The sequence below is a fragment of the Persicobacter psychrovividus genome, from assembly GCF_036492425.1.
GTDB classification, from domain to species: domain Bacteria; phylum Bacteroidota; class Bacteroidia; order Cytophagales; family Cyclobacteriaceae; genus Persicobacter; species Persicobacter psychrovividus.
Genome location: NZ_AP025293.1, coordinates 519,043 through 634,385, shown reverse-complemented (window position 1 = coordinate 634,385; position 115,343 = coordinate 519,043). Strand labels below are relative to the sequence as shown.

Here is a 115,343-nt window from a genome sequence, read left to right as displayed (position 1 = left end):
AAGGGTAGTGTTTGGCTGTTGTGACCTTGGGGAAGCTATTGCGCTTCAAGTAGATTTTATTGGCGAGTGCACATAAGCGGGAGAAATCGCAGGTCGATTCACCACATTGGTCATGTATGATGCCCAATGATATCCTGTTTTTGTTTTGTTAAAGTTTTGTACATTTGGAACCATGAGCCCCCGCACTGGCATACCGTTGGCGTGTGGGCAAAGGCTAAATAGGAAGACGATGAAAAAAGTTCAGGGCAATAAATTTTATGTAGATCAAGAGCAGGCGTGGGAAGATTTGGGAGAAGGCATTTCTCGTAAAATAATGGGCTATGACAACGCCGTAATGGCCGTGAAAATGCGATACGAAGAAAACAGTATGGCCATTCCTCACCTTCATAAACATTCACAGATTTCGCATGTTTCGGCAGGCAAGTTTGAGGTAACCATAGGCGAAGAGGTGAAAACCCTTAGCGCAGGAGATTCCTTCTATGTACCTTCCAATATGCTTCATGCTGTGGTGTGTATTGAGCAGGGAGAACTGATTGACACTTTCTCCCCATACCGTGCGGAATTCTTAGCTGAACAATAACAGCATAAATAATTAAAAAAGGAGCTGTCGCATGACCATGAAAGTGGGCCACGAAAATTATTGATCAATAATTCATGCCCTATTGTGCAGCAGCTCCTGCTTATCAAAAGTGGTTTTTCTTTCGGGGAAGCACAGCTGTCGCTTGCTCAGGAGAAGCCTGAAAATAGTCATGACGGAAATCCTACGGGATAATGTGCATTATTTTATGAAGCAATTGGTCAGTGCGGTACACTTCAAACCAAACAGGAGGAAGTCAGTGAAAGGCGGCATCTGCGGATAAAATATCAGGTGACCGTTAAGGACTTTGGTCGTGCGCCCCGTAAATACCACTTGATTTTTTACGTTCAGTATTTAAAAGCTACAGCATGGGCTCGCCCCTTAGGTCAGCTCGTCGTCTGCTGCTTCCCAAGCCTGTATTTTTTTTCCTTGCGTAAGCAAAAACAGGCAATCATCCACGGATTCTATAGAATGCATTTCTGCCGTGGGAATGGCAAAATCCTCGTATTGCTGGAGCAGGGTGGAGGAATGCCCATTATTATAATAAAGACTGCCTTCGAGCACCGTCAGCGTAGTGGAAACATTCGTTTTGTGATCATGCATGCTCATGCCTTTATACATGCCCACCACCAAAACCTTAAAACCTTTGCCTTTGTGAAGACACCGCGCAACTGGGCGATTTGAGTGCTTCAAATCTGCCTTTACCGTCTTTATTACATCACTCATTATTTTTAAAAAATTAGTGTTCCCTAATTTAAGGATAATTATGGAATGTTCTGATAAATATATACTTAGAATTGTTATAAAGTCAATCTATTCCCCTCAGATTTCCCCCCCAAACAATCACCAGCGAAAATATTGGCATACTTCGGCTTTTTCAATTTGTTGAACATAAGAGTAGTGAAATTCACAATCATTTTGCATATATTCTGAACTATTCGCCTGTTTTTTAGACTTTCTTGGAGAGGTTTTTGGATTTATCTTCTTGAATATGAGCTTAAACTTTTTTTGGGCGATTTTCCTACTACCATAAAAATATTACAGATGAAAAAAACCTACTTCATAATCCTGTTGGGGGTCATGTTTCTGGCGCAAGCTTGCCAATCTAATGAGAACAGTCCTTGGTCTGTTTTATTGCACCTGCCCAAGCTTCCCGTGAAGCAGGCTTACTTGTTCAAAATGGACATTAACCGTCATCAGAGTTTGATCGATTCCGCACAAATTACCGATGGCTCCGTATCTTTCGAAAATACGAATGCTTCACCGCGGTTATCTTCCTATTTTGTGGGCTTCGACCGCCAATCCAAAGGTGGGGTACCCTTTATGATCCGTAATGGTAATGAGATGGTCATCAGGGTGAAAGGTCAATTCAAAAATGAATATTCTGGCACCTCTTTCAGTAATGAATACAACCATTATATGGCGACCAAGCAGCAGGAGGTTGATGCCATGCTTGGTGTAATGGACCTGATGAACGACACCACACTGACGCAACCAGAAAAGGATGCTGGCCTCAAAAAAATACAGGAGGAGAGCAAACACCGCGAAGGTCAAAAGGTAGAGGTCATTGGGAAAATATCGGATGCTGAACTCAGTGCGGCACTGGCCTTGGAAGAAGTGCTGACCGCAAGTGTCCTCGATCGTGGAAACTTCGAAAATTATGCCGCAGTATTGTCAGATCAGGCGATGGCTACCGATTACGGGCATCGGCTGAAAGAAATTATAGATTTTTTCCCCGCATATGAGCTGAACTATAATGCAGGCGAAGAAGGCTTCGCAGCCATAGAAAAGGGGTATCAACAACTCGATGAGCAGAACAAGCAGTCGGAATTTGGCAAGGCCTTAGCCCTTAAACTGAAAAAATTGCAGGCATTGAAGATCGGAAATGTACCACCAGCCTTGAATGCAAAAACCGTTGACGGGAAGGCGTTTAATTTGAAGCAGGTCAAAGGGAAATTGATTTTACTTGACTTCTGGGCTTCCTGGTGTGGCCCCTGCCGTTTGGCCAATCCACTGTACCGAAAACTGTATCAGCAGTACCATGCGAAAGGGTTTGAGATCGTCAGTTATTCTTTGGATACCGACCGCGGGAAATGGGAAAAAGCCATTCAAAAAGATCAGCTGAACTGGACGAACGTTTCTAACCTGAAAAAGCAGGCTGAAGATGTTAATCTGAGTAACTATCAGGTTTCGGCAATCCCTGCCAACTTACTGATTCAGGACGGGAAAATTGTCGGCAGAAATTTGTATGAAGCTGAGCTTTCTCAGTTTGTTCAAGAACACATGAAACACTAAAAATATTACACGATAAACCACTACCATTTTTTACTCCCTCTTCATTGTGGGGAGCTTGGTATAAAGCTCAGTGAGGAAGCAATTTCCGCTGGGCTTTTTTAATGCATAAAAATCTATATTTTTTACAGGCGTAAGCACCGGTGTAGATTGTGCCGCCCTGTTATTGGGGTGTTTGGGCGGTTGGTGAGTCTATGCAGAAATGTGTGGCTAATTCTTCTTTCACTCAAGTTTTCTCATCAATCTGTAATTTTTACTCATTTTATTTTAATGGTCGTCATGTTTGATGTTAAACCAAGCCCAAAATGGTCAAATTGGGCAGTATGTGGTGGTAAATAATTGATTAGTAGCAGATGTTTAATGGGTTAAATTGCTGGGGTGCTGAATAAGGGAGATTGAATAATGTTGCAATTTGACGTAACGCTTTTGTTTTTGTTTAAATGGAAGTATTTTTATGAAATAAATGTAATAAAAATCCATCTTTTTGACCCTTTTGGGGGTATAATAGATAAAATTAGACATTAATTCGGTCGACTATAATTAACATCAATCTAAATGAAAACCTACATTACCAAAATTAAACCAGCCCTCTGGCTTAGTTTTTTTGTGCTTGCGAGTTTTTGCTTTTGGAGCTGCGAGGAGCAAAAAGCTGCTGAGCGTCCTGCCCAAAAAGTAGAGACCGTTCAACTCAAGAAAATCGCCGTTCCTTTGATCAAAGAACACGTTGGACAACTCTTCGGCGTTCGTGATATTCCAATCCGTGCCCGGGTAGATGGCTACCTCGAAGGCCTGCATTTTCAGGAAGGTAACCTTGTCAAAAAGGGACAGTTATTATACTCTATCGATCCTCAGCCTTTCAAAGCCTCTGAGGCCGCCAAAAACTCTCAGCTTTCAGAAGCCAAGATTCGTGCTGCCCGTGCGAAAAAGGACCTTGACCGTATTGAGCCTTTGGTGAAAATTAAAGCCATTTCTCAGTCCGATTACGATGCTGCCAAAGCAGAATATGATGCCGCTATGGCGAGTGTTTCTGCTGCCCGCGCCAACCTGAAGATCTCTCAGCTCGATGTCGGTTATGCAGAAATTCATTCCCCGATCAGCGGAATTATTGGCCGTACAGAAGCCAAAGTGGGCGAGTACGTTGGGCGCGAACCCAACCCGGTGATTTTGAACAGTGTTTCACGCACCGATACCATTCTTGTGCAGTTCTTCCTGAATGAAAAGGAATACCTGTCTGTGTTCCGCCAGTTGCATCAAATGGATGCCGATACGGCGATTCATTCCGAGGACATTGGTCGTAAGACGGAATTTGAACTGATTCTTGCAGATGGCAGTGTTTTCAGCCATAAGGGAAAATTTGACTTTCTTGACCGTCAGGTGAATGCTGCCACAGGCTCCATGCTCGTGCAGGCGTCTTTCCCTAACCCCACCTTATTCCTTCGCCCGGGGCAGTTTGCCCGTGTTCGCACTACCGTTACCAGTAATAAAACCGCCCTGGTAATTCCTCAGCGTGCAGTAACGGATTTTCAGGGGCAGAAGGTCGTGTACACCGTTACGAAGGACAACAAAATTGTTCAGAAAAATATCCACACAGGGTTTAGTTACAAAGACTATTATACCGTGGAGGATGGCCTTAAAGAAGGCGAACAGGTCGTGTTTGAAGGGATTCAGAAAGTGCGTGAAGGCATGACCGTCAATCCGACATTAATCGAGTTTAAATCTCAAGTAAAATAAGGCCTCTATGAATTTGAAGGAACAGCATTTCTTCGTAAAGCGACCGGTAATGGCGATGGTGATCGCCATCATCATTGTCGTGGTTGGCCTTGTTTCTATGCAAGGGCTGCCCGTTGAGCAGTACCCCAACCTGACCCCTCCGATTGTGCAGGTACGAGCAACTTACACTGGTGCCAATGCGCTGAGTGTGGAGAACTCGGTGGCTGCACCACTGGAGCAGCAGATCAATGGGGTAGATAATATGATCTACATGAAATCGACCAACTCCAATGATGGAACCATGTCGATTGACGTCTCTTTTGATGTCGGTACAGATCCCGACCTGAACACCGTATTTACCCAAAACCGTGTTTCCGCAGCCACCGCAAAATTGCCCGAGGATGTGAAGCGTTACGGGGTAACCACTGAAAAATCTTTGCCGAATATTCTGATGTTGATCACCCTGCATTCAGACGGTGACCGTTATGATCAGCAATTTTTGGGTAACTATGCCCTGATCAATATTAAAGATGAGCTGGCCCGAATTAAAGGGATTGGCCGTGTGAACATTCTTGGTGCCTCGGATTACTCGATGAGAATCTGGGTAAAGCCTGATTTGCTGGCCAAAATGGGGATCAGTATTCCTGAGCTTACCAACGCCATCCGCTCGCAGAACATCATTGTGCCCGGTGGTAAATTTGGTGCCGAGCCTGCTCCTGCAGGTACGGAATTCACCTATACTGTCCGCCTGCCAGACCGTCTGCAAACCGAAGAAGAGTTTGGTGATATTGTAGTGCGGACCAACCCAGATGGCAGTGAAGTACGCATTAAGGATGTGGCAAGAGTGGAACTCGGCGTAGAAACCTACTCCTCTTTCACCCGACTTAATGGATCGCCTGCCGGAATTATCGCCCTTTATCAGGCGCCGGGCTCCAATGCCGTAACTTTGGCTGAACAGGTAAATGCTACTATGGACAAGCTCTCTGAGCGCTATCCAACGGGCATGAAACACACCGTTTCACTGGATACCACCAAGCCAATTACAGCAGGTATTGATGAGATTATCGAAACCCTGATTATCGCCTTGCTATTGGTGGTATTGGTGGTGTATATCTTTATTCAGGACTGGCGTGCTACCCTGATCCCGACCATTGCCATTCCGGTATCGTTGGTAGGGGCATTTATTCTTTTCCCAATGTTGGGCTTCACGATCAACGTATTGTCGTTGCTCGGACTGGTGCTTGCCATTGGTATTGTGGTGGATGATGCCATTGTGGTGGTCGAGACCGTGCAGGTAAACATGGAAAATGGTATGGATGCCAAAACAGCCACCAGCCAGGCCATGAAAGAAGTAACCGCTCCTGTGATTGCCACCACCCTCGTGTTGGTTGCCGTATTTATTCCCGTAGCGGGCATGGCAGGTATTACCGGCCGACTGTACCAGCAGTTTGCCATTACCGTAGCCGTTTCGGTATTGTTTTCTTCTGTAAACGCCCTGACCCTCAGCCCCGCTTTGTGTTCAGTATTATTGAAGAAGCCAGAAAAAGTCAAGGGACCTCTCGGGAAATTTTTCGATAAATTCAATGTCGCATTTGATAAATCTACCGAAGGGTATACCTCTTTTACAAGAATCATCGGCCGCAAAATCAAGCGTGGGGTGGTCTTTATTGGCATCAGTGTGATTGCAGCAGGAATTTTCGGCAAGATGGTACCCGGCGGATTTATCCCTGAAGAAGATATGGGCTATTTCTTCGTCAATATGCAGCTGCCCAATGCCGCCTCCTTGCAGCGTTCAGATGTTGTCGCCAAAAAAGTGGAACAAATTGTGGCGCAAGTGCCGGAAGTAGAAATGGTGACCACCGCCACGGGATTCTCCCTGCTGTCGGGCTCCATGTCTTCCAATGCCGGTTTCATGTTCGTTACCCTCAAAGACTGGGATCAGCGTGAGCGCACAGCGGCAGAGGTTGTCCGCCATGTTAATGGTTTGCTGATGTCACAGATTATCGAGGGGCAGGTCTTTGCCTTCGGTCCGCCGGCCATTCCTGGTCTGGGTAACGGTTCCGGTTTCTCGGTGATGTTGCAGGACCGTATGGGGAATACGCCCGAATTCCTGGCCGCACAGTCCATGAAGTTCATTCAGGCACTGAATGCCCGTCCGGAAATTGCTTCGGCCTTTACCACTTATCAGGCGGCCGTTCCTCAGAAATATGTCGATATTGATACCGATAAAATCCTGAAAACAGGGGTAGCCCTTGAGGATGTCTACAGTACCTTCGGGGCCTTTCTCGGTGGTGCTTATGTGAATGACTTCAACCGTTTCGGGCGACTCTATAAAGCTTATATTCAGGCCGAGCCCGAGTATAGGAATAATCAGGAAGGGCTGGAGATGTTTTATGTCAAAAATAAGCATGGCGATCAGGTGCCACTTTCAACCCTCGTGACTGTCAAGGAGATCACAGGGCCAGAGTTTACCTATCGATTCAACCTTTACCGATCAGTAGAAATTACCGGTTCTCCGGCACCTGGCTTTACTTCTTCGGAAGCTTTGGCAGTGGTGGAGGAAGTGGCAAAAGAAGTGCTTTCTGATGATATGCAGCTGGCATGGAACGGGATGTCGTATCAGGAAAAACAGGCTTCAGGGTCGCTGATGGGCGTATTCGCCTTTTCATTGCTCTTTGTATTCCTGATTCTGGCGGCACAGTATGAAAGCTGGACCCTGCCGATGAGTATTTTGCTCGGAACGCCATTTGCCGTATTTGGCGCCCTGTTCTTGCTGTGGTTTGCCCGACTATTTTCTGGCTCCTACGAGAACAACGTCTTTGCGCAGATTTCCCTGGTGATGCTGATTGCCATGGCCGCAAAAAATGCCATTCTGATCGTCGAGTTTGCCAAGCTGAAGTTTGACGAAGGGCTCAGCCTTTACGATGCCGCAATGGAATCGGCAAGGTTGCGTTTCCGTCCAATCCTGATGACTGCCTTCTCGTTTATCCTCGGTATTTTGCCATTGATATTGGCATCCGGGGCAGGGGCAGAATCCCGGAAAGTAATGGGCATGACCCTGCTCGGCGGAATGACCTTCGCTACGGTGCTTGGGGTATTTTTCTACCCGATGCTCTTTATCCTTATTGGCCGACTCGGGAAATATGAGGAAAAGCGCGATGCGAAAAACAATAAACTTTCAGCCCCTGAATCTTAATAAATATGAAAGCGATAAAACCTCTAATTTTATTTCTTCTGGTGATGATGGTGGCTTATGGATGTAAGCTGCGGAAACCTTTTGAAGGAACGGAGATGCCGATGCCTTCGGCTTTCCGTTTCGATGCACAGCAACAGCCTCAGGATTCGGTGGTTAATATCGGCTGGTGGGAGCTCTTCGATGACCCTCAGCTCGATACCCTCATTGCTACCGGACTGGGCAACAGTTACGATGTGCGCATTGCCGTAAAACGACTGGAGCAGGCGCAGAAAACCGTCAAAATTCAGAATGCGGAATTTCTGCCTAAATTCAGCGCCAATGGTACTGCTACCCGCGGAAACAGCGTGAGCGGGCTGCGTTTTGACCAGCTCGGTTTGGGCTCGGTAAACAATAATTTCAGCATTACCGGCAACGCAAGCTGGGAGCTGGATTTCTGGGGGAAATACCAGAGCCTTTCTGAAGCCGCCAAGGCACAGTACCTGGCTTCGGAATATACCCTGAGAAATATTCAGTTGCAGCTGGTTTCCAATATTGCACAGAACTACTTCCTGCTGTTGCAGGAAAAAGCTCGCCTGGAGATTGCAACGGCCACCCTGAACTCCAGGGACAGCAGCCTGAACATCCTCCGTCAGCGTTTCGATCGTGGGCTAATCCCTGAGATTGATGTCAATCAGGCGGAAATTCAGCGGGCAATTGCAGCCACTTCGGTGCCCGTCTTCAAAAGAAGTGTGGCGCGCCAGGAAAACCTGTTGAGTGTCTTACTCGGACAGGCACCGGGCGAAATTCAGGTTGGGAAACTGCTGGCGGATCAAAAAGCCCAAATGGAAATCCCTACAGGATTGCCAAGCGACTTGCTTCAGCGACGCCCAGACATCCTGGCTACGGAGCAGCAGGTGATTGCGCAACATGCCCTGGTGGGGGCAGCCAATGCCAACCGACTGCCAAGCATCAGCCTTACAGGACTGATCGGCGGGGCAAGCAATGAACTGACTTCCCTGACTGCCGGAGGGCCGTTGTGGAGTGTTGGTGGTGGATTTACCGCGCCTTTATTCCAATGGGGGCAGCTGAAAAATCAGGCGGATATTGAAAGATTGAAGCGTGATGAATCTGTGCTGAACTACGAGGCGACAGTATTGGGAGCCTTCCGTGAAGTGGAGGATGCCCTGATCACGATCTCGACGCTGAAAGAAGAAATTCAGGCACGTCAGGACAATGTCGTGGCTGCGGCCAATGCGGAATACCTTTCGCGGGAGCGTTACGACAAAGGAATGACTTCCTATCTGGAGTATCTGGAGCAACAGCGACAGTATTTTAATGCCCGCCTTGAATACGCACAAACGGCACAGCAACTGCTTTCGAGCTATGTTGAGCTGTACAAAGTTTTGGGTGGAGGCTGGATGAGTCAGGAAGAGCAGCAAGCAGCAGAGCAGGCCGCTCAACAAGAGAACTAATCAATCAACTATACCAAACCGTAACACTACATTTGAGCCACGAGCATATTTCACTCGTGGCTTTTTTTTGCCCAGAATTTCCGCCATGCGGCAACCCGTCAATAGCGCAACCTTGGATACACACAAGCGCGTCATCCCGTAGAGACGTTATTTTTAACGTCTACCAACCCACTGATGACATTCAGAAGGTGGGCACGAGCGAGACGCTCGCGCCAGTTAAATATAAATTTACATATAAACAAAATCCGTGGAAATCTGTGTCATCTGTGGACAATACAAAACCGCGCAATAATTAAGGTTTGCAGTACAATCCGTAAATACCACACAAGCATAGCGCACCACCCCGTAGAGACGTTATTTTTAACGTCTACCAACCCACTGATGATATTCAGAACGTGGTCACGAGCGGGACGCTCGCGCCGGTTAAATATAAATTTCTACATAAACAAAGAATTGCACCCTTTCAGGGTGAAAGGGTTTTGGGGGGATAATCCGAGGGGTTTTACCCCTCGCTATGATAGGTAATCCCTTCGGGGTATTAAAATAGATCGTTTGAGCTCACGCCTATTTTTACCATGGAATGAATTCCATGGTTATTCCAAAAAGTCCCTTCAGGACTGATGTGCCGAAGGTACATTTTGTAACAGCTTCGGGTTTTAACCCGAAGTACATAAACGGGAAAACAATCCACAAAATACAGACCTCTGAAAAGGGCGCAATATAAATATTCATCTAAACAAAATCCGTGGAAATCTGTGTCATCTGTGGACAATACAAAACCGCGCAATAATTAAGGTTTGCAGTACAATCCGTAAATACCACACAAGCATAGCGCACCACCCCGTAGAGACGTTATTTTTAACGTCTACCAACCCACTGATGATTTTCAGAACGTGGTCACGAGCGGGACGCTCGCGCCAGTTAAATATAAATTTCTATATAAACAAAGAATTGCACCCTTTCAGGGTGATAGGGTTTTGCGGGGATAATTCGAGGGGTTTTACCCCTCGTTATGATAGGTAATCCCTTCGGGATATAATAATAGATTGATTGAGCTCTCGCCTATTTTTTCCATGGAATGAATTCCATGGCTATTACAAAAAGTCCTTTCAGGACTGATGTGCCGAAGGTACATTTTCATTAGCCTCGGGTGAAAACCCGTGGAGAATAATCCACAAAATACAGACCTCCGAAAAGGGCATAATATAAATATCCATACAAACAAAATCTGTGGAAATCTGTGTCATCTGTGGACAATAAATAAAACATCAACCCACTGATGATTTTCAAAACGTGGTCACGAGCGGGACGCGCGCGCCAGTTAAATATAAATATCCATATAAACAAAATCCGTGGAAATCTGTGGACAATACAAAACCGCGCAATAATTAGGGATTGCAGTACAACCCGACAATAACCCACCCAATTTTTGAAAGCCCTTTTCATCAAAAAGAATATTCAACCCTCCTCAAGCATCAGCAGGGGCGATCTGTAAAATAGATGGAATTTTACCGCGATAAACTTCTTTATTTATATTTATCCTCACTATCTTTATGCAGAATACAATTTATATCATATTGAAAAGCATGATAATAGTGTCGGGGAAAGGTGGTTTGATTTGATATGTGATGTAAGTATGACTATTAAAACTTAAACTTTTATTGATGAAAATCATCTCAATCAACCGACTATTTGCCTTCCTCATGGCATCACTTTTTATGGTGGCCTGCTCAAGCGAAACCACTGAGCCAGATCCTATTCCAGAGCCACCAATTGAAGAGCCCGTAGAAAAAATCACCCCAAGCCTGCACTTGGAACTGGTCGAAGATTACGTCCGTTCTACCTATCCTGCTGATAATGAGCAAGCCGATTTGTTCACCGAAAGCGATGTGGTACAATTCGAATTGCACTTCGAGGTGGAAGAGGGCAAAGAATATGCAGAAATGGACGATCCTCAATTGTTTGTGACCATGGGCGAGGAAGAAAAAGAAATTGCCCTGACCAAGGAGGGCGACCACTATATTTCTGCGGAGATCACCGACTTGTTCAAAGACCAAATGTTGGAAGTATTTGCCTTGCGTGCCGTAGCGGAAAGCACCGATGCCAACGCCACCGAGCAGGAAACCACCACCGATGCCCAAATCGAGATTGGAAAATTCGGCTCCATGACCCTCGATACCTTCGGGGAATATACCGATAACCACATCTACAAAACCGTGAAAATCGGTGAGCAAATCTGGATGGCGGAGAATTTGAAGATGGAGACGGAAACGCATGATGGAATAGTATATGAAGACGGAGACAATGGTTTTGCTGAAATAGTCAATTATGCCGAGGCATATGGACATGCTTATCATTATGACAATGACGTTGTGCCTCTGATGACGGCACTTAAAGGAACTAATTGGCAAGTACCAACTGCTGATCAAGCACGAAAAATGTTTGAAGCATTAGGCGGAATAGCAGAAGAGCCTGGTTATTGGGCAAGCAATTATCCAAATATAGCCAATGATGTATTGATTGATGATGAAAAGTATTGGGCTTTTGAAAGCCCTTTTGAAGGTAATAATTCTTCTGGTCTTGGCTTAAAAGGCAATGGAAGATCGGGTATAGGACACATTCCAAACCGTATTCAAATATATTCGCTTTATCAGCGTTTAACCATTCATTTACAACAAGTTAATTCAGAGCCTCGATCTATACGTGCAGAAGAAAATACAATTAGGGTATTAGGAAATGCTTCAAATAATGGTGGGATCAGGTTAATAAAAGAATAAGATTATGAAGCGTATAATATTCTTTCACTTCAGCTGAAAATCAACAGGGGGCTCAGGCAATATGCCAAGCCCCCTATTGTTTTGATATTTGATCTACAAAAAATTATAGCATCAAGTGCAGTGCATCATCCCGTAGAGACGTTATTTTTAACGTCTAACAACCCGCTGATGATATTCAGAAGGTGGTCACGAGCGGGACGCTCGCGCCAGTTAAATATAAATTTCCATATAAGCAAAATCTGTGGGAATCTGTGTCATCTGTGGACAATAAATAAAACACCAACCCACTGTTGATATTCAGAAGGTGGTCACGAGCGGGACGCTCGCGCCGGTTAAATATGAATTTCTATATAAATAACGAGTCGCACCCTTTCAGGGTGATAGGGTTTTTGGGGGATAATCCGAGGGGTTTTACCCCTCGCTATGATAGGTAATCCCTTCGGGATATAATAATAGATTGATTGAGCTCTCGCCTATTTTTTCCATGGAATGAATTCCATGGCTATTACAAAAAGTCCTTTCAGGACTGTTGTGCCGAAGGTACATTTTCATTAGCCTCGGGTGAAAACCCGTGGAGAATAATCCACAAAATACAGCCCTCCGAAAAGGGCATAATATAAATATCCATACAAACAAAATCTGTGGGAATCTGTGTCATCTGTGGACAATAAAAGATCACGCAATAATTAGGGATTGTGGTACAATCCGTAAATACCACACAAGCATAGCGCACCACCCCGTAGAGACGTTATTTTTAACGTCTACCAACCCACTGATGATATTCAGAAGGTGGTCACGAGCGAGACGCTCGCGCCGGTTAAATATTAATTTCTATATAAACAAAGAATTGCACCCTTTCAGGGTGATAGGGTTTTGGGGGGATAATTCGAGGGGTTTTACCCCTCGTTATGATAGGTAATCCCTTCGGGATATAATAATAGATTGATTGAGCTCTCGCCTATTTTTTCCATGGAATGAATTCCATGTCTATTACAAAAAGTCCTTTCAGGACTGTTGTGCCGAAGGTACATTTTGTAACAGCTTCGGGTTTTAACCCGAAGTACATAAACGGGAATATAATCCACAAAATACAGCCCTCCGAAAAGGGCATAATATAAATATCCATACAAACAAAATCTGTGGGAATCTGTGTCATCTGTGGACAATAAACAAAACACCAACCCACTGATGATATTCAGAACATGGTCACGAGCGAGACGCTCGCGCCAGTTAAATATAAATTTCTATATAAACAAAATCCGTGGAAATCTGTGGCATCTGTGGACAATACAAAACCGCGCAATAATTAGGGTTTGCAGTACAATCCGACAATAACCCACCCTATTTTTGGAAGCCCTGTTCATCAAAAAGAATATTCAACCCTCCTCAAGCATCAGCAGGGGCGATCTGTAAAATAGATGGAATTTTACCGCGATAAACTTCTTTATTTATATTTATCCTCACTATCTTCATGCAGAATACAATTTATATCATATTGAAAAGCATGATAATAGTGTCGGGGAAAGGTGGTTTGATTTGATATGTGATGTAAGTATGACTATTAAAACTTAAACTTTTATTGATGAAAATCATCTCAATCAACCGACTATTTGCCTTCCTCATGGCATCACTTTTAATGGTGGCCTGCTCCAGCGAAACCACCGAGCCAGATCCTATTCCAGAGCCACCAATTGAAGAGCCCGTAGAAAAAATCACCCCAAGCCTGCACTTGGAAGTGACCGAAGATTACGTCCGTTCTACTTATCCTGCTGATAATGAGCAAGCCGATTTGTTCACCGAAAGCGATGTGGTACAATTCGAATTGCACTTCGAGATGGAAGAGGGCAAAGAATATGCAGAGATGGACGATCCTCAATTATTCGTGACCATCGGCGAAGAAGAAAAAGAAATTGCCTTGACCAAGGAAGGCGACCACTATATTTCTGCGGAAATCACCGACTTGTTCAAAGACCAAATGTTGGAAGTATTTGCCTTGCGTGCCGTAGCGGAAAGCACCGATGCCAACGCTACCGAGCAGGAAAGCACCACCGATGCCCAAATCGAGATTGGAAAATTTGGCACCATGACCCTCGGTACCTTTGGGGAATATACCGATGACCATATCTACAAAACCGTGAAAATCGGTGAGCAAATCTGGATGGCGGAGAATTTGAAGATGGAGACGGCGACCAATAGCGGGAAGGTGTATAAGGATGAAAACAATCTTTCTGAAATAGACAATTATGTAGAAGAATATGGGCATGCTTATCATTATGACAATGACGTTGTGCCAATGATGGTAGCGCTTGAGGGAACTGATTGGCAAATACCAACTGCTGATCAAGCACGAGAAATGTTGGTAGCTTTAGGTGGGGTAGCAGAAGAAGATGGTTATTGGGCAAGTAATTATCCGAATATAGCCAATGATGTGTTAACTGATGATGAGCAATATTGGTCATTTGAAGGTGTTTTTGAAGGAAATAACACTTCCGGTCTTGGGTTAAAAGGTTCGGGAAGAACAAGTTCCGATCTTTATGTTTCTTCATTTAAAGAAATGTCTATTATTCAGCTTCAAAAAGTTGATTCAGAAATAAGAGCTTTGCGAGCTCAGGAAAATACTATTAGGGTTTTGGGTAATGCACTTTCCATTGGTGGGATAAGATTAATTAAAGAATAAGACAATGAAGCGTATAATATTCTTTCACTTCAGCTGAAAATCAACAGGGGGCTCAGGCAAAACGCCAAGCCCCCTATTGTTTTGATATTTGATCTACAAAAAACTATAGTATCAAGCGCAGCGCATCACCCTGTAGAGACGTTATTTTTAACGTCTAACAACCCACTGATGATATTCAGAAGGTGGTCACGAGCGAGACGCTCGCGCCAGTTAAATATAAATTTCCATCTAAAAAAATCTGTGGAAATCTGTGTCATCTGTGGACAATAAACAAAACACCAACCCACTGATGATTTGCAGATAGTGGTCACGAGCGGGACGCTCGCGCCGGTTAAATATGAATTTCTATATAAATAACGAGTCGCACCCTTTCAGGGTGATAGGGTTTTTGGGGGATAATCCGAGGGGTTTTACCCCTCGCTATGATAGGTAATCCCTTCGGGATATAATAATAGATCGTTTGAGCTCTCGCCTATTTTTACCATAGAATGAATTCCATGTCTATTACAAAAAGTCCCTTCAGGACTGGTGTGCCGAAGGTACATTTTGTAACAGCTTCGGGTTTTAACCCGAAGTACATAAACGGGAAAATAATCCACAAAATACAGCCCTCAGAAAGGGTTAAATATAAATTTCCATATAAACAAAATCTGTGGCATCTGTGGACAATAAACAAAACACCAACCCACTGATGATATTCAGACCATGGTCACGAGCGGGACGCTCGCGCCGGTTAAATATAAATTTCCACATAAACAAAATCTGTGGAAATCTGTGTCATCTGTGGACAATAAATAAAACACCAACCCACTGTTGATATTCAGAAGGTGGTCACGAGCGGGACGCTCGCGCCGGTTAAATATAAATTTCCATTTAAATAAAATCTGTGGAAATCTGTGTCATCTGTGCACAACCAAACCGCGCAATAATTAGGGGTTGCGTCAAAAGTACTGACCATTCATGGGTGTTTTATTAACACAACTGCAACACCTCTTTCAGAAACTGCTCCATTTCAAGCTGTGGCGTTGAGCAGTTTAATTGCTGATAAGGGATTTTATTAAGGATTGCTGCCCGTTCAGAAAAATCCCATGCACTGAAGCGTGGCTGCCCAGTTTTCCACTCCTGCAGGATACCCAATAAGTAATTCTGAGTGCCAATCACCTTGCGGTCATTATCCGTGCGGAAAAATTTCACGGAGGACAGCCCCTCCAACAGGCGGTCTTTTTTAAGGTCAGTGCCTGTATGTTGAAGTTGTGCCGCAAAAGCCTCCAGCACCAAATCGGTCAGGCGCAATGCATCTTTGGTTTTATACTCGGGAACAAGCACGGAATATCGTGTTGGCAGGTGTGTTACCAGCAGGCACTTCTTCCGATCCAGGTTAAAAAGCGTCGCCATCCATTTCCCCTCGGGTGGCATTTCATGGGGTAGCCGAATTGCAAAAAGGTGCGGAGGAATGATTTTCTCAAGTTTTTTGGAAAAGTGTAGCTGCATGTCTTTAAAAATAGATCTATCATTTGAAAGATAAGAAATTTTTCAATTTTAAAAATAGCAGCACTCAATTCCTTGTTTGCTGAAATGCGTTACTGGCCAGAACAGCATAGGGTTCAATTAAGGATGTTCCCTTACGCCCTCAAGGATATTTTCCCCCAGGCTGCAGTCGTCGTCATCGCCTACATGAAGCACTGAAATGTCTCCCGTGGACTCCAGAACAACCGCCAGAACCTGATCAAAATGAATCACATTTGCCTCCCGCAGTTTGGCAATCAACTGACTCCGCTCCACCCGTGCATGTGCCAGGTTTTTGTCCAAAATTTCAGGCCCTTTCATCAGCAGTAGCGGCTTGTTGGAAATCAGTTGGTTGACCCACTGGAAGCGCCGCTGTAAGGACGAAAAAACGAAGGTCAGCAACAGCAACGTTACAATAGCCACAGAACCATGCACCACCGTCGTGCTGGAAGTCAGGATCGACGAAATAATGCTGCCAACAGCAATCGTGAAAGCAAAATCATAAGCCGTAAATTTGGCAAAAGACCGCAAACCCACGATCCGCGTTAGTATCACCACCACTAAAAAAATCAAAACACTCCCCGCCACAGTAGGCCACAACGGGTCATTCGCCTGATAAATCCACTCCATAATTTGAAATTTAAGAATGAGTAATGAACCATAGATGCGGGTAACCCAAACTTTCAATAAGTTGGCAAACGCCTTCATCGGCACTTCTCCCACAACACTGAAAGAAGGAGAGTGTTTAAGCGAAAAGAAAGATATTTGCGGCCATACTTTTGCTGCAACGCTTAAATACAGAATGATAAAAAATGAGGTGGATTTACGGGGAATGCCATTAAATCCTGCCCCCCTCAACCCCCATTGTTCTGAATATATTCAGTGGGCGTGAGTCCGGTTTGTTTTTTAAAGATTCTGTTGAAAGTGGTTTTGGAGTTGAAGCCGGCCATTTCGGCGAGGTGGGGCAGGGTGTACTGTCGGTGGAAATCCTGGGAAATAAGGCTCAGTGCTTCCTGCAGGCGCAGCTGATTGATGATCTCATGAAAAGATTGCTGTTTGTAGCCATTAAAAGCCTCCGATATTCTTTTGTAACTCAGGCCACTTTCTGCGCAAAGGTCCTGCATTTTGAGGTCTGTTTTCAGGTAGAGTTTTTGTTCGGTCAGGATTTTATGGAGCATTTCATAGTGTGCTTTCTGCGGGTTTTGTGCAGGCTCAGCAAGGGAATCATGCTCATGGTTTTTTATGGAAGCTGCGGCAGATTTTTGCTGAAGGATGCTGGGGTTGAAAATTTTCGGCTTGGTAATGGCAAAGATGCTCAGGCCCAGGGCGGAGATGGTGAGTCCGCTGTAAAAGAGCTGAAACATATTGATCACGGCAGAAATCTTGATCAGTTCAAGCACTGCCCCCGAGGTGCCGATGATCCACAGCAGGATATTGACAGCCAGAAAACCGCTGAGCCACTTGTAAGTAAAGGAGCGTTGCGGAGCGTGCTCGGTTTGCCCAAGGGATTGCAGGCGGTTGAGCGACAGGATGGCGTAGAGCATCCACTGAAAAATGATGAACAGGTTGAAGAAGTTTGACCACCAAAGGTACCATTCCGGGAAGCCTTCAAGGAGCCAGGAGGTTTTTTCGGCGGGATCGATAAAAAACATCGGGCTGATCACCAAAAGGTAGGAAAGTGCCGGCACAAAATGCCCCAGTTCCCTTTTGTGCATGCGCGGATTGCCCTTAATGTAGTATTTAACATAAAGGAACATCAGTGGGCTGCAACAAAGCACCAGGAAGTCGGCGGTACCATAAAGTTTCGGGTACTGCAGAAAGAAGGCCGTATCTTTAAAGTTAAACATCAGCACGGTGAGTGCCCATGCGAAAACGAGCCCCCCGAGGAGTTTATTGGGAAGAAACCGGGCAGGGTAGAGCAATAAATATAGCGCCAAAAATAAAGCAAGAATTCCTCCTGAAATGAGTGTCAGGCTCCAGTAATTATCCATAGGGTTGATCTTAACTTAACAAGTGAAAACAAAAAAGGAGGTCTTGTTTAATTAAAATTAAGCATCTTTTCTGATTTATTCAATCCCTCAAACAGTTTAATGTCCACCACTTTGCGCTACTGCCGCCCTTCCTTTGGGATAGATTAGAAGGTGTTTTCGGTTTTTGACCTTTTTTCAAGTATTCACTAATCCATTTTTAGCAGAAACCCCCAGCGGCTCTTCATTGCCGAAAAAATGCCGCCCATTACTGCGGATTATATCCTGTGGCGTTGCAGGAGGCTGAAAATCAGCTTTATAATCAAAATGTAACCCACTGTGCCATTGCGTGCTTTGCGCCAAATCATGCATTGGCACAATGATTTTTCCAATGAAACAGCCTGTAATCTTCTGCCCATTAGCTTTGCATTAAACTATGATTCAAGGAAGAACCCTCCTTTAACCTAATGTATTACTATGAAAAAAAAGGTCTTAATTCTCGGACTTGTGGCGTCGGTATTAGCAACGCCAGGTTGTGTAAACGATAAAATCGATGGACTGCAGCAGCAGATCGACGATCTGAATTCCAAAGTGGGTGAGCTGGAAAAAAGTCAGCAGGAAGCCTTACTTAATGCCATGGCTGCCATGGAAGTGAAAATGGCGGCATTGTCTTCTGAACGCGATGCGGATTACGAGCAGATCATGGAGCAAATGCGCCTGATGCAGGAAGAGGTTGCCAACAATTCTGATGCGATCTATTACGGTAACCTATTGACCGATGCCGATTATGAGGCCTTTGCAACGCAGGGCGCAACGATCCTTACGGGTAAGGCGGTTTTGAAATCGGCGGATCAGTATCAAAAAATTGCGGCAGCCAAACTGGTTGGCGGCGATTTGTTGATCTCTGGCCTTGCGGAAGTTGATTTTGAGATGTTGCAAACCGTTGGCGGACACCTTTCTGTATCTGCTTTTCAGGATGGTGGAAAGGTTACTTTCAGCAAGCTGACTTCCGTAGGTGGCGACATGGTGATTGCTGAAGGCGCAGGCTTGACGGCAGTAGATGCCCCTGAATTGGTGTTGATTAACGGAGGACTGACTTCGGAAATGAATGACGCCCTAACTTCCCTGACCCTTCCTTCCCTGGATCAGGTATCGGATGTTTTGGTGGATGGTTACCTCGAGGATGACCCGACCTACCTTCACCTTGGGGTATTGTCGGCGCTTGATCTTGGCGGTGCCCATGTTACCGACAATGTAGCAGTAAGTTATGTATCGGGCGGTGAATTGGTGCTTGGTACGGTAGGTGGCAGTTTTGAGTGTGTGATGACCGGGCTGACGACCATCAGTTCAGCCACAACGATGCTTGAAGGCGGGTTGGTGCTTGATCGGAATTTTGCCGTAGAAACTGTGGACTTTGAATCGCTTGAAAAATTGTATGGCGAGCTGAATATCAGCAGTAATGACAACAGCTACGACTGGGAGGCGACCGAATCTACGGGACTTTCTGAATTGCCGGCCTTCAGTGCCCTGACGGAAATCCACGGTAGTGTGATTATCAACAACAACGGCAATATGACAGAAGCCATCGGCTTAAATGCAGTAACCACTTTTGTTGGTGAAAAAATTTCTATCAGTACGTCGGGTCCCAAAACGCTGGATGTGATTTCAGTTTTTAATGAACTGACAGAAGTTAAAGCAAGTACTTATGGTTTTGCTGATGTGGAGGTTTTTGCTTACGCCAGCTGGTTCAAGAGTTTCTCCAAGCTTGAAAGAACGAACGACCTTCGCCTGGCACTTAAAGCTGTTCAGTTGGGTGGTGGCATCAGCAGTGTGCAAAATACCGCCAATGTTCGCCTGGATGGTTTCGAGGCCCTGAATACAGTAAGATACCTGAACCTTGATGCGGGAGATGTTACCGAATTCAATGCCCTTGGTTCACTCGACAGATTCCTTTCTTATGGCGATTACCTGTACCTGACCATGCCAAAAGATGAAAACGTAGGGCTTTGCTCGATGGAACCTATTTTTAATAAGATAAACAATGGTGATTTTGAGGGTGGAAACAAAAAGGCCACCTTCTCTTTCAACTGGGCGAATATGGAAACTCAAGAGGCCATCACACAGTTGTTGACACCTTGTAACGATTAATTTTAGTCGATTACGCTGAGGGGGAGGCTGACTCCCTTCCCCCTAATGTTGAGCATAGGGCTGGGGAATACCTAATGCTAATTTTTTCAACTCTTCCCCACTAAACATATAAGAATAAGGCAAGGAACAGCCTGTGGCGACCGTTTCTGAGCGTGCAGCAGGCCTCCCCGTTTTATTCTGCAGTGTTCCTAATTTCAGTTTACCTAAAAAAAAGATATTGATGAGAAGTTTATTGATGCTGGTAGCCTTGTGCTTACTGAGCAGTATAAGTTACGCCCAGTCCTTTACGGTCAAAGGGGTGGTTACCGATGAGGTAGGTGACCCGATCCCCGGAGTTAATGTGTTGGATATTGCCAATAACAACGGAACCATTACCGATGTTAATGGCCAATACCTGCTTCAGCTACCTTCCAATAGCATGGAGTTGCAGTTTTCCTTCGTAGGGATGGCGCCGCAGACCGTAGCCGTTGGCGGGCGGTCAGAAATTCATGTTCAGTTACAAAGTGCCATCACCGAGCTCGATAATGTGCTGGTGGTGGCCTATGGTACTTCCACCAAAGAGGCCTTTACAGGGGCCGCCGCTGTTGTGGATGAAAAAGTACTTGAAAACCGGCCAGTAACTTCTTTTGAAAAAGCCCTGCAGGGGACCACCCCCGGCCTGATGGTCAGCAGTTCTTCAGGGCAGCCTGGGGCAAGTGCTACCGTCCGTATTCGTGGAATTGGTTCACTCAGCGCAAGCAGTAGCCCGCTTTATGTGCTTGATGGCGTGCCGATGAGTGGCAGCCTGTCAGATTTGAACCCCAACGATATTGAAACAGTAACGGTCCTTAAAGATGCCTCCGCCTCTTCGCTATATGGTTCAAGAGCCGCCAATGGGGTCATCATGATTACCTCAAAGCGAGGGAAAAAGGGAAAAACCAACATCTCCTTCAACAGTCAGGTGGGGGTAAATCAGCGAATTTCCAACGGTTATGGCCTGATGAACTCCACGGATATTTATGAGCACAGCTGGCGCGGACTTTACAACCGTTCGTTGCTCGATGGCAACAGTGTGGATGCCGCACGGGCGCATGCACATGGGGCTGTTCAGGAAACCGTAGGCTTTAACCCTTTTGGTGTAGACCAACCGTTAGACAACAACGGAAAACTGATTCCCGGAACACAGGTACTTACCGATACCGACTGGCGCGACCAGGTGTATAAAAATGGCATCACCCAAAATCATAACCTGACCATCTCTGGCGGAAACGACCAAACACAACTTTACTTTTCTCTTGGTTATTTTGCCGACGATGGTACCGTGATCTCTTCCAACTTCAACAGGATCACCTCCAAAATCAATATCAACCACCGCATTAACGATGTCTTTACCTCGGGCATCAGAACGCAATTATCCTATTCCAAAGCGGCCCAGCCTCCCGGAGGTACTGGGGGCGCAAATCCTGTGCGATCAGCAGAGATCATCAACGCCGCCTCGCCCGTTTATAATCCCGACGGCAGCTACAACTGGGACAATAAAGCCATTTTCGATTTTAACCCTTTGGGGCTTGCCGAACTCGATCAGTATGGCTACACCTCAAAGGCCGTGATGGCCAACATGTTTATTCAGGCGGATTTCCTCGAACATTTCAATTTCAGATCAACGCTTGGGATTGACCAAACGGTGGAAAACGGACTGAGTTATTACAATCCATTCCATGGTAACGGGCGAGGTGTTGATGGTCGTTCGAGCAAAAGCAATTATGACCTCTTCACCTGGAACCTTTCCAATATCCTGACCTACCGACAGGAGTGGCAGGATCATCACCTCGAGGTGCTTGCCGGACAGGAGGCCATCGCCAGTCAAAGTCAGTTCCTGAGTGCCGAGGTAACCGGATTCGGGATTCCCAACCAGCCAGAACTCGGCTGGGGAGCGACGCCTCAGCAAGCCTACAGCTCCACCACCAGCTGGGCGATGGTGTCTTATTTGTCGCAAGCGAAATATGATTTTGCCGACCGCTACTTTCTGAGCGCAAGTGTACGTGCCGACGGCAGTTCCCGATTTGGAAGAAACCACCAGTTTGGGGTGTTTTATGCCCTCGGTGGTGCCTGGCGACTTATTGAAGAGGAATGGATGAAAGATATTTCCTGGATCAGCAATATGAAACTGCGAAGCAGCTACGGAACTTCAGGAAACAACAGCATTGGTAATTTCGCCTCTTATGGCCTCTATGGCAGTGGTGCCAATTACAACGGCATTTCGGGCATCAGCCCAATACAGTTGCCAAATCCCGACATTCAGTGGGAGAAAATTTCTGCTTTCAACATCGGGCTTGAAACCGCCTTTTTCAATAAACTGACTTTGGATCTTGAATATTACCATCGTCGTTCCGACGGGCTGCTGTTCAACAAACCCCTGTCAGCAGGAACCGGTTTCCGTTCCATCCTGACCAACCTCGGGGCAATGAACAACAGCGGTATTGAGGCGAGCTTGCAGTACACCATCGTCGATAAAAAAGACTGGTACAGCAATGTGGGTTTCAACATCTCGACCAACAACAATAAAATCCTCAATATTGAAACCGATCAGCTCGTTTCCGGCACCAAATTACTGGAAGCCGGCGGAAGCATTTATCAGTTTTATATGCGGGAGTGGGCAGGGGTGAACCCAGACAATGGCAAGCCGATGTGGTATGTAAATGCCCAGAGCGACGATAAAAAAGAAAACAGCAACCCTGCTTCGGCCTTCCGCGATCCTCATGGTTCTGGCCGTGAGGTTACCAGTGACTACCAGGACGCCGAGCGTGTTCGCCTTGGTACGGCACTGCCACAGTTTTATGGAGGATTGAACTACAGCCTGACCTACAAAAATTTCGACGTTTCCTGCTACTTCTATTACAGCCTTGGCGGGCAGATCTACAATAACGACCTGGCCACCAACATGCACGACGGTACCCAGCCGGGCTATAACCTGGCCAAAGAGGCCCTGAACGCCTGGACTCCTGAAAACAGGGATACCGATGTGCCCCGCTACGTGATCAACAACGAAGACGGCGGTGCACTGATGTCGAGCAGATTCCTTGAAGATGCTTCTTTTCTGCGCCTGAAGAACGTAGCGGTAAGCTACAATGTTCCTCAGCGATTGATTAACCCTTTTCACCTACAAAACCTGAAAATTTTCCTTTCGGGTGAAAACCTGTGGACGCTGACCAACTACAAGGGATTTGATCCCGAAGGTGCCATCAACGGAACCACCAACAATGTCATTCCCGGCGTGAAATCCATCACCATGGGCATTAAAGTAAGCTTATAAATGAGAATCTGATATGAGAACAAATATATTCTGGGTGCTTATCCTGAGCACTTTTTTCAGCGCATGTAGTCAGGATTTCCTGATGAGAGAACCCACCGAATCTATCAATGATGGGGATACTTTTGAACGCTATTACAGTGCCAAAGCAGCCCTGATCGGCGTCTATGATTTACTCAGTGCCCCCACTTTTGATGGCCTGTATTTGCCGATCACCAACGATATTATCGGTGAGGACGTTATGGTCAACACCGTCAATAACTGGAACTGGTTTGTACCCATTTATCAGTTAAACACATTACCGAACCACACTTACGTAGATTACCCCTGGCATCAGGGTTACCGCGTGATTCATGCCGCCAATATGGTGATTACCAATGTGGGCAATATCCCTGATGCTACCAATGACCAAAAAGCGCAAATGGAAGCAGAAGCCCGACTGTTGCGGGCCTATGCCCATTTACAACTGGTACAGCTTTTTGCCCCTGCCTACCATGTGGATCCGCAGGCGGAAAGTATCATGCTCCTGGATCGCGTATTGCAATGGAGCGAGGAGCCTATGCCTCGGGCAAGCCTATCGGATGTTTATGAATTTTTACTTCAGGACATTCAGGTGGCGATCGATCTTTTTGACCGCGTGGAGCAGGAAGACCAGTTGCAGGACCCTGCCTACATGAGTCAGCGTGCAGGATATGCACTCCTGGCGCGGGTAAATCTGAACATGCACCGCTGGGAAGAGGCCTTCGATGCCGCCAATATGGCGGTGGAAGATATGGAGCTCACCGATGGCATTGACCTGCTCAGGGGCTTCAACTTTCGCAATGCGGAAAGTATTTTTACCATCGCCTACACGCCACAGGACAACAATGTGTACATGACCATCCCTTCGTTTTACTATCCGGTATATGGCTACAGCTCTATGCGTGCCAATGAGGATTTCGTGAATATGTTCGCCAGTTCCGATCTGCGTGCCAATCAGTTTTATATGGAGGAGGAAATTGATCCTGACCGCCACCTGATCATGAAATTTCACCATAATGCCGTGGTGGGAAATGCCGAGCGTATTCCCATGCGTGCTTCGGAAATGGTATTGATTCAGGCGGAAGCTGCCGCAGAAATGGGCAACGACCGCAAAGCGCAGGATGCGCTTTTCCGTATTCAGCAACGTGCCGATCCTTCGGCTTTTCCGCCAACCGCAACAGGGCAGGAGTTGATCGACTTGATCTTGATAGAGCGACGCAAAGAACTGTTCGGTGAGGGCTTCCGCATGAGCGATATCAAGCGCCGTTCGGCCCCCTTTGTACGTGGAGGCAACCACTGGGTGAAGTTTGATTTCAGCCAGCAGGATGACGATTATTACAGAATGACCTTGCCTATTCCGCAGTCAGAAATTGACGCCAATAGCAATATCAGCGAATCGAACCAAAACCAGGGATACTGATGGGCAAACGGACAACATATATCAGACAGTGTGCCGCCTTGTTGTTGATACTGGGCGCGCTGATGGGCTGCCAGAAGCATGAAGACCCCATCAAGCTACAGCCCAATGCCGGGCCGAGCTTCGAGAATGTCGAAAGTGAACAATACCATGTGCAGCTGAATGCCGTGCCACTGCCTGCGGGTGTGGAGGGCACGTGGCAGTTGTTCATGGGGGAAAATGGCCATTTTGAGGACATCCACGACCCGAAGAGCAAATTTTTCGGCGAGCCAGGTGAGCAATATGTCATCGGCTGGCAGGCCGGGCATGGGGAAGCCTATCGGGTAGATGAAATCTCGGTCTCTTTCAAAAGCATGAACCCTCAGATGCTGCACCCGCAACCCGACAGCCTGAGTGGTAATATCTCGGTTTACCTCCATGCTGCTGAAGTGCGCTTTGGGGCGACAGGCCAATGGGAAGTTACCGAAGGGGCAGGCGGCCGAATTTTGCAGGCCGATTCGCACCGTGCCGAATTTATCGGGCGGCCACAAACCGCCTATACCGTAACATGGACAACCACCTATGGTTCCAAATCGGCAACTGTCAGCTGGCAGTTTGTAACCGATGAACTCAAGGCGGATGCCGGGGCAGACCAGCTCGATATCAAGGCCGGTACCGGTGAGGAGAAATATGTAACCCTTGAGGCTTTTCAGCCAGCAGGTAGTGCCGTTGAGTGGGCACTGGTGGGCGGCGAAGGCGGAAAGCTGATCAATAGCAATATCCCTTCCGCCTTGTTCAGTGGTAAGGCCGATGAACGCTACGAGCTTCAGTACACTGTTACTTTGGACGATCAGGTGTCGGTGGATACCGTCCAAATTCGCTTCCGTGGCAAATGGGGCATGTGGAAAGATGAACGTGACGGGCAAAGCTACCGCTTTATTGAGCACGATGGCATGGAATGGATGGCCGACAATTACAATTATGCCGCCTACCCGGGCGAAGGCTCCTGGGTTTATGGCTTTGGTTACCGTGCGGTGGTGGTCGATGGGCATGCCCTGGAAACCGAAGAAGATCGCAAAAAATATGGCCGGCTTTATCACTATCTCGCGGCGGTAGAATCTGCCCCGGAAGGCTGGCGAATACCGACGGTGGAGGAATACGAAAAGCTGATCAGTGATTTTGGCGGAGGCATTGCCGGAAAGGTTAACCTCGAAATAGGAGGGGCCTCAGGCATGGAGCTGCCTTTTGGTGGCGATTTTGAAATTAACAGTGGCACCGACCCTGCAAACCGGAATGTTTTTTCCGGTCAGGAAATCAGGGGGCACTTCTGGACGTCCAATTACGCGGAGAACTATAATTCCAACTACATCTTCATTGTCCCTCAGGGGCTAAATGAAGCTGGCATGGCGGTTTATCCGGTCGATTATTATATGTCCTCAGTGCGCTATGTGCGCGATGTTCAGTAAGGCTGGGCAGTTCAGTTTACTAAAAAAAAGGAAGATCAATGAAAAATATTAAATATATCGGAAGCCTTTGTCTGTTGGTATTGCTGTTCAGCAATGCTTTCGGGCAGGCGGCGCTTAGTCAGGAGGTGATCCCCGGCCGGATACGGATCAAGTTTAAGCCTGAAGCTATGGCCGAGCAGCCCAATTTGCGGATGAAGGCCAATTTTGACAAGCCATTACTCGGCATTGCCGCGGTGGATCAACAATCCCAGCAACAAAAAATTCACCAGCTCAGAAGGGTATTCCCCTATTCGCCAAAGCATGAAGCCAAGCACCAAAAGCATGGTTTGCACCTGTGGTATGAGCTGGAGTTTGATACAGAAACATCCCCGGAAACAGTCGTGAATGCTTATGCTTCACTGGCCGAAATCGACATCGCTAAACCCGTCTATCAAAAGGTGAACCTGGGTGAGCAAGCGGCTGTTCAGCGGGTTTTTTCTGCACAGGCCACTGACTCCCTGATGTTCAACGACCCCATGATATCACAACAGTGGGGTTATGAAAACGATGGGACCGTTGGGCTTGAAGGTTATGACATCGACCTGGCCAAAGCGTGGGCGAAGGTGTCGGGCAGCGCAGATATTATCGTGGCGATTGTCGATCAGGGAATTGATGTGCACCACGAAGACCTGAAGCAGAATATCTGGGTTAATGAGGTCGAGCTGTATGGCGAGGAGGGTGTTGATGATGATGGCAACGGATATATTGACGATATTTACGGGGTGAATTTTGCCTTCGGCGGACCGGTAACTGCCGGCGACCACGGTACGCATGTTGCCGGAGTGGTTGGGGCAATGTCCAACAACGGCCTCGGGGTTGCAGGTGTGGCCGGAGGAAACGGCGAACAGTCGGGCGTAAAGATGATCTCGAGTCAGGTTTTTGATAGCCGTGTGAATGGCGGGCGGAACTTTGCGGAAGCCATCGTTTATGGGGCAGATCAGGGTGCTATTATTTCTCAGAACTCCTGGGGCTATAATGTGCCGAACTATTTTGAGCCCGAAGTACTCGAGGCGATTAACTATTTTATCGAGGAGGCCGGTCAGTACGAGGGCAGCCCGATGAAAGGCGGGATTGTGATTTTTGCGGCAGGAAACAACGCCTCTGAAGCGGTGCGTTATCCGGGGGCTTTCGATCAGGTATTGGCGGTGGGGGCACTTGGGCCCGACGGACTGCCGGCACCATATACCAACTACGGAGACTGGGTGGACCTTTCTGCGCCAGGTGGAAACATGAGCCAGTATGGCAATGAGGGCGGGATTCTTTCGACCCTCGCAAGAAATAAATATGGGATGATGGAAGGAACGTCGATGGCTTGTCCGCAGGTTTCGGGCGTGGCAGCATTGGTGGTGGAGGCTTTCGGTGGAGAGGATTTTACCGCTGACCAGTTGCGCAGAATCCTTGAAGGATCGGTGAAGCGATTTGACTTTGACCATCAGGATAAATTTGGCAAGGGGGCATTGAATGCCGAAAGGGCTTTGCTGGACGATAACCGCGAACCTCCGTCAAGAATTACCGACCTGGGGGCAAAGGATATTTTCCATAATGAAGCAACCCTGACCTGGACGGTCCCAACGGATGAAGACCAGGTGGCGCCGGCGAACTTTTATCTCGCCATGTCCGACAAAGCATTTTCAGCGGCTGAATTTGATCAGCAGGTGGTTTACCTGATTGCCAACAATATTGATGGCGGGGAGACTTTTGAGCTGCAAATTACAGGCATGCTCAAAGAATCCCCTTACTGGTTTGCGGTGATGTCCGAAGACCGCTTTGAAAATCGCTCGGAGGTTTCCAACGTGTTCACCTTCACGACTTCCAAGCGCCCGAACTTCATGACCAACAAAACTCAGCTGAAGTTTGAAATTGATGTCACTGAGGAGGCCATCAAGCAGGAAACCATTACCTTTTCCAATACCGGCGACGGAATTATTTACTGGAATGCATCGGTAACAAACGAAACCGTTAATGCGATTACAGCGCAGGAGCAGCTGAGTCCGAAGGACTCAACAGCTTCAACAGCATCAAAGGCCTCCGTGGTATGGGTGCCGAAGGAGCAACCACAGGCCGCTTCAGCAGCAGTGACCAACGCAGGTATGCCTGCCACCCGTGAACTTGCGGCTGGCGAGGCGCCGATTCCCACCGACCACTGGAAAGGGGACGTAACGGAATTTGTGGCAGGGGTTTCCTTGCAAAACAATACCTATCCTACTTATATGGCAGGTACAGGAGATTTGAGTGCGGGGCTGATTTTCGCTACCCGATTTGATATTCCCTGGGATTATACCTTCAACCTGACACACGTCGAGGGCTTGTTCTTTTTGGACGAATGTCCGGAGCCTATTGTCATAGAAATTAAAAAAGGCGGAAGAAACGATTTTCTGTCGGCAGAAACAGTTCGCCTGCAGGAATACTATCCGGATACCTTCGACACCTTCCAGTTTTACCGCATGCCATTGTATGAACCATTGCGCATCGATGAAAATGAATCTTTCTGGGTGGTGTTGCATTTCCCTTCTGCCATGCGCTATCCGTTGGCCATGCAGACCGACCCTTATCCGTATCTCGACGAAATCCGCTATTCAGATAATAACGGGCGCTCCTATAAGGTCATTACGCAGCTGAGAACTCGCCCATCGGTACCGGTAATCTCTGCGCTCAGCACCGGCGATTATGGCGCCTTTGTGTTCCTTGATCCAACGCAGGGCGCAATCCGAAACGATCAGGAGCAACAGGTAACGGCAACGATTGACGCCCACCAATTGCCCAACGGTCCGCATATTGCCTCCATGGGAATTTTCACGAACGACATCCACAAACCGATACAGAACATTGAAGTATTGCTTGAAATCAGTGGGCAACAGGCCGCCATTGATCCGGCCTTCCGTTTTGAGGAAACCGTGTTTGCGCATCAGGAAAACCTGGTGGAAATTGAGGTGGAAAATACCGGACTCGACAAACTCACCATTACCGGCCTGACGGACCGAGAAGGCAATTCGCTCGCCATCGTGAAGGAGCCTTACGACCCAGAGTATATTGCGCCAAAAAGTAAAGGCTTGCTCCGCTTTCAGTATACCGCTCCTGATAAGGGATTGTACAGTGAGCAGTTGCAAATTCAGGCACTGGAAGGGGAATTTAATATCAATGGGCAATTTATGGTCATCGATAACCCCACTGCTGACATCCGATTTGAAGTCCCTCAGCTTACCCTGAATGGTGGGGAATCCGGGCAGCTTGAATTGCAGATTGAGAATACCTCAACGGCTGATTTTAAGTATGATTTTTCTGTTTATGACGATCATCAGCTCAGAATGGGCGTTATGCCCCGTGCCCTGACTTACACCATGACCGTGGAGGAAGATACAGCAAGTATTGACCACTGGAAAGCATGGAAAAACTATGCAACACACTATACCCCTGACAGCGTGGCCTTTGATTTCGAAATCGGGATTGATTTTCCTTTTTACGATCAGGTCATCAGGGGAGTGGACATCAATCAGCAAGGGAAACTGGTGGCCTTTACCAATGTGGAAATCAAAGGGCTGGACTTGGATGGTTCCTGGATTATCATCACTGATGTGTACCATGAAGCCCTCGGTATGGAAAGCAGATTCCTGATTGAAGGGGAGATTTATGATGGGCTTGAGAATGGTATCAGGGTGGTCGGTCATGTGGCATTTCAGGTTTCGCTGTTCGCAGATGGCACCATTAAGTACCACTACGTGGACATTGAAGATATGCAGGCGGTTGACGGTATCGGTTACAGCTTTGGTATCCGAAGCCTTGCCTGGGAGAAATTCATGAATTATACCCACGAGGAATACCCACTCAGGAATGGGAGTGTGGTTACTTTTACACCCAATGAAAAAGTATCGGTTATTCGTCAGTTAAGCGCGAAAAATGGGGTCGTGGCACCCGGCGATGTGGCTTCGCTTTCGGTACTCGTGGACCCCGGAAGGGTGAATGTGTGGCAGGGAGACTATACGGATACCTTGCTGGTGGCGACCAATGGCATTCCTGATTTGCAAAAAGTACCCTTTCAGGTAAAAGTGAACGGGCAGGCGGATTTAAAACTGCCTTCTACCATTATTGTCGAGGAGGTGACCACGCAGGTACCGGCCCTTGATTTTATTGAAATTGAAAATAACGGATCGTCGGCTTTATGGCTGACAGCAGTAGCGTCCACAAACGAGGAGGTCGCGGCGCTGGTCAGTGAGCAGGCACTCGAAGATCATATTGAAATTTTGCCACACAGCAAATGGGTATTGCCCGTGGAGGTCGATGCCCTTGAAGTGGGGGATTTCTCTGCCCAAATCGATTTGTCGTTTTTGGTGAACGGCCAACAGCAAACCCACACCGTTACCGTGGGAGGAACCGCCAAGCCAGACCTCACCTACACCTGGGCATTTGGCGAAGCGAATGAACTGGAACTTGAGGGCGATGGCGATTTCTCGATTCCTTTTCAGCTGACCAACCATAGCGCCACCGACAGCCTGCGCTTTACCATCAGTGGAGCACTGTTTGGCGTGGTGGAGCCCGAAGCAAGCTCGGCAGACAGCAGCCATTTTGAACTGAAAGCCGATGGTTACCGATGGTTTAACAGCCAAGAGGGCAATGCTTTTCACCGTTGGGTGGACATTTCCCTGACGGGAGAAAAATTGGATTTTGAGCCTGGGGAAAGTTATGAAATTGACCTGCCTTTCAGTGGGAAATTTTTCAATCAGGAATACCAAAAACTGTGGGTGAGCCATACGGGTTTTGCCAGCTTTATTGAACCTGATTTTGCAAATGAACGATTTGGTTTTGAGACGGGCGACGATCTGCGTGCCATGATGGCGCCTTTCTGGAGTCAGATTATTCCGCATGAATCGGAAGGTGGTTTGTTTTTGCTTCAGCAAGAAGACCGATTGATTTTGCAATGGCATAATTATGTGGCCGACCCGATGGCCTACGGTGCGGAAGGGGTAGCGACATTCCAGCTCGAAATCCTTGCCTCAGGACAAATATTCTTCCATTATCTTGATATTGAGGAGTGGAAAGGCCTGATCTGTATTGGTCTTGAAAGCCCTGACGAGCAATTTGTTCTTGCTGATGAGAAAGCCATCATTGTCCAGTATTCCGAGGCGAAAAACAACACTTCCTTCGCCATCAGCCCAGCATATCATGGGGAATTACCTGCCGGGCAGACCGCCGATTTTACCCTTGCAGGGCAAGGAAACAGGGTATTTGAGTCTGGCCATGCGCAGGATAGCCTGTGGATGATGACCAACAGCATCCGTTTAAAGGAAGCCCACCTCGGCTATGGCTTTAACTATACCGGCGGGCCGATCTTGAACACACTTCAGGAGATTGAGCTCGGAGAAATATTCTATTATGACCCGGCGAAAAAACGTCAGCAGGTGGTCTTCAACAATACCGGACACGAGGAATTGCGCATTACACACCTTGTGATGGAAGGACCGGACGCCTCGAAATTCTATGATGAAGAAGGGCAGCCGATGGTCATATTTCAGGGGGAACTGGTGAAATCCATTGCCGTAGCTCCTGGGGCGAGCACCACGATTGAAGTGGAAATGGAGCAACGTACCACGGGGATGCTGAACGCCAAACTGCAGGTGCGAGGAAACGTGGAGGCGCAGGAAATTCTGATGAACGGAGAGGTGAAGATGCCTCCTGTGATGAATTGGACCGCCACGCCACAGGTTTTTGAGGTGAACAGTACGGAATCGGAAACCTATGATTTTTCCATCAGTAATGAGGGAGAAGGCCAGCTCGATTATCAGTTGAAAGTGCTGAAACTTCCTGAACAACCCGAGGAAAGCATGCCCAATGTGGTGGAAGAGATTGGGCAGATTGCATTGGAAAGTCCCGTCGCGATATACTCGCAGTCGTATGACCATAAAAGCTTTGCTGATGGCTATTTCAGACAGCTTACCGAGGCTACGCCGCAGATTTTCGCTCAGCAGAATTTTGCCCCAGAAGGGGGACTTACCATCACGCATATTGCTTCGCAAAACACTTTTGTGGCCGTGAATGAATACGTGCAAATTCAGATTTATTTCGACGGCGATACGCCCGATGAAGGCACACTGATGTATCAACAGGATTATGTTATTGATCAGGTGATTGATGAACAGTGGGTGTATTTTGCATTGGAGTCTCCATTGCTTGTGCCGGAAGGTCAGTCTTACTACATCATCATCAGACAGCCGAGAGGCGAGGAGCGTGGTTATCCAAAATATATCGGTTATGATTTCGCTCCGGATTACGATTTGCTCGACCATAGCTTTTTTGGGATCAATACTGGAAATGGAGAGGTCGTATGGAACCGACATTCGGATTTTGAGCCTTATAATAATTATAAATATTACTATAAGTTGCGGGCTTTGTCGGCAGGGGAACCTGGTCATTGGCTCAGTCCTGATCCGGCCGTAGGGCAGATTGAGGGTGGAAGCCAACAGCAAATTTCCGCCACCATTAAGGGCAACAAAGGGGTGAGTGGCCGCAATTCGGCGGTACTCTGGATCTCTACCAACGACGATCATCGTGCTTCTGAATTTATGGCGATGGAAATGCGTCTAAATGCCGCACCGGTCATTGAATATCGCCCAAATCAATATGAAGATACCTTGCGCATGGTGGAAACAGAGCGAAAAGTCTTCAGCTACCACTGGAAAGACCTTGAAGGCGACCCCGTAACGGCGCAGGTGCTGCCTGAGTCTATTCCTGAATCTGTGGAAGCGATTTTTGAAGTAACAGGGAAAAATACGGCACAGCTTGAGGTGCTCACCGAATATGAAAGCGAAGGGCTGTACAAGTTTGTCACGGAGTTTCTTGACGACAAGGGCAACAGGACGGTGGATACCCTCTTGCTGCAAGTGGAGCACAAAAACCGTCCGCCAGTTATTAACCCCGATTATAAATATATTACCATGAACCTTGCCGGCAATTCAGCGCTGTCGTTAAAGGTGTCCGATTTGTTTGAAGACCCGGACGGCGACCCTATTCAGGTGTTCAGTGGCAACTATCATCCAGATATTGTGGAGATGAGTTACGGCACGGAAATTATCGGTTTGCATGCCCTGAAAGAAGGGACAGCGGTGCTCGTGTTTGCCGCCGATGACATGAAAGAGGATGGGATCGTCTTTGAATTTGTTTATGTGGAGGTGATCAACGACCCCAATGCGGGCAATGGAGAGCTCGACGGTTTTGAACGTCAGCGCGAGGAACTGGAGCAGTCGGGGCAGGAAACGCTCATGTTCCCTAATCCGGCGCGCGATCAGAAAGTCAACCTGTTGCTTAAGCTCGATACCGCAGGGGAGGTTACCGTACAATTTTACGATGCCGCAGGGCGCATGATGTTGCGCAGACAAAAGCATTTTGCCAAAGGCGGTGTGCAGTCAATGCAAATGGACATTTATGGTTTACAGACAGGCCTCTATCGGGTGCGCGTGGTGCACCATGGCAAGCTGCTGAAATCATCCGCACTGTTAGTGCAATAAGATCCTTTTTTTTTAGTAAACTATGGTTGACGAGGCTGAGCATTTGTACGCTCAGCCTCTTTTTTTGTGCGCCGTGCATGGCGATTAACTAATCGGTGCAAGTCCGTAAATAACGTACACTTTCCCTATAGACACTTTCATCAAAAAGAAGCGTAAAGGGGCTTTGAATTTGCGATATCCGATCTTAGAAATAAAAGAATCTTTGGACAATACTTAAATCGTGTAATAATCAGGGATTGCCCCACTGGAATTATGGCTGAAAGTTGACTTTTTTCCGGATGGTTTTCATCACGCGGCAGGGAAGTTCAAGGGTAAAATGTGCACCTCCTTCAGGGTGCCGCTGAACAGCGATCGATCCGCCATGTAAGGCTGCATATTTTTTAACAAAGTGGAGACCCATTCCTGTTCCTTTGGTGTTTTCTGCATTTTTTGCCCGGTAAAAAGGCTGAAATAAATGCTGCATCGCTTCTTCTGAAATGCCGATACCATAATCCCGGACTCCCAGCTGAACCTTCGACGCATGGTATTCAAGGTGCAGATCAATGGCTTCTTCGGAATATTTCAGGGCATTGTTAAGCAAATTGACAATGATATGCTCCATCAGGTAAGCATCAAATTCAATGGTTTGTGCAGTGCCCACCACCTTGAAACGGATGCGAGCGCAGTCTTCTGCGGCATAGCGGCGCTTGAGAAGATCCTCAATAAAAGCCGGGAAATCCTGCTGTTGCAGGTACAGGTTGATTTCTTCTGTTTCCATCTGCCCGTAATCAAGTAAGCGTTCAAGCATGCCTTTCAGTGAACCGACAGCCTCAAACACCTGATTGAAACGCGGCTGATAAATGGGGGCGTCTTCAGGCGTTTTTTCTGTTATCTGATATTGAATGAGCTGATTGGCAGAATGGATGGTCGTTAGGGGTGTTCTGAACTGATGAGATACCATAGTAATGAAATCAGACTTCATTTTGTTGAGTTCATATTCTTTATTCAGGGCGAGAATCAGTTGTTTTTCATATTTCTTTTGATCTGAAATATCCTGAATAATGAGCTGAAGGTAGGGTTGCTGTTGGGCATCAAAATATTGCTTTTGATTGATCCGTACGCAATGTGCAGACCCGTTGATGTATAGTTTTCGCTCGGAAATAACCTCCGCTTGCTGCTGATTCACCAAAGAGTACAGCAACTGATGCGCCTCTCCTTCGGGCAAGTTACGGAGAATGGTTTTGGAGGCATCACTAACGTAACTGAGTTTTCCCAAAGCATCTACCTGCATAATGATGAAATCATTCTCCACCGAATGTAGCAGCTGTTGCAGGTGTTTGTTAATGGCTTTTAGCGCATTGCTTTTTTTATAATCCTGCTTTTTAAATAGCCATAAAGCCACCGAGGACATCAGGTTAAGGTGGATAATTTGCAGCGCCCGAGCATTAAGTGGGGCGAGGTTTTCAGGAGAGATATCCGTATGGTAAATGTTAAAAGCACAGGCCAGGGCAACAAAAATATTACAGAAAATCAGGTAAAAGAGGTGGTGCCCTTTTTCCAACAGGTTAAAATTGACAATATGGAAGAAAATAATCAGGATAGGCCCAGGCCCATTGACACCACCGACATGGAAAAAGTCAGTATAGAAAATCACCAGTTCCGCCGAGATGAACAAAATCAGGGCCATAGTGTATTTTCTCCGGAAACGGTTTAAATAATAGGCGATCATCACCGTTGGGGCGATGTAAGAAAAAGTAAGAAAGTATATTTTTGGAAGCTCCAATTGTTGGTATAAACTTAAATCCACCACGGCAACAATGACGGCCAGAACAGACATGGCATTCAGTGTGCGTTGCCCAAGGGTGAATGTTGAGGCAGGTCCCAGTATTTGCGTGATGTATTTATTGAAAGTGGTAGTCATGAGAAGGTAGAAAGTCAAAAAAGGTTGTGGTAGTTAAAATATTGAATATCAGTCATTCAATCGTTCAGTTAATTAATAAAAATATTTTTAATCCCCCTGCTGAAGTAGAAAAATTAATTTCATATCAAATAATTTGTGCGTAATAAAATAAGATAGAAAAGGCGTAGTTACGCCAATAAAAAGCATGATTTCTACCAAAAAATCGACAGCCTACTGTACATGTACCTTCAGCATATTAGCCTCAATGGCGCTTTTTCATTCGCCTCGGGTGAAAACCCGTGGTAAAATTAGGAATGACTAAATATTATTTGGCAATCAAAATTGACATTGGGTTGTGGGAAAGCTCAAAATCAACACCTCACAATAGGGGCGAGTTTCTGCTGAGGGGAGTAGTGTTGCCGGTTATTTTTTGTTGGGCATGCGACCCGAATTTGGCGGTTTATACGAGCGGCCTCTTCTTGAAATATGGTCATGGGCAATCCTTTTTTCAGCGGAAACCGAATGCAGGAACAGCAGCATGTAGCGGTCAAGCTTTCATGCCCGATCGCGTAATAATTAAATATTATTTTTGTAAGAAGTTAATCTTTTTGTCGTTCGCCATGCACTTTTTTAAGGGTTATTTTTCTGAAATATTATATTTTAATGATTGTTAAATCTGAAATGTTGTATCTTTTTAATGGGTGCTTTTGCGTGGCGTCACCTGATCGGTGGCGCTAATCAATATGAAATAAAAATTTTATTTTTTATTTACTTTATTTATCAAATGATTATTTGTTCTCTGTTAATCAAATGATTTGTAAAAATATGGTGATTCAAATAGTCGGTAAGCGAAGTTCTTTGTTCTTTATCTTCTAACTTATTGTACTATTTGAGTATATATCTTTGTTTGAGGTGATACATAGTGATTTAAATATTATAATATGGAGTCTTTGATGTATATTTTTCGATATGAATTTCCATGTATATTCATTAATTTTATGTATCAAACGATGTGGTTTTTAGGTTTTGCGTTTTGGTAAACGGTTGATGTTAAGCGTTTTCATGTAGCCTGTTTTATGCGCTATTGATCACATTGTAATCTCAAACTAAACTTAAATGTAAGGATGAAGAAACTTATTACCGTCTTTTTTATCATGCTTTACGTATCCCTTTCAGCCTATGCACAACGACAGGTTACGGGGGCCGTTTCAGCCAGTGATACCGGAGAGCCGATACCGGGTGTTAATGTGCTGATCAAGGGCAGTGGTACAGGAACAATTACCGATTTTGATGGGAAATATACCCTTTCAGTTTCCGATGATCAGACCCTGCAGTTCTCTTTCATCGGTATGCAAAGCAAGGAAATATTGGTGGGCAATCAGTCGACGATCAATGTGCAACTCGATGCCGACGTTACCGAGCTCGATGAGGTGATGGTCGTGGCCTATGGTGTGGCCAAGAAAAGCGCCTTTACCGGTTCGGCTTCTTTTGTGGATGAAGAGCGTATCCAGACCGCACAGGTGACCAACGTATCGAATGCCCTGCAGGGAACCAGTTCTGGGGTGCAGGTAATTTCGGCTTCCGGTCAGCCGGGGGAGTCGGCGAGCGTGCGTATCCGTGGGGTGGGTTCGATCAACTCGGGCAGTGATCCTTTATATGTAGTCGATGGGGTTCCTTTTGACGGCGACCTTTCTTCGATCAACCCAACGGACATCAAGTCGATGACGGTAATGAAAGATGCGGCTTCGGCGGCGATCTACGGTTCACGTGCAGCCAATGGTCTGATCATGATCACCACCAAGTCCGGCCTTTCGGGTACGGAGCCAAAGATCAATATTCGTTCTACCATGGGGGTATCAAGCCGTGCGGTCAAGCCTATCGAGCGCCTGGGTACCAATGATTATATGGAATTGAAATGGGAAGCGATGCGCAACGGTTTCATGGACAATGGACAGGATGCCGCAACAGCAGCACAAAATGCATCTAATGGTTTGATCGGAACGATTGGCATCAACCCTTACGGTACGGCAAACCCTCAGCCCGTTGGTGTGGATGGTCGCCTGAAGGATGGTTTGAACCCGCTATGGGATGACAACTGGGACGAGGCCGTGATCGGTTCGGGCAAGCGTTATGAAACCAACCTGAGCATTAACGGTGGATCAAAGCGTACGCAGTATTTCCTTTCGGGAAGTTATTTGAATGAAAGCGGTATGATGCTTGGTTCAGGCTTCGAGCGTTTCACCACCCGTCTGAAATTGACCAACAAAACCACCAACTGGCTGACGACTTCCTTGAACCTAAACTACGCTCGTTCGCAGCAGCTGTTCAATGACAGTCAGGACAGTAACGTCGGCAACGGAGCAACTTATGGCTTGAACATGGCGAGCTTCTACCCAATTTACCAGCGCAACCCGCAGGACGGTAGCTTTATCACGGATCGTAACGGCAATAAAAAGCTTGACTTTGGTACTTACCGAACAAGTTCTTACGCCCGTACCAACCTGATGGGCTCGATCCCAATGTCGGTTAATGAGCGTAACCGCGATTTGATCTCGGTGCGTGGTAGTGCGGATTTCGATATCGCTGAGATGTCTGATAAGTTATCATTCCTGAAAGGTCTGAAATTCAAAACAAGCTACAATACGGACATCAGTTTCAGAAATAACCACACTTATACACCTGCCTTTCTTGATGACCCATACAGTGACCTTGACGTCATTCAAAACCTGCAAAGCACCTCTGCTTCGCGCTCAAATCAGCTGACCCAAAGTTATACTTTCAACAATGTACTTTCTTATCAGCTGGACAAAGGCCAGCACAGTATTTCGGCAATTGCAGGGCAGGAAATCTATGCTTATAAATACACTTACAATTATGGTTCGCGGAGTAACTTCCCCGTAGCCGGTGTGCAGGAGCCTTCTTTTGGTTCGCAAATTGGCGACTATACCGCTTACACTGACTATTATTCCCTGGCCTCTTTCTTTGGGCGTGTGGAGTACAGCCTGAGTGAAAAATACAACCTGTCGGTTTCTTACCGTGCCGATGGTTCTTCCCGTTTTCATAAAGACAACCGATGGGGTAACTTCTGGTCTGTGGGTGGTGCATGGAACATTTCCAAAGAGGATTTCATGGATCAGTTTACTTTCCTCGACAACCTGAAGCTGAAAGCCAGTTATGGAGCACAGGGTAATCAGGATATCCGTACCGAGAGTGGCTCATCCATCTATTACGCCTATCAAAACCTTTACGCCGCCGAGCGTATCGGAAGCTCTTCGGCGGTAACAATTTCCCGTTTGGCCAACGACAACGTTACCTGGGAAACCAACCTGAATGCCAATATCGGAATGGACTTCGGCATGTTCGAGAACCGCTTGCGTGGTAACCTGGAATGGTTCCAGCGCAAATCAAAGGACTTGATTTATGAAATGCCATTGGCACCATCGACCGGTTTTACGGGCATTATTTCCAATGTAGGGGAAATGCGTAACCGTGGGGTAGAGTTGGAATTGAATGGGACTTTGATCGATAAGAAAGACTTCAGCTGGAACCTTGGCTTCAATGTTACCCATTATAAAAATGTCATTACTGACTTCCCAATTGAGGAAGGGGTGATTTCAGGTACTAAGCGTCTGATGACTGGCGATGATCGTTATGCTTTCTACCTGCGTGAATTTGCAGGTAACTCCCAAATTGGAGAGCAGCTGTATGATCGCAATAACGATGGTGACATTGTGGAGGCCTCTACGCCTAACCCTGGAGGTTTGCCGACTTGGTACCTGATCGATGAACAGACTGGCGAGCGATATAAATCCACCAATTACAATGAAGCCGACCGTGTGAACGCTGGCAGTGCCTTGCCTGATTTCTTTGGTGGGGTGAACACCAGCCTGCGTTACAAAAACTTCACCGTAACGGCCTTATTGTCTTATTCGGTAGGCGGGAAAATCTATACCGGAGGCGAGTACACCACTTTCTACGGAACAGGAAGTGTCAATGCCAGACCATGGGCAGTGGATATGCTGAACCGATGGACACCAGACAATCAGGATTCCGATTTGCCTCGTCTGACTACCAGTGCACCAGCCAATGGCTTTACCGCACAATCAACCCGCCACCTGTACGATGCTTCTTATGTACGTCTGAAAAACCTGAACATCACTTACGCTTTGCCGGAGTCGCTGATCAACAGACTGAGCATGTCCGCATGTAGTGTCTTTGTTCAGGGAGAAAACCTGTTCACTATTTTTGGTGTGGACGGCATTGATCCTGAAACTGGTGGGCTTGAAGGTGTTACGGGCTACCGTTACCCAGCAGCCAAAGTGATCTCGGGTGGTATCAACCTTTCATTCTAATCTGTAATCAATCATGAAAAAAATATTTCTAATGTTAGGCATGGCCGTCCTTTTTTCGGCCTGCGACAATTTTCTGAGCGTTACCCCACCACGTTACATTACCGATGATAATATGGCAGGTGAGGGTGGTGAACTTACCCCTTCTTACTACTTAGGCGCCTATTATTCTCTGACGGATTGGTTTATCTCCTATGCTTACCCAGGCTACAAGTCCATCCAATTGGCTTCTGATGCCCTGGGGCAGGATGTGGTGGGCTCTGATGGTATTTATGGTGGCGTTACCAGAGAGTACAAATACTTATCGACCGACAATTTCACGAGTTCGGTACCACGCCGATTCTGGCAGTATTACTTTAAATCCATTGCCACCTGTAACAACGGGATTCAGCAATTCGAAACGGCGGCCTATGAGTCGCACAGGGAGGAATCCAAGATCACTTATGCGCAGCTGTTAGCTTTGCGTTCTTTCGCCTATCTCGATGTCGTTCGTTTTTGGCAGGCAAGCTATGAGCAGGCGGCAGACCTCGATGTTGCGCCGATTTACGAACAAATCGTGGATGCTGAAACGGGGCGTGAAGGCATGCCTCTTTCTACCGTAGCGGAGGTTTATGATTTTCTGATTGATGGTTTGGAACGTTCGGTAAACATCTTTGAAGAGGTGGACTATAACCGATCGTCCAAGGCGATGATCAACAAAAATGTGGCGGCAGGAATCCTGGCACGTGCTTATCTGACCCGCGGGACAAAAGCGGACGGATCAGGGGTAAAAGCCGATATGGACAAAGCGGCAAAGTATGCGCGCATGGCGCAGGAAGGCATGTCTTTGATGAAACCTGAAGAATTTTTGGCGGGCTTTAATGAAGACTCCAATCCAGAGTGGATGCTTGATTTACCACAGTCTGCAGACAACAGCGACATGAGTTATATCTTCCATTATATGGATACCCGCAGTAATGATGGGCGGGCGTATTACAAGTCGGCTTTACCTGATCCATACTTCAGGAATCTGTTTGATTATGGCAATGGATTTGATACTTCAGATGTGCGTTTCCAACTTTTTGAAGTGCCAGATTCTACGGGTGCTCCTCGTGTGCAGAATGCTTTGAAATATACCAAGTTTAAGTTCCGTGATTCTGAGCCAACGGGCGACATCGTTTATATGCGCGTGGCGGAGATGTTTTTGATCGAGGCCGAAGCTGTTTTGCGTGGAGGACAAGCTGAGCGTCCGGCATTGGAGATCATCAATGAATTGCGTGCAGCCCGAGATGCCTCACAGGTAAGTACTGTTGATGTTGATTTTGTGCTGAAGGAGCGCCGCAGAGAGCTGTGGGGTGAAGGCGAAGCCGGTATCTTTGATATTAACCGTACGCAGGCAACCGTTCACCGAAAAGTGATCGATCAAAAGGATTTCGAAGATTATCTCGGAATGGTAAAAGACAGTGTATTGACAAGGGGGCACCACATCCTGTCTTACCCTGATCGTTCGCCAGTCGGCAAAAGCAGTCATTATCACTTCTTCCAGATTCCTGAGCAGGAAGTGTTGAACAATCCAATGGTGGAAGGGCAGTTGCCAAGACTATAAGCCATTAATCAGTAAAGAATCTAAAAATCCCCTCATGAATGGATCGTGAGGGGATTTTTTGTATCCTAAAATCCGTAAGTCATGGAAATTTCGGGAGTGGATTGATGAGGTTGATCCTGTCTATTATTTGGGGACTATGCTCCAGTCGTTCCAAGCGGGATGCCTGAAAACAAAGAAAAGTCCTGAAGGTATCAAGCCCGTAAAAGTGCGCGCTTAATTTTTGATCTGCATGCCGATATCAATGGTAACATAGGCTATTTTATTATTTCTCTGCAGTGTAACTTCAATTTGCCCATACCACCATACATACGCTTCACTGCCATCATTGGGCAACTCCACAGAATCGTTGTTTACAATCAGAAGGTCCATAGCTTCCTGTTCATTACTGGCAGGGTGTGCGGTATAAACGGCCTTTTTTTCGATATTTACAACATCGTATTTTTCCTGTTTCAGTTTTTTGAGCAGCTGTGGATTGCTGCCGTCATTCTCAAGGCTTTCAATGATGATGGCATTAATTTCGCCATCTTCTAAAATATTGCTGCCGTCGCTGATCTGTGCGGCATCAGGAATACAGTAATCCCCTCCGATTGCCCAGTCAAATTTTTCAGCATTTCTATTGTTGGTTTTATCGGCACATTCAATTGTGGCATAATCGATCTCAAACTCCTGATCAATCGGATTTTCGGCATTATTGGAACAGCCCAGGCATGCCATGACAGCAAAGGCTGAAATAAGTGATTTATAAGTCAATGTCTGAATGGTTTAGGTTGATGGTTGATTTATGTGTTGTAAAGTTATTTATTTCCATGAAAAAATGATGACTGAAAACGATATATATCATCGCCCTTTTACCGGATCAGTCGGCCGAAAATATCACTCAAAGGGGAGGAGAAAGCCTTTGTGAACCGTGAAATTCATTTGGATTGGGCAATAGCAAGAGAATTATACTTAAAAAAAGTGCTCCTTGAGCCAAAGGGTGCTAAATTGAATTTATTTTTTAACCACAGAACTATACATTCCATGAGATGGTCGTTTTTAATTTATATTGCCATAATTGTGGCCTCAGGCTGTAAGCCTGCAGAGAAAAGCCAGGCAACAACCTCCACAATCTCCACAAAAGCACGGTCGGGCAATCCCATTTTCGAGGGTTGGTATGCTGATCCGGAAGTGGCGATGTTGGATGGGAAGGCATGGATTTTCCCTACCACTTCCACCAAATACAAGCAGCAGGTTTATTTCGATGCTTTTTCATCCTCGGATTTGGTGAACTGGACCAAGCACGAGCGGGTTTTGGATACCACCAAAATTACGTGGGCAAAACAAGCCATGTGGGCGCCTTCCATCATTGAAAATCAAGGGAAGTATTTTCTGTTTTTCTCAGCCAATGATATTCAGAAGCCGGGTAACTTTTTGTACAAGGAAGACGATCCGATCAATCATTTTGGTGGCATAGGCATTGCTGTGGCCGACCAACCTGAAGGCCCTTACAAGGATTACCTCGGCAAGCCACTGATCTCCGATTTCCACCATGGCGCACAACCGATTGATCAGTTTGTTTTCAGGGATGATGATGGTCAGCACTATCTCTTTTATGGCGGATGGAAGCACTGTAACCTCGGTAAGCTCAGCTCCGATTTCAAGACCGTTACTCCCTGGGAAGATGGGCAGCTGTTCCATGAAATTACCCCTGAAAATTATGTCGAAGGGCCGTTTATGTTCAAGCGTAAAGGAAAATACTATTTGATGTGGTCCGAGGGCGGATGGGGCAACGGCACCTACCAGGTGGCTTATGCGATTGCCGACCACCCGACGGGTCCTTTCAAACGGGAGGCTACGATTCTTTCTTCTGATGAAAACATGGCAACAGGAGCAGGGCACAACTCCGCCTTTTGCGCACCGAATACCGATGACTGGTATATGGTTTATCACCGTCGTCCGATCCCGAACGAAGACCGTGATCACCGCGTAACCTGCATCGACCGCATGTATTTTAATGAAGACGGAACGATCAAGCCGATGGTCATGACCCGGGAAGGGGTGGAGGCCATCAAGCTCATTACTGCTGCCGTTTCCCAATAGGGACTGAAAAGTTGATCACTCAAAGGAATCAATAGCCAAAAGCAGGAAGAAATCACTCTTCTGAAAGATAAAATACCATTTATAAATCGAGATAAAAGCCCTGAAATAGCCCTGTTTCGGGGCTTTTTTTGTGGTTTAAAGGATTGATTGTTAGTCTTTAGTTGTCTTGTTTATAAATCAAAAGACTTTAAAAAATTCGAGAAGTGAATTTCGTTGCGCATGATGCATATTTGTGAAGACAACAAGGCGCATTTTTTTATGAAAAACTTACTACGAATATTATTTTTGACATGTCTCGGACTGTTCGGTGCTCAGCGGCTGAGTGCTCAGGTGGAGGTCCTTGGGCTGGGGTTTGGTGGTTCATTGATGGACTACAAAATTGATCAGACCGGTAGAACATGGGTGGGCGTCGATGTGTCGGGCCTTTATTATAGCGACGACCGAGGGAAGCAGTGGCACCTGGCCAACAACCAGCCGGTGAATGAACATATTTCCGAAATTTTTGTGCACCCCGAAGATCCCAACCTGGTGATCCTTGGTGTGCGTGGTGGGATTCTTCGTTCAGAGGACCGGGGACAAAGCTGGGAGGATGTCCGACAAGGGTTGCCAGATCATGTTCTGACGGGCAAAATGTCGATCGCCATTGTATCGATTTGTACAGACCCTTTTAATACTGATATTTTATATGCTGCCATGGGTGACCGCCGCGAGGCTTCAAAGGTCGGGATGGATTCCGGAGAAGAGAAATACGGACGAGGGCTGATTTTCAAGTCTGAAGACCGGGGTAAAAGCTGGATCAACCTTCGGGAAGAGTACAGTACCAACATTCCGGAAATGGCCAATATTTTTGCGATAACGGCCTCCAATCAGTTTGAAGGAACATTGTTTGCTGCCAGTAGCCGAGGACTTTACCGTTCGCAGGATGCTGGATTGTCATGGCGACGAATGAGCCGCCTGCCGCACCAAAAGGTGCTCAATGTGGTGCTTGACCCACGGGACAACAACCGTGTTTTTGTGACCATCGACAGTGAAGCGAATGGCTACGGGGTATATTTTTCGGATGATTTGGGCAACACCTGGGAGGCACGGAATAATGGCTTGCCCGAACGACACAATGGTCAGCCCATTCAGCCATACCATTTACTGATGAATCCCAAAGATCCAGCAACCATGTATGTGGGAGGCACGGAAAATGGTGCCATCTGGAAAACGACCAACGGGGGTGAAAAATGGAGTAACGTTTATACTGGAAGAGTCCGGGATCAGGGGTGGTTCTCCTATGGAACAGGCTATTTGAAAGCCTACGGTTTCGACATTTCGCCTACGGATCCTGAGTATTTGATCGCAGGGGAGCACTGGTCGCACAAAACAGAGAATGGCGGCGGCGACTGGTATAATGTCTATTCCAGTAATTCTTCGCCTTACACTAACAATGGGATTGACTTTACGGTTTCCGATGTGGTGGAAGCTTCCCCTTATGTGGACGGCCTGGTTTTAATGGGGCAGTATGATAACGGGCTGTATCTTTCCCGTGATGGCGGAAAAACCTGGGAAAACAAGCACCATGAAATGCGTAAGGATGGCACCAGCAGTTGGCTTGTTTCTGTCACGGACATTGCTTTTGCCAATAACGGCGATATTTATGTGGCCATTGAGCTTTCATTTTATAATCCTAACGGCGGTTTTCAGATTAAGAAATCGACCGACAACGGTAAGTCATGGCAAATTGTGATGGACGCCAAGCAGGGCTCTGAATTCCATAGCTGGGGCATGTACCGTGGGCTGGAAATTGACCCCAACGATCCACAAACCCTATACGTAACGGCCATGGCACCCAACGATCACGCCACCATCGTAACGCATGACGGCGGGGAAAGCTGGGAGAAAATAGGGGAGAAATTTGACAACAACCTCATCCGTGAGTTGCACCTCGATCAGTCGGACCCCAATATCCTTTATGCCGTGGCGGCCACGCACAACGGTAAAATCGGGCGATTGTATAAATCCACGGACAAAGGTGCCAACTGGGTAACCATCAATGAAGATCCTCTTTATGATGCCCGAGATATGGCCATTGATCCTAATGATAATAACACACTTTATATGGCCGTGAGTACAGCTGCTGAAGGGCAACGCGGAGGCGTTTATAAAAGTACCGACGGCGGTGTTCACTGGACGGGTATTGCCACCAAGGAAAGCAATACGCTCTCTGATGAATTCACCGATAAAATTGCCGTTAATGGGGGATTTTTCGGGGCAAGTACAGTTACCTGCCACCCGACCAACTCCAACATCATTTATGCGACTTTTGGCGCTGCAACAGGGCAAACCATTGGTGATTTCCGTCCTGCTTACGGGCTGGGGGTAACTTACGACGGCGGCGCAAGCTGGTCGTTGGTGGGTACTGAAAGCATCCGCTATGGGCGACTGTTCAATGTGGCTTTTGATCCCCGCGATGAGAATATCATCTATTCGGGATCCGGTGGCGCAGGAGGTTTTAAAATAAATCTTCAGGATTTGAAAGCGGCAGACCAGCAGTTTGAGGTGTTCAAGGCACTGGTGATCAACAGCCCTGAGTCGGTAACGGTTCAGGACTTTGAAACCCTGGGCATTCAGGGCGTGGTGGCCGACAGCCTGACGGCCTATGTTGCTGCGCTTGAGGATCAGATTGCAGCCTTTACCATGATTGGGCAGGTGCAGTTGGTGGTCGATCAGGTCAATACCCCAAGCCTGCAAAACCTGGAGAAAATCTTGGCCTACATCAATGAGGGACAGCCCCACAGAATTACCAATAACATGATGGAAGCCGAGGATTTTGATGATTATCAGGCACAATACCTGAGCTTGTATCAGCAGGAATTTGCGACCATGAGCAACGTTACTGAGCGGGCAGAAATTCAGGCTGTGATAGAAAAGATTAACCCTGAAGGGCACCTGGCGATGATGAATGCTTATAGTGCGCAGAATGATAAGGAACAGATGGCCGACTATTTCAGCCTGCTCGAATTTGAGAACAGGATGGAGGAATATGAGCAATTATATATCGATGAGATTTATAAACTTAACACGCCTTTCAGTATGGAGGACATACAAGCTACCATTGATTTGGTGAATGAGGCGCAGCAACCCGACAAACCATTGAGTGCAGGTGAAGAAGCACTGCTGACTGTGTACCCGCAGCCAGCCAATGAGGTGTTGAAAATTGCCATAGGTCAGCAGATCGAAGAGGTGAGGTTGTTTAGTGTGCTGGGAAATGAATATGCGATCCGTGTTGATCAGGGGCAGATTAATCAGGTTGACGTGCGCCATATTCCTGAAGGAATTTATATTCTTCAGGTAGCAACTGCTCAGCGTATTTATGGTAAAAAAGTGATCATCAGACATGAATAATCAGAGGATAGATTTAACCTGAAAATAGATCAATATTTCCCGAAGATACAGGGGAATGTTTACCTATTTTGTTAAGTCGTTTTGAGCCTGGCCATTGGTGGTCAGGCTTTTTTCGGCACAATAAAAAGGTCGAAGACATAGGCTTCGACCTGCGAGAAGAACGGATTAAATTTTACCGATGAGCGCCACAATGGTGCAGTATCCTGTTGAACACAGGCCATCACCCCAATCAAAAACATGATTTCTACCACCGTAGGGGCGTCGCACAACTCAGATTTTTCAAATTAACGCAGAAGATCATTTTATTGACGGTATGGATGTACCCATTGTCATTAAGTTAAGAAACAGCCGATCATTTATTCGAAATTATGACTTTAAAGCAGGTTAAACCAAAGGGAATTCGGAGAGGTATGAGTTGAAAGGTCATTTAATGTGTTTTTAAGATTTCTGTTTTTATATCCCGAAGGGATTACATAACATAGCGAGGGGTGAAACCCCTCGAAATATCCCTCCCCTAAAACCTATAACCCTGAAAGGGTGCAACGTTTTATTTGTATAGAAATTTATATTACGCCCTTTCAGGGCTCAGCATTTTGCCGGTTATTATCCCGGGGTTTCACCCCGGGCTATGATATTACATCCCTTCGGGATTCTCCTTTCATTATTCAAAGAATTACTCAAATCAACACATACCTTCAAGCAATATACTCTTCATTTAATGACATTGGGTCAGCCCGCAATGTCATTAAGTGAAGGATTTTGAGGGACACAGGTCTAAATTTAAAATGCTCGTAGAGGCGTTATTCTTAACGACTCATGCTACAATTTGAATAAATCAAAGAGGAAACCTATAAAATTACCATTGAATTAGACGTTAAAAATAACGTCTCTACAGGATAACGCTCTTCATTTAATGCCATTGGGTCAGCCCGTACAGTGAGTCCCGTACCGATAGGTGCAAAAATATTCAACAGCCCTAATGGTGAAGTATCCCTTCATTATCGCCTTATATTTTTCCCCACAGGTTGCAACTTGTATTTCTGTGCCTTTTTGGTTGCCAGGTGTTTCGTCGATCGTTCAGTATTTAAAGGTAGAACGATGGTACTCATGGGCAATTTTTCAGCCGCCTGTCAGCAGGAGGAAGGGATCAGTCGCCAACAGCAATCAGGCCTTTTTTTGCTGACTTGGCCTCGATCAGGATGGTAAGGAGTTTCTCCACACAGGGGTCATCGTTGTCGGCACCTGAAATCTTGCGGAATACCTGCGCAATAGTATCTGTTGACCAGCGGAAATCACTGTAATAATTGAATCGGCTGTCGATAATGCCGAGCTGCATTAAATGGAAGAACGTTTTATCGTCAATTTCTCCGACATGGGGCATATCGTGAAGCTGGGCAGGGGTTGGCTTGGCATCTTCATCCGCAATTACAAAAAAGTTTAACATAGGGAGGTCGGTTTGGTGTTCTTTCTTATACGTATTTTACAGAAAAAAAAGCACCCAAAATCATTTTTTATCCAATGATTTGGGTGCTAAATTTTAGCTGTAGTATGCCCTATTTGGGCTATCTTACTTGTCTTCAGTAGCTTTAGCCTTTTTAGGTTTCGCTACTACGGGCGTTGTTTCTTCCGTCACTGCTATGCGAGCGGCATCTTCTTTTTCACCTGCTGCGAGGTATTTTGGTAATTCCAGCCCTGCCATGTTGAATAATTCATTCAATGGAGGAACGGATTTCATCATTCCCGAAACAAAATTTGCCGTTGATGAACTCTCGCCACCGTTGGCACCAGAATCCCATACGGTGACCTTGTCGATCTTGATGTTCTTCACCGCATCGACCTGAGTTTTTACCAATTCTGGCAATTTCTCAAGCAACAACAACTGGAATGCACTGTTGGAGTCGCCTCCTGCAGCGTCCACCACCTGCTTGTAACCTTCCGCCTGCTTGGTCAGGATCTCATAAAGTCCTTTTGCTTCCGCTTCCATTTTGGCATAAATCGCGTCGGCTTCCCCTTTGGCGTTCTCACGGATACGTTCGGCTTCGGCCTGCGCATCAATAATCGCACGTTGTTTGGCAATCTCTGCAGGCACCACAATGTTGGCAATCTGCGTAGAACGCTCGCGCTCAGAACGGGCAAGTTCGGCTTTTTGCTCCGCAAGGTATGAGGATTCCAAGGCTTTGGCCTGTTGTACCTTCTCAGCAGAAATCGCTACACGCAACGATTCCGCCTCTTTTTCACGACGTAGTGCCTCCGAATTGGCAATGGCAATTTTCGCTTCGTTTTCCCCCTGAATGGCTTGCGCATTGGCTTCAGAAGTCTTAATTCTGGTCAGCGATTCCGCTTCCGCTTTACCAATGGCCTCCTCTTTGGTGGCGCTGGCAATACTCACTTCTTTGTCTTTGCGGGTATTGGCAATATTTACATCACGGTCACGGTGTGTTTCTGCAATAAGGACATCACGATCGCGGTTGGTCGCTTCAATTTCAATATCACGGGCACGTTCAGCATTGGCCTGACCTGTAGAACCGATCTTTTCCTGCTCGGCAACACTGATCTTGGCTTCGTTGATGGCCTTGGCTGCGGCTTCTTTTCCGAGAGCTTCAATATAACCCGACTCATCCATGATGTCGGTTACGTTCACGTTAATCAGTTTCAGACCGATTTTTTTCAATTCAGAATCCACATTCTGAGAAATATTCAGCAAGAATTTATCACGGTCAGAGTTGATCTCCTCGATCGTCATGGTGGCAATCACCAATCGCAGCTGTCCGAAAAGAATATCCTTTGCCAGCTCCTGAATTTGATCTGGGTCAAGCCCCAAAAGGCGCTCAGCAGCGGTATTCATGTTGTCTTCCTCTGCTGAAATGGCAATGGTAAAACGGCAAGGTACATCCACACGGATGTTCTGCTTACTGAGTGCATTGGTGAGGTTGGCCTCAATGGAAATCGGTTTCAGATCCAGGAAAGAGTAATCCTGAATGACGGGCCAGATAAAGGCACCACCACCATGAATACACTTGGCAGAACTTCCGCCTGTACGGCCATAAATGACCAAAATTTTATCGGACGGGCATCGCTTATAACGAGCGATTAAGGCCGATACAGTGGAAAAAAGAACCACTACGGCAACGACAATTAAATATATCGGTTCCATAAAAATTATAAGGGTTGAACAATTAATAATGAGTCATCTTCAATAGCCACCACCTTCACTTGGGTGCCCGCTGCTATTTGGTCGGTAACGGAGATGGCGTCCATTTCCCGGCACGACCCTTTCACGGTAACGAGCACTTTTCCCACCCCATTTTTTTGGGCGGGAATGGGTAAATAGACTTCGGCATGCTGAAAGAGGGTGTGTTCAATTCTGAAGGAATTGTCTTCAGCAAGTTTGTGCATTTGCTTGATTAAATAATACAGGCTGTAAACAAAAATCATCCCTACTACAACGCAAAGGGATATCAGCAGGGCAAGGCTGTTGATGGTGTGGTAAAAGGAAATTCCTGTCCACGAAAACCCAAGGATAAAATGCAGGAGACTCTTGAAACTTACCAGCGAAATGTCGTCAGAATCTACCTCTGCCTCGGCTTCCACCTCCAGGTCAAAATCATCGCCACCACCAATAAATGACATGCCAAATTGAATCAAAAAAATCAGGCTGGATGGAATAGCAACATACCAAAAAGACTTTAAAACCACAGGTAGCATTTCAAAGGTTTCCATAATTTCAGGTTAAATAATTGAGATGTTTACAATAAAAAAATAAGCTTATTCTATTTTTTTTACAATGTATAAATAATTTTTTTCATTATTAAATGCAATTTCATTTTTACCAATAAATTCATCCTCTCGCGGAATGGTGGCAAATAGCCCTTCCGTTAATCACGCTTCATACCGCCCTTGTTGCTTCAAATTTCTAAAGGTAACAGCGCCTTAAGTTTCTGCTGAATTTTTGCTTTTTATATTTCAGAAGATTGAGAATAGCCTCTGGAGGCCTTTAAGTGCATTTTTTGAGCTTATTTAGCGCAGTACGGGTGCCAAGTTACGGGGCACTGCTTTTTGCTCTGAAATTATAAATGATCAGTCATATTTCCCCGACGATCCACACCTTGTAGGGAAAGAAATTTTTTAGACCTATGAAGTATCATTTACTTTTTTTACTGCTGTGGATCAGCACTTATAATGCACAGGCACAATGGGTGTCGATTAACCCAGGTGCCGGCGGACAAGTACAGGATGTTGTGCCGAGTCCGAACACACCCAATCATCTGCTGCTGGCTTCCGATATGGAAGGGATTTATGAAAGCACCGACAACGGGGAGTCTTGGCACCCCAAGGGCAGCTTGAAGCAAAATCGGGTGTATTCGGTGGCCTTCACGCCTGGCAATACAGAGAAAATATACGTCGGGACCGTTTACGGGCTCGAAGTTTCCAATGATGGCGGAAACAGTTCCGAGCTGGTGGAAATCAGCAGGAAAAAGTCCGTGGGAGCCATTGCCGTGGACCCCTTCAACGAAAACAATATCCTCGCAGGTATTGGCTGGCGCGATGATTATGATTTCGCGAATCAGTTTGGCATGGGCACCACGGGGAACGGTGAAATTTTTCGCTCTACTGATGGCGGTCAAAACTGGCAGGTGGTGCAGTATACTGGCAATAGCCAGGACAGGAATGTGTTTACCATTTTATATGATGCTCAAAACCAAGGGCAAGTGTATATGGGTACGGCACAGGGGATTTTCAAAAGTACCGATGGCGGGGCTACGTGGTCGGCACTGACAAAACCCGCAGGTGTAGCCAAAAATCAGGGGATTGCTTTAAGCCCCGACGGCACCAAACTTTATGCCGTATTCCTCACCAGCGGAAACAACGGTTACCTGTTTGCTACCCCCACTGCAGAAGTTACTGCCGACAGCTGGATCAAGGCGTCGGAGGGGGTGAAAGCCCTCGATTTCTGGTACCCTGAGGTAGATCCCCGTTCTACGGGCAATCAGCATAAGGTTCTTTTGAGCCTCCGCAGAACAAGAAGCGGACTGCACGAAGCCACTTTCGACTGGTCCGGCAACAGTGCCACATACAGTTTTGAAATTATCTGGGATGGGCATGAAGGGTATGATAACGGATGGGACATTGCAGACCCGAACCCGCGCTATGTTCATTATACCCCTGCGAACTGGGACCGTGCGGTGTGGTCCACTTCCAATCAGACGATTTTCTCGGCGGATTATGCCAATGGCACCTACAGCTGGAACAATAAATACAGCATTCCGAATTACGATATTATGGTGAAGGCTCCTACCTGGGGGAATTCATTGTGGCCTTGCTATCAGGGACGTGGAACGGAAAGCACCTACTCTTATGATATTGCAGTACATGAAAATTATGTGATTCAGGGGCAGGGCGACAACGGTCCGATGGAAAGCTGGGACGGCGGTGTGTCGTGGTCAAATGTATGGCATCGGGCAAGCGGTGGCGGCAGTAAGGGGCAGAATTTATCCGATGTGCAGGCGGTTACCATTGGCGATGCCGACGGTACCCCGACGGTGCTTGCGCAAATGACCGAAGGTTATGGCGGAGCGATCGGGATTGGCGATGGGCGCCTTTACGGCAAAAAGCTCACCACCCATTCCCCTGACGATGAATGGGTGTTTCTCGCCGGCGGTGCCGAGCAAAAAGGGGGGCTCCCTACGGGCGGTGCTGATAATGTTTTACGCGATGTGGAGGTTTCTCCTGCCAAGCCCGAACGGGTATTTATGTTCGCCTCCAATGTGGGCATGTTTATGGTCGATGACCTCGGTCAGGCCATGGAAGAGGGAGTGGCCAATGTGGTTAAAATCTCCAACGGGGTGCTGAACAATGTCAAAAGTGTAAAGAAAATCGCCCCACACCCCACCAATCCCGATATTGTTTACCTGAATGGAAGCACGGGAAGTCAGGGGGTCTATAAAGGAGAAAGAACGGGCGCAGGACTTGAAGACTGGACCTGGACGAAAATTTATAACGGCTCAAGCTGGGACGCCGAAGTAACCACCTGGGAGTACAACGGACAGGTTTATGTGTTTTACTTCGGGGCTTCTTCAGAAACCGGTAGCGATGGCAGCAATTACATTGGGGTACTTTCCCTTGATGAAGGCGAAAGCTGGACCAAAGTGATTGATCGCCAATTGGTGAAAACGATCAACGAGCCTTCGTGGTATGCGCAGGTGGCGCAGGATTACCGATTTACCAGTAAAGGAGGAATTGTGGGTTACGACGATCAGATCATCGTCTGTTATTACGATCACCGTCAGCAAAAAACTTATGGTGTTTACAAAGGAACCATCGCCGGAGCCTCGGTAGCGTGGGAGGAGTGGACGGATAATTTATACTTCGGAGGCTTCACTTCGGCGCGCATGGCGGCAGATGTAAATGGGCAACGGCATGTATGGATCAGTTCCGCAGGGGCCGGGTCATGGAAACGCCCAATAGAAGATGCGGGGCCATTGCCTGATGCACCGGAAGCGCCCAAAGACCTCGAAGGTCAGGCGGTTGGGGCTGGGCAAATTAACCTCAGCTGGACCGATCAAGCCACCAATGAGTCCGGTTTTCGCATTGAGCGGAAAGAGGCCGGTGGTGATTTTCAGCAGGTCGGGGTGCGCAGTGCCAACGTCACGTCTTTCTCCGATAAGGGGCTGAAACCACAAACTGCTTACACCTACCGCGTGTATGCATTTAATGCTGGCGGGCAGTCCTCTTTCAGTAATGAAAGCACTGCCACCACCCTCGAGGGCGAAGCCTGTGCAAGCTCCACTTTGGTGAGCAATGGTGAATTTCGGCTCGACATTCAGGACTGGGTGCTATACAATGAAGGAGAGGAGGAGGGGCTGACCGCCTCTACCTTTCGCGTGGTGAATGATGCGCAGATGTCTGGCGAAGAAGCCGCTTTCATTGAAATTGAAAAAGCGGGGGACGGCCCCCAGAAAATTCAGTTTTTCAGTCCACTGACGGCGGACCTGGAGGGTGGGGTAACCTACCGGCTGACCTTTCTGGCCAAAGCAGAACAGGCGAGAAATATCGAAACCAATGTATTTATTGCCGCTCCGCCCTGGACGGGCTTCCTGAAAGAGCCTACAGCCATTACCACACAGGTGGAACAATACACTTTCGAGTTTACACCGCCAACGGAAACCACCAATGTGCGGGTTGATTTTTTCCTCGGAAACAACACGGCGAACGTGTGGATTGATGAGGTGGCGATACGAAGAAAGTGCCTCGTGGAACCGCCATTTGGCGCACCGAAACCACCCTCAGACTTAATGGCCACCAGCGGCCCTCAGCAGGTGGCACTTCAGTGGTACGATAATGCAGACAATGAAACAGGCTTCCGTATTGAAAGAAGAACACTGAACAGCGCTTTTGAAGAGGTCGCTGCCCTTACGGCGGATACCGACAATTATACAGATAATGACCTCCTTTCAGAAACCACTTATGAATACCGGATCAAGGCATATAACGGTACCGGAAGTTCCTATTATTCGAACCTGATACAGGCCACAACTGCAGTTGGCTCAATTCCCGTAACGGCAGTGGCTTTGGAAGAATGTCCGGCGGAATTGCTGGAAGTTGGGGCAATGCACCAGCTGACCTATATTTTGACACCTGAAAATGCCACCGAGCAGGGCGTGAGCTGGTCGAGTAGCGATGAGTCTGTGCTGACGGTGAGCGCTACTGGCGAAGTGCAGGCCATAGCGCAAGGGCAGGCAACGGTTACCATCATGACAGTGGATGGTGAGCAAACGGATGCATGCACTATTGAAGTGAAGGAAAATCCCCCACTGGACAATGATGCGGCCCATACCGATATTAAACTTTACCCCAACCCTGTAATAGCAGGTGAACTGACCATTATTGCACCGGCCATGACGCAGGGCAGGGTTCAGATTTTCGATCTTACCGGACGCCTGCAGTGGCAAGGTCGTAAGGAGCGGTGGGTCAAGGGAGTATATCATATTAAATCCCTTCCGCAAAGCCTAAAAGGTTTATTTTTTATTCATATTCAAAGTGAAAATAGCCATTGGACCTCCCGTATACTGATTCAGTAAAAGAGCCGTAACAGGGCGGAATAGCCCTTGAAATGATCATGGTGTTTTTGAACACGCAAGAAGCAATAAAATTTCTTTAAGAAATTTTATTGCTTTTTTTGTTTTAAGGTATAGGGTTTTTTATTAAATCGACCTTTATATAGTGTAAATGTAATTTTAGTGATTATTATTTATACAATTATAACCGCCTTTTGGAGCAACCTACCTATCGACTTTATTTTTATTGATTCAATTTTTGTGACTATGAAAACAGATGATTTATGGATAAGTCGTCATCTTGGGATGATGAAAATTGGGGCAGAAGAAAGCCTCGGAACAGGGCCTATTTTTAAAGAGGAGCCTCATGATTGCCCTCATTTTTAGTGTGTGCTAATTTAAAACAGAAAGTTTTTGAAATCCATGATCGCCACCTGACTGCAAAATATATTTTAGCCTGATGCCCTTCTAAATGGTGCGAGCAGCCCGGGTTTTTTATGCAGGAGCTGACAGACAGCAGGTGTTTTCCTTGCAGTTTCAGCAGGAGATGAAAAATGTGAAAAGCCCTTTTTTAAGCTTTTTACAATATTTTTAATGCTTGATATAGGGTTTTTGGCACTTCGTGGATTTCAGTAGTGCTGACCTATTTATTCTTAATCCAATTGACCAATGACAGAGGAGAAATTATTAAAATATATAGCAGATGAAGTGCCCTTCGATCAAGAGATATCGGATTGGTTAAGGGCTTCTGCATCAAATGAAAAGCGGTTTTCAGAGCTGAAAATTGCTTATGCGCTTTCGCAGGGGCAGCAGCAACGTATGGACGAAGCCGTTTTGCAACAGCAATTCGATCGCCTGATGGAAAAACGACCGCAACAGCCACAAATTCAGCCTTTTTGGTCTGTGGGCCGTGTGGCCGCCGTATTGGTGCCTGTTTTTTGCCTGTTAGGCATGCTGGCCTGGCAACTGATGGGCAATATACAGCAACAGGCGGTTTTGTATTCGGAAATTTTTGCTGAACCGGGGCAGATTGTCAGTGTAAAATTACCTGACGGCTCAACAGTACGCCTGAATTCGGGTTCGAGCCTGAAATATGCCAACGACTTTTTCCATAACAATGAAAGAAGGGTGCATTTGTCTGGTGAAGCCTATTTCGATGTTGCCAAAGATAAAAAGCACCAGTTTGTGGTCGATACCAAATCGGCAGACATGGTGGTTTATGGAACTACTTTTAATGTCGATGCTTATGAAAGCGACCGCGAGGTGATTACCACTTTGATTACCGGAAGCTTGGGCGTAAAAGATAAGTCAGGGCATCAGTTAGCCGTGCTTAAACCTGCTGAACAGCTGAAGTTCAGTCCTGATGATAGAAAATATTCGCTGAGAAAAGTCAGTGAGGCGCAGCGGTTTGCACAATGGAAAGAAGGGGTGGTTTCCTTCCGTAAGGAGAGCCTGAGTAATATTGGGGAGTTGGTAGAACGCTGGTACCCTGATGTGAAATTCGTGATTCAGGATGATGCCTTGAACGACAAGCAGATCACTGGAACAATTGTGAAATCTAAGCCAATAGATCAGTTCGTAAAGGCGATTTCATTATCGACGGATCTGAAGTATGAAATTAAGAATAAGAAGGGGGTCACACTGATTATTTTTGAATAAATAGTAAACATATTGTTTGTATAAATATATGATTTTTTGATGAAGAGGTTTGGTAGTTTATTTTTAATATTTTTCTTCTTCTCCACCATCGTGAGTGCGCAGAAGAAATATGATCTGGAATCTTTTTCAGGGAAGTATTCCCCAAAAACGGTCGGGGATCAGCTTGTCGGGAATTATCTGAAAACCAAATACGCCTGGTATGGGAACATCAACCCATTGCAGCAACTGTATTGGGAGCGTCAGGGCGGTGGCATGTACGTGGAGTGGGAAGGAACGCCTCCACCGGAAAAAACACCCCGCATGATCGGCTACCCTGAAGTTTGCGTGTGGCTCGGTGCCTTATGGTACAGCGAGGCTGCGGGAGATCAGGAAAATTTGACGGCTCTTGCCGAGCGGTTTGAGCCGCTGATTACCACAGACAAATATTTGCAACCGATAGGCAACCATGTGGACAATAATGTTTTTGGGGCGATTCCGTTGCAACTGTATTTGAATAAACCTGACGAACGCTATTTGAAAGTAGGGCTAAGTTATGCCACTGAGCAGTGGACCTTGCCACCTGATGCTACGGAGAAGGAAAAGGAATATGATCAGATGGGTTACTCTTGGCAAACAAGACTATGGCTCGATGATATGTTCATGATCACCTCTTTGCAGGCACGTGCCTATAAGGCGACCAAAGATCCTGCTTACCTGGATCGCGCCGCACGTGAAATGTGTTTTTACCTGGATCAGATTCAATTGGAAAATGGCCTTTTTCACCATGCACCAAAAGCCAAATACCTATGGGGAAGAGGCAATGGATGGATGGCCGTGGGGATGTCTGAAGTGTTGAAGGAATTGCCTGCTGATCACCCCAACCGACCTCGAATTATGGAAGGTTATAAGCTGATGATGAAAACACTGGCCAAATATCAGGAGGATAATGGGATGTGGCGCCAGCTGATTGATGGCCCGGATACTTTCGAGGAAACTTCTGGAACAGCCATGTTCACCTGCGCCATGATTTTGGGCGTAAAGAATGGCTGGCTGAGCAAGAAAAAATATGGTGAAGCGGCACGCAATGGCTGGATGGCACTGGTGAATCACCTTGATGAAAATGGTGAACTCGGAGAAATTTGCTGCGGCACCAACAAGCACCCGGACCGTGACCATTACCTGACACGCCCACGCCTTCGTGGAGATTTACACGGGCAGGCAGCCATGATCTGGTGTGCTGCAGCCTTAATGGAAAACAATACTATTAACCAATAATTAACATGCTGAACATAAGACAATATTTTCCTGTGATTTTACTCGCAGGACTGGGATTCTCCTGTCAAAAAGATACGCAGGTAGCCCAAAAGTCTGCCCAACCTAATGTGGTGGTCATCTATCTCGATGACCTCGGACTGGGAGATTTATCCTGTTACGGTGCGACAGCTCTTTCGACCCCAAACATCGATCAGCTTTCCAATGAAGGCGTTCGTTTTACCAATGGTTACGCAACTTCTTCAACGTGTACACCAAGCCGTTATGGAATATTAACTGGTGGCTACCCTTGGAAGAACAAAAATGCGGAGGTATTGCCTGGCGATGCCCCATTGATTGTTTCAACCACTCAGGAAACCTTGCCGAAGATGTTCAAAAAGGCTGGCTATGCGACGGGTGCTGTGGGAAAATGGCATTTGGGTTTAGGTGATGGTACAATCGATTGGAATAAGAAAATCAATCTGGGCCCCAATGAAGTGGGCTTCGATTATTCCTATATTATGGCAGCGACCAACGACCGCGTACCTACCGTTTTTGTGGAGGATGGGCTTGTGGTTGGGCTTGAAGCCAATGACCCTATTCAGGTCGATTACAACAAAAATTTTGAAGGTCAGCCGACGGGGCTTGACAATCCGGAATTGCTGAAAATGCAATGGTCACATGGCCACAATAACAGCATCTCGAACGGAATTCCTCGTATTGGTTTCATGAAAGGGGGCGAGAAAGCGCTTTGGATTGATGAAGATATGGGAGAGAACTTTCTGGGCAAGGCACAGGATTTTATGAAAGCACATAAAGAGGAACCTTTCTTTTTGTATTATGCATTGCATCAGCCACACGTTCCACGTATTCCTAACCCTAAATTTGCCGGAGCAACGGACTTGGGCCCTCGCGGGGACGTGATTGTGGAAGCCGATTGGTTGATTGGTGAATTCATGAAAACATTGAAGGAAGAAGGTCTTGCAGACAATACCATCATTGTATTTTCAAGTGATAACGGACCGGTATTGAATGATGGATACAAAGATATGGCCGTAGAAAAAGTAGGTAACCATAAGCCTTGGGCCGACCGCCGAGGAGGGAAGTATAGCCTATATGATGCAGGAACACACGTGCCGTTCATCGTTTGGGCACCTTCGATGGTGAAGCCTGGAACCTCAGACGCACTGGTTTGTCAGATGGACCTTTTGAACTCATTCGGGAGCCTTTTCGGTATTCAGTATGAGCAGTCAGACAGTGAAAATGTTATGGATGCCTTATTGGGGAAAGTGGCACAAGGACGCGATAACCTGATTCTTGAAGCAGAATACCGCCTGTCGTTGCGTCATGGTGACTGGCTGATGATCCCACCACAAAAGGGGGAATCTTTTTATCACCACGTAAACATGGAAATTGGACGTTCTGATGACTATCAATTGTTCAACATGAAGCAGGACCCGGGTCAGCAAGTGAATCTTGCCAAGCAAATGCCGGAGAAAATCGAAGAGTTAAAAGCGATTATGCGCACGAAAACTGCGGGTTACCCGCTGAAATTCGGTTATGAAAACGCCCTTTAATTTCTTCAGTAAAATACGATAATGCGCAGAATTGCCTGTGGGTAAAAGGGGGTTGGGAAACTGCAATAAAATGATCAGTTTTTCGACATGATTAGGCAGTAGGCCGATCAGCACCGCCACAGGCCCTGTCCGCATTTATGATAATCAATGCTAACGTTTTGGGATAGCTTTTAGGCGCGCTTACGGATGTGAAAGCGTTTAAAGGCTATTTTTTTGTCCAAATTTTCTTGACCCGGCAGCTGTTGAGGTCATGAAGCAAAATTTTTAAACCATGAAAATCCGCATTTCATTTTTCGTTTTGGTGGCCATGTGCGCACTATTGTGCTGTTCGCCAAAACCTGCTCAGGAACTGGCAAGCATTGAAGCTGTGCCCACTTTTCATAATCTGGGCTTGTACTGGAAACCCAAAGCCGGGGCACAGGATAATCCCTGTTCCGTAAAATTCCGCGAGCAGGGGACACAGCAGTGGCTTCCGGCTTCGGATTTATGGTTCGATGCCATCGATCATCAGCAGGCTCCCGAACATGCGATGCAATATAGGGGCAGTATTGTCAACCTGAAACCTGATACCTCCTACGAGGTGCGCCTGACGCTTGCATCGGGTGAAGAGGCGACGGTGAACACCAAAACCCGTTCGGAGGAATTCAAGGTCAAGCGTGTCATCAATTTACCCAACGAAACCATCAGTGGTACTTATCAGATTACCGAGGGCGGCTCTGAAAAAGAAGGTTACGTGGTTTATCAGGCACAGGAAAACACCCTTCTATCTGCCAATAAGCAGGTGAGTCACAATGTGGAAATCAATGCTTCTTATGTGATTTTGCGTGGCGTAACGATGAAAGGCGCCAACCTTCATGGCGTGGCACTGGGTGCAGTGAACCATGTGGTTATTGAAGGATGTGACATCTCGGACTGGGGCCGTGCGGTTACTGAAGGTAAACTCAAGGGCTATGGCGAGAATTTCAATTCAGCCATTTATTCCAAATCTCCAGCATTGTCGCACACCGTGATTCAGCGTAATAAATTGCACCACCCGACCTATTCCGCCAACAGCTGGGAACTGCCAACGCCGGGAACGCATCCGGAAGGACCACAGGGCATTACCTTCGAGGATTCCGAGGGGTACCATATCATCCGATACAATGACATCTATTCTGATGAGGATCATAAATTCAACGATTCAATGGGGGAGTGGAGAAACTTCAGCTTCAGGGGATTCCCAAACCGCGACAGTGATATTTATGCCAACAACATTTCGCATTGTTATGATGATGCCATTGAGGCGGAAGGCTCCGGGATGAATGTCCGTATTTTCGGAAATCATATCGATCATTCTTTCATCAGTTTTGGTCTCGCGACCCAATCCCTTGGGCCCATGTACCTTTACCGCAATGTGGTGAATTTCTCGCAGCGTGCGCCTTACCCTACAAAAAAATACAACTACGGTGGCGCGTTCGTGAAGATCGGTTCTGAGCCCAAGCAGTTGGCAACATCCAAAGGCAGCTTGTTTATTTATCATAATACCTTGTTGCAGCCTGCCACTCCCTGGAAAATTGGCTCGGCAACCGCCGGTGCTTCCGAAGGGATTCTCTACACAAGCCCAACCAAAGTACAGTCATACATCACGACAAGGAATAATATTATCCATGTTCGTGAAGGGAATCACAGTGTGCGGGAGCAGGGAACAATGGACCCGACCAATGATTTCGACTATGATTTATACAGTGGCAACATTGTGAGCGGAGTCGGCAGCGAGAAAAATGGACTGCATGGTTTGCCCGTTTACAGCGCAACCAATAAAACAGGGGAATATGCTTTGGATCCTCAAAGTGCCGGTTACGATCAGGGGGTGGTGATTCCGAATTTCAATGATCACTTTTCGGGTAAAGGTCCGGATATGGGGGCTTTTGAAGCCGGCAGCGAGCCGATGCTTTTTGGTATTCATGCCGACTGGAATTTGCAGCTGCAAAATCGGGCATTATAAGCCCTGCCTTTTTCGACTAATTTTCTCAGGGCGTGTTTAAAGCTTAAACTTTACAGTACAAGGGTAAATTTTAAACACGCTTCTAAAGCTGATGATTTATTTCGTCAGCTTTTTTTGTGCCCTGTCCCTGTTTTTTTACAATCCTGAAAAAATATCAAATCATTAAGATTGACCCCGGAAAACCTTCATTTTGACAATCGATTGCATTAATCGCTATGGGATATATAAATAATGTTTCTTCTTTAATACTAATAGGCTGATTAATAAGGCAAAGAATCTGGGGGTGAAATAAAAAAAGTCTTTAAAAATAGGGAAGTGGATGTAGGGTATTTTGTCGGGATAGGATTAAAGTAGTGAAGCGGGTATTTCTAGACTACTCACATTTATTCAGTTAGTGATTTTTTTATTTAAAGTTGATTTTATTTTTAATCACATGGCGACATTTCGACATACAATTAATGAAATTATGCAGATGAAGATCGGAAGTCTTCGGCTTGTTTGCACTATTTTCTTGGTCCTGCTACAATGCAGCGTAGCAATGGCATCGAGTAAATATGCAAGCAACAAGAAGTTTGTTATTAAGGAAAGACGGATATCTATTGAACAGATCATCCAATACATTGAACAGGAGTCTGACTTTTATTTTTTCTATGAGGACAGCCAGCCGGCACTCAAGCGTGTAGTGAATGCCAATTTTGAGCAGGCTACCGTTGATGAAATTTTAACCGATGTGTTAAAAGGGACAGATTTAGTCTATGAGGTAGTGGACAAATATGTCGCTATCAAGAAAAAGGGACAAAAAAGCAATGCGCCAGTTGCGGCTCCTAAGGCAGCACAGCAGGAAACCATTGATGTTTCCGGAACCGTTCTTGATGAGGACGGGGAAGGTATGCCAGGGGTTTCTATTGTTGTAAAAGGAACAACCACAGGTACTGTAACTGATTATATGGGGCAGTACACCCTCAAGAATGTTACTATTGGTGATGTGTTGGTTTACTCTTTTGTAGGGTATAACTCGCAGGAAATTCCTGCACGCGAGTCGGTAGTGGATGTAAAAATGAGTGCCAACGTTACACAGCTTGAAGAGTTGGTGGTTGTTGGTTACGGTGTTCAGAAAAAATCCGTGGTAACGGGCGCGATTGCGTCGGTATCTCCTGAGGAGATCACCGCAATGCCTGTTTCGGGTGTGGATCAGGCTTTGCAGGGACGTACCGCCGGTGTGGATGTAATGAATAATTCTGGTGCGCCAGGTGCTGGTGTTCAGATCCGCGTTCGTGGGGTCGGGACCAACGGAGATTCTTCTCCACTTTATATTGTTGATGGTTTGGTGGTAACTTCAATTGCCAATGTAAACCCGAACGATATTGAGTCGATGGAAGTACTGAAGGATGCGGCTTCGGCAGCGATCTACGGTTCTCGTGGTGCGAACGGGGTTGTTTTGATTACAACCAAAAAAGGGCAGGAAGGAGCCATTAAGGTTTCTTACGATGGTTATTATGGTGTTCAGAATGCCTGGAAGACCGTAGATGTTCTGGATGCTCGACAATATATGGCCATGCAGAATGAGGTGAATTTCAATGACGGACGTAACCCATTGTATTCACGTTACCAGATCGAAAATCCTGAGAACAATACCGATTGGCAGAGTCATTTATTTACGCCAAATGCACCGATTCAGAACCATAACGTATCGATGACGGGCGGTAGCAAATATTCTACTTTTGCCATCAGTGCCGGATATTTCGGTCAGCAGGGTATCATCGGTGGCGATCAGTCAGCTTTCGATCGTATCAACCTGCGAATGAATTCAGAGCATAAAATCACCTCCCGCATTACTTTCGGGGAGAATTTGTCGATCGTTTCTACTTCCCGCAAAACGGTGGATTCTGGATTGAACCAGTCTACTTTGCTGGATCCATTAACGCCGCATACGGTAACCAACCCACGTGATATCCGCGATTACGACAACCTGCCACACAACCCCGTGCGCGATGGAAACGGTAACTACTACGGTATCTCGAGCTTGTTGCCTGAATTGTATAACCCTGCGGCCAAGCATGCGACCACTTTCAATGAGAACTTCAGCCGTCAGGTACAGGGTAATTTCTACGGAAAAGTAAAAATTATCGAAGGTTTGGAATTCAAATCTGATTTTGGTTTCAGATGGCAGAATCAGGAGTGGAGAGATTACACCCCTGTAAATTATTTGAGTTCAATGATTCAGAACCCGGTGAACTCGGTAAGCCAAACGGCTTCTTCAGATGCTTACTGGCAGTGGGAGAACGTTTTGACTTATAATAAGAACATCGGTACAAAACATACCATCGGTGGGGTTTTGGGTACATCGATGATCAACAACACGATCAAGACACAAACAGGGTACAGAACCAATATTAACCCAGCAGACTGGAACACCGGTTGGTTGGATAATGGTGCCAACGATCAGTCACAGCGTACCGGCGGCTCCTTCCTGGAGAACAGACTGTTGTCTTATTTCGGTCGTGTGAACTACGATTACGATGAGCGTTATATGTTCACCGCAACCGTTCGTTACGATGGTTCTTCCCGCTTTGGTGAAAACAACCGTTTCGGTGTATTCCCTTCGATCTCTGCAGGTTGGAACGTTCACAATGAAAGCTTCTTCAACAGCAGCATCATCAACCACTTCAAAGTAAGAGGTTCTTGGGGACAGGTAGGTAATGAGGCGATCGGTCGTTTCAACTTCCTTTCAACTGTTGGACAGATGGACGCCAACAATGGTGGTGCTTTGGCCTACCCAATGGGCCCTGATGGCACACCGATCAATGTGATTGTGGTTAACCGTGCTGCCAACCCAGATTTGAAATGGGAAACTTCGGAGCAATCCAACGTTGGGGTTGATTTGGGATTCCTGGATGATAAATTCATGTTCACTACGGAATATTACAACAAGACCACCAAAGATCTTTTGTCTGAGCAGCCTGTTCCTGGTTATGTAGGTCAGCCGAACCCAATGGGTAACATCGGTACCATCCGTAACCAAGGGGTTGAATTGAGCTTGAACTACCGCAAGAACACTGGTGATTTCAACTTTGATATCCGTGGTAACATCGCCTTCAACCGCAATGAAGTAACGGAGTTCAACAACGCCGACGGATTCATCAATGGTTGGAGAAACTTCTATAAATACGATGGCGCAACGCGTATGCAGGTTGGTCATTCATTGCCTTTCTTTGCAGGTTACCAGACCAACGGTATCTTCCAGAACCAACAGGAGATTGAAGATTATGTGAATGCTGACGGCCAACCTATTCAGCCAGACGCACGCCCAGGAGATATCCGCTTTGTGGATACCAACGGTGATGGGGAGATCAGTGCTGATGACTATGTGGATCTTGGAAGTAACATTCCTGATTTTAACTATGGTATCAACTTCAATGCTTCTTATAAAAACTTCGACTTCTCGATGTTCTGGCAAGGGGTTCAGGGCGGAAGCATCCTGAACATCAACCGTCAGTTGCATTTGGGCGCACAAAACTACTGGTCAAGATCGTTGGAACGTTGGACAGGCGAAGGCTCTACCAACAGCTACCCACGTGCAACGCAGCAGGATCCTAACCAGAACTACACACGAATTAACGATATGGTTCACGTAGAGGACGGCAGCTACTTGCGTCTGAAAAACATGCAGATTGGTTATGTTTTGCCAGAGCACATAGCCGCTAAGATCGGCGCCGAGCGTGTACGTGTCTATATTTCAGGACAAAACTTACTGACTTTCACCAAATACACAGGATTTGATCCTGAGGTTGGACAGATGAGTTCATGGAGAAACCAAGGATTGGATATCGGTAATTACCCACAAGCGAGAACCTACCTTTTGGGTGTTAATGTATCCTTCTAATCATTGAATTTTTAAAGTTAATTGTCATGACTAAATATAAAAATATATTCACTTGTGGGCTGTTGTTACTGATGATGTCAATGTCAGGATGTGCGGATTTCCTTGACCTGTCGCCAACAGATTCACAAACAGAAGATTCTTTTTACCAAAACCGCGATGAGGCTTTCAGAGCCCTGATGGGGGTTTATGAGCCTTTGCGTTCTCAGCGATTGGACGGTAACCATTACAATATTGGCAACCTGATCTTCGATTCGCAGTCCGATGATGCCTACGTTGGTGCCAAAGATGCTGCCGACCGTGGTTACATGAAGGCGTTGGTAAGATTTGGAGATTCCCGATTTGGGGACCCTTCGGCTTCCAATGTTTTGGCGCTGAATTTCTGGACCAAGAATTATGGTGGGATCAGCCGCGCAAACGTGTTGCTGGAACGTTATGATCAGATTGAGTTCAAAGACCGCGAGCGCGAGGACAAAGAGAATTTCTATGGTGAAACCCTTTTCCTCAGAGCACATTACTACTATGAGTTGTTGCGTGTGTATGAAAACATTCCATTGATACTTACACAGCCTCGTGGAGATGAGTGGAAAGAGATCGAGCAGGCAACACCAGCGCAGGCTTACGCACAGGTTACTTCGGATATGTTGCAGGCTATCGATATGATGGCCCCAACAATGGGGGGTGGTAACCTTGGCCGTTTAACGCAATGGGCTGCCAAGGCTGAGTTGCTGAAAATGTACATGTTCTATACGGGTTACTACCAGTCGGCAGAGTTGCCAACATTGGAAGGCCCAGCCTTCACCAAAGCCGATGCAATCGCTTTGGCAGAAGATATCATCAACAATTCAGGTGCCCGTTTGGAGCCAGAATTCAAGGATATCTTTACAGAAAAAGGGAACTTTGGAATGGAAACCCTTTTCGAAATTCCTTTCTCAGATACTGGTATCTCCGGCGCTTGGCGTGATGATGCCCTGGGTAACTTCTTGTGTACCATGGCTGGCCCACGTGATTTCACCGCAAGTCAGAATGTAATTCGTGATGGCTGGGGACATAACATCCCTTCTCATGAATTGGTAGATCTTTTTACTGCGGATGACAAGCGCTCTTCAGCGACCTTCATCACGGCGGATTCACTGATCAACGAGGCCGTAGCGTCAGGTTCTTCGATCTCTCCAAGAAACATGATGAGCGTAGGGTATAACAATACAGGTTATTTCTCTTTCAAATACACCTCACATTATGAGTTCCAGACTGATGTCGATCACCGATTCAACTACGCACAGAACATTCATTATATCCGTTTTGCCGACGTTCTTTTGATGGCTGCGGAATTGAACCTGGATGCCAACAGCGCGAAATCTGTTCAGTATGTGAACATGGTGCGTAACCGTGCCGGATTGGACAACCTTACTTCAGTGGACTTGGATGCCATCTACCTGGAGCGTCGTAAAGAGCTGGCAATGGAAGGTCATCGCTACTTCGATGTGTTGCGCCGTGGGTTGGATTATGCCGATCAGCAGTTGACCGTTACTTCTTACACCTTGCGCGAGCCATCAATGGCGGGCGTACCTTCAACAGGTGATGGCGGTATTGCGGACGACTTCCTGGTAACTTTTGATCAGTCAAAAAGAGGTTTCTGGCCGATCCCTCAGCAGGAACGTGATTTGAACCCTAAACTGAATCAAAACCCTGGTTGGTAATTGATAAGACTTTGATCGGGCAGGGGATTTCCCCTGCCGGGTTATTTTTTAATATTTATTCCTATGAAAAAAAATATAAATACTTTTTTTAAGACCCTGATGCTATTCGGGGGCTTGGCAACAGCACTTTTTGCCTGTTGTAAAGTAGAGGACGAAATCGGTATCCGTGAACGTGAGGGGGATGCCACCGAAGAACAGGTACAGGTAGCCCGCCGCCTGGCAGGCCACTGGACGCTTGATCCGGCCACTGCGCCAACAGATGATATGCGCGAGCTGGAGTTGAACTTCACCACCAATGATGATCATAAAGGAGGATTGATTTCTTCTAAAGGACTCGAAGAGGAAATCTTCGGCCCTGTATGGTTGTTTGATCAGGAAACTGAAGAACAAATTTATGTTGGCGGACAGGTAGGGTATATGGACATCATTGATGTTACACCAACCAACCTGGAGGTGAAATTTGCCCACGGACAAACTTATGACCTGTCGTTTATTAAAGATGATTCTGAAAACGAAGACGGCGACAATGGCGAAGAAAAGCCAGAATTGCTGGAAGTATTCGTTACCCCTGACGGTGCCGGTGAGCAGACGGGTGAAAGCTGGGAAAATGCCGTAGCAGGTAACAAAGCCAACGGTCTGAACGATGCGATTGAACTTTTGAGTAAAGAGGGTCGCAAGATGCATATCGGTGGTGGTACTTACGATGTAGAGCAACACTTCGAGTTGAAAATCGGTGGTACTTCAGCAGATGATATGTTGGAAATCATTGGTGATGAAAATAACATGCCGGTATTTGTTGGCGGATGGGATGCTGACAACCAGCCACAGTCAGCCACTTTCTTGAAAGTGATGGTGAGCCAGAACTTCTGGAAAATATCGAATATCAAAATCAAAAATTACCGCTTCGGTATTGATTTGAACGGTCGCCACGTAGGTGGAAGATTGAACAATATTGAAATTGATATGATGGACAGCGGAATCCTGATGAGAGGTAACGCAACAACCGCCAACCCGGAAGTGGGAACACACGATTTGATCGTTGAGAACTGTCATTTCACCCATTATACCAAGCGTGGTATCCGCATCAATGGTGGTAACTACAATGTTACGATCAAGGATTGTACAGCAGACCAGGGCGGTAAAGCTTTCTGGAGAACAGGCAACTGGGGATCAAGTTTCCATGTGGCCGATGGTAATGCAGATGGTATTTATGACCACGACATCACATACATTAATGTGAAGGCTGGAAATAACTATCACGAGCATGATGTGTATTCAAATGCTGATTCATTCGTTTCTGAACGCAATGCTTACAACCTGAAATATGTAGGATGTTATGCTTATGCTAACACAGATGGCGGATGGGATGATAAATCACAAAACCCACTATTGATCGACTGTATTTCTGCGCACAACAAGCGTAACTACCGTTTCTGGTCTGAAGGCCGTGAAGTGAATGGTGAAGTGATGGGAGCAGAGATTTACAACTCAGTAAGTTTGGCGCCTAAGCATGTAGAATCAGGCGTGAAGGGTAGTATTGTTGGTGCAGGATCATTCGGTTCTGACAAAACCATGGTTACCTTCTTCAAATCGACTTTCTATCATTCTGATCAGTTCGAGATTCTTTCTCATATGGGAACGATCACTTTGAATGACTGTATCATCGCCAGCGATAACAGCGAAAAATTGCATACCAACGAAGGAAACTCAGGTGTTGTTGTTTGGGATACCACGATCAAGTTCAACCCGAACGGTTCGGACGGTCACCAGACAGATGCGGATCCAAAGTTTAACAATCCTTCAGAAGATTGGACGGGTGGTAACAGCGCTTTCGACAGTCAGCAATACCCAGATAAAGGATACTCTTCAAGCCGTACAGGTCAGGATATCCAATTTTAAAAATATTTTTTGAGAGCGAAGAAGGTGGGCTTTCTGCCTTCTTCCTTACAGAAATTAACGGTGTATCATTCAAAAGAATACAAGGATGAACTTTTTTAATATATCATCAAAACTATGGCTGTTCGTAATGGCAGCGATGGCGTTCTCCTCTTGTTGTAAGGAGGAAGATCAATACGGTCCTTATCAGGCACCAGCAACTGCGGAGCAAAAAGCTTTTGCCAATGCCCTGGTCGGTGAATGGACCGTGGAAAGTGCAGAGGGAGGAGAGCTTTTCGACCAAATGACGCTGACCATCAATAAAAGAGAAAACAATAAAGAAGGGGACTTTGTAGTCGAAGGCGTAACAGGTGGCAACATTTTGTTCTCTGACTACTGGTTCTTTGAAGACGGAAAATACGAAACCATTGATGTGGGCGGTACCGTTCGCGTGGCGACGATCGATCATTTGGCTTCTGAGGACATGACCATGTCTTTCACTGCCGATGAAGACGCTTATGTTTTGCATTTGGTGAAAGATGCTGAAGCTGGGCAGGGAGATAAAGACAAAGTTTATGTAACGGCATCAGGCGCCGGTGAGCAAGATGGTTCAAGCTGGGAAAATGCGATTGAAGGTAACCGTGAAGGTGGCTTGAATGCGGCTTGGGCATTGTTGGGCGAAACCGGAACGATGATGATCGAAGGCGGTCTTTACGATGTACCTCAAACTTTGAACATCAACAACAGTGGTGCTTCTGCAACGGGCATGAAGATCATTGAGGGTGTTGATAAAGGTGCTGGATTGCCAGTGTTCGAAGGCGTATGGCAAGAAGGGGACAACAGCGTTTCATTCATCCGTGCGAGTACAAACGCCAGCTTCTGGGCGGTGAAAAACATCATCATCAAGAACTACGCAAATGGTATCGAGACCCGTGGTCGTCATGAAACCATCGAAATCAACAATGTAACGGTAGATAACTGTTTCTATGGTTTGTCGATTCGTGGTGGAGCAACCGCTTCAAATGCTGAGCAAGGGACCCATGATGTAGCGATTGAAGGCGTAACGGTGAAGCACTTTGTAGAGTCAGCCGTGAAAATCTTCGGTGGTACTTATAAAGTTACCGTATCGAACAGCTACGCTGATCAGGGCGGTGAAGCTTTCTTCCAAGCTGGTCGTGAGAATTTCCCAATTGCTTTCAGCGTGGGTAACGACAACGACGATGAGGTCAATGACAGTGAGATCAACTTCATCAATGTTCGTGGAGAAAATATTTACCATGCCAACTCTGGTGGATGGTGGAACGGTTATGTGTTTAACGCTGGTACCAATGCCCGCAAGATCACTTATACCAACTGTTTTGCGAAAAATTCTACCGGTACAGGTTTCGGGGATCGCTCTCCAGCACCAGTACTGACCAACTGTATCTCGATTGCCAATACACAAAACTTCCGTTTCTGGTCAACAACAGGCGCTACGGTAGACAACTGTCTGGCGGCTTTCTCTTACCGACATGGTGGAGATGACAACCGTGCCAATACCAACAACTTCTGGACAGAAGTAGGTTCAAAGGTGACGGTTCAGAACTCAACGATTTATCAGTCATCTACTTTTGAAGTGGTTTCAAGAGGGGCTACGACCCTGACCAACTGTATCGTCAGCAACAGCCTTTACGAAGATGTGCTTTGGAACTTGGAAGGTAAAGAAGCAGAAGGTGCGGCGATTAATTGGGACAACACCATTCGCCATAATACTGCACAAAATGCAGACCCTGAGGATGATGGTAACGACCCTAACCTGAAAAACCCAACACAAGACTGGGACGGTATGGGCGATAACTTCGACAGTCAGGAGTATGCTGATAAAGGCTTCTCTTCGACCCGCTCCTAAAAAGAAATAAAACCAATATCAATACAAAGGTGTGGAGGGTGCTCAGCATTCTCCACCCTGATTTTTTTTCAATTACTATGACAAATTTTTTCAAAATACTAACGTTCAGCCTTTTTGCATTCGGGCTGTTCTCTTGTACCAAAGATCAACTCGACATCGGAGATATCGATGCGCACTTACCAGCAACCAAAACACAGATCGCCAACGCGACTATTCTTAAAAGTAGTCCTTGGTTTACGGAGTCTGCCTCTGCAAACGAGGAAGTTTTCAAAGACCTAAAGCTGACTTTCGAAGCCGAAGCCCACAATAAAGGCGGCGCACTGAAAGCGGAAAACATGGAAGAAGGGATCTTTGGCGACAGCTGGTTGTTCGACAAAGAAAGTGCCGTGGATCTATTGTTGAAAGGGGATTTCAGTACTGCGAAAATCTCGGAAATCGCCGAGGAAAGCTTAACACTTACTTTCGAATATGGTGGCAAAGAAACCACTTTGGTGATGAACCATGAAGGTGGTGAGGAAACACCTGACGAAGACGAAGCAACAGAAGAGCAAATTGAAGTGGCGACCAACATTGCCCACAAATGGCAGGTGAACAGAATCGTTGATGGCGATATGGCACTGAAAGATTTGGTATTCACTTTCACGGCTGATGAGAACAGTCTGGGTGGTACAATCACTGTCGAAGGCGATGATTTCAACGGTCTGATGGCCGATAAATGGGAATTCGACGGCGATAGCCATAGCACCATCATTGTCGGTGGAACGATCGAGGAGATGAACATCATTGAAGCCGAAGACGGAACATTAAGCGTAGATTTCACCAACGGAAATGACGCTTACGAAATGGAATTCAAGCACTGGGTAGAAAAAATGGACAGCGATCTTTATGTTACGGCTGATGGTGCTGGACTGATGAACGGTGAAGATTTTGATAATGCCTTGGCTGCCAACAAAGAGAATGGACTGCAAGAAGCTTACGACATGCTGCCTGCAGGATTTACATTGTATATCGGTGGTGGAAACTACGATGTGGTACAGCATTTGGAGATCCTTGAAGGTAACAAGAACATCGTAGGGGTGGATAATGGCGATGGATTCCCTGTTTTTGTGGGTCCTCGTTCTTTTGGCGGTGAAAGTGAAGATGTTTTCATTCAGTTAGAAGCAAGTGATGTAACAATTTCCTTCCTGAACATTAAAAAGTACTACCGTGCAATAAAAATGGGCGATGAAGGAAGTAAGTACATGAATACGACCTTAAGAGGTTTGCATTTCGAGGAGGTCTTCCAGGCTATTTTCTTAACAGATGTTACAGGTTTATCGATGGACGAAATAACAGTAGTGAGCCATGGGAAAAACGGTATCCGTATCGAAGATGCTTCTGATATTAACCTTGACAGGGTGTCTGTTACGGGTTCAAAAGCAGCATTTGATTTGGAAGATGATAGTCAAGAAGGTTTGAAGTTTGTGAACTGCTCAAATGTAGTAATGACTGAGATCACAAGTACGCATAACCACCATGAGCGTAGTGGCGATTGGAATGGTCATGGTATTGATATCGATGAAAATTGTGCTAATGTATCCATTACTGGGGCAATTCTTTCTGACAATACGGGCCAGGGGTTAAATATTGCTGCTGCTGGCGCTTCATTGGAGAATATTGTTTCCATAAGAAATAGAGAGAACTTCTCGATCAAGGGTTATGGAACGACAAACATGGTGAATTGTGCCTCTTTGTATGCCAAAAATCACCGTGGCGAAGGGCAGTTGTATGGTGTTCGTGTGGGCCAAGGACGTGGTGCGCAGCCGATCATTGTAAACATGACCAATTGTACATTGTATAATTCAGGTGATTACTGGGGTTCTGAGGCGCGTATTGAGCAGCAATCAACGGTAACAATGACTGATTGTATCATTGCAAAAAATATCGGTAGCCGCGTGATGACCGATACGAAGCAGGATGCTGAATTCATTTTCGATGGCACGATCTTGTCTAATGCGAATAATGCAGAAGATGGTTCAGATGCAGTGCCTAATTTCAATAATGATGATGCAGAATGGAACGGTCAAGGAGATGCTTTCAACTCTCAAGTGTACCCAACAAAAGGCTTTCGCCAAAACTAATTTGTAGATAAAGTATAAAGTCCGAATGAAATATAAAAGGCCTGGAGGGAAACTTCAGGCCTTTTTCTATGCCCTAAATTTTTTTATTCATTCCTTAAAAATCATCAGAAGATAAGGTTGCTGCGATGGACGACGGCAAAGGGGAAAGACGTAACAATAGCGGTGCCATAACCTTTGTGCTTTTTTCTTTGGTGGGACATGTCTTCAGTACCCATTTGAAATTAAAAGCCAACCTGCTTCAGCGTTTTTTTGGCGGTTAGGGCAGGGGCGCTTCTTTGGTAAATTCGGAGTTGCGATCAGCAGGGGGCGCCTTGTTTTACAAAATACCCGCTATTTTTCCCATCAGCATATAGGGTTTTTGTCTTTTAAGGGATTACAGTAGTGAGGTCATCAGGTGATGAAGGTTTCTCGATACTATTTTGAAGATGGTGAAGAATTTTTTTAGTTGTTTATTTGTATGCACATTACTGATTAGCTGTAGTAATTATACAGAAAAATCAGATAGTGATCACAATATTTATGTTAGTCCGTTAGGTGCAGGAGATCAGTCGGGAGCAGATGCGAAAAATGCGATTGCCCTGACCGACCAACAGGTTTTCAGTACGCTTTGGCAGGACTTGCAGGCAGGTGATACCCTTTTTTTAGGGGCAGGAATTTATGAAATCCCTGAAGGGATTATCCTGAACAGTGGTGGTACAGCCACGGCGCCCAAAGTGCTGATGGGCGAAGCTCACGGCGGAAAAAATATGGTCATTTTCAAGGGACCCTGGCAATGGACGGATCAGCAGCGTACAAGCGCGATTAAAGTGGCAAAAGGGGTCAGTAACTGGGTCATTGCACAGTTAAATATCAAGCACTTTTATTATGGAGTGGAAACCACTGGTCAGCATGAAAATATTCAGATGAATCACCTTTTGGTGGATCATATGAATGACGGTATTTTATTGCTCGGAGGCGCAACAACGCAAGCGCCTTTGGCGGGAACAAAAAATGTACAAATTACAGACTGCCAGTTTACCCACTATTCCAAGCGTGGAATTCGCATTAAAGGGGGTAACAATAAGGTGGTGATCAGGGATTGCGATGCCGATCAGGGCGGAGAGGCTTACTGGTATGAGGGCAACTTTCCGATGAGTTATCAGGTGTCGGACAATCGCCAGTCGGAAAAAATCATCGACCGTGACATTCAGTTTATCAATGTCAGTGGAGGGAATAATTTCCATAAAACCAAAAGCAAAGCACTGAAAGGTTATTGGAATGCAGATGGCTTTACGGCGGAACGCCACGCCAGGGATATTCAGTACATCAATTGTGTGGCTTACAATAATACTGATGGCGGATGGGATGATAAGTCGCCCAACCCTGTGCTCAAAAACTGCAAAGCCATTAACAATAAAAGAAGTTACCGATTCTGGGCTTTTGAAGCCGCTAAATTATACAATTGCTTGAGCATCTACCCAACACTTTTTGGTGGGGTGGGCGACAGCTACGCCGTATGGGCAGGCAAAGAAGCCCGACTGGAACTTTACAATTGCACCCTGTTCAACAGTCAGCATGAGGAAATTGGCGCCGAAGGTGGAACAGTGGTCCTGAAGGATTGCATTATTGCCAATGACCGTTCCGACAGACCGCTCACCGTGGAGCGTTTCGGAGGGAAGGTGATCATGGACGAGTCCAATGTAACATTCAGCAATGGCACCGAAGGGGAGGACCCAAAGTTCAATGACCCCGCTTTGCAAAAGTGGTACGAACTGACCGATCAGTTTAATAGCAAGACGTTCAAAGGGGCCAAAGGCTATCATTTCCCCAATAAAAAAGCATCGACATAACACTACATAATACAATTTAGATGAAGACGAACATTTTTTACATATTGGCATTTTTCTTTGCCCTTCCTTTGGCCTCGCAGGCGCAAGAAGTGAATGGAGAGGTAAATTGGTCATTTTTGGACATGAACCTCCCGATGGAGGAGCGAGTAGATATTTTGGTAAATCAGATGACTTTGAAAGAGAAAACAAGTCAGATGATTTATACCTCTCCAGCCATCTCAAGGCTGAAAGTTCCTGAATATAACTGGTGGAATGAGTCTTTGCATGGGGTAGCCCGTGCAGGTTATGCGACCGTTTTTCCGCAGTCAATTACGGTGGCAGCAGCATGGAATGAAGCGTTGGTGAAGGAAGTGGCAACGGCAATTTCTGATGAGGCACGCGCAAAACACCACGAGTTTGTACGTGGAAATCAGCGTGGCATTTATCAGGGCTTGAACATGTGGTCACCGAATGTGAATATTTTCCGCGACCCTCGCTGGGGCCGTGGTCATGAGACTTACGGGGAAGATCCATACCTGACCAGCCGCCTGGGCTATCAGTATGTTACGGGCCTTCAGGGCGACGATGACAAATACCTGAAGTTGGTGGCGACTGCCAAGCACTATGCCGTGCATTCAGGTCCAGAAAAATTGCGTCATGAGTTTGATGCCAACGTTTCTGATCGTGATTTGTACGAAACCTATTTGCCCGCTTTCAAAACGTTGGTGAAAGATGCCAAGGTGTATTCTGTAATGGGAGCCTATAACCTGTTCCGCGGAAAGCCTTGTTGCGCCAACCCTTACCTGCACAGTATTTTGCGTGACGACTGGGGATTTGATGGTTATATCGTCTCTGATTGTTGGGCAGTGCGTGATTTCTATACCCATCAACCAACAGCCAAAGATGCCGCAGAGGCGTCAGCAATCGCAGTGCGTAATGGCACCAACCTGAATTGTGGTAGTGCTTATGCGCATTTGGATGAAGCCATCGAGCGTGGTTTGTTAAACGAGGAAGATATTAATATTTCTGTAAAGCGTATCTTCTTGGCACGTTTCAAAATGGGGATGTTCGATGAGGCCGACAGCTATGCCTATGGCCGCATTCCTTACAGCGTAAATTGTTCTGATGAGCACAACGGATTGTCGAGAAAAGCCGCACAGGAAAGTATTATTTTGCTGAAAAATCAGGCGCAGACTTTACCGCTGAAAAAGAATCTGAAGAAAATTGCAGTCATTGGCCCGAATGCCGATAACTGGGAAGCACTGGTAGGGAATTACCACGGGTTGCCAAAAAATCCGATCACCGTTTTAGAAGGTATAAAAAATAAAGTAGGCCACGATGTAGAGGTCGCTTATGCGGAAGGAAGTCACCTTGCTGAAGGGATTTCGAACCTGACTGTTATTCCTTCGGCCTATTTCCAAACCGAAGACGGTCAGCAAGGAATTACAGGCGAGTATTTTAATAACAGAGATTGGTCGGGAGCGCCTTTGTACACTCGTAAAGACGATAATATCGATTTTTATTGGGAGCAAAATCCTCCTTCTTCCAAAATGGAAGATGACAACTATTCTGTAAAATGGACGGGCTATTTGGTGCCACCTACCACGGGCGATTACCGTATTGGCGTGTGGTCAATGCCAAAGGTGATTTTGGAGCTTGATGGCGAAGAGATTTTCAAGGCAGGAAACCCTCACCACGCTTCATATCTGGAAGAAAAAGTTCACCTGCAGGCGGGAAAAAGATATAAAGTAACCTATTTCTATTCTAATCACACTGGTGATGGCGATGCTAAAATGTTATGGTCAATGCCAAACGATCAGCAACTCGAGCAGGCCGTAGCGTTGGCAGAATCTTCGGATGTTGCCGTGGTGGTATTGGGCTTGTCGCAACGCCTCGAAGGGGAAGAAGGCAGTAACATGCCTAAAGGCCTTGAAGGTTTTGAAGAGGGCGACCGTACGCACCTGAAATTGCCTCAACAACAGCAGGAATTGCTGAAAGCGGTACAGGCAACGGGCAAACCTACCGTTTTGGTACTGATGACCGGTAGTGCGGTGGCCATTAACTGGGCGCAGGAAAATGTGCCGGCGATCATGCAAGCGGGTTACCCTGGACAGCAGGGAGGAAATGCCATTGCCGATGTGCTTTTTGGCGATTACAATCCTGCCGGACGTTTGCCGGTTACTTATTATAAGTCGGTGGATCAATTGCCTGCTTTTACCAATTATGATATGCAAGGCAGAACGTACCGCTACTTCAAAGGCGATGCGCTTTATGATTTCGGTTTTGGCCTGAGCTATACCAATTTCGAGTATTCTGACCTGAAAGTGGCCAACAAAATCACCAACGGTTCGACAGTAGCTGTGGAAGTTACCGTAACCAACACAGGAGCGATGGATGGCGACGAGGTTGTTCAGCTTTATTTAACAGACAAAAAGGCCTCGACCCTCAGACCTATCCGACAGTTGGCGGCATTCGAGAGAATCCATCTGAAAAAAGGCGCAAGCCAGGTGGTGAAATTCTCCCTGACCCCCGAACAATTCTCGATGATCAATAAAAAAGGTGATCGTGTGGTAGAGCCTGGAACATTCACCATTAATGTGGGCGGAAGACAACCTTCTACTACGGGGGCAACTTCTGGCAGTGTACAAACAAGCACCCGCATTGTTGGGAAGTTGTTAAAAATTGAAAAATAAAGATTAATTGAACTGATATCAATAAGTGCCCAATACTGCATTGGGCACGACCATATTTTTTGTTTTTATGAAAAGATTTTTTTCCATACTAATGTTAATCGTGCTGCAGGTAGCAAGCACGTATGCGCAAGGTATTGATTACCCGCGCCATGAGTATCCGCGTCCACAATTCGAGCGCGAGCTTTGGATGAACCTCAATGGAAAGTGGACCTATAAATTTGATTTTAATAAAGAGGGATTGTCAAAAAATTACGCTTCGGCTAAAGGTTTTGATAAAGAAATTACGGTACCATTCGCACCAGAATCTAAACTTTCAGGGGTGGAGTACAAAGATTTCATTCCTGCGATGTGGTATCACCGCAAAATCAAGCCGGAAGCTTCGTGGAGAGGACAAGATGTGTTGTTGAACTTTGGAGCCGTAGATTATTACTGTCAGGTATTCATCAACGGTCAGTTGGTAGGTAAACACTGGGGAGGATCCACCTCTTTCTCTATGGATATTTCCAACTTTGTTACTTTGGGTGAAGAAGCTGATTTGGTGGTTTATGTAGAGGACGATACCCGTTCTAAACTTCAAGCTACTGGAAAGCAGTGCCATGATAAAGACTCTCGCGGTTGTTTTTATTCTCGTACCACAGGCATCTGGCAGACGGTTTGGATGGAGCCGGTTTACCGTCATGCTTTGAACAAAGTACAGATCATCCCTGATTTGGATAATAAGCAGTTTGTGTTCCGTCCGACTTACCGCAATTTGCAGGCAGGTACCAAGTTGCGTATCCGTGTGCGTGAAGATAAAAGAATTGTTGGCGAAGGTACATTTGCTGCTTCTGATGCTGGTTTTTGTGTGATTCCTCTGCGTTTCCCAAAAACGTGGAGTCCTGAAAATCCATTCTTGTATGAAGTATATTTCGACTTGTTTGATGCCGACGGCAAGCAAATTGATAATGTGTTCTCTTATGCGGGAATGCGTAAGGTACATATTGAAGGCAACCGTGTTTTCCTGAACAATGAGCTGTATTATCAGCGTTTGGTATTGGATCAAGGATTTTATCCTGATGGTGGATGGACTGCTCCTTCTGATGATGAACTGAAAGCAGATATTCAAAGAGGGAAATTGGCTGGATTTAATGGCGCACGTATGCACCAAAAAGTATTTGAGCAACGCTATTTGCACTGGGCGGCACGCCTCGGATATTTGGTTTGGGGAGAGTCCGCAAACTGGGGAATGGACAACAGCAACGAAGCGGCAGTGAGAAATTTCTTGTCGGAATGGACTTCGATTGTGGAGCGTGATATCAACGAGCCAGCGATTGTAGCTTGGACACCATTCAACGAAACTTGGCGACCAAAAAATCTGGAGATTCAGTCGAGAATGCAGGATGATGTTTACGACCTGACCAAAGCTTTGGACCCAACACGCCCTGTCGTTACGGCAAGTGGTGGAATTCATGCTGAGAAAGAAGATGTTTATGCCGAGCATACTTACAAGCAAGACCCGATGGAGTTGTACAATCAGCTGAGCAAATCGGAGCGCGGGGTATATATCAAGCATGAGGAAAGTGCCGATTATGCTGGTCAGCCATATATGGTGGATGAGTTCGGTGGTATCCGCTGGTTGCACAACCAACAAAACGAAGGCGTAGCCAAAAGCGCCACTTCCTGGGGATACGGAACGCCGCCGCAAACCAAAGAAGAATTCTATAAGCGTCTGGAAGATCAGGTGAATGTAATCCTTTCCCTTGACAATATCTGGGGATTCTGTTACACGCAGCTGACGGATGTGGAACAAGAGCAAAATGGTTTATTCTCTTATGACCGTGAGTCGAAATTTGATTTGGAAAAGTTGAATAAGATTTTCAGTAAAAGTAGAGAAGAAGCGAAGAAAGAAGTTGAAAAAATGTTGAAGGACAATTCAAATGCTTTAGGAAAGTAAGTAATTTGTAAATTGGCTGGGATTACTTACAGCCCTCATTAGTTCAAGCGTCTCGCTTGGACTAATGTTGAAATGGGTTTATCGAATATTTTTGTGCCTATCGGTACGGACGTTGCACGCAGCGACCCTACATAGCAGTAATCCCCATTTTTTTTCATCAATAATACAAATCAACCATGCTGAAATTTTCTACATTATTTATCGCTTTTTTATTGATATTCGCTACTGCATTTGCGGATATTCCTACGCCGTATAAAACCTTTACGCTACGGAATAGCCAACAGATGGAGATGACCGTTACCAACCTCGGCGGACGAATCATGAACCTGAAAGTTCCCAATGCGCAGGGGGTACCGACGAATGTGGTTGTTGGTTTCGATCAGGCGGCCCAATATTTAAGCTCCACGGAGCCTTATTTCGGTGCACTGATAGGCCGTGTTGGCAATCGGATCGCCAAAGGACAGTTTACCGTCGATGGGCAGCAGTTTCAGTTACCCATCAATAATGGAGAAAACAGTTTGCATGGTGGTTTGCAAGGTTTTCAAAACCTGACCTGGGAGGCTACTCAGGTTAATGAATCTACCCTTGAACTGCACCTTACACATCCTGATGGTGCGGAAGGTTTTCAGGGAAACATGGAGGTGAAAGTTACTTACACCCTTACCGAGGAGAATGCACTGGAAATTACCTATCATGCTACCGCCGATAAGGCGACCCCTTGTAACCTGACCAATCATGCTTTTTTCAACCTGAATGGGGAAGGCAGCGGCAGTATTTTAAACCATCGCTTGCGTATTCCTGCCAAGGAGTACACGCCCGTGGATGCTGGCCTGATTCCTCTTGGAAAGAACGCCAAAGTGAAAGGGACCCCTTTCGATTTTACTGAAGCTAAAACCATCGGTCGCGATATCGAGCAAAAAAACGATCAACTGACCAACGGAATGGGCTATGACCATAACTTTTTTTTAAAGAAAAAGAAGGGCAAACTGACCAAGATGGCTGAGGTTATGGGCGATAAAAGTGGCATTGTGATGGAAGTGTTCTCCACTGAAAGGTGCCTGCAATTTTATAGTGGCAACTTCATGGAAAGTAAAAACACTTTTGCCAGTGGTGCCAAGGATGATTTTAGAACGGCCTTTTGCCTCGAAACTCAGGAGTTTCCTGATGCGGTAAATCAACCGAACTTCAAGGCTTTTATCCTGACGCCAGGGAAAGTTTACTCCTCAAAATCGATTTACAAATTTAGGGTCAAATAAATCATGATAAAATCTGCCCTCGGCATTGCCGCTTTTCTGTTGTTAGTTTCCTGCTCCCCAAAAGTGCCCAATTACCCTGAACAGCTCATGAACATGGTCAATTGGGAGGAGCCCATTTATCAGGCCAATTTTGCCAACAGGCTGGAGCTGAAAAACTGGGAACTCGAAGGCGGGAAATCCATGGAAATTAAAAACAAAGCCTTATGCCTGGAAAGTGAATCACGGCCAGATCCGAGCTCCCTGTCGGGTAACCATATGGTGGCCTGGCTGAAGCCGGAAATGCCCGCAGACTTTTTCCTCACTTATCGCTTCCGTCCGGAAAACAAGCAGGAAGGCCTGGCAATTTTGTTCTTCAATGCACGGGGCGTCAATGGCAGTTCAATATTTGACAAGCAACTTAAAAAGCGAGCGGGCTATTTCCCCGACTATCACAGCGGAGACCTGAACAATTATCATATCTCCTATTGGAGTGGAAAACGGCAGGGCGCCAACCTGAGGAAAAATCATGGTTTTCATTTAGTGGCACAAGGCAACGACCCGATCTCCACTGACAGCACCGATCGCTTTCACCGCATCGGATTGCTGAAAAAAGGAAAAAATATCAGCCTGTTCGTCGATGGCGTGGAAACGCTTCAGTACGAAGACGATGGTGCTGTAGGAGGCCGAGCGATCACCCAACCGGGCTGGATCGGGCTCCGGCAAATGGATCATACCCATTTTGCAGAATACAAAGATTTAGCAGTGTATCCGCTGAAATAATGGCGGATAATTTTTGAGCAATATTTTAGACTGATTGATATGATGAAGAAGGTATTATTTTTTGTAGCGTGCCTATTGGCCTGCAACAGCCTGATGGCGGAAGACCTGATGGTCAATTCCCCAAACAAAAAAATGCGTTTCACCTTGCACACTGGCAAAACGCTTAAATTTTCTGTCCGTGCTTTCGGGCGTGCAGCTATCGACCCTACAAAAATTGATTTGCAGGTAGATGGGAAATATCTTGGGGCAGGGGCGAAAATCGCCAACTCCAGCATTAAGGAACATCAACTTTCGGAAACCCCAGTGGTGCCCGTAAAATTCGAAACGGTCGATAATCATTACAATGAGCTGACCGTGAAATTCAAAAGTGGTATTCAGCTGATTGCTCGCGCCTATGACGCCGGTGTAGCTTACCGTTTTGTGTTGGATAAAAAAGGAAGCGTGATCATTAACAATGAGGTTTTTGACTTTACTTTACCAGGAAACCCAAAGGTGTTTTTCCCTACGGAAGAAAGCCTGATCTCACATTATGAGCGCTACTATGAGGTGTTCAACATGAAGAATATTTTGGCAGGAACCTTCTGTTCGTTGCCCATGCTGAACATTGTAGCGGGAGATTTACACGTAGGACTTACCGAAGCGGATTTATTCGACTATCCACACCTGTTCCTTGAATCCAATGGTAAAGGACAGCTTGTTTCAAAATTCCCACATGTTGTAAAAGCTACCGTGGCAGAAAAAGGGGAGCTTGGCGACCGCAACGAAATCATTACTGAAGAAGCGGACTATATCGCCAAAACGGCAGGAAAGCGTTCCTTCCCTTGGCGTGTATTTCCTATTGCTGAAGAAGCCGGCGACTTGATCGAGGGTAACTTGGTGTACAAACTTTCTACTCCTTCAAAAATCAAAGATACCTCATGGATCAAGCCGGGAAAAGTTGCCTGGGACTGGTGGAATGCCAATAACCTTTACGGGGTAGATTTCAAAGCCGGGCTGAACAATGAAACGTACAAGTATTATATCGATTTTGCGGCCAATAACAATATCCCTTATGTAATTTTGGATGAAGGATGGACCAAGTCAACGACCAATATTAAAGAATATGCCAAAGATATCAATGTAGAAGAATTGGTGAAATATGGTAATGAGCGTGGCGTAGGACTGATCCTTTGGGCGCTATGGGGACCGTTGAATGAGGACATCGCCGGTACCTTGGATTTGTATGAAAAATGGGGTGTTAAGGGAATCAAGATTGATTTCATGCAGCGTGCAGATCAGGATATGGTGAATTTCTACGAAGAGGTAGCGGTATTGGCTGCTGAGCGTCATTTGTTGGTAGATTACCACGGTGCTTTCAAACCAACAGGGATGGAAAAAACCTACCCGAACATCGTGAACTACGAAGGGGTAAAAGGTTTAGAAAATAATAAGTGGAGTGATGAAGTTACGCCAACACACAACGTTACTTTGCCATTTACACGTATGCTCGCTGGTCCTTTGGATTATACTCCTGGAGCGATGGACAATGCCCACGCACAAAACTATATGATCCGTTTTGACCGCCCAATGGCCATTGGAACACGTGCCCATCAGGCGGCTATGTTTGTGGTTTACGAAGCGCCTTTGCAAATGATGGCCGACAGCCCAAGCAACTATGAGCGTGAGCAAAAATTCACTTCATTCATTGCTCAAATGCCAACGACGTGGGACGAAACGAAAGTAATTTCTGGAGAGGTAGGTGAGCACATCATCATCGCTCGTCGCCACGGAAACGATTGGTTCTTGGCAGGAATGACCGGCGCTGAAGGCATGGAAACAGCCGTTGCATTGGACTTCCTGAAGGATGGTCAATACGAAGCGGAAATCTTGACGGACGGACCAAATGCCGAAATGGCTGCCATCGATTATTTGCTGAAAACAAAGTCAGTGAGCAAAGCTGATGAGTTGAACATCAAGATGGTTAATGGCGGTGGTTTTGCCGTGATTTTCCATAAGAAATAATATCCCGTTTTGGGTAGGGTCAGACCTATGTGTCTGACCTGAATAGTTATTTTTAGTCCCCCACTTTTTGATCAGTCCATATATATGAAGAAGATATTTTTAAGCCTTGCCTTGGTGCTGGCCTTGACAAAAATCAATGTTTTTGCACAGACCGATAGCGACCGCGTCAATCAGCTGATGGAGCAGATGACCATCGACGAGAAGCTTGGGCAAATGACCCAAATCTGCCTGAGTACCATCACCCTTGACGGAAACAAAACCCTCGACCTGAATGTCGATTTGTTTCGGGATGCTATTCTGAAATACCACGTCGGCTCATTTTTGAGTGGTAGTGATAAAGCCGAGCGCTGGGTAGATTTTGTTGGGGGAATTCAGCAAGTAGCCCTTGATGAAAGTCGTTTGGGGATTCCGTTGATCCTCGGAATTGACCACGTGCATGGTGCCAACTATGTGAACGAAGGAACGATATTTCCGCATAATCTCGCTTTAGCGTCTTCTTTCAATACCGAATTGGCGAAACAGGGCGCGATTGTTACACGTGAAGAAACAGCCGCTTTGGGCTTGAGCTGGAACTTTGCTCCCGTGCTCGATTTGGGGAAAAACAGCCGTTGGCCTCGCTTGTATGAAACCTTTGGAGAGGATCCTGTGGTGTGTTCAAAGATGGGTGTAGCCACGATCGAAGGTTTGGAAGAAAAGCGCGAGGGCATGTCTTTGGCCGCTTGTGCGAAACACTTTGTGGGCTATTCTGATCCATATAACGGGTGGGATCGTACGCCGGCCGAAATCCCGATGCAGACGCTTTGGGAACAGTATTTACCTTCTTTCAAAGCGGGTTTTGATGCAGGCGTAAAGACAGTGATGTTGAACAGTGGGGAATTGAACGGCATGGCGGTTCATGCGTCCAAAGAAATTGTTACCGACCTTTTGCGTGACCAAATGGGCTTCGAAGGTGTGGTGGTAACCGATATTGTCGATATCGAAAAGCTGATCAAAATGCACCATGCGGCAGATAATTTGAAGGATGCTGTATTGTTGAGTTTGAATGCAGGCATTGATATGTATATGGCTTGCAGTGATTTTGAGTTCATTGATGTAACCAAGGAGTTGTTGGCCGAAGGCAAGATCACGGAAGATCGAATCAATGTTTCTGTTCGTCGTATCTTGAACTTGAAAGAAGATTTGGGCTTGTTCGAACATGCGTTGCCTAATAAAAAAGAAATCAATACGATCGGAACGGCTGACAACAAAGCGGTAGCGATTGCTGCGGCAGAAGAGACGGTTGTTTTGTTGAAAAATAAAGAAAACGTTTTGCCACTGAAGCAGTCGATCAAAAACATATTGGTGACTGGTTTTGCGGCCAATTCCAAACACCAATTGACTGGCGCCTGGACAATGGAATGGTTGGGGCAACCTGACGAAAGCATGCACCCTTCGGAAATGAATACCCTTTTCACCGCTTTGAAAAAGGATTTCCCTAAAGCCAATATCATCTTGGTGGATGAGCAAGATACCAAAGCATTGAACAAGGCGGCCAAGAAAGCCGATGCCATTATCGTAACGGCAGGTGAGCAGCCATACAGCGAGTTTAAGGGCAATACAATGACCTTGGCGATGGACAAAAAACAGCAGCGATTGATCGAAGATCTTTCCGCTTTCAATAAGCCGACCGTCTTGGTGATGTTGGAAAGTCGTCCACAAATCATCACAGATGTGGAGCCATTGGCTGATGCAATTATGTTCGTGTGTTCGCCTGGCTACGGCGGTGGAGATGCCCTTTCGGGAGTGATTTCCGGTCGTGTGAATCCAAGTGGAAAACTGCCTTTCTCTTATCCAAAATACGATGGCACCGTGATGCCTTACTATTATAAACATTCGACACAGGCGGCCATCGATCGTCTTGGTGAATCACCGTTTTTGTATCCTTTCGGTCATGGACTTTCTTACAGCGATTTCCAATACAGCGACCTCAAAATCTCCGGTGAGCAGATGACGCTTGGGCAGGAAATCACGGCTTCGGTAACGGTGAGTAACCCGAGTGAGAGAGATGGGAAAGAGGCTGTTTTGTGGTTTTTGACTGATGAGATCGGGGTAAATCCTCGTCCGGTAAAACAGCTTTTTGACTTTGAGAAAAAGACGATCAAAGCCAATGGCAGTCAGACTTTCAGCATTAAAATCAAAGCGAATGACTTGAATTATCCTGATGCCAACGGTAAACCTGTTTATGAATCCGGCTACTACACTTTGAAAATAGGCGACCAATCGGTGCGCTTCTATTTATCTGTTGATCAAAACACACTATAAAATGAGAATTGTATTTTTTGTAGCTTTATGGCTATGTAGCGTAGGTGTAAAAGCGCAGTCATGGATCCAAAGTTCAGACAAAGAACTGATTTTAGATAACGGATTGGTGCACCGAGTGATCTCTTTTGAGGATAACAAAATCGCATCGACAGAATTATCTCTGCATGGGGATACGACCAATTTTTTGATTGATACCTCCAAGGAATTTTCGTTTTTATTAAACGGAGAAATGATTGATGGTCAATCAGGTTGGGCGGTGAAGGACATCGTCAAATTTGAAATGCCCCAGCAGGGGCAGGCCGTTGCAGTAGCTTTGAAAAGTACCTTTCAGGAGGATCTTTTCTTGAAGGTGAACTATGTGCTATACCCTGAATTGCCAATTATTCGCAAGTGGGTAGAAATCAAGAATACTTCGCTAAACGACCTTCAGGTGGATGCCTTGCAGATTGAGGACCTTCAAACAATCCTTAATTTTGAGTGTACTTTCACCCTGCATAATTATGCGCGAATGAAAAACATCGGTCGTTTTGTAGGTAATTGGGACGATCCGGTTTGTGTGGTGCATGATATTGAGTTGCGTAAAGGAATGGCTTTGGGGAATGAGGCGATTGGTGTGTTGAAGCGCACGGCTTATCATACTGAAGGCAATACCAATGATGTTCAGATTGGATTGACGACGGACAAAGAAGATTTCCCGTTCCGTAAATATGTAGCGGCTGAGGAGAACTTCGTCAGCCCGAAAACTTTCATCGCTTTGTATAACAACCGTGCGGATGGCTTTGAGGTCGTTAATGAGGAAGTCAATCGTTTTGTTACTTTGCACATGAACCCACGCATTGTACAATTAAAAGATAAGCCTACTTTCGTTTACAATACCTGGTACCCTTTCCGTACTTTCGTTTCGGATACTTTGGTGCAGTCGGTGGCGGATGCTGCCGCCAAATGTGGTTTGCAGGAACTGATTATTGATGATGGCTGGCAGGTGAATTACCGTGGTGAAACTTCTGAAAAAGACTGGGGTGGAAATTATGGCGACTGGCTGGTGGATGAGCATAAATTTAAAGGTGGATTGAAGCCAACGTTTGATTATATCAAAGAGAAAAACATGAAGCCTGGTCTTTGGATTTCCATTGCTTCGGCAACAGGCGATGCGCAGGTTTTTCAGCAGCATCCGGAGTGGTTCGTGGTCGATAAAGATGGCAATTATGGTAACCTGCACTTTGAGGACAAAGACGGAACAGGAGATTTCTATTCTGCCTCTTTCGGTACCGATTGGTATGATTATATCAAAGGCAAGATTGTTGGTTTGGTCAAAGAACACGGTTTGGAATATGCCAAATTGGACCTTGCCGTGGTAACGAGTCCATACATTAACAATGATGAGAATTCGGGTTCTTATGCCAAAGATCATCCATTGTATAAAGATCAAAAAGCATCTTATTATGTGATGTATGAGCGTCTTTTACAATTATTTGATGAGCTTCATGAGGAGGCCCCTGAGTTGTTCATTGACTGTACATTTGAAACCGCCGGCAAGTTCCACATGATGGATTATGCCATTGCTCAGCATGCGGAAGGCAACTGGTTGTCCAACTTTGAAGACCCACAGCCATTCGGTGCTTTGCGTGTCCGTCAGATGGCTTGGTGGCGTTCGCCGGCAGTGCCTGCAGCCTCCTTGGTGATCGGTAACCTGCCGATGGATGACCCTAATTTTGAGTTGGGCTTGAAATCGTTGATTGGTACTTTGCCAATTGTGCTCGGAGATCCACGACTATTGTCAGAGGACAAAGCCAAGCAAATGAAAACATGGTCAGACTGGATGAAAAACATGCAGGAAAAGTATGACTACATGAGTTTCCGTAAGGATTTGCCTGGTTTCTATGAGCCACGTGAAGGCGCATGGGATGGCTGGCAGCGCATCAATTTTGCCAAGCAGTCTGGTGGTTTGGTGGGTGTATTCCGTCAGGGGGCCCTGGAAAGCGAAAGACAGGTTTTTGTTACTGACCTGAAAGCTGATCAGCAATATGTAGTACGTCAGGCACCTACAGGTAAAAAAATACTGAAGGCAACAGGAAAATCATTAATGGAGCGGGGATTCAGGGTGAAAATCGATGAATCTCATGGCGGTGAAATTTTTGAAATTCAGCAATTATAAGTTTAACTTTATGTGTGTTTGAGATTTAATTATTTGTGACCTTAATTATTCGATTGGTGAGAAGCTATTTTTAATGATTTTTTTCATGGTTATGGAGATTTCATTGAAAGGCTATTTCAGTTATCGATAACCCTTTCGGGATGGTTAATTTTTTAAACATGCAGTTAATTTTTAAGAAAAAAGATCAATGGATTGCTGTTTTGGGTGATAGTAAGCACTATATATAGTATTGCTACCAATGTCGTTATTTGCATTCCTTTGCATTTTCGTATTACAATTAATTAGAGAAACATGTGTAATAAATATTTGTACTCCATCAGAAAAATGGCCCTCCTGATTTTAGGAGGTGTACTTTTTTCCTGTCAGTCGGCTGAAGAATCGACGCCCCTGTCTTTGACCTTCAAAAATGAAAACGCCACCGAGCTCGCGCAGGTGGTAACCATGCCCCGCGCTGAAGTATTGAAGAAATTAGGTGATATCCCTGCAGGAACCTTGCCCGTGTTGTTTGACGGGGAGCAGGCGATTCCCGTTCAGTTTGATGACCTTGATCAGGATGGTCAATGGGATGAGTTTTCAGTCTGGGCTTTTGTGGGCGCTGAACAGGAAAAAACCTATGCGGTGAAATTCATGAAAAATGATGAGCTGCCCGCTTTCAAAGCGTTTACAGATGTGCATTTTGGCGTGAAGCCATCGAAAGAAGAAGGCGTGCGTCCTGTATTGAAGGCGACGATCAAAAAGGATGAATTGCCATGGGATGCAGATTTTTACCCTTATCAGGCGGATGGCCCGATGTGGGAGAATGATCAGATAGGTTTCCGTCAGTATTTTGATGGAAGAAACTGTAAAGATGTTTTCGGCAAACGGACGGCAGATTTATCGCTGCATAAAATTGGCTTTGATGCCAAAGGGAACCCTGAAGATAATTACCACGTGCTCGCAGATTGGGGCCGTGACATTATGCAAGTGGGCAGTTCACTTGGTGCGGGCTCATTGGCTATGGAAGTGGATGGCAAGATGTATCGCTTGGGTACCAAAATCAACGCCAAGCGCAATAATGTGGATTCCACCAAGTTTACCATGATTAACCGTGGCCCTATCCGAGGAATTTTCAAATTGGATTATTTCGGATGGGATGTTGCCGGGGAGAAAATCAACGTCAGTGAAATTATTTATATTAATCGTGGCGAGCACTGTTACCGATCTACTGTTACCGCCTCAGGTTTTGAAGGAGAACGCACCTTGATTTCAGGGATGGTTCACCTGAACAACGATTTCCCGGTGACAAAGCAGTTGGTTAACGGCAAGGAAGTGTTGATGTCGCATGATAAGCAGACTTACAACAAAGAATTTTACATGGGGCTGGCTTTGGTTGTGGATGCAAAGCAACTGAAGGCGGTGGAGTTGGCGCCGGCAAAAGGCGATGGCATTACGAGTACTTATTGTGCCAAAACCAATGTTAAAGCTGGGCAAGCCTATCACACACAGTTCTTTGCCACTTGGGGGATGCAGGATGAGCGTTTCAGAAAGGCTGATTATTTTCAGCAGTTTGTCGTTGGTGCTGTGGGCGTAAAACCAATAGTGTTAATTTAAAAGCGATTATTTTAGAAATTAGAAAGGGGCTTTTTAAGCCTCTTTTTTTTGGTATAATATTATTAAAGCAATTAAATAGTTGTAAAAAAATTTAATTTAATATTAATCTTTTCGTGCTGTAATCTTGGTTGGTCTTGCTCAAATTTTAGAAAACGGGCTGTCTACTTGGTGATGAGTGCAATTTTACCGCTTATTTTTGAAGGAATTCAAATTTCCCGAATCAGGATAGATTATTTTAATAATCATCAGTTTGGATTAGTAGATTGTAAAAAGTAGTGAATTTGTGCGTGTATTATTTAAATAATTACAAAAATCAACTTTTTAATAGTGAAAAGTATAATTCGCCGGAATCCTTTATTTGTTAAATTTTGTACAAGCCCCAACAAGGTGATTCGGTAATTATACTATTTCTATTTGGCTTTAGTATTTCGAGGGATTATGTGCTAAATTAAACTATCGTTTATCGATAATAGTGCATTAATTTGTAATCATTTTTTAATATATAATGACGAATCTATCGGATATAGAACTTTTACAGAAAATCAGAAACGGTGAAGATTATTACTTTAACTTATTGTTCAGGAAGTATTACTCTAAGTTGTATTATTTTGCGATTGAATTCGTTAAAGACGAATTTGAGGTGGAATCTATTGTACAGAATGCTTTTATTAAGGTTTGGGAAAAGCGCCATGATTTAAACGATAACTCCAATCTTAATGCCTATCTGCATACCATCGTAAAGAACGCCTGCCTGAAGTACCTTAATCAGCAAGCCAAACACCGTAGTGTGCCACTTGAGGAAGAAGCGGTACAGCGGGAAATTTATGCATTATCTCAGTTTGAATCTGAAAAATTGAGCATAGGAGAAATTACAGAAAAAATCACCACTGTACTCTCTTCTTTAAGCCCAAGATGTAAAGAAATTTTCTTGAAAAGTAAGCGGGATAATTTAAAAAATAAGGAGATTGCTGAAGACCTCAACATCTCCATTAAAAGTGTGGAGGCTAATATCACAAGAGCCAAAAAATCAATCAAGTCGCAAATTGTCCAAAAGTTGGCATTGCTGTTATTCTTGATTGATCAAATGGCTGATTTTTTATTTTAAGTTTATTTTTCTACGATTACCGTCAAGCCACAAGCACCATGGGCACCGACCACCAACGACTGTTCTATATCCGCAGTTTTGGAAGGCCCGGAAACAAATACGCCGTAACCGAGCGCCTGTGGTTCAATGGTTTGATAGGCTTCATGCATATTGTATACAATATTGTCGACTTTAACCACAATCACCAGCTGCTCGACAATGGCAATTCCTACCCGCTGGGGCAGGGCATCTTCGCCGATCCAAACCGCCCCATTTTCTGCCACGCCAAGCGGTGCCTTATATATGGCTACCGTTAGTTCGGCAAGCTCTTCAGTCGTGGCATCCTGTAGTGGTTTTGAGTCATGAAAAGCCGAGTAGTAGTGCTTCTGCCCAGTAACCTTCCCATTGATTACCGCATAGGTGTGCGCTTCATTTTCGGTACAGAGTACCCGCGCGCCAGCTTTTTCCGCCATGGCCACAAAAGTACTGATGGTTTCACCTTCAGGGTATTTGAAGCGGGGAATAACAGGCAATGGGGCCTCTTCCAACTGGATGGATTGAATACGGTCGATGATTGCTGCTTTATGACTCATGTTGTTCGTTGTTTTTGTACCATTCCAAGAAGCTTTCTTTGGGTGCCTCAGGTAAATCCCGCTGCTTTCCCCAAACATTCAGCGGGTTGTTAATCAGGGCATCCGGTAAAATGCGCAGGGAAGTTCTGGCAATTTTCCCAAAACCATGAAAGGCCTTGGGCTTGGCCATTAACGTTCCCGTCCACTGATTAATCTTCCGTTTGGTCTTGTTGAGTGATTGTTCCTTTCCAATAATTTGTCGCCATTCATATAATTGGGTATGGATATCGATTTTTACAGGACATACATTGCTGCATGAACCGCAAAGTGTAGAAGCGAAAGGCAGGCTGCTGTATTTTTTTAAATCTTTTCCTGGTGATAATATAGAACCGATAGGGCCAGGAATGATATGTTCATAGCTGTGGCCGCCACTGCGTCGGTAGATAGGGCAGGTATTCATGCAGGCACCACAGCGGATACAGTTCAGCGATGCCCGAAACTTAGGGCGGTTGAGTTGTTCTGTACGTTTATTGTCCACTAAAATCAGGTGCATTTGCTGCCCCTTGCGCGGCCGATGGAAATGCGAGCTGTAAGTGGTAATGGCCTGTCCGGTGGCGCTACGGGCAAGCAGCCGCAGAAATACGCCAAGGTGTTCCATTTTAGGAATCAGTTTTTCAATGCCCATACAGGCAATATGAATCGGTGCGATATTGGTTCCCATATCCACATTGCCTTCATTGGTACAGACCACAAACCCACCGGTCTCCGCCACGGCAAAATTCACGCCTGTAATGGCTGCTTCTGCCTTCATGAACTTTTCACGGAGGTGTTTCCGGGCTGCTTTTGTCAGGTAATCCGGGTCATTATTCCCCTTTTCCGTCTGTAGTTTTTCATGGAACAGCGCACTGACTTCCTCTTTCTTTTTATGGATGGCAGGCAGCACAATATGGCTGGGGTGCTCTCCTGCAAGCTGTACAATACGCTCTCCAAGGTCGGTATCGATAATGCTTACTCCCTGAGCCTCGAGGTGGTGGTTCAGTCCACATTCTTCGGTCAGCATCGACTTACTTTTAACCACCTGTGTGGCCTTTGCTTCCTTCAGAATGGAAGCTACAATTTGATTATGCGCCTCGGCGTCCTCTGCCCAATGAACTTTAATGCCATTGGCCGAAGCTTTGGCTTCAAATTCCAGCAGGTAGTGGTCGAGCTTCGAGAGGGTGTGCTTTTTGATCTGCGAAGCAAGGCTCCTTAATTCTTCCCATTCGGGAATGCTTGCCGCAGAGACATCGCGCTTCTCACGCACATGCCACAGGGCTTTATCGTGCCAACTGACGCGCTCGGCATCTTTATTAAAGATGGCGGCATTTTTTGGGTGATCAATAACTTGCGACATGCTGTGCTTGTTTTTTGTGAAGGTGAACAGACTCAAACAAAATCTCGGCAAGGTGCTTCACCTTTACCGGCAGCTTTTCCCGCTTGATAATCCCTTCGAGGTGCATCATGCAGGACATATCCCCGGAGGTGATGATTTCAGCGCCAGAAGAGATATAATCCTGAAGGCGGTCACGGCCCATACGCACTGAAATTGCTTCCTCGGAAACGGCAAAAGTTCCACCGAAGCCACAACATTCGTCGGCTCTGTTCGGGGTGATCATCTGGATGCCCTCCACTTTTTTGAGCAGTTCAAGCTGCAGGTTATCGGCGGGGGTCATTGATTCCGAGCATTGCCCGAGCCCCATTCCTCTGAGTCCATGGCAGCTTTTGTGCAGGACCACTTTGGCCTGCGATTGGCCCTCGTATTGGTCGATGAGTTTGAAGCGGTGCATAAATTCGGTAAAGTCCAAAAAGCGGTGCGCAATGGCTTTGTCTTCAGGGGAAAGGTAGTCTTTTTCGCCCATCTCCCGAATATGCATAATGCAGCTTGCGGAAGGAGCGACGATATATTCACAGTCAGCAAAAAGGGAAAATTGATGCTGAAGGGTTTTAACGGATTCACATTCAAAGCCTGAGTTGGCCATCGGTTGGCCGCAGCAGGTTTGTTGCAATGGCACACTGACCTGCATTCCGAAGTGTTGGAGTAATCTGAAGGTGGCCTTGCCTACCTGTGGATAAAATTGGTCCACGTAGCAAGGGATAAATAATCCTACTTTCATAAATAAAGGGATTTCGGTTTGGTGCCGATAGCACATACGACACTAAAAAATGAACATAACAAGAAGGGAATATTTATTGGGGAAGTAAATTCATAAAATGGGATTCTTTTTGCATAAAATGATTTTTATTGCTTAAATATTGGTGTAACTTCTTATTGTTTTCGTTGGGCTCACGGCGAAGCGTACTTATGACTTTTTATTTTTAGGAGCAATGGAAGATTTTTTCAAATATTTATTACCAAGTGCTGACGATGAGCGGCTCGGAATATTCATTTCCAGTGTTGGGCATGGAACGGTGGCACCGGAGATGGTTTACCCGGATCCGCAGCACCCTTTGGGCTATTATTTTTCCTGGGAAAAGGGGCGGAAACTAACGGAGTATCAGGTATTGTATATTGCCCGTGGCAGTGGGGTGCTTGAGATTGAAGACCGCACGATAAATGTTACTGAGGGCGGGGTAATGGTCATTCCACCAAATATTTGGCACCGTTATCGTCCGGATAAATCCGTCGGTTGGGAGGAGTATTTTGTGGGTTTCAGTGGAGAATTTGCTTCGCGATTTTTGGCGCATTCAATACTGGAAGATCAGTTTTATTTTAACTCAGGAACTTCCTTTACATTACAGCATTTGCTCGATAGTTTGATGGACATCGCGAAGATGGAATCGGTGGCTTTTCAGCAGATTGCCAGTGGCCTTTTAATGCAGTTTGTCGGACACTTAATAAAGCGGGAGCGCAAGAAAACCGGTGACTTTGACCGTACCAAACGGATTGTAGATCAGGCCAAAATATTTATACAAAGTGACCAGTATGAGGAGGAGGATTTGAAAGGTTTCTGTAAGGAGCGGGGCATGTCTTATTCCTTTTTCCGAAAGCTGTTCAAAGACTACACGGGCTTTTCGCCACATCAGTATTACCTGAATTTTAAGATTCTGAAAGCCAAGGAGATGTTGCTGAGCACGGATTATCAGGTGAAGGAGGTCGCTTATCAGTTGGGCTTTTCCTCCATTTATTATTTTTCCCGCCTGTTTAAATCTAAAACAGGGGTGAGTCCGAAGGCTTTTAAAGGGTGATTAATGGCGGTCAGCGGTGAACAAACGTGAACTGAAAGATTGAAACTTCAAAAAATCCTTTTGATCCCATTCCTTTGTGGACTAAAAAATACAAGCAGAAATTCGGTCGCTGCGGTAGTTCAAGCCGTCAGCAAGCCGTTGTAAATAACGCTTTTAAGTCCGCCTGTTGGAAATGCTTTTTTGCATTTTTTGATGGTGTTTATAGTGTATATAAAGGTCGGAGGTAGATTTCAATGGAATGAAACCTGAAGTCATGCTGATCATTTCGCCTCGATCCATAATTTTCAATAAAAAAGGCGGTTCCTTATTAAAAGAACCGCCTTTCATTATTTTTTGAGGGTTTATCTCACAAAGGCATTGGCCATTCCGCCATCTACATTTACAATGCTTCCAGTGCTTTTATCCAAAACAGCCACCAAAGCAAAAACGCCATTGGCAATATCCTGAGGAAGAATAATTTCATTCATCAGGTTACGCTTAGCATAGTGTGCAGGCAGGTCTTCGACTTTAATGCCGTAAGCTTTGGCACGGCCTTCAGCCCACTTGCCTTCCCAGATTTTACTTCCGACGATTACGCCGTCAGGATTTACAGTATTGACACGGATTTTTTCTCCGCCCAATTCCGCAGCTAACAGTCGGGTCATGTGTTGCTGAGCTGCTTTTGCAGTTCCGTAAGCCACATTATTAGGTCCGGAAACCAATCCGTTTTTCGAGGCGATATTGACAATATTACCACCGAGGTTTTGCTTTCTCAGCACTTCAACACCAACTTGTGCCATCAGGAACTGTCCCTTTACCAAAACGTCCTGAAGGATATCCCAGTCTTTTTGTGTTGTTTCCGCCAACGGCTTACTGATCGCCAGACCTGCTGAATGAACAATGATGTCCACCCCGCCAAATTCCAGACAGGCAGCATCAAATGCTTCGCGGATAGAAGCCTCATCAGTAACATTACAAAGCGCGCTGGTAGCGACATCCTTTTTGTAAGTTGCTACGGCAGTGGCCAGGTTATCTTCAGAAATATCTGTGATCACGACATTGGCACCTTCTGCGGCTAATTTATCCGCAATAGCTTTTCCAATACCGCCCGCAGCACCCGTAATCAGGGCTACTTTGCGTGATAATGGCTGCTCTTTTGGCATACGCTGAAGCTTTGCTTCTTCCAATAGCCAGTACTCAATATCAAAAGCCTCCTGACGCGGCAATGAAGTGTAGCTTGAGATTGCCTCAGCACCTTTCATTACGTTGATGGCATTGATGTAAAATTCCGAAGCCACACGAGCGGTCTGTTTGTTTTTTGCAAAACTGAACATCCCCACACCAGGGTAAAGGATAATGACCGGGTTGGCATCACGGATCGCCGGGCTGTTATCGTGCTTGCAGTTTTCATAATAGGCGGTGTACTCCTCACGGTACTGCTCAAAAGCAGGCGTTAATTTTTCTACCAGTCCTTTGCCATCCAAATTTTCTTCAGGCTTCAGGGTCAATACCAAAGGCTGAATTTTTGTACGCAAGAAGTGATCCGGACAAGAAGTACCCATAGGGGCAAGCTTGTCGATATCTTTACTGTTGATGAATTCCAGTACGCGCTCATCATCTGTAAAATGACCGATCATAGGCTGCTCGCTTGAACATAACCCACGCAATACCGGGGCAATTTTTGCGGCCTGTGCCTGACGGTTTGCAGGATCAAGGCTTGTGATGCACTGCCCACCAAAAACAGGGCCTTTTTTGCCCACATGCTCTTCAATATACGCCGAAGCGGCTTCAATCACCTCCAAAGAGTTGATGTATGATTCGTAAGAAGTATCTCCCCAGGTGAATACCCCGTGGCTACCCAATACAATACCACGGATGTTTGGATTTTTCTCCAGGCACTGCTCTAACTGCAATCCTAAATCGAAACCAGGACGTTGCCAAGGCACCCATCCCATGGTGTCTCCCCAGATTTCTTTAGTGATCGCTTCGCTGTCTTCAGCAGCGGCAATGGCAATCAGGGCATCAGGGTGGAGGTGGTCAATATGCTTAAATGGCAATAAACCATGCAAAGGAGTATCAATAGAAGGGGCACGGCTGTCGAGGTCAAAAATACAGTGGTTAAACAAGGCCACCATTTCATCTTCGTGCTCAATACCACGATATACTTTTTTCAGGTCGCGAAGGCGGTCAGTGTACAATCCTGCGATTCCCTGACGCGTCAGTGTTCCGATGTCGCCACCTGAACCCTTCACCCACATTACTTCCACTTCTTCACCTGTCAAAGGATCTTTTTCGATCGTTTTACAGCTTGTGTTTCCGCCACCGTAATTGGTGATGCGTAGGTCAGCACCTAATATATTTGAACGATATAAAAATAATTCGACTTCGTTGCCTTCCATCGATGCTGCTTTAGCATCATCCCAAAGGTAATCAACGTGCTTAAAAGTTTTAACACTCATGGTTTATGTTGGTTTTAGTGATTGGTTTCTGCATCTAAGTTTGAAATAAGTAGAGGGATTGTAAAGGCACAAAATGACATCATCTTTGCACTTTTTGATTTGAGAGATCGTAAAAGCCGATATTGTTTGATATAGCATCGGTAACCCACATCCTCGCATGCGAATGTGGGACTCCTATGGAGGTTTTTTTCCTTTAGTTTTATGATTTAACAGTCTTTTTGGTAAATGAATAGAGAAAGTGTCGGTTCTTAGCTTTTTCCGAAGAGCTGTTTATCAGTCCACTACCCGTGGCTTGTTAGGGGTTAACCTTTTGGGGTGTGGAATATTTTTGTCATTATTTTGTACAATATGGCAGTTCATTTGAATGGATTTGAAAAGACATTTATATCACCATGATTAAATTTTTTTCTTCGATTTTTCCTCCATCGCAACAATTAGGAGAAGAGTGATTATTAATTTAAATACCTTGAAAGTGTACTGCCGAAAGGTAGGTTTAGAAAAACATCAAACTCAATTTTTTTAATATGTTCAAACATTCTATTTACTTATTTTTTATGCTCACCCTTCTCGGGATTTCCTGTCAGAAGCCCCAAAAAGAAACGGTAGTTGAGCAGGCCAAAGTGGATTACGGGCAGATGGTCAACCCATTTATTGGAACCTCCAATGAGGGCAATACGCATCCGGGGGCAATGTCGCCTTGGGGGATGACTGCCGCCGCACCACACAACAAAGATTTCAGGAGCCGCACCGACAATCCGGCGATTTACGAGTATGGGAATCCATTTATTTACAGCTTCGCTTCTGTCAACCTTTCAGGGATTGGCTGCCCAGTGGCGGGGAGTATTCCGATCCGTGTTTCGAGGGGAGATTTCAACTGGTCGGTGGACAGCTTCAAGAGCAGCTACGATCAGGAAAAGACTTATCCTGGGTATTACGGGGTTCAGCTGATTGACCATCGTGTGGAGGCAGAAATGACGGTAACCACCCGAACCACCCGATTTAAATTTACGGCTGCTGATGATTCCGAGCCACTCAACATATTTCTCGATTTGGGTAGTAACCTTAGCCATATCAAAACTGGGGAAGCGAAGAAGCTGGCCGGTCAAACCATTGTGGGCTACCAGGTTGATGGCGAATTTTGTGGCGTAAATAAGCAGACCAAGATTTTTTACGCCTTGCAGGTTGAAGGACAGCCTTCATCTTTGCAGTTGGTGGAAGAAGCACAAGCTGTGGATAAAGAAATGGTGGAGGGCGCCAAAGCTGGGGCTTTATTTACTTTTGATCCTAAGCAGGACAAGGAAGTGGAAGTGAAGATTGGTATCTCGTTTGTGTCTGCGGAAAATGCTTTGGCAAACCTGAAAGCGGAGCAGAAGGCGCTGGCTTTTGAGGACATTAAGGCAGCAGTTGGAGAACAATGGAACAAAATGCTTGGCCGAATTGATATCGAGGGTGGGGCTGTTAATGACAGAACCGTGTTTTACACGGCGCTTTACCATTCCATTTTATTGCCACAGGTGATTAATGACGTCAATGGTGATTACCCTGATCGTGAGGTGAACAAGGTCGGTAATACCGAGGGCAAGTACACCCGTTACAGCACTTATTCGCTATGGGACACTTACCGGACAGTGCATCCTTTACTGGCTTTGGTGTACCCTGAGGAACAACGTGACATGACGATCTCACTGGTGGAAATGTACAAGGCCTGGGGCTGGATTCCTAAGTGGGAATTGTTTGGCTACGACACCTACTGTATGGTGGGCGATCCGGCTTTGCCTGTCATCGCCGATACGTATATGAAAGGAATTACGGATTTTGATGTTGAGACAGCACTTGAGGGGATGGTTAAATCAGCCACTACCCGCGAGAACAACCCTATTCGCCCAGGAATTAAATATTACCTTGATTTGGGCTATTTGCCAATGGATGACCGTGGGGGCGACCGGAAGGATTTCAGCTTTACCAATGGTATCGTATGGGGACCGGTTTCTACGACCCTGGAATATAACTTTTCTGATTTTGGGATTGCGCAGGTGGCTAAAGCCCTGGGGAAAGAGGAGCTCTATCAGCAGTTCTATAAGCAAAGCCATTCGTTTGTTAATTTATATGACCGTGAGACCACCTTCTTCCGGCCTAAAAATAAAGATGGCAGTTGGCTGACGCCCTATAATCCGCTGGATCGTTTTTGGGATGTGCGCTGGAAAAAAAGTGGCGGACCAGGTTATGTAGAGGGGAATGCCTGGCAGTATGCATTTTTTGTGCCGCATGCTATGGATACCTTGCAGCAGATTATGGGTGAAGAGGTTTTCGCCAGTAAGCTTCATCAAATGTTCAGTGAAAAGCATTTTGATATGACCAACGAGCCAGACATTACCTTTCCTTTCCTTTTCAATTACATCAATGGGCAGGAGCGCAGTACTCAACAATATGTACGCGAAGTGGCGGAGAAAAATTTCTTCAATGCGCACAATGGAATCCCAGGTAATGATGATGCCGGAACATTGAGTGCCTGGTTGGTATTTGCTGATTTGGGAATTTTCCCTGATGCACCGGGTATTCCGACCTATCAATTATCTACCCCTAAATTTAAGAAGGCGACGATCAAATTGCCTGATTATGTATATGGAGGAAAAACGCTGGTGATAGAAAAATCCGCAGAAGTGGGTCGATATTTCAACCGTGTGGAATTTGCCGATGGTACTCCTGTAGATGGCTATAGTGTTGATCATCAGGCGTTGCTGAAGGGTGGCGGTTTGAAGTATGAGAAGCGGTCGAGCCTGTAAGTGCGCATTGAAGTTTACAATTCCTGACAAATATAGGAATGCATGCAGTAGTGATGAAGCGAGGTCTTGAGCACATCGTTTCCTTATTATTGAAAATGTGATGCGTTAAAAAATATCATCTTTTTTAGTATTTAGAGGGGGCCTTCGGGTCCCTTTTTTTATCTTAAAATATTTATCCTTAGAGATTTAGTGTTAAATTTTCAAAATATCGATCTTCTTATTTGTTTGAATAAATAAAAACTACACTTTTAATGCAAAAATCATAATTTGGGTAAGGGTCATCAAAATGATTCAATTGATTGCTCCGTTTTTATAATTGGATAGAAACGGGGCAGACACATGGTCTATATTTTTTCATACCAATTTACTAACCCAAAATAAACACGTATGAAAAAATCATTATTATTGTGTATCGCCACCTTGTTGTGGGGGTATGCGCAAGCGCAATGGCAGCCGATTAATCCCGGTGCTGGAGGGCAGGTGCAGGATGTTGTCTGTGACCCCAACCAGTCTGGTCGCTTATTTTTGGCCTCGGACATGGAAGGGATTTATGAGAGTACAGATCATGGAGAATCCTGGCACCCCAAAGGCCATCTTATCCATAACAGGGTATATGCGGTAGCGATTGCCAAGGGCAACTCCAATAAAGTGGTGGTGGGTACCTTATATGGTATCGAAGTTTCAAATGATGGTGGGGAACATTTTACTTTGGTCAACGATTCCAAGCGTGCCTCTTTTGGTGCCGTAGCGATTCACCCAACCAACTCCAATATCATTATTGCGGCACACGGCTGGCGTGATGATTATGATTTTATCGGTCATTTTAGCTTTGCCGAAAAAGGGAAAGGTGAAATTTTCCGTTCTACCAACGGCGGGCAGTCGTGGTCAAAAATCACCTACGACTCCAACACCGGCACCGACAGGAATGTCTATTCTGTACAGTTTGATCCGAATAACCCTTCCACCGTTTATCTCGGTGGTGCCAAGGGAGTGTTTAAAAGTACCAATAGTGGGCAGTCGTGGTCAAAAATCAATGGACCTTCAGGAACACAGAAAAACAGAGGTATTAGCATCAGCCCCAACGGGCAAACCATTTATGCCTGCTACTCAACAAGTGGGAATAATGGACATGTTTATGCCAGTGCCACCAACAGTATTTCATGGAAAAACCTGACCAGTGGAGTAGGTGCTTTGGACTATTGGTATCCGGAGGTGAATGAACGATCTACCGGAAACAATCACAGTGTTATTGTGAGTTTGCAGGCGGGCCGACAGGGGCTATACAAGGCAAATGTTAACTGGAGTGGATCCAACTATACCAATAACCAGTGGAATATTATTTGGCAGGGAACGAGTGGATATGATAATGGCTGGGACAATGCCCCACCAAATCCACGTTTTGTTCATTTTACACCGGCAAGCTGGCCGGAAGCCATCTGGTCAACGACCAACCAAACCATTTTTCAGGGCATTAACCAGTCAGGTGGTTATCAGTGGAACAATAAATATTGTACCCCAAACTACAATTTCCAGGTGTATCACTGGGGGGCACCGTGGCCTACTTACAGCGGGCGTGGCACCGAAAGTACTTATACCTATGATATTGCGGTTCATGAAAATTATGTTATTCAGGGGCAGGCCGATAATGGCCTGATGGAAAGCTGGGATAATGGGGTGTCGTGGTCGAATGTTCGGCACCGTGTGGATGGTAACCTGTCGGATGTGCAGGCCGTGGATATCGGGGAAGCCTATGGGGTGCCGACGGTGGTGGCACAGGCAACGCAGGGTTACGGCGGTTTCGCCGCAAGTGGTCAGCTTTATGTGAAGAAGCTCGAAACGCACTCGCCTTCAGATCAATGGCTGAAGATTGCCGGAGGAAATGATTTTCTTGGAGGATTACCCAATGGTGTTTTGCGCGATGTGGCCGTGGCACCGGCAAAACCGTCGAGGGTGTTTATGTTCTCTACAGGTTATGGCATGTATATGCTCGATGATTTGGGCTGGGGAATTAATGAGGTGGAAAATGGCCGGCAGGCATGGGTAACCAAAATCAGTAATGGTGTGGCAGATAATACCTCTTCGGTGAAGAAAATTGCGCCACACCCTACCAATCCTGATATTGTATTTTTCAATGCTACCGGAGGATCGCAGGGGGTGTACAAAGGCGTGAAAACCGGCAGTGGCAATGCTGACTGGACCTGGACAAAAATCTACAACGGCAGTGGCTGGGATGCGGAAATTAATTGCTGGGAACACAACGGAAAAGTGTACCTTTTCTATGGTGGGCAGAGTAATGAAAATGGAGGTGACGGCAGTAATTTCATCGGAGCAATCTCTACGGATGAAGGACAAAGCTGGCAGGTGGTTTTCAACAGGACACAGGCCATGAATATCAAAAACAACGATTGGTATAATACCGTGTCGAGCGATTACCGATTTACTTCAAAGGGTGGTTTTGTAGGCTTCGACAATCATATTATCTTTCCATATTACGATCACCGAATGCAGAAATCCTATGGCGTATTTTATGGTACAATTGCCGCAAATGGATCGGTGAGCTGGCAAGACTGGACAGGGGATTTACATTTCGCCGGGCTGACTTCCGCGATTGTGAAAGAGAATGAAGGAAAGCGCTATTTGTATGTCTCTACCGCAGGGGCAGGTGCTTGGCGACGCCCCATTGATGGGAGTACCACGCCGCCACCAACAAATGAAGCTCCTACGGTAGGGTGGCTTTCACCTGATAATAATTCAAGTTTCACTGAAGGGCAAACGGTTTCATTTAAAGCCTCTGCAACGGATGACCAATCGGGGGTAACGGTGCAGTATTTTGTTAATGGACAGTCGGTGAGCGGACAGGTCGGCAGTCCTTTTGAGTTCAGCTGGACCGCCAGTACAGCAGGCAGTTATCAGATAGGCGTCAAGGCGACCGATAACCAGGGCGCTACTTCGGCAACGGTCAACAGAAATATTACGGTGGTGTCTGGAGGCGATGATTGTAGCGCTTCGAATGTGCTGTCGAATGGCGAATTTAATCAAGGCCAAAGCGATTGGCAGTTTTATGTGAACAGCAATAATGGCGCAAATGCGAGCTGGCAAATAAACAGCGCTAATGGGCTTAGCGGTAACGCTGCCGATGTAAATATCAGTGGTGGAGGGAATGGTGATTCTGATATACAGCTTTATGCCAACCTCGGTGCTTTGCAATCTGGGGTAACCTATGAGGTGTTGTTCACGGCCAAAGCTTCGGCGGCCAAAACCATCCGATTGGGCGTATTGAGCAACGTTTCTCCCTGGGCAAATTTCTTGTCGGAGAACATCAATATCACCACTTCCGTGCAACAATATCAGGCGGAATTCACCATGTCTGAAAATCAGTCCAACACTCGGGTAGACTTCTTTATAGGAGGAAATACTTCGGATTTCTTTCTGGATAATGTGGTTTTTCGGGAGAAATGTCAGGACGCCCCTGCACCGAATCAGCCACCGACCATAAGCTTTGGTAATCCTCAGAATAATCATATAATTACAGAAGGGGAAGCGATCACATTTTCGGCTTCGGCCAATGATGATGAAGCGGTAACGAGGGTGGAATTTTATATTGATAATCAGCTGAAATCTACAGATACCAATGCGCCTTTCAGTTTTACAGATGATCAGTTTTCCGTGGGCGACCATCAGTGGAAGGCGATCGCTTTTGATGCAGAGGGCTTGTCGGCATCAACGGGCACACGCAACTTTACCGTGGAAGCGGCGGCCTGTGATATGCCGGAACTGATTACCAATGGCGATTTTAGTAATGGAAACAGCGATTGGACTTTTTATGAAAATACTGCCGTGGGTGCAGCAGGGAATTTCACGGTGGAAGGAAGCAGCGGCAGCAGTGGTGCTGGGGCAAAAGTGCAGGTTACGGCGGTGGGTGGAGGCGACTCCGACATTCAGCTGCATGGCAACTTACCCGATTTGGTTGCGGGAAGAACGTACACCCTTCGTTTTTTCGCCAGGACTTCCAATCAAAGTGGTTTCCCTGTGCGATTGGCCATCATTAAAGGGGTTTCTCCCTGGCCAAATTATACGGTGGAAAACCCGGTGTTTTCAAGTAGTTTCCAGGAGTTTGTTTATGAATTTACCATGAATGAGAACAGCAGCCAGACCAGGCTTCACTTCTTCCTGGGCAATACGACTGGAACGGTTTATATCGACCAGATTTCTGTCAAAGAATCCTGTGGGGCTAATAATAGCCGACTATTTGTGGAAGCACCGCAAAAACCATCCCTGTATCCTAATCCAGTAAAAATGGGGGCGAGCTTCCGTGTTAATTTGCCAGAGGTAAGGCAGGCGATTTATACCATTTATGACCCTCAGGGCAGATTGGTAAAACAAGGAGCTCTAAGTGGTTCAGACCACCGAATAGAAACGGCAGGTCTGTCATCAGGTTTATTCATTCTTGTTGTACAGCATGATGAAGGACTCAAGAAATTTAAGTTGATGATTGAATAAACGCATAAAATCAATACCTAATTTTCACATTTTGATTTTTTGTGCAGCAGGATCAACAATGTAGGCTTAATGGCATAATTTGAAGGTCATTTTGTGCAAATAATCAGTGTGAAGGATGCACTATTAGCGCAGAGGATGCGCAGGGGTTTTGTAACTTACTGAGCATCTTCTGTTTTGTCATATTTATAAAAATGAAGGATAAAATAGTCTTAAATTTTTATTTGTTTAATTTTTTCAAGAATATTATTTGTGTTTTGTACAGTCATTCGCTAAATTAATATTAGACTTAACAACGCAACTTAATTATGACGGTAACTATTTTTTTGTGGGCTTTCCTCCAAAGCCTTCTGCTCGGTTTTGCCATTTTATTTGTTAAAAGGTCAAGCGTAAGCAAGTACCTTTCAGCCATATTTTTAGCGATGGCAGTGAATATTTTTGCACAATATCAATTCAGATATACCAATGTCAAATTTGATTTCCCTGAATTGTTAATCGTCGCAGATATCTTCGATTTTTTATTGCCTGCCCTGGTGATGCTTTATCTCGATAAAATTTTTGAAGCCAATAACGGCCGCAAACGATGGTGGTATTTTGCCCCTGCGGCAACGGTGGTGCTGGCGGGGATCGTTTTTATTTTAAGCCATCAGCCCTATTTTTTTGAAACATTCATTAACTCTTATTTCCACCTTTCCTTATTAGCGGGCATCGTTTTATGGCGCATATTTACTTTCATAAAAATCAGAAATCAATATCAGGAGCAATATACCAATACCGATGCTAAACAGCGGGATGAGTTGAAGTGGCCCAAAGTACTTGTGGGTTATATTGGCTTACTGCTCTATGTGTCTGTTGTGCAGTTTATTTTCCACGCTTTTATCGATGGGCACCTTGGTGCAGTGGTCACAGAGACATTAAGGCAACTTGCGGAAGTCAATTATGTGATCTGCTTGAGCAGTATTATTTTTGTAACGATTTATTTTGCGTTGAAATATCCAAAATTATTCTCCGTCAAGTTGGTACAGAAAAAAACGGATAAATCCGAGGACCGCCTCATGCAGCATTATTTGGAGAAAATGGAAGTACTGATTGCGGAGAAAAAAGTGTATCTGGAGTCTGATTTCAATGAAAAATTATTGGCAGAATTATTGGGAACACAAGCTTATGTTGTTTCTAAATTGGTCAATGAATACATTGGGAAATCATTTTCCGAGTATATTAATGAGAAAAGGGTCGCTGAGGCCAAGCATATTTTGGCAGCTGATACCCATAAACAACTAACCAACTTTGCGGTTGCTGTGGACAGTGGTTTCCGGTCGGAGTCCGTCTTTTACGTTAATTTTAAAAAGATCACAGGCATGACGCCAAGGCAGTATCGAAAATCATTACAAGCCAGTGCCGTAGCATAGCATTTTTTAGATGAATACATATTTTTTAGGGATTGATATTGGAGGTACCAAATGTGCCGTAGTGGCGGGTAACACCGATATGGAAATATTGGCCAAGCGCAAATTTCCGACCAACCACCGCTTAAAAGCGGAAGGAATTATTGCACAATTGCTGGAAGAAGCCAAATCAGTGGTGAAGTCACTGGCGGATCATCAGCTAACGGCCATTGGGATCAGTTGTGGAGGTCCCCTCGACAGTAAAACAGGTGTCATTATGTCGCCTCCCAACTTGCCCAGCTGGGATAATATCCCGATCACCGCTATATTTTCCGAAGCCCTCGGGGTGCCTGCTTTTTTGCAGAATGATGCCAATGCCTGCGCCTTGGCCGAATGGCAATTTGGTGCCGGAAAGGGAACCCAAAATATGATTTTTCTTACTTTTGGCACTGGTTTAGGCGCGGGGCTAATCCTGAATGGTCAATTGTATTCAGGAACAAATGACCTTGCCGGTGAGGTTGGGCACCTGCGCCTCGCAGATGATGGCCCTTTTGGTTTTGGGAAAAGAGGAAGCTTTGAAGGCTTCTGTAGTGGGGGAGGAATTGCTCAACTTGCAAAAACCATGGCCGAACAAGCCATTAAAGCGGGGAAAGCACCGTCCTTTTGTGAAAATCTCGATCAGCTCGAAGAGATTACCACGGCGCAAGTCGCCAAGGCTGCCTATGCAGGAGATCCCCTGGCCAAAGAAATTTTTGAATGTTCTGCCTATCAGTTGGGACGTGGATTGTCCTTTCTGATCGACATCCTTAACCCGGAAGTTATTGTGATTGGTAGTGTTTATGCCCGCGCAGAATCGTTGTTTGTCGAGCAATGTCAGCAAGTGATTGCTGAAGAAGCCATCCCAATGGCCAAAGCGGTTTGTAAAATTGTCCCTGCAAAATTAGGCGATGCCATCGGTGATCTCGCCTCCCTTTCCATTGCAATTACTGCCATGAAAAAGTAAGCCTGTTCAACTTCCCGATGAGCAAGCCAATGGCCTGTTTCAGGATAAAAAGTCCAAGCATCTTCTTCCATTTTTTAAGTAATAAAAATCGAAAGCACCTATTTTTAGCATAAGCCCCCCGCTTCAGTGGTGATGATTTAGGCGGGTAGGAGGCCGAAAAAGCCATTTTTATTATTCGAATCGGGCTTACAACACTCTCTCTTTCTCTGATTTCATAAAAAGAAAGTCTTTCATTTTATGATAACCCTATCTTTTCATTGAAAAAGGGGGGATCGTTCATCTTCCCGAAGGATTTTTTTAAATGTAAGCTGATGAATGTAATGTACAGGTTGAGTGGGCTGATGATGGCTCTTTTACTTTTTATTTCTCCACTTCGTGCGCAATGGGTATCTATTAACCCGGGTGCTGGTGGGCAGGTGCAGGATGTAGTTTGTGATCCCTCGCAAAAGGGGACGCTTTATTTGGCTTCCGATATGGAGGGCGTTTACAAAACCACCGACAACGGAAAACATTGGCACATGACGGGCAAGCTAGTGCATAACCGCGTGTATTCAGTAGCGGTTTCTCCGCAAAAAAGTGATCATCTTTTTGTAGGAACACTGAATGGTTTACAGACCTCCACAGATGGCGGTGAACACTATCAGTTCGTTCCGCAATCCTATTATAAAACGTATGGTGCCATTACCGTTAATCCCTTGAATCCACAGCAGATTGTGGCAGGATTCGGCTGGCGTGATGACTATGATTTTGTGCACTTTTTCGGGCAGAAGAAAGAGGGACAGCCTGAAATTTTAGTCTCGAATGACGGAGGTAAATCCTGGAATATTCAATATTTGGATCAGGCAGAACTATCCGATAAAAATATTTGGAATATCGTTTTCCACCCGCAGCGTCCGCAGGAATGTTATATCTCTACAGCTTCAGGTATTTATGTGTCCAAAGATGATCTGAAAACCTGGACACGCCTACCCTCACCGGATCCGTCTTTGGTAAACAGGGGTTTGTCTATCAGTCCGAATGGTAAAATTCTATATACTGTATTTGCCAACAATGATAAGAACGGATTCCCTTATGCGATGGCTTTAGCAGAAGGGAAATGGATGAAAATTGCCACGGGTCGCTCACTTGCATTGAAGGAATTACAATGGTGGTACCCGGAAGTTGATCCCCGATCCACGGGCGATGTCCATCAGCTGATTTTGAGCTTGGAAGGTAACCGCGACGGCTTGTTTGAGGGAACGATTGAATGGGATGGAAATGAGCTAAAAACTTACGATTACAATTTGATATGGCAGGGTACCGACGGCTATGATTTCGGTTGGGATATGGCCGACCCCAACCCACGCTATGTGCACTATACTCCTGCTTCCTGGGAGCGTGCAATATGGAGTACGACCAACGAGAACATGTTTGAGGGCGTTCGGATGAATGACGGCACCTATCAGTGGAACAATAAATATTGCGATCCGCATTATGAAAATATGGTCACTTTCAAGGGGAAAAAATACCCGACCTACAGTGGTCGCGGGACGGAAAGCACTTACACTTATGATATCGTCATTGATAAAAATTATGTGATTCAGGCACAGGGAGATAATGGGTTGATGGAGAGCTGGGATTATGGGAAGAGCTGGTCGAATTTGGCGCACCGTCAGGATAGTATGCTCAACCTCTCCGATGTGCAGGCGGTGGCTATTGCAGAAATTAACGGTCAGAAGGCAGTAGTGGCACAGGCCACTGGAGGCTATGGTGGCTTTGCTGTGGATGGTAAGCTTTATTATAAAATTCTAAATCATTATTCTCCACAGGATAAATGGCAATTTTTGGGCGGAGGTAAGGACCATGTACTTGGTTTGCCTGATGGGGTCTACCGGGAAATTAACGTGGACCCGCAGCATCCGGAACGTTTGTACGCCTTCAGCACAAATCATGGTATGTACCTGATTGATAATCTTTCCGAGGCGGTAAATAATCCAAACTACAAAGCGCAGAAAATCAGCAACGGGATTGTCGATAAAGTCCTGACAGCCAAAACAATTTCTGTAGATCCGAATGATGAAAATACACTTTATTTTACCGGTACCAGTGGCCTTGTTGGTGTTTATAAAGGGCAGAAAAAAGGCGATGAGTGGAAGTGGGAAAGAATTTATAAAGGGGGCAATTGGGAGTCGGAAGTATGCGCCTGGGGCCGTCAGGGGAGAACCATGCTGGTTTACGAGGGGCAGCCCTGCGACCTGAAGCAGCGTGGGTGTGATTTTGTGGTAGAGCTGTCTGAAGATGGAGGGGAAAACTGGAAAACCGTCTTTACCAAAGCACAGGCATTTGCTTTGCGGGCGGATAAAAATGATGCCTGGTATCCGGTCATTAAAGATGATATGGTGATCCAGAGTAAAGGAGGGTTGATGGCTTATGAAAATCGCCTGTTGGTAAATTTTTACAATCACCGTCACCAAAATGGCATTGGCCTGTTTATGGGGACCATTCATGACGACGGGACGATCGACTGGGAGGACATCAGTGGTGACTTGCATTACCTTGGGGTAACTTCCGGTCGGGTGTATCAGCGCGATGGGCAGGATTTTTACTATATCAGCACCCCGGGGGCGGGGGCATGGTATCGACCTCTGCCCAAACGGAAGTTGGCAGGGATGAAATAATTAGTGTTGCATAGTTTGCAATAAGGGATGGTTGGGGGATCATCCCTTTTTTTATGGGATGAGTGGTGTGCCGAGGCGTCATCAGTGCTCCTAAAATAAAAATCTATATCTGCCTTAATATCGTCTTGCGACCTTTTATCTGTGCTCACGGTGAAATTTATCAGGCTTTAACCATTTCAAGGCTGATTTTTGGTGTAATGCCTTTGGCCCACCTGCCTTTTATTTGTGCGGCTGCTCAACCTACTTCAGGGTCTTTTTGTCTGGCAGGCCACTGCTTTGGTGGAGGCTAAATGCCGCATAAATTTCTATTCTCTCCCAAAAATCACAAATCCTTAGATCATTGGCTGATGCTGTAACCTGTTGATTTTCAGCTTTTAAAATTTATCCTAAATTCCGAATACCCTCCGAAGCGCTCCTTTTATACGGTTTCATAAAATTATAGCCATTACAGAAGGCATTCCGCTAAGTTGCTATCAGATACAATGGCTCACCACTCCTTTTATTCAAGTGTATGGCTTGAATTCAGAGAAGCTCGGGCCGGGGATCAATATTTTTTTATTTGAAAAGCAAAGTGATATGAATTTCAATTACAAAGGTTCAATGCTGTTGTTAATGCTGTTTTTCTTCGGGACAGCACAAGCGCAATGGACGTCCATTAATCCGGGCGCGGGGGGGCAGGTGCAGGATGTCGTCTGTGACCCCAACCAGCGAGGCGTTTTATACCTTGCCTCGGACATGGAGGGGGTTTATAAAAGTACCGATAATGGTGAAAGTTGGTCCATGACGGGCCATTTGGTACATAATCGGGTGTATGCTGTGGCGGTAACCCCCACCAATAGCGAGCAAATTTATGTAGGGACGCTCAATGGGGTGCATTCCTCTTCTGATGGCGGTATCCATTATCAGTATCACGACATTTCCTTTGGGAAGTCGATCAGTGCCATCACGGTTAATCCTTCCAATCCGAAGCAGGTGATTGCGGGTGTTGGCTGGCGCGATGATTACAACTTTCTGAAATTCATCAAACAGAAAAAATCGGGGAGGCCTGAGGTTGTTTTTTCAAATGACGGCGGTGAGCATTGGGAGACGATGTTTATTGCTGATCAGGATATTACTGATCGTAATGTATTGAATATCAGTTTTAACCCCGTGAATAAGTCGGAGATTTTTGTTTCGACCTACGGGGGGATTTTCACCTCCAAAGATGCCGGAAAATCCTGGGAACAAATAGAATTGCCTTCCCATTGTATAGGCTCCAGGGGCGTGAGTATTTCTCCGGACGGTCAGCGGTTGTACGCAGTTCTTACCCATGAAGGCATTAACGGCTTGCCTTACGTCAGCCCCACTGCAAAAACGGATTGGCAAGTGATCCAGTCGGGCAATGGCATCGAGCTTACGGCCATGGATTATTGGTATCCTGAGGTAGATGAGCGCAGTTCAGCGCAGCAGGAACGGCTGATTTTAAGTTTGCAAAAAAGCAGAAAAGGTGCCTTTGAGGCCACTTTGAAATATGATCAGCAAAAGCTGAAAGATTACCAATGGGATTTGGTGTGGTCGGGGCTGAAAGGTTACGATACGGGCTGGGATTTTGCCGATCCAAACCCCCGATTCATTCATTATACCCCGAAAAGCTGGCCACGGGCGATCTGGTCCACCAGTAATCAGACAATTTTTGAAGGAGCGGATTGGAATGGTGGTTATCAGTGGAATAACAAATATTGTAAAGTTTCCTGGGAAACACCGGTAACGCATTATGGCCGACTTTTTCCTACCTATCAGGGGCGAGGGACGGAGAGCACTTACACTTATGATATTGCCGTAGATGAAAATTACGTCATTCAGGGGCAGGCAGACAATGGCCTGATGGAAAGCTGGGATGGCGGGAAGTCATGGTCAAATATGGCACACCGCACCGATTCGATAAATTATTCGGACGTACAGTCGGTTACGATTGCTCATGCCAACGGGACGCCGGTAGTTCTTGCTCAGGCAACTTCGGGCTATGGCGGACATGCCAAGGACGGCCGACTACTGTACAAAGTGCTTCAACACCACAGCCCTGAAGATGAGTGGAAATTATTGGCCGGAGGGCCCAATCACGAGCTGGGAATGCCTGATGGTATTTTTCGGGAAATTGCCGTGGACCCTACCGACAAGGAACGTGTTTTTGTGTTTTCGTACGGGCATGGTATTTACCTGATCGATAATCTTTCGGAGGCGATAAATAACCCGGATTATAAAGCGCAGAAAATCAGTAGCGGAGTAGTGGATAAAGTGGTGGCTACCAAAAGAATTGCCGTAGACCCCAACAACCCCAAGGTGATTTATTTTACAGGAACACGTGGTTATGAAGGGCTCTTTAAAGGAGAACTTAAAAAAGGAAAATGGCGATGGAACCGATTGTTCGATGGTGGCGGCTGGGATGCTGAAGTTGTGGCTTGGTCGCATCAGGGAAAAACCCATGTGTTGTATGGTGGGCGTTCCGCTGATAAAAAAGATGGCGATGATTATGTTTTCAAACTGATGGTAGAGGGTCAAAAGGGCTGGAAGCGCATCTTTGACAAGTCGGCAGCACTCGCTTTCCGAAAGGAAGAAAACAAGCATTGGTACCCGTACTCAGAAAAGGTATTTCTTTTTGAAACCAAAGGGGGACTGGCGGCTTACGATGATAAAATCATCATCAATATTTACAATCATCGACAGCAAAACAGTTACGGGATTTTTATCGGAACGCTTTCCGATCAGGGGGAAATTGCCTGGCAGGATTTCACCGGAGATATTCACTACCCCGGCCTTACGGGAAGTAAAATCGTCGATCGCCCAGCGGGTAAATATTGGTATGTAAGTACCGCCGGTGCCGGTGCCTGGTTTCGGAAGTTACCCACAGACACCATGCTGAGCAGTCACTAAATCACCGAAAAGACCTTTGCGTGCAAAAGAAGGAAGTTGACCACCGTTTTTGCATGCAAAAATCCTTTTGTTTTTTGAAAATGAGTCTTTTCAAAGTTTTCAAAGCATTTTTCAAGGGCTTTGATTAGAAGAATGGACAAAACAATCAGAAAGGCATAAAAGACTGATATACAATATGTAGTGTAGTTTTTGGTGTGTGTTGTTTTTCTAATCCGCCATAATAAAGTTCGCAGAGCAGCGAATTATCTGCTGAATTTTAAAAAAGTAGCAATCAAGTAAGAATTATGGCGTTAATCGTTTATTGATTTTTTGAACGACGCTGTATTCAGTCGCTTTTTTTTTAAACCGACCTATGTTTATGAATAATATTTTTTACAAACCAACGATGCGCATCCTGCTGGCGATGATCTTTTGCTTGCAGTCCATGACGCTTTTTGCCCAGACAGCCATCAAAGGAACTGTCGTGGCAGCAATGGATGGCGAGGCACTTCCGGGTGCCTACGTTATCGAGAAAGGAACCAACAACGGAATGGTGGTTTCTTTTGATGGTTCCTACGCCCTCACTGTTGCAGATCCTGCAAATGCCACCCTGGTGTTTTCATTTATGGGATTTGTTGATCAGGAAATTAAAGTGGGTAACCAGACGGTCATCAATGTAAAATTGAAAGAAGATGTTACCGCTTTGGATGAAGTCGTGATCAACGGTTACGCCACGGAATCCAAAAAAATGGCCACCGGTAACTATACCACTATCGACTCCAAAGATTTGTCTGAGAAAATCAGTGCAAGTTTTCAGGAAGGTTTGCAAGGCTTGGCGCCATCGCTTGATGTGCAGGGGGCCAGTGGTGCAGTCGGTGGATCGGTGAATATCCGTATCCGTGGTACAGGTTCGCTGTCCTCCAATTCCAACCCATTGTATGTTATCGACGGGATTCCATTCACCTCTTATCCAACCGATGGAACGGGTAACTTTGGTACGTCGTTTAACCCGATGACCAATATCAACCCAGAGGATATCGAAAGCATGACCGTCCTGAAAGATGCGGAAGCAACGGCAATTTACGGTTCGCGTGGTGCCAATGGGGTGATCTTAATTAAAACCAAATCAGGGGCTAAAGGTAAAGCACAATGGGATTTGAGCTATACTGAGGGGATTTCCAGACCGACCAACATGTTACCGCACGTGGGTACTCAGGATTGGCTGACCTATACAGAAGACGGTTGGAACAATGCGGGTACGCCTGAGGCAGATCGTCGATTGCCTTATACTACTACGGCCGACAAAGGCTGGTATACTGAAGATGTGGCCCGCACGATTGATCAGGACAAATACAGAGAAACCTATCGTCAGGGACGAAATAGAAATGTATCGCTTGCGGTATCGGGGGGAAATGATCGCCTGACTTACCGTGTGAATGGTACCTACAACTATACCGAAGGGATCATGTACCAAAACGATAATGAGCGTATCGCTTTTTCATCGAATATGAACGTGAAACTGAACGATAAAATGAACCTCGGTATTTCTGCCAATATCAGTAGTGTAGATAATGGGCAGTATCCGACAAACATTTACTTTCTGAACCTTGAAGGCCGTGGCGGTACGATCTTTCAGTATTGGTCGAACCCAACGGGGATTAACTTTATTAAAAATGCCCTGCCAATGTACCCGACCTACAATGATGATGGTACATTCTTTCAGGGAACATCTTTAGTGAATACGGCGCCAACGCGCGACCCAGAGTATTTTTCTCATGAGTCGAAAAACTTTACTGCCATTAACTCGGCAAACTATAACTATCAAATCAATGAAAACCTTCGCCTTGATGCCAATTTGGGGGTAACCAACACTACCTATGAGCGGGATGTTTGGTTCAGCCCATTCATTACCACCGTGGCTACGGCGCCGGGTGCCGGCCCAGAAGATTACGGTTATGCCGATGGCATGAAACAAGCGCGTACTTATATCAACACCAATGCCATTCTGAACTATGGTAAAACATGGGGTAAGCACTCTTTTGATGGCCTTTTGGGTTTTGAGAGCTTCACGGAAAGACAGCGCTTTCAGTCAATGAAAGGGGTGGGTTTCCCACAAACAAACTCCATTAAAAATGTGGGTAGTGCCGCCAGTATTCTGGAATGGCGATCGGGCTCCAATGGGGTAGTTTTCTATTCTGGTTTCTTCCGGGCAAAATATGCCTATGATCAAAAATACATCTTTGGTTTGAGTGTCCGCTCTGATGGATCATCACGATTTGGTAGCAAAAACCGCTGGGGAACATTCCCTTCTGCTTCGGTAGGTTGGAATATTTCTGAAGAAGCTTTTCTGAAAGATTCTCGGGTGGTTAATTATCTGAAATTGAGAGGTTCTTACGGGGTTTCGGGAAATGCTGAAATTGATCAGTCGGCGGCTTTTGCCAACTGGCGATTTGTTTCCCAGAGTTACGGTGGTTCGCAGGGTATTGAACCGATCCGTCTGAAAGAGTCCACCGATAATATCGGCTGGGAAAGAGCGTATTCCATGGACCTTGGTCTGGATTACGAACTTTTTGGCGGCGTACTGAAAGGGGAATTGGCCTATTTTCAACGGACTAATGATGATCTGCTGGCGAAATTATCTTTGCCACTTTCAGCAGGTGGGGGCCAGTATATTGCCAATAGCGGTACGATCAAAAACTGGGGTTATGAATTTTCTATGACCGCCCAGGTGATCGATCGTGCAGTTCAGTGGTCGACTACCCTACATGCTTCCCTGTTAAGAAATGAAGTGATTGCGCTCGGTGCTGACCCTTCTGTTTTTGAACAGCGTGGTGGTACTGCCTTGCCTGTGATTGGCGGAAGCGTGGCGTCTTATCAAATGGTAAAATGGCTGGGGGTAGATCCTGAAACAGGATACGAATTATTCGAAGATCCTAAAACGGGTAAGCCTTATGAGTTTGTCGATCCGGCACGCCCTTCAAAGGCAGAAATGGAATCGCTCGTGCAGCGTATTGATGATAAATCCGGATTGCCACAATTTACGGGTGGTTGGAGTAA

At 45.9% G+C, this 115,343-nt stretch carries 58 protein-coding genes (1 of these 58 running past the window's edge); 44 read left to right on the top strand and 14 right to left on the bottom strand.

Translation table 11 applies throughout. The features are described 5' to 3' along the window. The first annotated feature begins 229 nt into the window (after nt 1-229). Nucleotides 230-580, top strand: coding sequence for a cupin domain-containing protein (locus tag AABK40_RS15910; protein ID WP_332922872.1), 351 nt, complete (start codon nt 230-232; stop codon nt 578-580). Nucleotides 581-958: 378 nt separating this feature from the next. Here AABK40_RS15910 and AABK40_RS15905 read toward each other — a convergent pair whose 3' ends face one another. After that, nucleotides 959-1,303: a cupin domain-containing protein gene (locus AABK40_RS15905; protein ID WP_332922874.1), complete on the bottom strand. Its 345-nt coding sequence runs from the start codon at nt 1,301-1,303 to the stop codon at nt 959-961. Between the two features lie 318 nt (nt 1,304-1,621). On the opposite strand from AABK40_RS15905, the gene AABK40_RS15900 reads away from it, so the two are divergent. The 6 genes from AABK40_RS15900 (at nt 1,622) to AABK40_RS15875 (ending at nt 14,680) form a co-directional block, all read left to right on the top strand. Next, a complete protein-coding gene (locus AABK40_RS15900; protein ID WP_338398110.1) occupies nt 1,622-2,872 on the top strand; it encodes a redoxin domain-containing protein in 1,251 nt (416 codons plus the stop codon). A 552-nt stretch (nt 2,873-3,424) separates the two neighbouring features. Further along, nucleotides 3,425-4,600, top strand: a complete 1,176-nt coding sequence (locus AABK40_RS15895; RefSeq protein WP_338398109.1) for an efflux RND transporter periplasmic adaptor subunit — start codon at nt 3,425-3,427, stop codon at nt 4,598-4,600. 7 nt (nt 4,601-4,607) lie between these two features. Continuing rightward, complete coding sequence (locus AABK40_RS15890) at nt 4,608-7,775, top strand: efflux RND transporter permease subunit (protein ID WP_332922877.1); 3,168 nt, start codon at nt 4,608-4,610, stop codon at nt 7,773-7,775. Between the two features lie 5 nt (nt 7,776-7,780). Beyond that, nucleotides 7,781-9,226, top strand: a complete 1,446-nt coding sequence (locus AABK40_RS15885) for an efflux transporter outer membrane subunit (protein ID WP_332922878.1) — start codon at nt 7,781-7,783, stop codon at nt 9,224-9,226. 1,664 nt (nt 9,227-10,890) lie between these two features. Further along, nucleotides 10,891-12,003, top strand: coding sequence for an FISUMP domain-containing protein (locus tag AABK40_RS15880; RefSeq protein ID WP_338398108.1), 1,113 nt, complete (start codon nt 10,891-10,893; stop codon nt 12,001-12,003). 1,582 nt (nt 12,004-13,585) lie between these two features. After that, nucleotides 13,586-14,680 carry an FISUMP domain-containing protein gene (locus tag AABK40_RS15875; protein WP_338398107.1) on the top strand — a complete coding sequence of 365 codons (1,095 nt, stop codon included), beginning with the start codon at nt 13,586-13,588 and terminating at the stop codon, nt 14,678-14,680. Nucleotides 14,681-15,652: 972 nt separating this feature from the next. Here AABK40_RS15875 and AABK40_RS15870 read toward each other — a convergent pair. The 3 genes from AABK40_RS15870 to AABK40_RS15860 all read right to left on the bottom strand — a co-directional run bounded on the left by AABK40_RS15870 (nt 15,653) and on the right by AABK40_RS15860 (nt 18,177). Then, a complete protein-coding gene (locus tag AABK40_RS15870; RefSeq protein ID WP_338398106.1) occupies nt 15,653-16,171 on the bottom strand; it encodes a DUF6933 domain-containing protein in 519 nt (172 codons plus the stop codon). Between the two features lie 117 nt (nt 16,172-16,288). Beyond that, the gene (locus AABK40_RS15865) at nt 16,289-16,816 is read right to left on the bottom strand and encodes a DUF421 domain-containing protein (RefSeq protein WP_338398105.1); all 528 of its coding nucleotides are present in this window, start codon (nt 16,814-16,816) and stop codon (nt 16,289-16,291) included. 224 nt (nt 16,817-17,040) lie between these two features. Further along, nucleotides 17,041-18,177: a helix-turn-helix domain-containing protein gene (locus AABK40_RS15860; RefSeq protein WP_338398104.1), complete on the bottom strand. Its 1,137-nt coding sequence runs from the start codon at nt 18,175-18,177 to the stop codon at nt 17,041-17,043. A 453-nt stretch (nt 18,178-18,630) separates the two neighbouring features. Here AABK40_RS15860 and AABK40_RS15855 point away from each other — a divergent pair, with 453 nt between their 5' ends. From AABK40_RS15855 to AABK40_RS15835, 5 genes are all read left to right on the top strand, one after another. Beyond that, nucleotides 18,631-20,301: a hypothetical protein gene (locus AABK40_RS15855; protein WP_338398103.1), complete on the top strand. Its 1,671-nt coding sequence runs from the start codon at nt 18,631-18,633 to the stop codon at nt 20,299-20,301. 220 nt (nt 20,302-20,521) lie between these two features. After that, nucleotides 20,522-23,593: a SusC/RagA family TonB-linked outer membrane protein gene (locus AABK40_RS15850; RefSeq protein WP_338398102.1), complete on the top strand. Its 3,072-nt coding sequence runs from the start codon at nt 20,522-20,524 to the stop codon at nt 23,591-23,593. A gap of 13 nt (nt 23,594-23,606) precedes the next feature. Further along, the gene (locus tag AABK40_RS15845; protein ID WP_332921162.1) at nt 23,607-25,031 is read left to right on the top strand and encodes a RagB/SusD family nutrient uptake outer membrane protein; all 1,425 of its coding nucleotides are present in this window, start codon (nt 23,607-23,609) and stop codon (nt 25,029-25,031) included. Then, on the top strand, nt 25,031-26,473 hold the full coding sequence (locus AABK40_RS15840; protein ID WP_338398101.1) for an FISUMP domain-containing protein: 1,443 nt from the start codon (nt 25,031-25,033) through the stop codon (nt 26,471-26,473). Before AABK40_RS15845 ends, AABK40_RS15840 begins: the two co-directional genes overlap by 1 nt. A gap of 38 nt (nt 26,474-26,511) precedes the next feature. Continuing rightward, nucleotides 26,512-34,008, top strand: a complete 7,497-nt coding sequence (locus AABK40_RS15835) for a S8 family serine peptidase (protein ID WP_338398100.1) — start codon at nt 26,512-26,514, stop codon at nt 34,006-34,008. A 250-nt stretch (nt 34,009-34,258) separates the two neighbouring features. Here AABK40_RS15835 and AABK40_RS15830 read toward each other — a convergent pair whose 3' ends face one another. After that, the gene (locus AABK40_RS15830; RefSeq protein WP_338398099.1) at nt 34,259-35,908 is read right to left on the bottom strand and encodes a PAS domain-containing sensor histidine kinase; all 1,650 of its coding nucleotides are present in this window, start codon (nt 35,906-35,908) and stop codon (nt 34,259-34,261) included. 1,103 nt (nt 35,909-37,011) lie between these two features. Between AABK40_RS15830 and AABK40_RS15825 the strand changes: the two genes are divergently transcribed. Together AABK40_RS15825 and AABK40_RS15820 are read left to right on the top strand one after the other, a co-directional pair. Then, nucleotides 37,012-40,239: a SusC/RagA family TonB-linked outer membrane protein gene (locus tag AABK40_RS15825; protein WP_338398098.1), complete on the top strand. Its 3,228-nt coding sequence runs from the start codon at nt 37,012-37,014 to the stop codon at nt 40,237-40,239. A gap of 13 nt (nt 40,240-40,252) precedes the next feature. After that, nucleotides 40,253-41,821, top strand: coding sequence for a RagB/SusD family nutrient uptake outer membrane protein (locus tag AABK40_RS15820; protein WP_338398097.1), 1,569 nt, complete (start codon nt 40,253-40,255; stop codon nt 41,819-41,821). A 213-nt stretch (nt 41,822-42,034) separates the two neighbouring features. Here AABK40_RS15820 and AABK40_RS15815 read toward each other — a convergent pair whose 3' ends face one another. Further along, a complete protein-coding gene (locus tag AABK40_RS15815; protein ID WP_338398096.1) occupies nt 42,035-42,571 on the bottom strand; it encodes a hypothetical protein in 537 nt (178 codons plus the stop codon). Nucleotides 42,572-42,841: 270 nt separating this feature from the next. Here AABK40_RS15815 and AABK40_RS15810 point away from each other — a divergent pair, with 270 nt between their 5' ends. Together AABK40_RS15810 and AABK40_RS15805 are read left to right on the top strand one after the other, a co-directional pair. After that, the gene (locus tag AABK40_RS15810) at nt 42,842-43,900 is read left to right on the top strand and encodes a glycoside hydrolase family 43 protein (protein WP_338398095.1); all 1,059 of its coding nucleotides are present in this window, start codon (nt 42,842-42,844) and stop codon (nt 43,898-43,900) included. Nucleotides 43,901-44,158: 258 nt separating this feature from the next. After that, a complete protein-coding gene (locus tag AABK40_RS15805; protein WP_338398094.1) occupies nt 44,159-47,290 on the top strand; it encodes a VPS10 domain-containing protein in 3,132 nt (1,043 codons plus the stop codon). Between the two features lie 101 nt (nt 47,291-47,391). Here AABK40_RS15805 and AABK40_RS15800 read toward each other — a convergent pair whose 3' ends face one another. The 4 genes from AABK40_RS15800 to AABK40_RS15785 all read right to left on the bottom strand — a co-directional run bounded on the left by AABK40_RS15800 (nt 47,392) and on the right by AABK40_RS15785 (nt 51,010). Then, entirely contained in the window at nt 47,392-47,559 is a 168-nt protein-coding gene (locus AABK40_RS15800) for a hypothetical protein (protein ID WP_338398093.1), read from the bottom strand. A gap of 878 nt (nt 47,560-48,437) precedes the next feature. Continuing rightward, nucleotides 48,438-48,734 carry a hypothetical protein gene (locus tag AABK40_RS15795; RefSeq protein ID WP_332921172.1) on the bottom strand — a complete coding sequence of 99 codons (297 nt, stop codon included), beginning with the start codon at nt 48,732-48,734 and terminating at the stop codon, nt 48,438-48,440. A gap of 123 nt (nt 48,735-48,857) precedes the next feature. Next, nucleotides 48,858-50,444 carry a flotillin family protein gene (locus tag AABK40_RS15790; protein ID WP_338398092.1) on the bottom strand — a complete coding sequence of 529 codons (1,587 nt, stop codon included), beginning with the start codon at nt 50,442-50,444 and terminating at the stop codon, nt 48,858-48,860. Between the two features lie 5 nt (nt 50,445-50,449). Next, nucleotides 50,450-51,010, bottom strand: coding sequence for an NfeD family protein (locus AABK40_RS15785; RefSeq protein WP_332921174.1), 561 nt, complete (start codon nt 51,008-51,010; stop codon nt 50,450-50,452). Between the two features lie 413 nt (nt 51,011-51,423). On the opposite strand from AABK40_RS15785, the gene AABK40_RS15780 reads away from it, so the two are divergent. The 20 genes from AABK40_RS15780 (at nt 51,424) to AABK40_RS15685 (ending at nt 90,858) form a co-directional block, all read left to right on the top strand. Then, nucleotides 51,424-55,368, top strand: coding sequence for a fibronectin type III domain-containing protein (locus AABK40_RS15780; protein WP_338398091.1), 3,945 nt, complete (start codon nt 51,424-51,426; stop codon nt 55,366-55,368). Between the two features lie 645 nt (nt 55,369-56,013). After that, nucleotides 56,014-57,003 (top strand): FecR family protein, encoded by a 990-nt coding sequence (locus AABK40_RS15775; RefSeq protein WP_338398090.1) that lies wholly within the window; start codon nt 56,014-56,016, stop codon nt 57,001-57,003. A 39-nt stretch (nt 57,004-57,042) separates the two neighbouring features. Next, nucleotides 57,043-58,257: a glycoside hydrolase family 88/105 protein gene (locus AABK40_RS15770; protein WP_338398089.1), complete on the top strand. Its 1,215-nt coding sequence runs from the start codon at nt 57,043-57,045 to the stop codon at nt 58,255-58,257. A gap of 5 nt (nt 58,258-58,262) precedes the next feature. After that, complete coding sequence (locus AABK40_RS15765; protein ID WP_338398088.1) at nt 58,263-59,810, top strand: sulfatase-like hydrolase/transferase; 1,548 nt, start codon at nt 58,263-58,265, stop codon at nt 59,808-59,810. Nucleotides 59,811-60,081: 271 nt separating this feature from the next. Then, nucleotides 60,082-61,794: a right-handed parallel beta-helix repeat-containing protein gene (locus AABK40_RS15760; RefSeq protein ID WP_338398087.1), complete on the top strand. Its 1,713-nt coding sequence runs from the start codon at nt 60,082-60,084 to the stop codon at nt 61,792-61,794. Nucleotides 61,795-62,332: 538 nt separating this feature from the next. After that, nucleotides 62,333-65,677, top strand: coding sequence for a TonB-dependent receptor (locus tag AABK40_RS15755; RefSeq protein WP_338398086.1), 3,345 nt, complete (start codon nt 62,333-62,335; stop codon nt 65,675-65,677). Between the two features lie 26 nt (nt 65,678-65,703). Beyond that, entirely contained in the window at nt 65,704-67,374 is a 1,671-nt protein-coding gene (locus AABK40_RS15750; protein WP_332921181.1) for a RagB/SusD family nutrient uptake outer membrane protein, read from the top strand. 63 nt (nt 67,375-67,437) lie between these two features. Beyond that, nucleotides 67,438-69,273 carry a hypothetical protein gene (locus AABK40_RS15745; protein WP_338398085.1) on the top strand — a complete coding sequence of 612 codons (1,836 nt, stop codon included), beginning with the start codon at nt 67,438-67,440 and terminating at the stop codon, nt 69,271-69,273. Nucleotides 69,274-69,358: 85 nt separating this feature from the next. Next, nucleotides 69,359-71,137: a hypothetical protein gene (locus tag AABK40_RS15740; protein WP_338398084.1), complete on the top strand. Its 1,779-nt coding sequence runs from the start codon at nt 69,359-69,361 to the stop codon at nt 71,135-71,137. Between the two features lie 77 nt (nt 71,138-71,214). Beyond that, the gene (locus AABK40_RS15735) at nt 71,215-73,257 is read left to right on the top strand and encodes a right-handed parallel beta-helix repeat-containing protein (protein WP_338398083.1); all 2,043 of its coding nucleotides are present in this window, start codon (nt 71,215-71,217) and stop codon (nt 73,255-73,257) included. 425 nt (nt 73,258-73,682) lie between these two features. After that, the gene (locus AABK40_RS15730) at nt 73,683-75,086 is read left to right on the top strand and encodes a hypothetical protein (RefSeq protein WP_338398082.1); all 1,404 of its coding nucleotides are present in this window, start codon (nt 73,683-73,685) and stop codon (nt 75,084-75,086) included. A 20-nt stretch (nt 75,087-75,106) separates the two neighbouring features. Further along, nucleotides 75,107-77,758: a glycoside hydrolase family 3 protein gene (locus AABK40_RS15725; protein WP_338398081.1), complete on the top strand. Its 2,652-nt coding sequence runs from the start codon at nt 75,107-75,109 to the stop codon at nt 77,756-77,758. A gap of 67 nt (nt 77,759-77,825) precedes the next feature. Beyond that, entirely contained in the window at nt 77,826-79,691 is a 1,866-nt protein-coding gene (locus AABK40_RS15720; protein WP_338398080.1) for a glycoside hydrolase family 2 protein, read from the top strand. 176 nt (nt 79,692-79,867) lie between these two features. Next, nucleotides 79,868-80,947, top strand: a complete 1,080-nt coding sequence (locus tag AABK40_RS15715; protein WP_338398079.1) for an aldose epimerase family protein — start codon at nt 79,868-79,870, stop codon at nt 80,945-80,947. 3 nt (nt 80,948-80,950) lie between these two features. Beyond that, nucleotides 80,951-81,706: a DUF1961 family protein gene (locus AABK40_RS15710; RefSeq protein ID WP_338398078.1), complete on the top strand. Its 756-nt coding sequence runs from the start codon at nt 80,951-80,953 to the stop codon at nt 81,704-81,706. A 39-nt stretch (nt 81,707-81,745) separates the two neighbouring features. Further along, the gene (locus AABK40_RS15705; RefSeq protein ID WP_338398077.1) at nt 81,746-83,707 is read left to right on the top strand and encodes a glycoside hydrolase family 97 protein; all 1,962 of its coding nucleotides are present in this window, start codon (nt 81,746-81,748) and stop codon (nt 83,705-83,707) included. 84 nt (nt 83,708-83,791) lie between these two features. Continuing rightward, nucleotides 83,792-86,008: a beta-glucosidase family protein gene (locus AABK40_RS15700; RefSeq protein ID WP_338398076.1), complete on the top strand. Its 2,217-nt coding sequence runs from the start codon at nt 83,792-83,794 to the stop codon at nt 86,006-86,008. A 1-nt stretch (nt 86,009) separates the two neighbouring features. After that, on the top strand, nt 86,010-88,163 hold the full coding sequence (locus AABK40_RS15695; protein ID WP_338398075.1) for a glycoside hydrolase family 36 protein: 2,154 nt from the start codon (nt 86,010-86,012) through the stop codon (nt 88,161-88,163). Between the two features lie 291 nt (nt 88,164-88,454). Further along, nucleotides 88,455-89,753: a DUF4861 family protein gene (locus tag AABK40_RS15690; RefSeq protein WP_338398074.1), complete on the top strand. Its 1,299-nt coding sequence runs from the start codon at nt 88,455-88,457 to the stop codon at nt 89,751-89,753. A 505-nt stretch (nt 89,754-90,258) separates the two neighbouring features. Then, on the top strand, nt 90,259-90,858 hold the full coding sequence (locus AABK40_RS15685; RefSeq protein WP_332921194.1) for an RNA polymerase sigma-70 factor: 600 nt from the start codon (nt 90,259-90,261) through the stop codon (nt 90,856-90,858). Between the two features lie 2 nt (nt 90,859-90,860). Here AABK40_RS15685 and AABK40_RS15680 read toward each other — a convergent pair whose 3' ends face one another. The 3 genes from AABK40_RS15680 to AABK40_RS15670 are packed head-to-tail and all read right to left on the bottom strand — an operon-like array spanning nt 90,861 to nt 93,562. Beyond that, complete coding sequence (locus tag AABK40_RS15680) at nt 90,861-91,430, bottom strand: LutC/YkgG family protein (protein ID WP_338398073.1); 570 nt, start codon at nt 91,428-91,430, stop codon at nt 90,861-90,863. Continuing rightward, entirely contained in the window at nt 91,420-92,802 is a 1,383-nt protein-coding gene (locus AABK40_RS15675) for a lactate utilization protein B (protein ID WP_338398072.1), read from the bottom strand. The genes AABK40_RS15680 and AABK40_RS15675 overlap by 11 nt, the downstream gene beginning before the upstream one ends. After that, the gene (locus AABK40_RS15670) at nt 92,786-93,562 is read right to left on the bottom strand and encodes a (Fe-S)-binding protein (protein WP_332921197.1); all 777 of its coding nucleotides are present in this window, start codon (nt 93,560-93,562) and stop codon (nt 92,786-92,788) included. The genes AABK40_RS15675 and AABK40_RS15670 overlap by 17 nt, the downstream gene beginning before the upstream one ends. Nucleotides 93,563-93,773: 211 nt before the next feature. Here AABK40_RS15670 and AABK40_RS15665 point away from each other — a divergent pair, with 211 nt between their 5' ends. Next, nucleotides 93,774-94,634, top strand: a complete 861-nt coding sequence (locus AABK40_RS15665; RefSeq protein WP_332921198.1) for a helix-turn-helix transcriptional regulator — start codon at nt 93,774-93,776, stop codon at nt 94,632-94,634. Between the two features lie 341 nt (nt 94,635-94,975). On the opposite strand, the gene AABK40_RS15660 is transcribed toward AABK40_RS15665, so the two are convergent. Continuing rightward, nucleotides 94,976-97,072 (bottom strand): bifunctional aldolase/short-chain dehydrogenase, encoded by a 2,097-nt coding sequence (locus AABK40_RS15660; RefSeq protein WP_338398071.1) that lies wholly within the window; start codon nt 97,070-97,072, stop codon nt 94,976-94,978. Nucleotides 97,073-97,626: 554 nt separating this feature from the next. Here AABK40_RS15660 and AABK40_RS15655 point away from each other — a divergent pair. The 7 genes from AABK40_RS15655 to AABK40_RS15625 form a co-directional block, all read left to right on the top strand. After that, entirely contained in the window at nt 97,627-99,855 is a 2,229-nt protein-coding gene (locus tag AABK40_RS15655; protein WP_421953308.1) for a GH92 family glycosyl hydrolase, read from the top strand. A 387-nt stretch (nt 99,856-100,242) separates the two neighbouring features. Next, nucleotides 100,243-104,355: an Ig-like domain-containing protein gene (locus tag AABK40_RS15650; RefSeq protein WP_338398594.1), complete on the top strand. Its 4,113-nt coding sequence runs from the start codon at nt 100,243-100,245 to the stop codon at nt 104,353-104,355. 305 nt (nt 104,356-104,660) lie between these two features. Then, nucleotides 104,661-105,761, top strand: coding sequence for an AraC family transcriptional regulator (locus tag AABK40_RS15645; RefSeq protein WP_332921202.1), 1,101 nt, complete (start codon nt 104,661-104,663; stop codon nt 105,759-105,761). Nucleotides 105,762-105,771: 10 nt separating this feature from the next. Further along, nucleotides 105,772-106,740: an ROK family protein gene (locus AABK40_RS15640; RefSeq protein WP_338398593.1), complete on the top strand. Its 969-nt coding sequence runs from the start codon at nt 105,772-105,774 to the stop codon at nt 106,738-106,740. 311 nt (nt 106,741-107,051) lie between these two features. After that, nucleotides 107,052-109,397, top strand: a complete 2,346-nt coding sequence (locus AABK40_RS15635; RefSeq protein WP_338398592.1) for a WD40/YVTN/BNR-like repeat-containing protein — start codon at nt 107,052-107,054, stop codon at nt 109,395-109,397. Between the two features lie 576 nt (nt 109,398-109,973). Continuing rightward, nucleotides 109,974-112,307: a WD40/YVTN/BNR-like repeat-containing protein gene (locus tag AABK40_RS15630; RefSeq protein ID WP_338398591.1), complete on the top strand. Its 2,334-nt coding sequence runs from the start codon at nt 109,974-109,976 to the stop codon at nt 112,305-112,307. A 358-nt stretch (nt 112,308-112,665) separates the two neighbouring features. After that, nucleotides 112,666-115,343, top strand: partial view of a SusC/RagA family TonB-linked outer membrane protein gene (locus AABK40_RS15625; protein WP_338398590.1) — the 5' portion only. It continues 520 nt past the right edge of the window; only the first 2,678 of its 3,198 coding nucleotides appear in the window; its start codon is at nt 112,666-112,668; its stop codon lies off the right edge, out of view.

Coding starts and splice junctions, on each gene's coding strand:
- AABK40_RS15875 (WP_338398107.1), top strand. CDS start 13,586: ATGAAAATCATCTCAATCAACCGACTATTTGCCTTCCTCATGGCATCA.
- AABK40_RS15790 (WP_338398092.1), bottom strand. CDS start 50,444: ATGGAACCGATATATTTAATTGTCGTTGCCGTAGTGGTTCTTTTTTCC.
- AABK40_RS15830 (WP_338398099.1), bottom strand. CDS start 35,908: ATGACTACCACTTTCAATAAATACATCACGCAAATACTGGGACCTGCC.
- AABK40_RS15715 (WP_338398079.1), top strand. CDS start 79,868: ATGCTGAAATTTTCTACATTATTTATCGCTTTTTTATTGATATTCGCT.
- AABK40_RS15725 (WP_338398081.1), top strand. CDS start 75,107: ATGAAGACGAACATTTTTTACATATTGGCATTTTTCTTTGCCCTTCCT.
- AABK40_RS15895 (WP_338398109.1), top strand. CDS start 3,425: ATGAAAACCTACATTACCAAAATTAAACCAGCCCTCTGGCTTAGTTTT.
- AABK40_RS15870 (WP_338398106.1), bottom strand. CDS start 16,171: ATGCAGCTACACTTTTCCAAAAAACTTGAGAAAATCATTCCTCCGCAC.
- AABK40_RS15700 (WP_338398076.1), top strand. CDS start 83,792: ATGAAGAAGATATTTTTAAGCCTTGCCTTGGTGCTGGCCTTGACAAAA.
- AABK40_RS15820 (WP_338398097.1), top strand. CDS start 40,253: ATGAAAAAAATATTTCTAATGTTAGGCATGGCCGTCCTTTTTTCGGCC.
- AABK40_RS15735 (WP_338398083.1), top strand. CDS start 71,215: ATGACAAATTTTTTCAAAATACTAACGTTCAGCCTTTTTGCATTCGGG.
- AABK40_RS15885 (WP_332922878.1), top strand. CDS start 7,781: ATGAAAGCGATAAAACCTCTAATTTTATTTCTTCTGGTGATGATGGTG.
- AABK40_RS15840 (WP_338398101.1), top strand. CDS start 25,031: ATGGGCAAACGGACAACATATATCAGACAGTGTGCCGCCTTGTTGTTG.
- AABK40_RS15905 (WP_332922874.1), bottom strand. CDS start 1,303: ATGAGTGATGTAATAAAGACGGTAAAGGCAGATTTGAAGCACTCAAAT.
- AABK40_RS15630 (WP_338398591.1), top strand. CDS start 109,974: ATGAATTTCAATTACAAAGGTTCAATGCTGTTGTTAATGCTGTTTTTC.
- AABK40_RS15770 (WP_338398089.1), top strand. CDS start 57,043: ATGAAGAGGTTTGGTAGTTTATTTTTAATATTTTTCTTCTTCTCCACC.
- AABK40_RS15825 (WP_338398098.1), top strand. CDS start 37,012: ATGAAGAAACTTATTACCGTCTTTTTTATCATGCTTTACGTATCCCTT.
- AABK40_RS15685 (WP_332921194.1), top strand. CDS start 90,259: ATGACGAATCTATCGGATATAGAACTTTTACAGAAAATCAGAAACGGT.
- AABK40_RS15855 (WP_338398103.1), top strand. CDS start 18,631: ATGAAAAAAAAGGTCTTAATTCTCGGACTTGTGGCGTCGGTATTAGCA.
- AABK40_RS15755 (WP_338398086.1), top strand. CDS start 62,333: ATGGCATCGAGTAAATATGCAAGCAACAAGAAGTTTGTTATTAAGGAA.
- AABK40_RS15655 (WP_421953308.1), top strand. CDS start 97,627: ATGCTCACCCTTCTCGGGATTTCCTGTCAGAAGCCCCAAAAAGAAACG.
- AABK40_RS15640 (WP_338398593.1), top strand. CDS start 105,772: ATGAATACATATTTTTTAGGGATTGATATTGGAGGTACCAAATGTGCC.
- AABK40_RS15900 (WP_338398110.1), top strand. CDS start 1,622: ATGAAAAAAACCTACTTCATAATCCTGTTGGGGGTCATGTTTCTGGCG.
- AABK40_RS15760 (WP_338398087.1), top strand. CDS start 60,082: ATGAAAATCCGCATTTCATTTTTCGTTTTGGTGGCCATGTGCGCACTA.
- AABK40_RS15650 (WP_338398594.1), top strand. CDS start 100,243: ATGAAAAAATCATTATTATTGTGTATCGCCACCTTGTTGTGGGGGTAT.
- AABK40_RS15635 (WP_338398592.1), top strand. CDS start 107,052: ATGAATGTAATGTACAGGTTGAGTGGGCTGATGATGGCTCTTTTACTT.
- AABK40_RS15780 (WP_338398091.1), top strand. CDS start 51,424: ATGAAGTATCATTTACTTTTTTTACTGCTGTGGATCAGCACTTATAAT.
- AABK40_RS15890 (WP_332922877.1), top strand. CDS start 4,608: ATGAATTTGAAGGAACAGCATTTCTTCGTAAAGCGACCGGTAATGGCG.
- AABK40_RS15645 (WP_332921202.1), top strand. CDS start 104,661: ATGACGGTAACTATTTTTTTGTGGGCTTTCCTCCAAAGCCTTCTGCTC.
- AABK40_RS15695 (WP_338398075.1), top strand. CDS start 86,010: ATGAGAATTGTATTTTTTGTAGCTTTATGGCTATGTAGCGTAGGTGTA.
- AABK40_RS15745 (WP_338398085.1), top strand. CDS start 67,438: ATGAAAAAAAATATAAATACTTTTTTTAAGACCCTGATGCTATTCGGG.
- AABK40_RS15730 (WP_338398082.1), top strand. CDS start 73,683: ATGGTGAAGAATTTTTTTAGTTGTTTATTTGTATGCACATTACTGATT.
- AABK40_RS15705 (WP_338398077.1), top strand. CDS start 81,746: ATGATGAAGAAGGTATTATTTTTTGTAGCGTGCCTATTGGCCTGCAAC.
- AABK40_RS15775 (WP_338398090.1), top strand. CDS start 56,014: ATGACAGAGGAGAAATTATTAAAATATATAGCAGATGAAGTGCCCTTC.
- AABK40_RS15810 (WP_338398095.1), top strand. CDS start 42,842: ATGAGATGGTCGTTTTTAATTTATATTGCCATAATTGTGGCCTCAGGC.
- AABK40_RS15670 (WP_332921197.1), bottom strand. CDS start 93,562: ATGAAAGTAGGATTATTTATCCCTTGCTACGTGGACCAATTTTATCCA.
- AABK40_RS15845 (WP_332921162.1), top strand. CDS start 23,607: ATGAGAACAAATATATTCTGGGTGCTTATCCTGAGCACTTTTTTCAGC.
- AABK40_RS15850 (WP_338398102.1), top strand. CDS start 20,522: ATGAGAAGTTTATTGATGCTGGTAGCCTTGTGCTTACTGAGCAGTATA.
- AABK40_RS15785 (WP_332921174.1), bottom strand. CDS start 51,010: ATGGAAACCTTTGAAATGCTACCTGTGGTTTTAAAGTCTTTTTGGTAT.
- AABK40_RS15660 (WP_338398071.1), bottom strand. CDS start 97,072: ATGAGTGTTAAAACTTTTAAGCACGTTGATTACCTTTGGGATGATGCT.
- AABK40_RS15805 (WP_338398094.1), top strand. CDS start 44,159: ATGAAAAACTTACTACGAATATTATTTTTGACATGTCTCGGACTGTTC.
- AABK40_RS15865 (WP_338398105.1), bottom strand. CDS start 16,816: ATGGAGTGGATTTATCAGGCGAATGACCCGTTGTGGCCTACTGTGGCG.
- AABK40_RS15765 (WP_338398088.1), top strand. CDS start 58,263: ATGCTGAACATAAGACAATATTTTCCTGTGATTTTACTCGCAGGACTG.
- AABK40_RS15665 (WP_332921198.1), top strand. CDS start 93,774: ATGGAAGATTTTTTCAAATATTTATTACCAAGTGCTGACGATGAGCGG.
- AABK40_RS15740 (WP_338398084.1), top strand. CDS start 69,359: ATGAACTTTTTTAATATATCATCAAAACTATGGCTGTTCGTAATGGCA.
- AABK40_RS15675 (WP_338398072.1), bottom strand. CDS start 92,802: ATGTCGCAAGTTATTGATCACCCAAAAAATGCCGCCATCTTTAATAAA.
- AABK40_RS15910 (WP_332922872.1), top strand. CDS start 230: ATGAAAAAAGTTCAGGGCAATAAATTTTATGTAGATCAAGAGCAGGCG.
- AABK40_RS15720 (WP_338398080.1), top strand. CDS start 77,826: ATGAAAAGATTTTTTTCCATACTAATGTTAATCGTGCTGCAGGTAGCA.
- AABK40_RS15860 (WP_338398104.1), bottom strand. CDS start 18,177: ATGGATAATTACTGGAGCCTGACACTCATTTCAGGAGGAATTCTTGCT.
- AABK40_RS15835 (WP_338398100.1), top strand. CDS start 26,512: ATGAAAAATATTAAATATATCGGAAGCCTTTGTCTGTTGGTATTGCTG.
- AABK40_RS15680 (WP_338398073.1), bottom strand. CDS start 91,430: ATGAGTCATAAAGCAGCAATCATCGACCGTATTCAATCCATCCAGTTG.
- AABK40_RS15690 (WP_338398074.1), top strand. CDS start 88,455: ATGTGTAATAAATATTTGTACTCCATCAGAAAAATGGCCCTCCTGATT.
- AABK40_RS15750 (WP_332921181.1), top strand. CDS start 65,704: ATGACTAAATATAAAAATATATTCACTTGTGGGCTGTTGTTACTGATG.
- AABK40_RS15795 (WP_332921172.1), bottom strand. CDS start 48,734: ATGTTAAACTTTTTTGTAATTGCGGATGAAGATGCCAAGCCAACCCCT.
- AABK40_RS15880 (WP_338398108.1), top strand. CDS start 10,891: ATGAAAATCATCTCAATCAACCGACTATTTGCCTTCCTCATGGCATCA.
- AABK40_RS15710 (WP_338398078.1), top strand. CDS start 80,951: ATGATAAAATCTGCCCTCGGCATTGCCGCTTTTCTGTTGTTAGTTTCC.